The following is a 114166-nucleotide window of genomic DNA, read 5'->3' on the forward strand; positions in this document are numbered from 1 at the left end:
GGGGGGCAGTTGGGGGGCGGAGCCGCCCCAACGCCTGTCCGGCGAGGACCGGGGGTTTGGGGGCGGAGCCCCCAACAGTGAGAGGGGGTCCAAGGCTGGGCCCTCAAGCATTGGCGGCGACGAATACCGCTTCGCGGCTGCACGCATAGGCGAGCGTGGGCACCAACTCATCGACGTCCGGAAGCCAACGATTCGCGGCATTGGGCTCGCGGGCCCATTGGACGGCTCCGCGGGTGCCCAGCCGGGTGGGTGGGGCCGCAACCCAGTCGCCCGCGCCCTTGCCCTGCAAGTCCAGCGCGGTGGGCGACCAGCCCAGACGGCGCACGGTGGCGGGAACCTTGGCCGCGACGCCGGGGAGGACGAAGAAGAGCATCCGGCCGTTCGGGGTGCAGGTGACAGGGCCCAGCGGCTGGGCCATCCGCTCCAGCCGGGCGAGCGCCAGACAGCCCACGGCCTCCGAGACCTCGAGCGCATCGAAGGCACGGCCGGTCGGCAGCAGTACGGCCGCGCGCGGCTCGGTCTCCCACAACCGGCGCACAGTTGTCGCGCTCCCCGTCGTCTCGTCCGCCCAGCATGGGCGCGCGGGGTGTGCGCCGGGCGCGGGGCAGTCGGAATCGCCGCAGGCGCAGCGCGGGACGCCGTCCACCGTCTCCAGCCAGGTGCCGGGAAAGACGTCCCAGGCCCGCTCCTGGGTGTAGCGCACCGCGTGTTCGAGGGGTGATGCGGGCGGTGCGGCAGATGTCGTTCGCTGTCCGGGGAGGCGCGTGTTCGTGGTCGCTCCAGAGGTACAGGTGATGGTCTCTTCCACGACCATCACAACTTTCGTCCCTCGGAGGGGTTACGGGCGCAGAACGGGGCGGGTCGAGGCGCGACGGCGCATGCGGCGTCCGTGCCGGAGCCGTTTCCGCCGTACAAGGGGCAGGCCGCGCTCGGAACGGCGCATGGGGGCATGTGTAGGGGCGCGTGCACAGAAGTGCTGTCTTGGGTGGGTAGTCCCTCTCCGGTGCAGTGTGCTGTGAAGGGTGGGGTTTGTAAGGGATCACGGGCATATGCGCCGATCAGTGAGCAGTGAGCAAGCCCGGTCCGCACCATGGAAACCACTGAGGGGGATCGCATGGCCGCCAGGCCGCTCGTCGCGAGGCAGCCCAACGAACGGTTGCAAGCGCTCATCCAGGAGGCCGGGTGCTCGAACGCGGGCCTCGCCCGCCGCGTGAACATGTGCGGCGCCGAGCATGGACTGGATCTGCGCTACGACAAGACCTCCGTCGCGCGCTGGCTGCGCGGGCAGCAGCCGCGGGGCCGCGCCCCCGGCATCATCGCCGAGGCCCTCGGCCGCAAGCTGGGCCGTACCGTGACGATCGACGAGATCGGAATGGCCAACGGCAAGAACCTCGCCTCCGGAGTGGGCCTCCAGTTCGCCCCCACGGTCGTCGGAGCGGTCGAGCAGGTCTGCGAGCTGTGGCGCAGCGACGTGGGCCGCAGGGACTTCCTGACCGGTTCGACCGTGGCCGCCTCCGCACTCGTCGAGCCGAGCCGGGACTGGCTGATCACCCAGCCCGACCACCAGGTCGCCCGTTCCTCCGGGGCCCGGGTGGGCGCTGCGGATGTGGCAGCCGTACAGGCGATGACCGAGGCGCTCTCCGAGCTCGATCACCGCTACGGCAGCGGCCACATCCGTCCCGTGGTGGTGCACTACCTCAACAGCGTCGTTTCCGGACTGCTCGGGGGCTCCTACAAGGAGGCGGTCGGCCGGTCGCTGTTCGCCACCGTCGCCCGGCTGACCGAACTGGCGGGCTATATGGCCGTGGACACCGGCCAGCACGGGTTGGCGCAGCGCTACTACATCCAGTCCCTGCGGCTGGCACAGGCGGCCGGGGACCGGGCGTACGGCGGCTATGTGCTCGCCGCGGGGATGAGCCACCTGGCTGCCTCGCTGGGCAATCCGCGGGAAATCGCGCAGCTGGCGCGCGCGGCGCAGGAGGGGGCGCGTGGGCGGGTGACACCGCGCGTGGAGGCGATGTTCCATGCCGCCGAGGCGCGCGGGCACGCGCTGATGGGGGACGCGCGCGCCTGCCAGGGTGCCGTCGCCCGGGCTCTGACGGCGATGGACGGTGCCGAGGCGGCTGCCGACTCCGGTGACGATCCGTCCTGGATCGCCCACTTCGACCGTGCCTATCTCGCCGACGAGCTCGCCCACTGCCACCGCGACCTGGGCCAGGCGGAGAGCGCGGCAGCGCGCGCGGAGGAGGCCGTCACCGGGCACCCGGAAGGGCGGGCCCGGCGGCGAGCGATCGGGCTGTTCCTGCTGGCCGACGCGCAGGTGCAGCAGCGCGAGGTGGAACGTGCCTGCAATACGGCCGGGCAGGCGGCACGGCTGCTCGCCGGGCTGCGTTCGGACCGGGGCGCGGAGTATCTGGACGACTTCCGGCAGCGGCTGGAGCCGTACCGCGAGGAGCCCGTGGTGCGGGAATTCCACGAGAGTCTGGAGCTGGCCGCGGTGGCGTGAGGTGCCTGTGCCGACGACAGTGATCAGCCGGTGCGGAGTTGCCCATCAGCCTAGCGATACGAGGAGTTTGTCCCTTTCCGCGCGCTTCGTGATGACATCAGGTGAAGGAAGGGTGTCCGCACATCTGGGTGCGTGGTCCCCCGTTGGTGTGACCCGGTAGCGTGAGCCGACGCTTCCGCTAGCCATGCGAACGAGGAGTCTCGGTGACAACGCACAACGGACGCGGACAGGACGGGAATTCCGGCTCCGCCGGTGATCCGCTGCCCGCCTCCACGACCCCGTACGAGGGGGTCGTGCTGCCGGCCAACGGTGACCCTTGGACTCCTCAGCAGCAGCGCCAGGCCGAACGCGACCGCGTACGGCCCCCCGCCGGGCAGCCGTGGGGCGACCCTTGGGGCCCCGGCTCCGAGGCGGCCCACGGCGGCGCCCCGGAGAGCGGCGCCCCGGAGGGTGGCCCCGGCTACTGGGGCGCCCCGCAGCAGGACGCCCCCGGTGGATCGCTGCCCCTCCCGCCGGAGGGCGCCCCGGCCCTCCCCCAGACTCCGCCCGGGGGGACCCCCACCTCGCCGCCCCCGCCGCACCCTCCGTCGCCGCCGTCACCCGACGGTGCGGTCCCGCTGCCCCCGGCCGCCGCTCCGGGTGCGATGCCGCTGCCGGACGGTCCGGGTGCGATGCCGTCCGGCGGTCCGGGGTACGCGCAGCCGGGTGCCGGTCTGCCGGAGCCGTACGGGACGTCCTCGGCGGGTGGCGGCGCCCACGCGCTGCCGCCACAGCAGCCGCAGTCCCAGCCCCAGCCGCCGTCGGCCGTCCCGGGAGGTTCCGGACGGCATGCGATGCCCGACCGGTCCGCTGCGCCGCCTGCGCCGTCCGCGCCGCCCACCGCGCCGCCCGCTGCACCGCCTGTGCCCCCTGCCATGCCGTCGGCCATGCCGCCTGGTGCGCCGCAGGGCGGGGCCGATGACAGCGACGCCACGCAGATGCTGCCGCCCTTGATGACAGGTCGGCCGCCCGCCGCCGGCCCCGTCGGCGCAGAGGACGGAACCCAGATGTTGCCGCCGCAGCAGCCTGCCGGGCCGGTGGGCGGCGGTCCGGACAGCGAGGCCACGCAGTATCTGCCTCCCGTCGCGAGCGGCGTGGACAGCGACTCCGAAGCGACCCAGATGCTTCCGCCGATGTCTGGCGAGGGCGGCGCACCCGGCTCTGGAGGGCCGGGCGCAGGAGGGCCGGGTCTCGGAGAGCCGGGCGCGCGGCGGCCGCTGCCGGAGTTCGACAACCTCTTCCGGTCCGACTCCCCGCGCCCCACGGGCCCGGGGCAGCCCGCCGCAGGCAACAACGAGCCGGGCTCGACACAGAGCCTGCCGATATTCGACCAGGCAGCACAGCCGCAGGCGCCGCCCCGCGGCGGCTACGGCTACCCGCAGCCGACTGCCCAGCGGGGCGGCTACGGCTACCCGCAGCCGGGCGCGCCCCGCGGCGGTTACGGCTATCCGCAGCAGCCGCCGGGGCCCCAGGGCGGCGGTGCAGGCTACGGCTATCCGCAGCCGGGTTCGCAGCAGTACGAGCCGCAGGTCGGCGGCCGGGCGGCGCGGCGGGATGCCGACCGCGGGCGGCGCAAGGTGTCTCCCTGGCTGCTGATCACGGGTGCCCTGGTCGGCGTCGCCGCGATCGGGCTGGTGGTCGGCCTCCTCCTTGCGAACGGCGGTGACGACTCCGGCGGTGACGAGCCGAAGGCGTCCAGCGCCCCCGCGGAGGAGAAGTCCTCCGCGGCGCCGGACCCCGCGGAGGGGCAGGCCAAGAAGCTGGACGCGCTGTTGGCCGACAGCAACAACAGCCGTTCCACCGTCGTCCGTTCCGTACAGAACATCAGGACCTGCAAGTTGCTGGGCAAGGCGGCGACCGACCTTCGGTCCGCCGCCAGGCAGCGCACCGGACTGGTGCGGCGGCTCGGCGAGCTGAAGACCGACCGGATCCCCAACAGCGCGGAACTGAACTCCGCGCTCAAGAGCGCCTGGCGTTCCTCGGCCTCCGCGGACAGCCACTACGCGGCCTGGGCGGACCAGGTGGCGCGTAAGAAGGGCTGCCACAAGGGCAAGGCCAAGCCGACGCGTCAGCTCGCAGCGGGCAACAGCGCCAGCGGCAAAGCGACCACCGCCAAGAAGAAAGCGGCGGGGCTGTGGAACCCGACGGCGAAGAAGTACGGCCTCACGGAGCGGCAGTTCGGCGCGCTATGAGGGCGCCCGGAGGGCGCCGAGAAGGGAGAGCGAGGGCGGGGCCAAGGGCCGGATGTGCGGAACGTAAGGTCGGTGACCATGCAGCAAGCAGGTTCCGTGAAGTCTTCCCGACGTGGCCGTCGTTCCACCACCATAGGCGGCATGCCTGTCAACGACGTGCCTTGGTGGCGCTGGCGCAGCAACGTGCGCTCCGCGCTGCACATGCTCTCCGACCAGACGTTCCAGCACGAGTGCTGGCTGGCCGGACGCCCCGGATACGGCGATGTCACGGACGCCGTCTACCGCCTGGTCGAGGACACCTGGCTGGACAACTGGTCGGCGGAGAAATACGTCGGAACGATTTTCCGGGACGCGCAGGAAGCCCAGCTCGTGGATGCTGCCGTGCTGCGGGTGCTGCGCATCATGCACCAGGTCGGCGCCGACGCACCGGTCGTCTCGTATCTGGAACACCCGGCGTGGCCGGAAGCCGTACGGGCCGCCCGGGAGGCGCACGTACTGCTCGCCGGCAACGACGGGGACGACCCGGACGAGCCGCCGCGCTCGCTGGAGGTCCTGGCGATCATGCTCAGGACGGTGTGATGCGGGGCACCTCCCGGCCGGAGGCCGGGGGAGCACTGGGTGCGGGGGCACCCGCCGTGATGTGCCAGTCTTGAGGCCATGAGCCAGTCGCACCCCGCTCCCGGCAATCCTGCCGAAGCCGCCGAAACCGCTGAAAAGGCTGGAAAGGCCAAAAAGGCGGAAAACGAGGCGGGTCAGTTCGTCCTCACCCTCTCGTGCCCGGACAACAAGGGCATCGTGCACGCCGTCTCCAGCTATCTGTTCATGACGGGCTGCAACATCGAGGACAGCCAGCAGTTCGGGGACCGTGACACCGGGCTCTTTTTCATGCGCGTCCACTTCACCGGCAACACCACCGTGGAGAAGCTGCGGGCCAGCTTCTCCGCCGTCGGCGACTCCTTCCGGATGGACTGGCAGATCCACCGGGCCGAGGAGAAGATGCGGGTCATCCTCATGGTGAGCAAGTTCGGGCACTGCCTGAACGACCTGCTCTTCCGCTCCCGGCTCGGCGCGCTCCCCGTCGAGATCGTCGCCGTGGTCTCCAACCACACCGACTTCGCGGAGCTCGTCGCCTCGTACGACATCCCCTTCCACCACATCCCTGTGACGAAGGACACCAAGGCCGCGGCGGAGGAGCAGCTGCTGGAGCTGGTCGAGACGGAGCAGATCGAACTCGTCGTCCTCGCCCGCTATATGCAGGTTCTCTCCGACAACCTCTGCAAGCAGCTGTCCGGGCGGATCATCAACATCCACCACTCCTTCCTGCCGAGCTTCAAGGGCGCCAAGCCGTACCACCAGGCGCACGCCCGCGGCGTCAAACTGATCGGCGCCACGGCGCACTACGTGACGGCCGACCTCGACGAGGGGCCGATCATCGAGCAGGAGGTCGAGCGGGTCGGCCACGACGTCACCCCGGAGCAGTTGGTCGCCGTCGGGCGCGACGTGGAGTGCCAGGCGCTGGCGCGCGCCGTGAAGTGGCACAGCGAGCACCGCGTACTGCTGAACGGCCACCGCACGGTCGTTTTCGCCTGATCGAGCGTGAGGGCTGAGCCCTCACGCTCGACTACAGCCGCGAGAGCGACGCGGTGGCGTAAAGGACGTCCTGAATGGCCTGGCGGTCGCCGTCCTGGCCCGCGGCGGCTTCGAGCGGTGGCACATGGCCGGCCGCGAGCTGGCAGAACTCCAGCCCGTCCAGGGCGATGTGGGCGACCTTGCTCTCCGGGGAGGCGCGGGCGCCGGGGGAGTCGAGCGGGATGTACCAGTCGCCGCCTCCGCTGCCCTCGATCTCCAGGTGCAGCGTGCGGCCGGGCGAACCGGCCGTGGCCAGACCGCGGGGCGGCGGCGCGAGCCCCGTACGGCGGCGGGCGGCGATCGCATCGGGCAACTGCCGGGCCGCGAGATCGACGAGCAGGTTCAGATGGGCGGGCCCGGGCGGCGCGTACGGGTAGTCGACGGCTTCCGCGATGTCCTCCGCGTGCATCCAGCACTCGAAGGCGCGGTCGAGGAACGCGTCGCGCAGCGGGAGCGCGAAGTCGCCGTAGGAGACGAGCCGTCCGTGTGCGGTGTGCTCGCCCGAGGCGCTGCCGTCGTCCGCGGCGAGGAACGACACGTCGCGGATCATGGCGTGGCTCTGCTCCCGCCAGGGCTCGCGGGCTGCCGGGGTGTGGTGCCTGGCGCCGTTGAGCGCCCAGTAGATCTCCGTGCGGGTCTGCGGGCCGGCGCCGGGCTCGGAGTTGCCGGCGTCGGCGGGGAGGGCGTCGGCGGGCAGCGGGTCGGGCAGGCCGATGCCGGTCGCGACCAGTCCGTCGACCGCGAGCAGGTGCCCGAGGACGCCGGCGACGGTCGTCTCCCGGGTGCTCTGCCGTTCGCCGTCGAACCAGCGCAGTTGTACCGGCGCCCGCCACTCCTCCTCGGCCATGTCGCGCAGCAGCGCGTCCAGCCGGGCCGTTTCCGCGTCGTAGGGAGCCGCCCAGGTCGGCATCGGTATACGGGCGGGGCGGCGGTCCAGGCAGCCTTCGAGCACGCGGGAGCGCAGCATCGGGTCGAGATCGAGGCTGTCCTCGGAGTGCAGCAGCCCGACCGCGTCGCGCAGCCGCAACGCCTCATCCGCGCAGGGCGCGCAGTCGGTCAGGTGCGCTTCGACGGCGGCGGTCTCCTCCGGGGAGCATGCCGCCAGCGCCCAGGCGCCGAGGAGCGAAGTGAGAATGCGGTGGTCGGTCAATTCACCCTCGGGTGCTGCTTCGGCGGCACCGGTGGTCCGGGAGGGCTTGCTCCGTCCCGGCCCGGCAGGCCGTTTTGGGCCGCCCGGTGGCGTCGGCGGTGTCGGCGGCCTGCTCATGGCCGCTGCCCCGCGCCGGGCGGCGCCATGGCGGGTTGCGTCATGGCGGAGGAGAGGAGCTGGAGCCCGAGCCGCAGCCGGCGGCGGGCCTCGTCCTCGGTGACGCCCAGCGTGCGTGCCGTCTGCCGGTAGTCGCGACGCTCGAAGTACGCCAGTTCCAGGGCGGCACGCAGCGAGGAGGGCATGGAGGTGACGATGTAGTCGGCACGCGCCGCGGTGGCGGCGGTACGGACCTGCTCCTCGAACCGCTCGGCCTGCTCGGGGGAGCAGGGACCGGCGCTGTGCTGCTGCTGCCGCAGTCTGCTGGTCGCTATCCGCTGGGTCAGTTCCGCGATCCAGGACCGCATGGGGCCTTCACGCGGGTCGAAGGTGTGCGGGCTCTCCCAGATATGGGCGAAGACGTCCCGGGTGGCCCGGTCCGCGGCCTCCTCGTCGTCCAACACCCGGTGGGCCAGGCCGTGCACGAGGGAGGCGAAGCGGTCGTAGAGCTCACCGAGCGCCGCGGCCTCGCCGTGTGCGAGCCGCTGTTGCATCTTCCGGTCCCAGCGCGGTGGTGTGTCGTTCGCCATGATGGCCCCCAGCCCTCGGTTCCGCCGTCCGCTGCCCGTCCGCGTCGGTCCGCGTGCGGCGGTGCCGTTCCGGCCTTTCCCTTCCGCCTCGTGTGCTGTCCGTCCTCGTGTGATGCCCGTCGACCCCTCGAATGTAGTGCGAGCAACTGACAGCGCACGCCACTTTTGAGGCAACGCACGTCCCAGGCGATTGCCCAGGGTGTACTTTTCGTCACGGAGCGCTTGGGCTGGGCGGGGCTGCGGGGGTGAAAGAGGCGGATGCTGCCGAGCGTTATGGGTGCGTGACCACAAGTTCTTGCAGGTTCCCATGGGTAATACCGCCGGACCGCTTAGGGTCGTTTCCCTGGGACCAGTTTTGGAGGGGTGGGCCAGGGCAGCCGACTGTTGTAGGCGATCGACGAAGGGGTTGCGGGGAGTGTCGTTGAAGGTGCTGGAGGAGGAGCGGGGCGGGTGGGCCGTGCTCCGGGTCTCCGGTGAGCTGGACCTGGTCACCTCACCCGCGGTACGGCAGCACGTGCACGATGCCGTGGCGGAGGGGCGCAGAAGCCTGGTGCTGGACCTGTCCGACGTCCTCTTCTGCGATTCCAGCGGAGTGGGCGTCCTGATCGCCTCGCGACGGCTGATGCGCTCCTGTGCGGGCCGGCTGCGGCTGATCCTGCCTGCGCGCGGCGCCGAGGACGGCTCGCATGTGAACCGGGTTCTCGCGGCGCTGGGGGTGCGGCGGCTCTTCGACTGCTACCCCGACCTGGCCACGGCCACCGACGCCCACACCGCCACGGGCCCGCTCACGGCGTGACCACGGGCCCGCTCAGCCAGCGGGCTCTGCGGCTGTTCCTGCACGCCGTAAGTCAGCCGAATCTCTCCCGTAGCTTGTACTTGAGCACCTTGCGCAGCGTGCCGTTGCGCGGCAGCTCCGCCAGCACCTCCAGCTGCTCGGGCAGTTTGTAGGTGGCCAGGCCCTCGGCCCGTAGATACGCGGTCAGTTGGCCGAGGGTGACCGGCGGTGCTCCTTCCGGCTGTTCGACGACGGCGCAGACCCGCTCGCCCCGCTCCGGATCGGGCAGCCCGATCACGGCCACGTCGGCGACCGCGGGGTGTTCGTAGAGGAGTTGCTCGATCTCCTTGGCCGAGATGTTCTCGCCCTTGCGGATGATGATGTCCTTGGTGCGGCCGGTGAGCACCAGATGCCCGCTCTCCAGCAGGCGTCCCACATCGCCGGTGATCAGGAAGCCGTCCGCGTCGAACGCCTCGGCGGTCCGCGCCGGGTCCAGATAGCCCTGGCACACCGCCTCACCGCGCAGCCGGACTTCTCCCTCGCTTCCGGGCGGCAGCGGTGCGCCGTCCGGCGTGGTGATCCGGATCTCCATACCCGCGGGTGGGCGCCCCTCGGTGGTGGCGAGCTGTTCCGGGGTGTCGTCGGGGGCGCCCATCGTGATCATCGGGGCTTCGGTCATGCCGTAACCATGGGTGAGTTGGCAGCCGAGTTCGGCGACCACCTCGTGGTAGAGCTCGGGAGGCTTGGGTGCCCCGCCGCCCGCGAGCAGCCGCAGTGCGGGGAGCAGCTTCTCCCCGGGCCGCTTGCGCTGTTCGGCCAGGAACATCGCGTAGAACGCCGTCGAACCGCCCGCCGTCGTCACCCCGTGACGCCGGTAGCCCGCCAGTGCGCCGGGCATCGCGAACTTCTCGAACAGCACGGCGGGAAAGCCGTACAGCAGCAGCATCACCAAGTAGTCGGGGCCGCCGATGTGCGCGTACGGGAAGGCGATCGAGCCGACGTCGTCGGGGCGCAGCCGCAGCGCGTGCGCCAGGCAGGAGCCACCCGCGATCAGGCTGCGGTCGGTGTGGCGTACTCCGCGTGGTTCGGAGGTGGTCCCGGAGGTCCAGTAGATCCAGCGCACTGCCGTGCCGTCGGTGGGCGGCTCCGGAAGGGCGCTCAGGGAGCCGGGATCGGCGTCGGGGAGGGTGTCGTACGCGATGACTGTGCGCGGGGCGAGCCCGTGCTGCTCGCGGACGCGGTCGGCCAGTGCGGTGTAGTCGGTGCCGTGCCACCGGCCGGGGTGTATGTACCAGGCGGCGCCGGTCGCCCGCAGCGCGAGGGCGACCTCGCGCTCCTGGTGGCCCGGTATGAGCGGCGTCTGTCGTACGCCGAGCCGGGCCAGGGCGAGGGAGAGCACGACGGTCTCGATGCGGGTGGGCAGCTGCCAGGCGACAGTGTGAGCGGGGCGCACTCCCTTTTCGTACAGCCCGGCCGCGGTGCGCTCGGCACGGCTGCGCAGCTCGCCGAAGGTGAGGGAGGGGTCGTCAACGTGGTTGACGTCAGCCAGACGGTCGTCAACTGGGTTGTCGTCGGGTTTGTCGTCAACCTTGTTGTCGGTCGCCTGGATGAGTGCGGGTGCTCCAGGGGTGAGCTCGGCCCGGCGTACGACCAGTTCCCACAGGGTGCGCGAGGTGCTGAGCTCGTGTGCGACAGTCGGCATGCCGCCCCCTAGGTCTCCCGGGCTCCTCACCTGACGAACCGTCAGGTTCGTCGGGAAGCGTAGGGCGAGACGCCTTGTCGGTCCAGAGGCCGCGGGGCTAGCCTCTTCCTGATTCCAAGTCTGACGGGTCATCAGATACAGCCGGTATGGCGAGGGGGCCACGCCCGTGACCGAACTACCGCGCATCATCAGCGTCGACGACCATGTGATCGAGCCCGCGCACCTCTTCGAGACCTGGCTCCCGGCCAAGTACCGGGACCGCGGCCCCAAGCCGCTCACCGCCGGTATCGGCGAACTGGAGTACGTCGGCGGCAAGTACCGGATCACCATGGACCCGGACGGGTCGCCCACCGACTGGTGGATCTACGAGGACCTGAAGTTCCCGTACAAGCGCAACATCGCCGCCGTCGGCTTCGACCGCGACGAGATGACGCTGGAGGGCATCACCCGCGACCAGATGCGGCCCGGCTGCTGGGATCCGGCCGAGCGCCTCAAGGACATGGACCTCAACCATGTGGAGGCGTCGCTGTGTTTCCCCACCTTTCCCCGCTTCTGCGGCCAGACCTTTGCCGAGGCGCACGACAAGGAGGTCGCCCTGGCCTGTGTCCGCGCCTACAACGACTGGATGGTGGAGGAGTGGTGCGGCGACAGCGGCGGCCGGCTCGTCCCGCTCTGCCTCATCCCGCTGTGGGACATCGAGCTTGCCGTTGCCGAGATACGCCGCAACGCGGCGCGGGGGGTGCGTGCGGTGACCTTCAGCGAGATTCCGACGTTCCTCGGCCTGCCGAGCATCCACAGCGGCTACTGGGATCCCTTCTTCGCCGTCTGCGAGGAGACCGGCACCGTCGTCAACATGCACATCGGCTCGTCCTCCCAGATGCCCGCCGCCTCACCCGACGCGCCCCCGGCCGTCCAGGCGTCGCTCTCCTTCAACAACGCGATGGCCTCGATGATGGACTTCCTCTTCAGCGGCGTGCTCGTGAAGTATCCGCGGCTGAAGCTCGCCTACAGCGAGGGCCAGATGGGCTGGATTCCGTACGCCCTGGAGCGCGCGGACGACGTGTGGGAGGAGCACCGTGCCTGGGGCGGCGTCCGCGACCTGATCCCCGAGCCGCCCTCCACCTACTACTACCGCCAGATCTTCTGCTGCTTCTTCCGCGACAAACACGGCGTCACCGCACTGGACACAGTAGGCCGCGACAACGCCACCTTCGAGACGGACTATCCGCACGTCGACTCCACCTTCCCGCACACCAAAGAGGTCGCCCTGGAGCACGTTCAAGGGCTCGACGAGGAGACCGTCCACAAGCTGATGCGGGGCAACGCCATCCGGATGCTGGAGCTCGACCTGGTGTGAGGGAACCCGGCCCGGCGTGAGGGAGCAGCCATGGAGCTGGCGTACACGCAGGAGGAAGAGGAGTTCCGGGCGCGGCTGCGTGCCTGGCTCGCCGAGGTGCTGCCCACCCTGCCGCCCCGCCCCGACCCGCTGGACTGGCCGGCGCGGCGCGCCTACGACATGGACTGGCAGCGCAGGCTCTACGACGCCGGGTACGCGGGCCTGCACTGGCCGGAGGATGCCGGCGGCCAGGGTGCGACCCCCACCCAGCACCTGATCTTTCTGGAGGAGACGGAGGCTGCCGGGGCGCCGTACGTCGGTGCCGGGTTCGTCGGGCTGCTGCACGCCGGGCCGACGATCGCGGCGGAGGGCAGTCCGCAGCAGCGTGCCCGCTGGCTGCCGCCGATCCTGCGCGGCGAGGAGGTGTGGTGCCAGGGGTTCTCCGAGCCGGACGCCGGCTCGGACCTGGCCTCGCTGCGTACCCGTGCGGTACGCGACGGGGACGCCTATGTGGTGACCGGCAGCAAGATCTGGACCTCGCACGCCGAGGTCGCCGACTGGTGCGAACTCCTCGTCCGCACCGACCCGGAGGCCCCCCGGCATCGGGGCATCACCTGGCTCGCCCTGCCCATGGACGCACCCGGCGTCACCGTACGGCCGCTGCGCACGCTGGCCGGGTCCCAGGAGTTCGCCGAGGTGTTCCTGGATCAGGTGCGGGTGCCGGTCGGCAACCGCGTCGGACCGGAGAACGACGGCTGGCGCGTCACCATGGTGACCCTCTCCTTCGAGCGGGGCACGGCATTTGTCGGCGAGGTGGTGGCCTGCCGTCGCACCCTGCGGCTGCTCGCGCGGCGTGCCCAGCGGAACGGCCGTTGGGACGATGCAGCAGTACGCCGTCGACTGGGCCGGCTGAACGCCGAATTCGCCGCACTGTGGCGCCTCATCCAGTGGAACGTCAGCGAGGCCGCGCACGGGCTGCGCCAGGGCGGCACAGGCGTTCCCGGAGCGGGCGGCTCGGTGTTCAAACTGCGCTACTCGCATGCACGGCAGGAGCTGTACGAGGCCGCGGCGGCCGTGCTGGGCCCCGCGTCGCTCGACCTGGCGGAGGAGTGGGCACTGGAGCGGCTCTCCTCCCTCTCGTACACCATCGCCGCCGGTACGTCGCAGATCCAGCACAGCATCGTCGCCGAGCGCATCCTCGGCCTGCCGAAGGGACGGTGACGGCCCTGATGGACTTCCGGCTGACCGAGGACCAGGAGGCGCTACGGCGCGGCATGCGTGAACTGCTGGCGGCACGCTTCGGACGCGAGGCACTGCGGGAAGCGGTGGACGGGGCCGAGAAGGGAACGGCTCTCGATGCCGGCCTCTGGCGCGAGTTGGGGGAGGCCGGGCTGTTCGCACTCCGGGCGCCGGAGAGTGCGGGGGGCGTCGGGCTGGGGCTGCCGGAGGCGGTGCTGGTGTTCGAGGAGGCCGGCCGCGCGCTGCTGCCGGGCCCGCTGGTCGCCAGCCATCTGGCGGGCAGCGCAGGACTGGTGGCGGGCGCCGCGGAGGGCTCGGTGGTGGTAACGGCGGCGGAGGGGGTGCGACCGGGCGGCGGGGCGGCGGCGCCGGTCGAGCATCTGGGCGCTGCGGGTGCGGTGTTGGTGCTCGGGGAGGGAGGGGAGGGCGAAGAGGGGAAGGAAGCGCGGGTGCTGGCGCCCGGCGAGTTGACGGCGGAGCCGGTCCGGTCGGTCGACCCGCTGACACCGCTGCACCGGGTGCACGGCCGGACCTGGCACGGCGGGGACGGCGGGGAGGACGGTGACGGTGGGGAGGACGGGGACGGTGGGGAGTCGGGGAAGGCCGTGACGCGGCCCGTGGTGGACTCGGTGGCGCTGCGGCGGGATGCGGTGCTGCTCACCGCGGCACAGCAGCTCGGCAGCGCCTGCCGCACGCTGGAGCTGGCTGTCGGGTACGCACGGGAGCGCGAGCAGTTCGGCCGTCCGATCGGGGCCTTCCAGGCGATACAGCAGCTGTGCGCGGGGATGCTGGTCCGTTCGGAAACGGCCAGAAGTGTGGTTTACGCGGCAGCCGTCACCGCGGACGAGACGGAGGTCTGCGCGGCGAAACTGCTCGCCGACGCCGCCGCTGTGGGCAACGCCCGCGACTGTCTCCAGGTGCACGGCGGAATGGGGTTCACCTGGGAGGCCGATGTCCATCTGCACCTGAAACGGGCGTGGTTGCGTGCCGAACAGTGGCGAACTGTTGTGACTTGTGAGGAGCAACTGGCCTCAGAGCTACTTCGTCCTATGTGTCAGTGAAAGCCGTATTCTTCCGGGAAATTCGATGAGGGCGATTACGCAGGGTTATGGGCGCCTTGTATTCGCCCAGTGACCACCACGAGCGGAAGATCGTATTCCACTCCGGTACGCTCGCTGGACGCGACTGCGGCGGCCCCGGTGGCGGCGGGCCGCCGACGGAAGGCACGGGGTCGTGCCGCGAGGCGGCGATGACCCCGATGACCAAGGAACAAAAGGGTGTCCACGAGATTCAGGCCGACTCGTTCGAGTCCCCGCGCTCGGCGTCGCACAGTATGCCGTGCGTCTACTCCTTTGCGCCGGAATATGCCTGAAGCGCTTGTTGACATCACTATGAGTCAACCATGCTGTTCTCGCTGGAGTCACAATCCGTGACTACATGGAAACGCGAGGCGATGTGTCCGCCAGTTCGGATGGTGTGAGCGGTGCAGGTGCTTCTGGAGCAGTTGGAGATCGGATCCGATCCGACGGAGGTGGGGCGCGCCAGAAGGTGGGCCAGGGCCCGGTTGGCGGGAGCAGGAGTGGACGCCGACGAGTCCCTTGCCGAGACGCTGATTCTGCTGATCTCGGAACTCGTCACCAACGCGGTGGTGCACACCGGCTGTCCGGCCGTGCTGTGCATGCTGCTGCCCCGGCGATGCGGCGGCGGCCCGGCGCACGGCGCGGCGGGATCGGTACGGGTCGAGGTCGCCGACGCGAGCAGTTGTGCGCCGCGCCGCCGCCAGGCGGAGGGCGAGGACACCGGTGGCCGCGGTCTGGAACTCGTCTCGGGTCTTGCCGACCGCTGGGGCTGGGAGCACGAGCCCGGCGGCAAGCGGGTGTGGTGCGAACTGGACACCGCGCCGGTGGAGTCCGCCGCAGAACTCGCCCCGGCCGCCGACCGGGAGGCCGGTGCGGGTGTTGGGGGTGAGGTCCGCGCGCAGGGTGATCTGCGCGCCGGTGCGAACGCGCGTGCGCGCGTCAACGTGGCGGGGGCCGGGGCTGGCGCGTTCGGTTGAACGCGCGCCGGAACAATTCGGGCAAACTCCCCAAAGTCCAGACCAGGTGTTGACGTGTCGTGTCGGCTTGATCACCCTTGGGTGGAGCGATTCGTCGTGAGGGGACGACGAGGTACCTGAGGTTCCTCGACGAGTACGGGTCGCGGTCCGGCGCCAACCTCCGTCCGAGGGCAGGGCCCCGAGCGCCGGAGTCGGGTGGCGGTACGCCGTGCCGTGCTCGGGGCGCGCAAAGGCGCACCGCCACCCGGCTTGCCCAACGCGGCGGCGTGACGACGGACTTGCCCGGTCACAGCACCGCGACCGGGGCCACCGGAGCGCCCGCGCCGCCGGCGAAGGGCTCGGGTTGGGCGGCGAGGAGGAAGGCGTGGCGGCCTTCTTCGGCGCAGGCGTCCGAGAGTTCCTCCAGGTTCCAGTTCTGGCCTTGGAGCATGCCCATCTCCACGAGGTGGAGGGCGTGGACGGGGAGCCAGAGGCCCTCGATCTCCGGGGGGACGATCTCGAAGGTGAGAGTGTCGTTGGCGACGGCGGCCACGTCCCGGGCGTGGAACCACTCGGGAGTACGCAGCGACAGCCCGGGAGAGGGATAGGCGTAGCCGTTCTTGTCGCCGGCGAGATAGTGGCGCAGCTGTCCGGTTCGGATGAGCACGATGTCTCCGGCCCGTACGCGGGTGCCCGCGAACTCCTCTGCGGCGTCCAGGTCTTCGGGGGTCACCGCGTGGCTGCCCGCCAGCTGTTCCTCGCCGCGGGCGCGGGCCACATCGAGCAGGACGCCGCGGGAGACGAGGGGGCGGCTCTTCTCGATGCCGCTGAACGCCGCGCCGCCGTGTGCGGTGACCGTGCCGGCGGGGCGGCCGTTGTAGATCCGGCCCCCGTGTGAGACGTGTGCCAGCCCGTCCCAGTGGGTGGCGGCCTGGAGGCCCATGGTGACGGCGTCGTCGTTGGTGGCGACCGTTCCGGGGCCGAACATCTCCAGATTGAGCGCGACCATTGTGTGCAGCGGGTTCACCCGCCCGGGGATCAGCCCGGTCTGCACCCCGTCCTGCTGGAGGGGCAGCGCGAGCGGGACGCGGCGGCCCGTGCGCGCGGTGGCTGCCGCCTCGCGTACCACCTCGTCCGTCACCAGGTTGAGGGTGCCGATCTCGTCGTCGGCGCCCCAGCGGCCCCAGTTGTTGACGCGCTCGGCGATCTCGGTGAACTCGCGGCACTGCGCCGGCACGGTCATCTGTCCTCCGGAGGCGGTCGGTACGGACGGGCCCGTACGGGGCTTGTGTTCGGACGGTGGCTGCTCAAGAATCTAACGAACCGTCAGATCACCTGGGAGGGGCCGGACGTGGGCAAGGAAGGGAACGCGGGGAGCGAAGGGAACTTTCTGGCCGGGAAGGTCGTCGCCGTCACCGGGGCCGGCCGCGGCATCGGCCGCGCGGTGGCGCTGGCCTGCGCAAGTGAGGGAGCCAAGGTCGTCGTCAACGACTACGGCGTCTCCATCGACGGCGATGAACCGCGCAGCGAGATCGCCGAGGCCGTTGTGAAAGAGATCGCGGCAGCGGGCGGCGAGGCCGTGGCGGTCGCCGACGACATCTCCACCATGGCCGGTGGACAGCGCGTCGTGGACACCGCACTCACCCGGTACGGCCGCCTCGACGGGGCGGTCTGCGTGGCCGGAATCCTGCGCGAACGCATGCTCTTCAACATGACCGAGGAGGAGTGGGACCCCGTCGTCGCCACCCACCTCAAGGGAACCTTCACCGTCTTCCGAGCCGCGAGCGCCGTGATGCGCACCCAGCGCAGCGGTGCCCTCATCGGTTTCACCAGCGGCAACCACCAGGGCTCCGTATCCCAGGCCAACTACGCGGCGGCCAAGGGAGGCATCATCTCCCTCGTCCGCAGCGCAGCGCTGGGACTGCACAAGTACGGCGTCACGGCCAACGCCGTCGCCCCCGTGGCCCGCACCCGGATGTCCGCCAACGTCCCCATGGAGCTGGCCGGGATCGGCGAGCCCGAGGACGTCGCACCCCTCGTCGTCTACCTGCTCAGCGACCACGCAAGAGAGCAGGAGATCACCGGTCAGGTCTACACCGTCGCCGGACCCAAGATCGCCGTATGGGCACAGCCCCGGGAACTCCGCGCCGCCTACGCCGACGGCTCGTGGACGCCGCAACAACTCGCCGACCATCTTCCCGGCATGGTCGGCCGGGACCCGATGCCCATGCTGGAGCGGCTCAAGGAGATGGCCGAGGCCGCCGCCCGCAGGGACCGCCCCAACGCCTGAACCGAGCGCCCGACCGGGCAGCGCTGCTCCGCCCTGATCTGCCTGATCTGCCTGCCTGCCTGATGAGGAGAGGGGGACGTGTGGACTTCGGCTTCACCCGCGAGGACGAGGAGTTCCGAGCGCGGGCCCGGGCGTGGCTGCACGACCACCTGGTCGGCGACTACGCGTCCGCCGCCGGGCAGGGCGGACCCGGAAACGAGCACCAGGCCACCGCCGTACGCCGCCGCTGGGAGCGCGAGCTGGGCCGCGCGGGCTGGGTCGGCATCGGCTGGGACCGCACCCGCGGCAGCTACGGCAACCGCGCTGCCTCCCTCACCCAACAGGTCGTCTGGGCCGAGGAGTACGCCCGCGCGGGCGCACCCGCCCGCGTCGGCCACATCGGCGAGAACCTGCTCGCCCCCACCCTCCTCGCCCACGGCAGCGACGAGCAGCGCAAACGCTTCCTGCCCGCCATCGCCCGCGGCGAGGAACTGTGGTGCCAGGGCTACAGCGAGCCGAACGCCGGCTCCGACCTGGCGGCTGTACGCACCGCCGCCGTGCGGACTGCCGCCGAGCGCACTGAGACGGAACGTACCTGCGCCGTAGGCCCTGACACCGAACGCACCTGCGCCGTAGGTCCCGACATCGCGCGCCCCGACGCCGTACCCACCACAGCCGTACGGGACTCAGGGGCCGGCGGTGGGGCCGGGGGCTACCGTGTCACCGGTCAGAAGATCTGGACGTCGCTTGCCCGCGAGGCCGACTGGTGCTTCGTTCTCGCCCGTACCGGCAAGGGAACGCGCGGACGCCAAGGGCTCTCCTTCCTGCTGGTGCCGATGGACCAGCTGGGCCGTATCGAGGTCCGGCCGATCCGGCAGATGTCGGGGACCGAGGAGTTCAACGAGGTGTTCTTCGACGGCGCACTCGCCCATGCCGACCACCGGGTGGGCGCCGAGGGCGACGGCTGGCGGGTTGCCACCTCCCTGCTGGCCCTGGAGCGCGGTGTCTCCACCCTCGCCCAGCAGATCGGCTTCGCCGCCGAACTCGACCGGGTGCTGCGCCTCGCCCTGCACACCGGTGCCGCCCAGCGCGATCCCGTGCTCCGCGACCGGCTCGTGCGGGCTTGGGCCGAACTGCGGACGATGCGCTGGAACGCCCTGCGCACCCTCGGCGGCAACGACAACGGCAGCCGCTACGAGGCCGTTCCGGGGGCGCCCAGCGTCGCCAAGCTGCTGTGGGGACGCTGGCACCAGCGGCTCGGTGAACTGGCGATGCAGGTGCGCGGAGCCGCCGCCGCCCTCGGCCCGCACGACTGGGCGCCGCACCGACCCTACGAACTCGACGCGATGCAAAGGCTGTTCCTCTTCACCCGCGCCGACACCCTCTACGGCGGCTCCGACGAGATCCAGCGCGACATCCTCGCCCAGCGGGTGCTGGGCCTGCCGAGAGAGGCACGCACGTGACGACGGAACCGAGCACCGAGCGCACGGACCACCCGCGGCACCCGCAACCGAACACCGGACCGGCGGCCTCCGCGGACGCGGCGGATCCCGCACAGAAGCCCAGGGCTTACCGGCACTGGATCGGCGGTGGCTGGCGGCAACCCGCGCGCGGCCACTACCCGATCACCGACCCGGCGACCGAGTTGCTGGTCGGTGAGGCTCCCGAAGGGGACGCGGCGGATGTGGACGCCGCCGTCCGCGCGGCGCGTTCCGCCCAGGGGGCGTGGGCCGCCACCGATCCCCCCGAGCGCTCCCGGGTGCTGGAGCGGATCGCGGAGCTGCTCACCGAGCGCGGTCCCGCACTCGTACCGCTCCTCCAGGCGGAGACGGGTGCCACCCTCAAGGTCGCCCGCGGAATGCAACTGCCCACTGCTGCTGACCGCTTCCGCCGGTACGCACGCGGCGCGCTGGAGCCGGACACCGTGCCCCTGGCCCCGCAGCCCGTGGGGGCCAGTGCGCTGGCCCCGGGAGGGCTGATCGGCGCCGCCGCCGTACGTCGCCCCGTCGGCGTGGTCGGGTGCATCACCTCCTACAACTTTCCCGTGGTCAACCTCGCGGGCAAGGTCGCGCCCGCGCTGGCCATGGGGAATGCCGTGGTCTGCAAGCCGGCGCCGCAGGATCCGCTGAGCTGTCTGGAGCTGGGCCCGCTGCTGCAGGAGGCGGGGCTGCCGGACGGGCTCTACAACGTGGTGACCGGCTCGGAGCCCGGGCCGGGGGAGGCCCTGGTCGCACACCCGGACGTCGACATGATCAGTTTCACTGGCTCCACCTCCGTGGGAAAGGAGATCGCTGGGAACGCGGGACGAGGAATGAAGCGCACCCTCATGGAACTGGGTGGAAAGGGTGCGGCGCTGGTGCTGGACGACGCGGTTGGCAGGACCCGCGAAGCAGCACTGGGCTCGGTCGCCTCGACCTGGGCATTTCACAGCGGCCAGATCTGTACGGCACCGACGCGTGTGCTCGTACACGACTCGCTCCACGACGAGTTCGTGACTGCCCTTTCACGCTACGCCTCCGCACTGACGCTCGGCTATCCCACGAATGAGCGAACTGTCGTCGGTCCGGTGATCTCCGCGGCCCAGCGCGACCGCGTCGAGGCGTACATCGCAGGTGCCCGCGCACAGGGCGCCACTGTCCTGGTCGGCGGCGAACGGCCCACGGAACCCACGACCGGTTTCTATGTCGCGCCGACGCTGATCACCGACGTCACGCCGGAGATGACCGTCGCCCGCGAGGAACTGTTCGGACCCGTGGTCGTGGTCCTCCGGTTCGCGGACGACGACGAGGCCGTGCGCATTGCGAACAGCACCCCCTACGGCCTCTACGACTACGTGTTCAGCGGCGACACAGGCCGCGCCTGGCGGCTGGCGGGGCGGCTGCGGAGCGGCAACGTCGGCATCAACACCGTCCAGCGGCATCCGGAGACGCCGTTCGGCGGCTTCAAGGAGTCCGGAGTCGGCCGCGACGGCGGGTCGTTCGGGCTGCACGCCTACAGCGAGCTCCAGTCGATCGTCTGGCCGTCATGACGAGTGAGGTGAGGGGAGCGTGAGCGGGATGCGAGGCGTGGTCCTGGAGGGGGCGCGGGCCGAGGTCGTCGACGACCTGGAGATCAGGGCGCCGGGCCCCGGCGAGGTGCTCGTCGGTATCCGAGCGGCGGGGCTGTGCCACAGCGATCTGTCCGTCATCGACGGGACGATCCCCTTCCCGCGGCCGGTCGTACTCGGCCACGAGGGCGCCGGTGTGGTCGAGGCCGTCGGGGAGGGCGTGGTGCACGTGGCGGCCGGAGACCATGTGGCGCTGTCCACCATCGCCAACTGCGGCGCGTGCCCCCAGTGTGCGCGGGGGCGCCCCACCATGTGCCGCCGGGCCATCGGCAGGCCCGAACAGCCCTTCAGCCGCGGCGGCAAGCCGCTGTACAACTTCGCCGCCAACTCGGCCTTCGCCGAACGCACCCTCGTCAAGGCCGTCCAGGCCACCCGGATCCCCGGCGACATCCCCCTCACGTCCGCGGCGCTCATCGGCTGCGCCGTCCTCACCGGCGTCGGGGCCGTGCTCAACCGGGCGAAGGTCGGACAGGGCGAGTCCGTGGTGGTGATCGGCGTCGGCGGCGTCGGGCTCAATGTGCTGCAGGGCGCCCGGATCGCCGGCGCGGCCCCGATCGTCGCCGTGGACGCCAACCCGGAGAAGGAGGCGGCAGCCCGGCAGTTCGGCGCCACCCACTTCGTGGACGCCTCGCAAGTGACCGCCCCACAAGCCGACGCCTCGCAAAGGGAGACGCAAGGGGCTGCCCAAGGGGGAACGGTCGCCGCCGTCAAGGAGATCCTGCCCGACGGTGCTGCGCACACCTTCGAGTGCGTCGGCAGTACAGCGCTCGTACGGCAGGCCGTCGACCTCCTCGACCGGCACGGGCAGGCTGTCCTGCTGGGCATGCCGGCCGCCGACGCCGAGGCGGTCTTCCTGCCGGCTGCGCTGTTCCTGGACAAGTCCATCCTGGGCTGCCGTTACGGCTCCTCCCGTCCGCCCCGCGACATCGCGCTCTATGCGGATCTGTACCGGCAGGGGCGGCTGATGCTGGACGAACTGGTCACTCGCACCTACCCGGTCGAGGAGTTCGAGGCAGCAGCCGACGACGCCCGCCACGGCCGCGTGGCCCGTGCGGTGCTCACCTTCTAGCCCGTCGAGCCCGATCGGGCCGCCGACGGGGTGCAGGCCGCGGCGATGGCGGCAGTGTCCCAGTAGAACGGATGGACCTCGGTGATCCGCCCGCCTGCGACGGTGATCGTCTGGAGGATGGGGAATGCGATCTCCCGGCCGGTGACACGGGAGCGCGCACGTATCCGGCTGTGGACGACCGAGGTCTCGCCAGTGGCGAGAAACCGCTGCTGCGCGATGTCGAACGTCTCCCAGACACGGCTCATCTCGTGGAAGAACCGCTCCATGCCCGCGTGCCCGCGCCAGCTGCCCCCATAGGGCAGCCCGGCCGCCTGGTGCAGGACGACATCGGGCGCGAAGTACGGTGCGAGCGGGGCGAACGAGGCCGTCCCCGGGCCACCGGCGGTCAGGTACTCCGCCTCGGCTGCGTACATGCCGCTGAGCACCGCCCCCGGGTCCGAGGGGGAGGGAGCCGCCGGGTCGGTCAGTGAGGCAGAAACGTGGTGTGTCATGGCGACAGCGTGGCTTGTACGGCGACGGCTTTCCGGCGGCTGGCGGACATCGTGCTGCGGCCACAAGGGCGCCCCGAATCGCTAGGCTGCCGCGCCCTGCGCCTCCGCGCGGAACGTACGGCGGTAGGCGCGAGGGGAGACGCCCAGGGCCGCCTGGAAGTGCTGGCGGAGGGAGGCGGCCGTACCGAAGCCCGCTCGGGCCGCGATGCGTTCGACCGGGAGGTCCGATTCCTCCAGCAGGTGGCGGGCCCGTTCGATGCGCTGCTGGGTGAGCCAGCGCAACGGGGTGACGCCGACTTCTTCGCGGAAGCGGCGGGTGAAGGTGCGGACGCTCATGGATTCGCGTTCGGCCAGTTCGCGGAGGGTGAGGGGGCGGTCGAGGTGGCGGAGTGCCCAGGTGCGGGCGGTTCCGGTGGAGGAGAGGCGGGGTTCGGGGACGGGGCGGCGGATGAACTGGGCCTGTCCTCCGTCGCGGTGGGGCGGGACGACCGTGCGCCGGGCCACTGCGTTGGCGACGGCCGCGCCGTGGTCCTCCCGCACGATGTGCAGACACAGATCGATTCCGGCGGCCTCGCCTGCCGAGGTCAGTACGGAGCCCTCGTCCACATAGAGCACGTCGGGATCGAGCCGCACGGCCGGGTACAGGGTGCGGAAGGTGTCGGTGGACATCCAGTGGGTGGTGGCCCGTTTGCCGTCCAGCAGCCCGGCAGCGGCCAGTACGAAGGCGCCCGTGCAGATGGAAGCGACGCGGGCGTCGGGGCGGATGCGGGCGAGCGCCTGGCGGAGCGGTTCGGGCAGGATGCCCTCGGTCTCCGTCTCGTCCAGTTCATGAGTGGCCGGTACGACCACCGTGTCCGCCTCCGCCAGCGCTGCGGCGCCGTGCGCCACATGGATGGGGAAGTCGGCGTCCGTACGGACGGGCCCCGGCGTGACGGCGCAGGTGACCACCTCGTACAGCGGTTCTCCCTCCGGGGTGGCCGCCCGGCCGAACACCTGGTGCACCAGGCCGAGCTCCATCGGCATCACTCCGTGTCTGACCAGCACGGCGACCCGGTGTCGCTCTGGGTGCGCGAAAACCCGCGCGGTGGTGGCCATCTCCGCCTCCTTCGTTCGCACCGTCCCGATCACCTTCCCGAACCCACACCGGCGTCCGCCGCAGCACCGGTTTCCGCGTCTGCTGCGATGTCCGTGCGGAACGTACGGCGGTAGGCGCTCGGTGAGACGCCCAGTGCGGCCTGGAAGTGCATCCGCAGGGTCGACGCGGAGCCGAAGCCCGTGCGGGCGGCGATCTGCTCGATGGACAGATCGCTCTCCTCCAGCAGCTGGCGGACGCGCTCGATGCGCTGCTGGGTGAGCCACTGCTGAGGGCTCACGCCGACTTCTTCGCGGAAGCGGCGGGTGAAGGTGCGGACGCTCATGGATTCGCGTTCGGCCAGTTCGCGGAGGGTGAGGGGGCGGTCGAGGTGGCGGAGTGCCCAGGTGCGGGCGGTTCCGGTGGAGGAGAGGCGGGGTTCGGGGACGGGGCGGCGGATGAACTGGGCCTGTCCTCCGTCGCGGTGGGGCGGGACGATGGTGCGCCGGGCGACCGCGTTGGCGACGGCCACGCCGTGGTCCTTGCGGATCATGTGCAGGCACAGGTCGACGCCGGAGGCGATGCCCGCTGAGGTGAGTACGGAGCCCTCGTCGACGTAGAGCACGTCGGAGTCGAGTCGGACGCTCGGGAAGAGGCGCTGGAAGCGCTCGCCGGCACGCCAGTGGGTGGTGGCCCGTTTGCCGTCCAGCAGCCCGGCAGCGGCCAGTACGAAGGCGCCTGTGCAGATGGACGCGATCCGGGTGCCGGGACGGATGCGGGTGAACGCCTCGGCGAGGCCGGGGCTCATCGCGCCCCGGTCGTAGGGCTCGTCCCAGTCGTGCGAGGCCGGGACGATCACGGTGTCCGCCTCGGCCAGTGCCTCGATGCCGTGTTCGACATTGACTGTGAAGTCGCCGTCGGTACGGATCGCACCAGGGGTGACGGCGCAGGTGACGACCTCGTACAACGGCTCGCCCGTGGCCGACCGCGCCATACGCATCAGCGCGTGCGGGATGCCCAGCTCGATCGGCAGCAGGCCGTGCCGTACCAGCACGGCGACCTTGTGCAGTCCGGGGTGGGTGAAAACGGCCATGGCCCGATCCTCGCACATGGTGGCCTCCAGGCCACTCGCTCCGTTCGCCCCCGCACCGCAGGCTGGTCCGCGTGACTGAGACCCTCTCCCCGCGGCCGTCCGGGAAGGGCGGCGCCGACTCTGCTGAACCGCACTCCCAGCCGCCCTCCGAACTGCGCACCGTACGACCGCGTGTGCACCGTGCCTGGTGGGTCGCCCTGGTGTGCTTCGTCGCGCTCGTAGGGGCTGCCGGATTCCGGGCGACACCCAGCGTCTTCATCGACCCGCTGCACGAGGAGTTCGGCTGGTCGCACGGCACCATTTCGTTCGCCGTCGGACTGAACGTCCTGCTGTACGGGCTCACTGCACCGTTCGCCTCCGCACTGATGGAGCGCTACGGCATACGCCAGGTAGTCACAGCGGCGCTGCTGTTGATCTCGGCGGGCAGTGGTCTGACGGTCTTCATGCGGGCCGAGTGGCAACTGGTGCTCTGCTGGGGCCTCCTGGTGGGCGTCGGTTCGGGCTCCATGGCGCTCGCTTTCGCCGCAACAGTGGCCAATCGCTGGTTCGTCGCCCGGCGCGGTCTGGTCAGCGGCATCCTGACCGCGGGAAGCGCCACAGGCCAGCTGGTCTTCCTCCCCCTGGTGGCACTGCTTGTGGAAGGGCCCGGCTGGCGGACCGCCTCACTGGTGGTGTGCGGTTCGGCGCTCGCTGTCGTGCCGCTGGTGGTGTGGCTGCTGCGGGACCGCCCCGAGGACGTGGGGGTGCGTCCGTACGGTGCCGGGGCCGACTACGTGACCCCCAAGGCGGATACGGGCGGTGCACTGCGGCGCACCCTGTCGGTGCTGCGGGACGCCGCCCGCACCCGGGTCTTCTGGCTGCTGGCCGGTTCGTTCGCGATCTGCGGCGCTTCCTCCAACGGGCTGATGAGCACGCATTTCGTGCCTGCGGCGCACGACCACGGGATGGCCGTGCCCGTGGCCGCTTCCCTGCTGGCCCTCATCGGACTGCTGGACCTGGTCGGCACGGTCTGTTCCGGCTGGCTGACCGATCGTTTCGACGCACGCCGGCTGCTGGCGGTCTACTACGGGCTGCGCGGGCTGTCGCTGCTGGTCCTGCCGATGCTGTTCGCCGCAAGTGTGCAGCCGCCGATGCTCTTCTTCATCGTCTTCTACGGCCTCGACTGGGTCGCCACCGTGCCGCCCACCATGGCGCTGTGCCGGGAGCACTTCGGTGCGGACGGTGCGGTCGTCTTCGGTTGGGTGCTCGCCTCGCACCAGGCCGGTGCCTCGCTGATCGCCTTCCTGGCGGGGCTGGTACGGGATGCCACCGGGACGTACGACCTGGCGTGGACCGGGACGGGCGTGCTGTGTGCGATTGCGGCGCTGATGGCACTGGTGGTCCGGCGCGGTACCCGGCAACCGGCTGCCCTGTAGAGCACCCAGGCGCGAGGGCGGCGGGCGGCGGCTTGAGCGGGTGGCGCGTGAGTGGGTGGCCAGAATCTTGCACTAGCCGTCCATCTGGCCACTCGTTTCGGCTCTCAGCCGGACGCATGCTCAATGGCATGAAGACACTGTGGATTTTCGCCCACCCGGAAGCACGCTCCCTGAACGCCGCACTGCGCGACACCGGTGTCGCCGCACTGCGGGAAGCCGGCCATGAGGTTCGGGAGTCCGACCTGTACGCGATGGGCTGGAAGCCGGTCATCGACGGTGCGGACTTTCCCGGCAGGGAGCGGCCCGAGGAGCGACTGCTGGTCGGGGACGCACAGGAGCACGGGTACGGCACAGGCGGGCTCAGTGGGGACATCCGGGCCGAGCAGGAGAAGATCCAGTGGGCCGACACCCTGGTCTTCCACTTCCCGCTGTGGTGGTTCGGTCCGCCCGCCATCCTCAAGGGCTGGTTCGACCGGGTGCTGGTGCAGGGCTTCGCGTTCGGCGTGCAGGACCCGGAGGGCCGTACCCGGCGCTACGGGGACGGCGGACTGGCGGGCAAGCGGGCCATGGTCGTCACCTCGGTCGGGGCGCGGCCCTCCAGCTTCGGTCCGCGCGGCATCCACGGGTACGTCAACGACGTGCTCTTCCCGCTGCACCACGGGACGTTCTGGTACACGGGCATGGCGGCGCTACCCCCGTTCGTCGTCTACGGCGCCGACCGCGCGACCGAGGCGGACGTCAAGGAGCGCCGGGAGGAGCTGCGTCAGCGGCTGCGGAACCTGGACACGCTCACCCCGCTGCCCTTCCGCTACGAGGCGGGCGGCGACTACGACGCCGATCTGGTGCTGCGTCCGGAGCTCGCCCCCGGCCGTACGGGGCTGGAGGTGCACTCCGCGTGACCGCACTCCTCGGCGGTCGGCGGCGGATTCAGCCCTCGGTGTCCGCCGGGGCGAAGGTGCCCAGCCGGCCCCGGTGGAAGATCAGCGGCTCGGGCTCACCCTCCGCAGCGTCCAGTGCGCGTACCCGGCCGACGACGATGAGATGGTCGCCGCCCGTGTGTACGGCGTGGATCTCGCAGTCGATCCAGGCCGCCACACCTGCAAGCAGCGGTGAGCCGGTGACCGGCGCGGGGGAGCAGGAGACTCCGGCGAACTTGTCGGCGCCGCTCACCGCGAAGGCACGGCACAGCTCGCCCTGACCGGCCGTGAGCACGTTCACGCAGAAGACGCCTGCCCGCGCGATGCGGGGCCAACTGGTGGAGTTGCGGCCCACCATGAACGAGATCAGGGGCGGCTCCAGCGAGAGCGACGCGAAGGACTGGCAGGCGAACCCCGCAGGGCCCGGTTCCCCCTCCGCCGCCGGTGCGGTCACCACGGTCACGCCGGAGGCGAAGCCGCCCAGCACCCGGCGGAAGTGGGCCGGGTCGACGGGGGCGCGCTCGTCCTCGCGTACGGCCCGCAGCTCGGGCCTGGGGAGCGCGCCGGGCTCGGCGACCCGCTCGGTGCGCCGCGTGTCCCGTGCGGGGCCGTGCGCCGCACGGGCGGACGGTGCGCCGGCGGTGCGCAGATAGCGCACCGCGGTGGCTGCCATTCCAGCGTGTCCCATCATGGGTTCATTGCACCTGATGCTTCGTCAGATTGGAAGGTCGGAGGCACAGGGTTCCCGGTGCCGTCGTGCGCTCGGCAACTCCAGAGTAACCACGGCGCTCTATCGTCCCTCGAATCCGGGTCCGCGCCGCTCGGTGAAGGAGGCCACGCCCTCCCGTGCGTCCCGGGTGGTCATGTTGATCTCCTGCGCCCACGCTTCCGCGGAGAAGGCCGCCGCGCGGTCCGTGTCCAGGGAGGAGTTGACCAAACGTTTGGTGAGCGCCAGCGCGCGGGTCGGCCCGGCCGCCAGCCGCTCGGCCCAGGCCCGTGCCGTCTTCTCCAGCGCGTCGGCGGGCACGACCCGGTTGACCAGGCCGAGACGTTCGGCGTCCGACGCGGGCAGCGCGTCACCGAAGAACATCAGCTCCTTGGCCCGCTGCGGCCCCACCAGCCTGGGCAGCAGATAGGCCCCGCCACCGTCCGGCACCAGGCCGCGGCGTACGAAGACCTCCACGAACGAAGCCTCCTCGGCGGCCAGTACGAGATCACAGGCGAGCGCGAGGTGGCAGCCGAGCCCCGCCGCGGTGCCGTTGACCGCAGCGAGCACCGGCTTCTCGCAGTCCAGTACGGCCGCGACCAGCCGCTGCGCACCCCGTTCGAGCGTACGGGCCACATCGCCCGCGACCCGTTCCCCGCCGCCGGGGGTGCCCCTGAGGTCGGCGCCCGCGCAGAAGCCGCGGCCCCGCCCGGTGAGCACGACGGCCCTCACGTGCGGGTTCGCCGAGGCATCGGTGAGCAGCGCGACGAGCCGCTCACGCTGCTCCCAGGTGAGCGCGTTCAGTGCGCGCGGACGGTCGAGGGTGATCCACGACACGGAGTTGTCAGTGGCCTGCGCTACAACTTTTTCCAGGGATTCGTCCGGGGCCGCCGAGGGCTCCGTGTCACGAGGGGAGGACATCAACGTGCAGCTCCTTTCACGGGCGCCGCTGCGCCGGTCGGTGATCGGCTCAGCGGCAGACGGCCAGCGCGTCGAGCGCCACCGCGCCCTGCCCGCGCGGGAGGACGACCAGCGGGTTGATGTCCAGCTCCGCCAGCCCGCCACTCACGCTCTCCGGGCCTGGGCCGGCGCTGGTCCTGCCCAGCTCCAGCGCCATCCGCTGCACCCGCAGCACGATTTCCACCAACGCGTCCGTATCGGCGGGCGGTCTGCCGCGTACGCCGTCCAGCAGTGCCGCGCCCCGCAGTTCGCCGAGCATCGCGCGGGCCTGGTCCTCGCCGAACGGCGGCACCCGCACGGCGACATCCCGCAGGACCTCGATCAGCACGCCGCCCAGCCCCACTGTCACTGTCGGCCCGAACAGCTCGTCCTGGGTGATACCGACCGCCATCTCCACGCCCGGGTCGACCAGTTGGCACACCAGCACGCCGTCCAGCTCGATGCCCTCGGCGTGCGCGATGTCGGTCAGCTCCCGGTAGGTGTCCCGCACCTGGCTGGCGGAGGTGAGTCCGAGGCGGACGAGGCCGTACTCGCTCTTGTGCGCGAGCTGCGGCGCCGACGCCTTCATCACGACCGGGTAGCCGACCTGGGCTGCCGCGCGCACCGCACCCGCCGCACTGGTGCACAGCTGCTCGCGCGGGACGCGGATCCCGTAGGCGCGCAGCAGCTGCTTGCCCGCGTGTTCGCTCAGCTGCTGTCCGGGGCGCAGCAGTGCCTCGGCTTTCCGCAGCGAGGGCGAGGGGGTGCGTGGTGCGTCGTCGAAGGGGGAGCGGTAGGTGCGGGTGAAGCGGTGGTGGTCGAGATAGGCGCGGACGGCGCGTACGCAGTTGCCGAACGTACGGAAGGTCGCCACCCGCGAGGAGCCCAGCAGTGTGTGCCGGTAGGCGTCCTCGGTGCCGACGGGAGAGCCCCATACGACGCAGACCAGCTTGTCCGTCTCTTCGGCGGCGGCCACCAGGTCCCGGGCCAGTTTGTCGCTCATCGGGGGGAAGGGTCCGGTGATGGGGCAGACGAGTACGCCGACGTCCGGGTCGGCCAGGATGGCGTCGATGATTTTCCGGCCGCGCCAGTCGCCCACCGGGTGCCCGCCGTTGTCGACCGGATTGGCGACCGAGAGGTACTGGGGGATCCACTGGTGCAGTTCGGCCTGCTTCTCGGCGGAGAGGGTGGGCAGGTCCAGTCCCTCGGCCGTGGCCAGGTCGGCGAAGTGGGCGCCGGTGCCGCCGGATATCGCGTGGACGGCCACCCCCTCGGCCCGCGGCGGCCGGGCGCGGGCCAGCAGCGCGGCGGTGTCCTGCAACTCGTCCAGCCCGGCCACCCGGATGACGCCGAACTGCCGCATCGCCGCGTCCACTGTGGCGTCCGCTCCGGTGAGCTTCCCGGTGTGCGAGGCGGCGGTACGCGCGCCGGCCTCGGTGCGGCCCACCTTCACGGCGACGACGGGCACGCCGCCGCGCGCTGCGCGGTCGGCCGCCAGCAGGAAGCCGCGGCCGTCCTTGAGCCCTTCCACATACGCGGCGACGGCACCGACCTCGGGCAGGGTGGCGAAGTAGGAGAGGAAGTCGGCCGTCTCCAGGTCCGCCTCGTTGCCGGTCGGCGCCCAGTGCGAGAGCCGGATGCCCAGCTCCTGGAGGGCGAAGAGGGGGCGCCCCTGGTGGCCTGACTGCGTGATCAGTGCGATGGCGGGGCCGTCGAGGTCGTCGCGGAACCGCTCGAAGGCGTTGAGGTTGGTGTTCGGGCCCAGCAGCCGCACCCCGGAGCGTGCGGCGGCCTCGGCGAGCCGGGCCTGCGCTGCTGCGCCCTCCTCGCCGGTCTCGGCGAAGCCGGAGGCGAAGGCGACGGTGAACCTGGTCTTGGTCTCCGCCAGTTGCTCCAGCACGGGCAGCGGGTCGGCGACGAGCAGCACGGCCACGTCCACCGGTTCGGGCAGCGCGCCAACGGTGGGGGCGCACGGCAGCCCGTAGACCTCGCGGCGGCTCGGGTGCACGGGGTGCAGATGCGCGCCGACCCGCTCGGCCCATGCGATCAGCCGACGGGTGATGCCCGCGTTCGGCCGCCCCTCGGCGTCCGAGGCGCCGACGACGGCCACGGCCTCCGGCCGGAAGAACCGGTCCAGGTCGGGCACCGGCGCGTGCAGCGGCCGCCCGCTGACGTCGAGCTCGGCCTCGGCGGCCCCGTCGGCCCTGCCGTGCACGGCAGAGCCGACGGCCCGCTCGCCGCAGGCCAGCACCCGGGCCGAGCGGGGGGTCATGGTGAGGGTCCCGTGAGTCGATCCGAGCATGTTCTCTCGCCCACTCCCGTGTGGTGGCCTGCCTGGGACTGGCGCCTAACTGGAACTGACGCCCTGTCAGGTTACTGAACTGACGGGACGTCAGGAAGGGGACGGGCGCTGTCAGGAAGGGGCTGGGCCCCGGATCGGCCGGGCGCAACGCGCGCGACGACGGCGGAGTGCGCTCGGCGTCGGCGGAGCGCTGCGCGGTGACGCCCCCGCGAGGTTCACCGCGCTGCGCGGGCCACGGCCTTGGCTATTCGGCGGGCGTCCAGGGCCAGTTCGCGGAGGTTGCCGCTGAGCGGGTTCGAGAAACCGGTGAAGTAGAGGGCCGGGGCGTTGGGGTGGGGGCGCCGGCCGTGGGTGCGGGGCAGGCCGTGGGAGTCGAGTATGCCCAGGTGGCCGACCAGGTCCTCCAGTCTGCGCCGGTATCCGGTGGCCGCGATGACGACTTCGGGGCTGATCCTCTCCCCGTCCGCCAGCAGCACCTTGCCGTCCTCGAACGACTCGACGGCAGCCACCGGTTCGACCTTCCCCTGCCGCACCGCGTCCACCAGTCCCGCATCCAGCACCGGAATGGCACCCTCGCGTGCCCGGGTGTACAGGCCCGCCTCGGGGCGGGGCAGTCCGTAGGGAGCCAGGTCGGGGACGGACAGCTTGGTGAGCTGCGCGGCCATCCGGTCCACCAGCCGCACCGGCAGCCTCCGGCACAGGATCGCGCTGCGCTGCGAGGGCCAGCCGAGGGTGGAGCGGCGCAGGATGTGCGGGGGTGTCCGGACGGCGAGCCGTACGCGCCCGGCGCCGCCCTCCACCAGGTCCGCGGCGATCTCGGCGCCGGTGTTGCCCGCGCCCACCACCAGTACGTCGCGGCCCGCGAAGGGGGCGGGGGAGCGGTAGCGGGAGGCATGCAGCAGTTCGCCGGTGAAGCTGTCGCGGCCGGGCCAGGAGGGCAGGTACGGGGTGTGGTTGTAGCCGGTGGCGACGACGACCGCGGGCGCGGTCAGCCGCCGCCCTCCGTTGGCGTGCAGCACCCACTGCCCGCCCTCGGAAGCCTCAGCCCGCTCTTCGTCGTCGGCCCGCTCCAGCTTGTGCACCTCGACGCCCGTCGCCACCTCGATCCGGTGGTGTGCCGCGTACCGCTCCAGATAGCGGACGACATCGGCCCGGGCGACCCAGCGGCCGTACGCGCGGGGGATGGGCAGGCCGGGGAGGGACGAATGGGTCCGGGCGGTGTGCAGCCGCAGCCGGTCGTAATGGCTGCGCCAGGAGGCGCCGACGGCGTCGGTCCGCTCCAGTACGACCGCGCTGATGCCGCGCTCCCGCAGGGCCGCGGCCGTGGCCAGGCCCCCGGGCCCGGCCCCGAGAATGTGGACGGGTGTGCCGCTGTCGGACATGGGCATGACGACCATCCTAGGTCGGTGCACCCACCTTGCGGGTGTATGCGGCAACGCCTAGAACTGACGTACCGTCAGGTAGCTGCTAGCTCGAAGGGGGCTCCGTGAACGCAACGGCGGCACAAGCGGCACAAGCGAGGCAAGCGGCGCAGGCAGCGGAAGCGGGGCGGGCAGCACCGCCGGTGCAGCAGCGGTTCGATCTGCCGGACATCGATGCGTTCACCGCACCGTACTGGCAGGCGGCGGCCGAGGGGCGGCTGCTGTTGCGCCGCTGTCGTGCACAGGGCTGCGGCGTCGCGCACCACTACCCGCGGGAGTTCTGTCCGCGCTGCTGGAGCGAGGACGTCGGCTGGGAGGAGGCCAGTGGGCACGCCACGCTCTACACCTGGTCCGTTGTCCACCGCAACGACCTGCCGCCGTTCGGTGCCCGCGTTCCGTACGTGGCTGCCGTTGTCGAGCTCGCGGAGGGGCCGCGGATGATGACGGAGATCACGGACTGCCCGCCGGAAGCGCTACGGGTGGGAATGGAGCTCCGGGTCGCGTTCCGGAGGGCGGACGGCGCTGAGGGCGAGGAGAGCGCCCACGAGCCGGCCGTACCGGTCTTCCGGCCCGCCCGGAGTTAGTCGCTGGCGGGGCAAGGCGCGCCTGCCGCATGCTGGGCCCGTGCAGATCCGCGTAGCCACCGAAGCCGACTGGCCGGCCATCTGGCCCTTCTTCCGGCGCATCGTCGCCGCGGGGGAGACCTACACCTACCCCCGCGACATGGACGAGCCCTCCGCCCGCGCGACCTGGATGCTGCAGCCGCCCGGCCGCACCGTCGTGGCCGTGGACGACGACGGCGCCGTACTCGGCTCCGCCAAGATGAACCCCAACCACATGGGCGGCGCCTCGCACATTGCCGGGGCGAGCTTCATGGTCGACCCGGACCACAGCGGCCAGGGCGTCGGCCGGGCGCTGGGCGAGCACGCACTGGAGTGGGCCAGGCGGGAGGGCTACCGGGCGATGCAGTTCAACGCCGTGGTGGAGACCAACACCGGTGCTGTGGCGCTGTGGAAGTCGCTCGGCTTCGAGATCGTCGCCACGCTGGAGGAGGGCTTCTCGCACCCGGAGCACGGATACGTGGGGCTGCACATCATGTACCAGCGGTTCCAGCGCCCTTAGCACCCGTTGTGCGGCGCCCATTGCGTTCAGGGCGCAGTTGTGCGGCGCCCATTGCGTTCATGGCGCAGCGGGGAGGGTTCTTCAGTGCCGCCCCAGCACCACCGTTCCCGAGGAGCAGAACCAGCCGCCCGTCCCGGAGGCGACGGCCAGTTCGGGCAGTGTTCCGTCCCGCCGCCTCACCTGCCGGCCTTCGCCTGCCTCGCCGCGCAGCTGCCGTACCGCCTCGACGAGGAGGAACAGTCCGCGCATGCCCGGGTGACAGGCGGACAGACCGCCGCCGTCGGTGTTCACCGGCAGGGCGCCGTCCCGCAGCAGCCGCCCCTCCTCGACGAAGGCGCCGCCTTCGCCCTTGGGGCAGAAGCCGAGATCTTCCAGCGTGACGAGGGTCATATAGGTGAACGCATCGTAGATCTGCGCCAGATCGATGTCGTGCGGGCTGACTCCGGCGCGTGCGAAGGCCGTACGTCCCGAGACGGCGGCCGGGGAGACGGTGAAGTCCTCCCACTCGGACATCGTCGTATGGGAGACGGCCGTGCCCGAACCGAGGATCCACACAGGTTCGGTGGCCAGGTCCGGCACCCGGTCCTCGGCGACGAGCAGCACGGCGCAGCCGCCGTCCGAGCGGATGCAGCAGTGCAGCTTGGTGAACGGGTCGGCGATCAACGGTCCGGACAGTACGTCCTCGACGGTGATCGGCTCGCGGTACGCGGCCTCGGGGTTGGCGGCGGCATTGGCGCGGGCCTGCACGGCGACCTGGGCGAGCTGTTCGAGGGTGGTGCCGTACTGGTGCATGTGCCGACGGGCGGCCATCGCGTACTTGGCGACGAGGGTGTGCCCGTAGGGAACCTCGAACTGGAGCGGGCCGCGCGTGCCGAAGGAGAGGTTGGCGGTGCGGCGGCCCGCCTTGAGGTCGGCGCGGGCGGTCGAGCCGTAGACGAGCAGTACGGCGTCGGCCCGGCCCTGCGCGATGGCGTCGGCGGCGTGCGCTGCCATCACCTCCCAGGTGGCCCCGCCGACGGAGGTCGAGTCCACCCAGGTGGGCCGCAGTCCCAGATACTCGGCGATTTCCACCGGCGCCAGGGTGCCCAGTCCGGCCGAGGCGAGACCGTCCACGTGGGACCGGTCGAGCCCCGCGTCGGCCAGGGCGCGGCGGGCGGCCTGCGCGTGCAGCGCGTACGGCGTCGCCGCGTCGGGCCTCCCCACGTCGGCCTTCCCGGCGTCGGCCTTCCCGGCATCGGCCTTCCCGGCGTCGGAGAGCGCGACTCCGGCGACCGCGACGCGGCGGCCGGTCCTCCCCCAAGCTCTTCGAGCAGGGAGGTACCCCCAGTGGCTGGTGGTGTCGGCAACCGGCATGAAACTGACGGTACATCAGCTATCGCTGTCGATGGCAGGGTGCGTGACTCTGGGCTTCCCGTCCCGCCCTCTCTAATATGACGCTCCGTCAGCTTGCTGGAGTCGTGAGGGGGCGCCGCCGATGGACACCGCGTTCACCGAGGAGCAGGAACAGATGCGGCGCACCGTGCGGGAGCTGCTCGCGCGCCGCTGCGGCCCCGCGGCGGTGAGGGCGGCCGTGCTGACGCCCGCGGGGTACGACACCGCCCTGTGGCACACCCTCGCCCGGCAGCTCGGTCTGCCCGGCCTGGCGCTGCCCGAGGCGTACGGCGGCATCGGCTGCGGCACGCTCGAACTCGCCCTCGCCTTCGAGGAGGCGGGCCGCGCGCTGCTGCCCTCGCCGCTGCTGCCCACGGCCGTGCTCGCGGCTCCACTCATTGCCACGCTCGGCTCCCCGGAGCAGCGCGCCCTGCTGCTGCCCCGCCTCGCCTCCGGCGAGCTGACCGCCGCCCTCGCCGTCCCGGGCAGCGCCCTGGCCCCGGCGCTCGGGCTCACCGGTTCCGGCCACGGCTGGGCAGGCGGCGGGCGCGCGGGCGGTGTGCAGGCGTCGTACCGCACGGGGGGCGCGCAGGAGGGCTGGCGGCTGTACGGGGAGGCGGACCAGGTGCTCGGCGGCCACAGCGCCGGGCTGCTGCTCGTCGCCGCGCACACGGGCGGCTTCACCCGCAGCCGGACGTTGCTCTTTCTCGTCGACTGTGCGGACGGTGCCGCCGACGGTCTCGTGCGCACCCGGCAGACCGCGCTGGACGAGACGCGCGCCGTGGCCCGGGTGCAACTGCGGGATGTGAACGCAACGTTGCTCGGTGAAAGCAACGACGACATGTGCTCCGCGCTCGCGACGGCCGGGCCGCGGGTTGCCGCCGTGCTGGCCGCCGAGGCGGTAGGAGCGGCGGACGGCGCGCTGACCCGTACCGTCGAGTACGTCAAAACGCGTGAGCAGTTCGGGCGGCCCATCGGCTCGTTCCAGGCGGTCCGGCACCGGCTGGCGGACGTGTACGTACAGCTGCAGGCGGCCCGCTCGGCGGCGTACTACGCGGCATGGGCAGCCGACCGACCGGCCGGTCTGTCCGCCGGTGAGGCCGCCACGGCAGGCGGGCTGGCGCTCGCGCAGGGGCTGGAGGCGCTACGGCCGGCTGCCGCCGAGGCGGTGCAGCTGCACGGCGGGGTGGGTTTCACCTGGGAGCACGAGGCGCACCTGTACTTCAAGCGCGCGGCAGGCGACGAGCTGCTGTTCGGTCCCGTGCACCGGCTGCGCGCGCGGGCCGCGGAGCGCGCGGCGCTGTTCGGGGCGGGTGAGGGAGAGCGCGGAGGAGAGCGCGAGGGAGAGGCGGTCGCCGTCTGATGGCCGGGAAAAGCGGCGTGAAGCTGGTCCAGAAGATCTCGTCCACCAGGGCTTTCGCGCGCCTCGCACCGCATGTGATCCCGGTGCTGGACCGGGCCGTGCACCGGCTGTCGGGCCGGCGGACGATGCTCAGCAACCAGCTGTTGCCCGGAGTCGTGCTGACATCGACGGGCGCGAAGAGCGGGCAGTCGCGGCGTACGCCGCTGGCATGCATGCCCGAGAAGGAGCGGGGGAGCTGGCTGCTGGTGGGCAGTAACTTCGGCAGGCCGGGCCATCCGGCATGGACGGTCAACCTCCGCCGGCACCCGGAGGCGTGGATCAGCTACCTGGGGCGGGACATTCCGGTACGGGCACGGCAGTTGGAGGGGGACGAGCGGGAGGAGGCGTGGCAGGACCTGCTGCGGTTCTGGCCGCCGTACGCCGTCTACCAGGCGCGGATCGAACGGCAGATCCGTATCTTCCGCCTTGAACGCCGGGAGCAGGGCTGACGGTGGCTACTTGGCGGGCTTCTTGCCCGTCACACCGAGGTGGACCAGGAGCGTCAGGCTCGGCTTGAGCTCCGACTGCTTGACGCCCCAGCTCTGGAAGCCCTTCTGGTGGCCCGCCACGGAGGCCAGCATGGCGACCAGGGAGCCCGCGACGGCTGCGGCGTTGATCTCCTTGTCGACCTTGCCCCGGGACTGGAGGTCCTTGATCGCATCGGCGAGGGAGTTGTTGACCGAGTTGAGGATCTTCATGCGGATCTTGTAGAACCGCTTGTCGCCCTCTGCCGCGCCGAGATCGACCACGCGCAGGATCGCGTCGTTCTTGCGCCAGAAGGTCAGGAAGCCCTCGACCAGGTCCTCGGCCGTCTGTCGGCCCGCCTTGCCGACCCAGGAGCGGCCGGCCACCAGCTCGGTGAGGCCCGCACCCTCCTTGGCCATGGTTTCCGCGATCTCCAGGACGGCGCCCTCGACATCGGGGAAGTACTGGTAGAAGGTCGCCGGAGAGGTGCCCGCTCTCCGTGCCACGTCGATGACTTTGACGTCGCGGTAAGGCGACGAGCTGAGCATCTCGCTGAGGCAGTCGAGCAGCTTCTGCCGCGTCGCCTGACCGCGGCGTCCGGCCACCCGGCCGTCGACGGTTCGCACTTGTCCTGTCATGCCGTCAGCTTACCGAGGGGTGATCGGCGCGCGATTCGTCAGCGGGCAAACGGGGTGTGCTCGGATTGCTGATCGAGGTGGGGGCAATTGGGGTGATACGCAATCAAGGCCGCGTGCCGGATTCTCCGGGTCATCCCGGGCTTTGTCGGGCCACGGAGACACTTACGTGCCGCCCCCGGGTTCGCAACCGCCGCGTTCGCCAGGAAGAATCGGCGTCCGGGCCGTCAGGTCCGGCACGGCAGTGAGAGGCTGCACGGGGTGGGAACGGGCAGATTTTACGGCCCCTACGGGGAGGTGGCAGGACAAGTGGTGGAGCAGCTTACACAGCACGATCCGCGGCGGATCGGCCCGTTCGAGGTGCTGGGCCGTCTCGGTTCCGGCGGTATGGGGCTGGTCTACCTCGCACGCTCGGCATCCGGCCGCCGGGTCGCGATCAAGACGGTGCGCACCGAGCTGGCCGAGGACCAGCTCTTCCGGGTGCGCTTCACCCGGGAGGTCGAGGCGGCCCGCGCAGTCAGCGGCTTCTACACCGCGGCCGTCGTGGACGCGGACCCGCGCGCCGCCGTGCCGTGGCTGGCCACCGCCTATGTGCCCGCACCCTCTCTGGAGGAAATAGTCACCGAGTGCGGACCGCTGCCCGTGCAGGCCGTGCGCTGGCTGGCGGCGGGCGTCGCCGAGGCGCTCCAGTCCATCCACGGCGCCGGTCTGGTGCACCGCGACCTCAAGCCGTCCAACGTGCTCGTCCTCGAGGACGGCCCCCGCGTCATCGACTTCGGTATCGCATCGGGCGTCTCCAACACTCGGCTGACCATGACCAACGTCGCCGTCGGTACGCCCGCCTACATGTCGCCCGAGCAGGCGCGGGACTCCCGCAGCGTCACCGGGGCCAGCGATGTCTTCTCGCTCGCCTCGACGCTCGTCTTCGCGGCCACAGGCCATGCGCCCTTCCACGGGGCCAATCCGGTGGAGACGGTCTTCATGCTGCTGCGCGAGGGCCCCGATCTGGAGGGACTGCCGGACGAGCTGCGTCCGCTGATCGAGTCCTGTATGCGGATGAACGCCGAGGAGCGGCCCACGCCCGCCGACCTCCAGGCGCAGCTGGCGCCGCATCTGTTCGGTGCCGGAAGCGACGACAGCGGCACGGTCTCGGCATGGCTGCCGTCCACGGCCGTCTCGCTGATCGAGCGCCGCAGGGGCGGCCGTGCGATGCGCAGGCAGAACGCTGCCGCCGCGGCTGCCGCAGGTGCGGCCGAGGGTGCCGCAGCGGGAGGCGAAGGTGCCGGTGCCGTGGGCGGCGGAAACGGTGCGGGTGCCGGTGCCGGTGGTGCGGAGGGCTCGGCGCTGGGGTCCGTGGGGCCCGGTGGGCCCCCGGCGGCCGGGCGCGCGGCAGCGGGCCAGGCCCCGGCGGCATCCGGGCCCGGCGCGGGAGCCGCGGCGGGAGCCGGCGGGCCGGGTGCCGCCGTCGCCGAGTGGGACCAGGGCATCCCGCCGGGACCGCGCGCCGTCGGCAGCTCCGTCGGGGCTTCCGCCGCCCCGGGCGGCTCCGGAAGCGCGGAGGCGGGCCAGGACTCCGGCCCGGGGCCCGTCGTCTCGCGTCCCGCCTCCCAGCCGGGCAACCCCGAGGGGGGATCGGTGCAGCTGCCCGGCGCACAGCTGCCGATCGGCCCCGGGCCGCGGCGCTCGGAGGAGACGGGCCGCGATGCCGAGGCCACCGGGACCTCCGGCTGGGTGCGCCCGCCCGGGGGTGGCCAGGAAGGCACCCCGCAGTCCTCCGCCGCACAGCCGTACGCGCAGCTGCCTCAGCAGTCGGCGTCCGGAGCATCTTCGGCCGTGTCGCCGGGGGCGGTCTCCTCGGCAGGCCCTCCAGCGGCTTCCGCCGCGCCGTCCGCCCATCCGCTGGCCCGCCCGTACGGCGGTCAGGGGCCGCGGCACGCCGGGGGCTCCGACCATGGCCCCGGGCAGTCGTCACCCGCTGCCCCACCGCACCAGCAGCAGCCCGTCGGGGTGCCCGCGCAGCCGTCCGGGCACCCCGTGCAGTCCCCGCCGTCTGCGGGGCCGGTGCACGAGGGCGGCGGGTCGCAGTCCGGCGGCCCGCAGCGCTGGCGGCCGTGGCGGTTCCGGATGTCCAACGATGTGTGGGGCTCGCCCGTCGTCGCCGACGACCTGGTCTATGTGACCTCGTTCGAGGTGCACGCGCTGGACGTGGCCAGCGGGCGCAGGCAGTTCAAGACGCGCGAGGTCGCCTGGTCGATGGCGGTCTCGGGCGGGCGGGTGCACGCCTCGGACGGGCCCAGCCTGTACGCGCTCGACGCCACCGACGGTTCCGAGTGCTGGCGGCTGGCCACCGACGGCTGGGTCTACTCGCTCCAGGTCGACCGCGGCACCGTGGTCACCGGTACCCGTGGCGGCGGCGTACAGGCATGGGAGGCGGCCAGCGGCGAGAAGCTGTGGGAACTGACCGGCGCCCAGACCGACTTCGAGACTCCCGAGGCGGGGCCCGTCATCGCCGACGGCGCCGTCTACACCTGGGCCGACGGTCGGCTGTACGTGCTGGAGGCGCGGACCGGCGCCGAACGCTGGACGTACCCGGTCGGTGACGCCTCCGCCACCGGCGGCGTTCCCGTACGGGTGACCGCCGCCGAGGACGGGGCCGTGTATGTGAGCGCGGGCTCCCGGGTGTTCGCGCTGGACGCGGCGACAGGACACGAGCGGTGGCGGTTCGACGCCCCGGCCGCGTTCCTGAGCCCACCCGCCTTCGTCCCGGGCCCCGGGGTGACGGGCGGGGGCGTCTACCTCGCCGACTACCTCGGCACCGTGTACGCGCTCGACTCCGGCAACGGCCACGACCGCTGGCGCATCGCCACCGAGGCACGGCACTCGACGGAGCCGGTCGTCACCGCCGACGGGTTGGTGCACCTCGGCAGCGGCAGCGCCCTGTACACCCTCGACGCGGTCAGCGGAACGCCCCGCTGGCGCTTCGCGACGGGCGCCGACGTGGTGGGCGCACCCGTCGTCGCGGACGGCCGGGTCCACTTCGGGTCGGCCGACCACTGCCTGTACACCGTCGACGCAGTGGGCGGCCAGCTGCGCTGGAAACTGGCCACCGGCGGGGAGATCACCGGCTCGCCGGTGGCCGTCGGCGGCGTCATCTACGCGTGCAGCAAGGACCGTTGCGTCTACGCGCTGGACGCTACGAAAGGCACCGGCCAGGCCCGGCACTCCGGCTGAGGCCCCGGCCGGCTGCCGCCCGGCTCCCGTCCGTCAGGCCGCGTCGCGTCCGCGGTGCGGCCAGGTGTCCTCGTCGCCGGGCTGTTCTTCCTCCGGGGGAGGCGGGGTGGGGAAGCGGCGGGTGCTGTCGGGGCGCGGTTCGCCCTCCGCCTCGGGACGGTGTTCGTACGGCTCGTCCAGCGGGGCTCCCTGGGTGCCGGCCTGGGGCTCGTACGGCTCGCGCTCCTCGGGGGCCGGTGGGCCCGTGTACTGCTGGTGTTCCGGGCCCTTGAACGGCCGGCCCGGAGGCGGGGCCCCGGGCTCCGGGGGCGGCGGCCCCGGAGGGTAGGGCTCTTGCGGGGGCGCTCCACGCATCCCGGGCTGTCCCGGATATGGCTGCTGCTCCGGGTAGGGCTGTTGCTCCGGATAGGGCTGCCGCTCGGGGTAGGGCTGCTGCTCGGGGTAGGGCTGTTGCTCCGGATACGGCTGTTGCGGCGGCGGTGGCCCCGCGAACGGCTGCTCCAGCGTGTCCTCTCCCCTCCCCCGATCCCCGTAGTAGGGCGCCCCGGCAACGACACCGGCGGCGCCTCCCGCTGCCGCGGGCTCGGCGGCGTGCCGTCGGGCCAGGGTGTGGCGGCCTGCCATCAGGGCGCCGGCGAGCAGCATCAGGAGTCCCCCGCCGAGGGCGAGCCAGGCACCGGAGGCGAGCCCTCCGGTGTTGCCGGCGGAGAGGCTGCCGGCGGCCTGGCCTTGCCGGACCATCCACAGGACGGTGAAGCCCAGATCCAGCACACCCGCGAACACCACGGTCAGCCGTGATTGCAGCAGTACGCCGACCACGGCCACCGCCGCCGCGACCACCATCAGCACGAACAGCCCGGTCAACAGGGCCGCGTCGGCGCCGGTGATGCCTCCGCCCTGGAAGAGCTCGTCGAGGCGGAAATCGCGTCCGAAGCGGCCGTCGTACCACGGTCGGAAGGGGCTGTATACGGCGGCCGCCGCTCCGATGAGGGCGAGCAGCGACCCGATCATGTTTCGGATCATGGTCTCGCCTCGCTTTCCGGCGCCGCTCCCGACGCCGCACGGGTGCGTGATCCGCAATCGACGCTACGCCGCCGGGAACCCCCTCGCCACTGCGGGCGTCTTGAGCCGGTGACAAAAGTTGTACTGCACGCGACAAGCACCGGGCGTCGGCTCCGGTGCCTCGCGGAACAGGTACTCATCGGGGGAACCTCATGAAGCGGATGCGTCACATCAAGCTGCTCGCCGCCGTCACCATCGTGCTGGTGGCACTGAGCGGCTTCAGCCCGGCCCGTTCCGGGGGCGGCGGCGGACGTAGTGGCGGCAGTGGTATCAGCAAGAGCAGCAGTGGGGGGCACGGCGGTGGCGGCTGCAGCAGCAAGAGTTCCAGCAGTCACAGTTCCAGCAGCAGCTCTGGCGGCGGCGGTTACAGCAGCGACGGTTACAGCAGCAGTTCCGGAAACGACGGTTACAGCAGCGGCGACAGTGACAGTTACGGCAGTAGTAGCGGCTACGGCGGCAACGGCCGCTATGACAACAACGGCACCACGTCCAGCAGCACCTCCAGTGGTTCAAGCCGTGACAGCACCGAGGCGTCCGGAACCGTGACGGAGTGCGCAGCCGCCAAGGGCCGGAAGCTCAAGAGCAAGGCGGAGCCCGGCGCTACCGTCCGTGTCCGCAACACGGGCAGGAGCACCGGCACGTTCAGTGTCCGCGTCGACTTCCGGGACGCGGACGGCACTGTCGTCGACAATGGCTCGGCCGTCGTCACCGTCCCGGTCGGCAGGAGCAAGTCGGTCGAGGTGCCGATGGACGACCCGCAGGTCGTGCGGGACGTCGAGGAGTGCGAGGTCTTCAGCGTCGTCTAGCGGGTCCGGAAAGCGGTGCTGTCGCGCCGCCCCCGGAAGAGCTCCGCCTGCTGCTGCGGAGGCAGATTGCCCAGGGCGATCAGGGGTGGGGCCTGAGCCATGGCCTGGCTGCGGGCCGCCTCCCGCGCGGCCCAGACGGCCCGCACCGTGCCCTGTACGGCACCGGACGGGTAGGAGGCCAGCACCCGGGTGCAGCGCAGCGCTGCCTGAAGCGCCCCGCCGACAGGCGCGAGCTCGGAGACGAGCCCCGTCTCATACGCGCGGCGTCCGGAGATCCGCTCGGCCGCTCCCATCAGCGCCATCCGCGCGACCTCGCCGAACGGCATCCGCTGCGCCATCCCCATCGCCTCGTAGGCGCTGACCATGCCGTAGCTGGTGTGCGGGTCGAAGAAGGCGGACTCCTCCGTTGCAACGAGGAACTCCACCTCGCTCAGCAGATAGAACGCACCGCCGCAGGCCATGCCCTCGACCGCGGCGACGACCGGAATCCACAGATCGTTGCTCTTCGGCCCGATCGAAAGCAACGGATCCTCGATTGCAAAGGGCGCATGCGGCTGTGGGACGGCGCCCTCCTCCGCGACCGCTGCCCGGTCGACGCCCGTACAGAAGGCCCGGCCGCCCGCTCCGGTGACCACCGCCGCGCGCACCGACCCGTCGGTACGCAGTGCGCGCCAGATGCGGGAGAGCGCGGCAGCGTCGGCAAGGTCGAGCGCGTTGTGCTTCTGCGGTCGGTCAAGGGTCACGGTCGCAACGCCGTCCTGCCGTTCGAGACGGATGGTCATGGCCGCTCCAGCACCCAACGGGGCACGGCCATTCGCCGTTCGCCGTCGCCGAGTTGCCGGAAGACGGCCCGTACGGGCGCTCCGATGCGCAGCTTGCCAGCGGCCACCGAGCCCAGCGGTGCGTCCGGTGCGGCGACCAGGTTGCCCACCAGCCGGATGGAGGGGTCGTCGGCCAGCTCCACCACGAGGACGTTGTACGGCGCCGCTTCGGCATAGCCGGGCAGCAGCGGTGGATGGGCCACCACATAGGACCAGATGCGTCCGCGTCCGCTCATCCACTGCCACTCGGCCTCGAACGACTGGCAGTGCGGACAGCACGGCCGCGGTGGGAAGCGCCGCACCCCGCAGCCGGAGCACGCCTGTACGCGCAGTTCGCCCTCGGCGGCGTACGACCAGAACGGCGCTCCGTCGTCGTCGGGCACAGGCAGCAGCAGTCCGGTTTCCGGCAGACCGGCCGGTTCGGCGGTCATGGTCTCAACTCCTCAGCAGCAGTGCGGAGGTGGGGACGCCCTCGCCCGCCGTCACCAGGCAGGTCGTGGCGTCGGGCACCTGGGCTGTGGAGGTGCCGCGCAGCTGGCGGACGCCCTCGGTGATCAGGTTGAAGCCGTGTACGTACGCCTCGCTGAGTCCGCCCCCGGAGGTGTTGAGCGGCAGCCGCCCGCCGATCTCCAGTGCGCCGCCCTCGGTGAAGGCCGCGCCCTCGCCGCGCCCGCAGAAGCCGTAGCCCTCCAGGGAGAGCGGGACGAGTGCGGTGAACGCGTCGTAGATCTCGGCGACATCCACATCCTGTGGACACAGATCGGCGTGCTTCCAGAGCTGTTGCGCCGTGGTCCAGGCGGGACCGCGCAGGGGGTCCTCGGCCCAGTAGTTGACCATTCCGTGGTGCTGTGCGGGCAGGCCCTGCGCGGCGGAGTGCACATAGACGGGCCTGCTGCGGCAGTCGCGTGCCCGGTCGGCGGAGACGAGGACGCACGCCAGCGCGCCGTCGGTCTCCAGGCAGTTGTCGAACAGGCACAGCGGTTCGCTGATCCAGCGGGAGGTCATATACATCTCGCGGGTCAGCGGCCGCTCGTACATCATCGCGGCGGGGTTCTGGTTGGCGCGGTTGCGGCACGCCAGTGCCACGTTGAAGAGGTGGTCGCGGGTGGCGCCGTACTCGTGCATATAGCGGCGGGTGAGCATGCCGATCTCGTCGGCCGGGCGCAGCAGCCCGAAGGGACGGGTCCACTGTGCGGGGGTGGGCAGTTGCACGGTGGTGTTGCGCCATGGCCGGCCGCCGGAGCCGCGTTTGCGGGAGCGCCAGGCCACTCCGACGGTGGCCTGTCCGGTGGCGATGGCGGCGGCCAGATGCGCGACGGTCGCACAGGAGCCGCCGCCGCCGTAGCCGACCTTGGAGAAGAACGTCACGTCGCCCGCGCCGATCGACTTGGCCACCTCGACCTCGTCGGTCTCCTCCATGGTGTACGAAGCGAAACCGTCCACCTCGGCGGGCGCGATCCCCGCGTCGTCCAGCGCCCGCAGGATCGCCCGGCAGGCGAGGGCCTTCTCGGATTCGGGGAGCCGTTTGGCGAACGGCGTCTGGCCTATGCCGACGATCGCCGTGGCGTCCTTCATGGCGTCCTCCCGGACGTGCTCCTGGCGTGCTCCGGTGCTGACAGTGCGGGAGGCTACCGCTAACCTGACGGGGTGTCAGGTACGTGAACCCAGGCAGCGGTGCCTGCGGCCCGCCGAGGGAGGCGCACGGTGAGTGGTACGGACTTCTCGGCCGCGTACGGAACCGCCTCGCGGACCACCCCGCAGACCGTCCCTGAGCTGGTAAGGGCCGCCGCCGAGCGGTTCGGGCCGCGCGAGGCCGTGGTCGAGGGACGCACTCGGATCTCGTACGAGGAACTGGGGGAGCGGGTCGCACAGGCCGCCGCCGGCTGTCTGGCCTGCGGGCTGGAGCCGGGTGACCGGGTGGCCGTCTGGGCGCCCAACACGCTGGAGTGGATCGTCGCCGCGCTCGGCGCCGTCACGGCGGGCGGCATCCTCGTACCGCTCAACACCCGCTTCAAGGGCGCCGAGGCCGCCTACGTGCTGGAGCGGACCCGTGCCCGGCTGCTGTTCGTCACCGGCACCTTTTTGGGCACCTCGTACGTCGCCTCACTGCGCCGTGCCACCGCGGAGGGGCTGGGCGCCGGCCCGCTTCCCGGACTGCCGCACCTGCGCGAGGTCGTGGTGCTGGCCCAGGACGCACCGGAGAACTTCCGCACCTGGAGCGAGTTCCTGGCCGGCGGGGCCGGTGTCCCGCGCCGGGCGGTCCGGGAGCGCGCCGAGCAGATCGCGCCCTCCTCGCCCTCCGACATCACCTTCACCTCGGGCACCACGGGGCATCCCAAGGGCGTGGTCATCAGCCATGAGCAGACGCTGCGGGTCTACGCCTGCTGGAGCGAGCTGGCCGGACTGACCGAGGGCGACCGCTATCTGATCGTCAACCCGTTCTTCCACACCTTCGGCTACAAGGCGGGCATCATCGCCTGTCTGCTGCGCGGCGCGACGATGATCCCGCAGCCCGTCTTCAACGTGGAGACGGCGCTGGCCCATATCGCCACCGAGCGGGTCAGCGTGCTGCCGGGCCCGCCCACCCTCCACCAGTCGCTGCTCGACCACCCGGCGCGCCACCAGCACGATCTGTCCGCACTCCGCCTGGTGGTGACCGGCGCCGCCGTCGTACCGCTGCAACTGGTCGAGCGGCTGCGCGCCGAGCTGAAGGTCGGCACCGTACTGACCGCCTACGGGCTGACCGAGGCGTCCGGCACTGTGACCATGTGCCGGCGCGGTGACCCGCCCGAGGTCGTCGCCGGGACCTCGGGGCGGGCCATACCGGACACGGAGGTCAAGGTCGTGGCCTCCTCCGGCGCCGAGCAGCCGCCCGGCACACCCGGCGAGGTGCTGGTGCGCGGCTACCACGTGATGTCCGGCTACTACGAGGACCCTCAGGAGACGGCCGAGGTCCTCACCCCGGACGGCTGGCTGCGCACCGGTGACGTCGGCGTCCTGGACGCCGACGGCAATCTGCGGATCACCGACCGGATCAAGGACATGTTCATCGTCGGCGGCTTCAACGCCTATCCGGCCGAGATAGAGCAACTTCTCGTCCACCACCCCGACATCGCCGAGGCCGCCGTCATCGGCATCCCCGACCCCCGGCTGGGCGAGGTCGCCAAGGTCTTCGCCGTACGCCATCCCGGCGCGACGGTCACCGCCGACGATCTGATCGCCTGGTCCCGCCGGGAAATGGCCAACTACAAGGTGCCCCGCGAGGTCGAGTTCGTGGCGGAGTTGCCCCGTAATGCCGGGGGGAAGGTGGTCAAGACGCGGTTGCGGGCGCGGAAGTGAGGGAGGGCGCTGCGGCGGTGCCTGGCAGCAGCGTGGTGTTGCGCTCGAGGATGCTGATGGTCTGTGTCCGGTCGTTCGTGGATATCGGTGACGCGTCGTCGGCCGGCGCGGGCGGGGCCATGGCGACCACCGTGCCCAGCATCAGGGCGCAAACGGCAAGAATCTTCTTGGGGCGGGTCATGAGGAGCACCTCCGGGAGCGAATGGGCGTTCTACTCATTTCTTTGACGCTGCGGCGTTCCGGGAAACGAGGAACGGGCATGCGTCGAGGGCCGCAGCCGACGACTCCCCCTCCGTGTCGTCGGCCGCGACCCTCGCATTTCCCCCGTGGGACAGCCCCCTTGGTATCCCCCCCCGGGTGGGCCGCCCCCGTGTGATGGTCGTGCGCTCTCCGGGGGTCTCCCCTGATCCCCCTGCGTCCCCCGGAGAGCGAGCCTCAGTTGGTGGGCTTGATGGTCTGGTTCCGGTCGGTGGTGCTCATCTGACCGGAGCCGCCCTCCGTGGTCTTCTTCCGCTTGATGGTCTGGTTGCGGTCCTTGGTGGACATCTCGCCGCTCTCGGGCGTGACCTTCTCTTCGTGGTCGCTCATGGTGGCATCCCCTCTTTGGGCTGGTGGGCAGATGCCCGCCCAGCGGCTCCCCCGTGGGCCGCCGGGCGGACGGGTCAGGGCCGTTCACCCTATCGGGGGGTTGGTCGGTTCCCCCTGTTCGATCCGCCTGCCCCCCGAGGCGCCGGATCGACTGGTAGAAGCATGCCGGGGGGCGATAAACGATCGATGAACGTCTCGTTGGTGAACGCGGTGAACCGCTATGCGGCAGCCTTCGCGGCCAACAGCTCGCGAACCGTGGCGGCCTCGGGCGTGCGCAGATTCTCGTACTGCTCCAGCGCTTCCCGCCAGCATGCTTGTGCGCGACGGTGCTGACCGATGGCCTCCAGAGCGCGCCCCAGCAGCGTCAGCGCGTTGGCCCGGCGCCAGGGCCCCCCGACACTGCGCAGGATGGCGATGGCCTGTTCGGCCAGTACGGCTGCCTGGGCGGGCTGTTCACCGGCGAGCTGCACCTCACCCAGCCGGAAGTACGCCATGCCCTCCCACAGGCGCTGGCGGGAGTGCTGGAAGATGTCCAGCGCCTCGCCGAAGTGCTGTTCGGCCTCCGTGAGCCGCTCGGCGTTGACGAGTGCGATACCGAGCGCGTAGAGGGTCGTCGCCCGGCGCATGGACACACCGAGCCGGGAATGGATGGTCAGCGCCTGTTCGGCGAGCGAAATCGCCTCCGCCGTCTCACCCAGTTCGGTGCTCGCCCGCGAGAGGTTGCACAGGGCGCTGGCTTCGGCGATCTGGTTCTCCTGGGCGCGGAAGGCTTCCAGCGCCTGGCCGAGGTAGTGCTTGGCATCCAGATGGCGCCCTTGGTAGTTCGCCACGATGCCGCGGTCGTTCAAGGCGTACGACGAGGAGATCGGATCCCCCTCGCCCGCCCCCAGGGCGCCCGCCACGCGGGCTTCCTCGTCCGCTTCCGCGAAGTTGCCGGTGGTGAGGTGCAGCCCGGTCAGCACCGAACGCGCACGGGCCTCGGCGTAGCCGTTGCCATCGGCGTGCGCGGCCTCCTTCAACGCTTGTGCGGCCTGTTCGTACTGCCGGATGTTGGCACCCGACTCCCCCAGTGCGCCAGCGGCCATCAGCAGGTCCACCGCCCTGCGCAGAGTGTTGCCGTGTCCCAGCTGGCGTGCACACGCGAGGAAGCAGGCCGACTCGGCGAACAGCCAGTCGATGGCCGCGGTCTGGCCGGTGAAGCTGAGCCCGTCGCCTTCCGTGGGCTCCAGATGGTCGACCAGCCGTTCCTCCGGCCGCTCCAGTGCGTGCACGTTCCGCGCCGTCGCCAAGTAGAAGTCCAGCAGCCGTCCCAGTGCTGCCTCACACTCGCTCGGGGGCTGCTCGTCGCGTTCCGCGCAGGCGCGGGCGAAGAGGCGGACCAGGTCGTGGAAGCGGTAGCGGCGGGGTGCGGCGGACTCCAGGAGGGAGGTGTCGACCAGCGACTCCAGCACGTCCTCGGTGTCCTCAGGGGTGCGGTCCAGCAGGGCCGCGGCGGCGTCCAGCGAGATGTCCGGGCCCTCGGCGAGGCCCAGCAGGCGGAAGGCGCGGGCCTGTTCGCGGTCGAGCTGGCCGTAGCCGAGTTCGAAGGTGGCCTTGACGGCCTGGTCGCCGGCCTGGAGCTCGTCCAGGCGGCGCCGCTCGTCGCCGAGTTTGGCGGCGAGGGTGGCGACCGTCCAGGTGCGGCGGGCCGAGAGCCGGGCCGCGGCGATCCGGATGGCCAGCGGCAGGAACCCGCACGCTGCCACCACATCCATGGCGGCCTCGCGCTCCGAGAGCACCCGCTCCTCGCCCACAATGCGGGTAAACAGGGCGATGGCCTCTTCGGGGCTCATCACATCGAGGTCCACCAGGTGCGCCCCGGCCAGGTCGACCATCCGTACCCGGCTGGTGACCAGGGCCGCGCACCCCGCCGTGCCGGGCAGCAGGGGCCGCACCTGCGCGGCGTCCCGGGCGTTGTCCAGCAGCGCGAGCACCCGGCGGCCCGCCAGCAGCGAGCGGAAGAGCGCGGCGCGGTCCTGGATGCCGCTGGGGATGGCCGAGTCGGCGACGCCCAGCGCACGCAGGAACGAACCGAGGACGGCTTCGGGGTCGGCGGGTGAGGCTCCGGCGCCTTGGAGGTCGACGTAGAGCTGGCCGTCGGGGAAGCGGTCGGCGGCGGCGTGGGCGACGTGGATGGCCAGCGTGGTCTTGCCGACGCCGCCGATGCCTGCGACGGCGGAGACGGCCATGACGGTGCCTTCGGCCTGGGCGAGCTGGTCGCCGAGTTCGGCGACGAAGGAGGTGCGGCCTGTGAAGTCGGCGACGGTGGCGGGCAGCTGTGCGGGGCGGGTGACGCTGGTGGCCTGGGAGGGGGAGCGGGTGTCGGTCTGGTAGGCCAGCTCGTCGTCGGCCTCCAGGATGCGCTGCCGGAGCTCGGTCAGCTCGGGGCGCGGGTCGACGCCGAGTTCGTCGGCGAGCAGCCGGCGGGTGTCGGCGTAGACGGCCAGCGCCTCGGCCTGGCGTCCGCTGCGGTAGAGGGCGAGCATCAGCAGTTCGCGGAGCCGTTCGCGCAGCGGGTGGGCCGCGGTCAGCGCCGTCAGTTCGCTGACGGTCTCGGCGTGGCAGCCGACCTGGAGGTCGAGGTCGAGCCGTAGTTCCAGCAGGCTCAGGCGCCATTCCTCCAGCCGGACGCGCTGGTGTTCGGCGAAGGGTCCGGGGATGTGGGCGAGTGGTTCGCCGTCCCATTGGGCGAGGGCTGCGGTGTACAGCTCGCGGGCCTGGTTGCGGTCGCCGCCGGAGGCGGCTTTCTCGGCGCGTACGGCCAGCTCGTGTGCTGTTTCTACGTCCAGTGCGGCGTCGGGTCCGGTGCGGACGGCGTAGCCACCGGACTCGCTGACCAGCAGATCGGCATCGGCGCCGAGGGCCTTGCGGATGCGGGAGGCGTAGGTGCGCAGTGCCGCCTTGGCCTGCTCGGGCGGCTCCTCGCCCCAGATGGCGTCGATGAGTTCCTCGGCGGTGGCGGTGTGGCCGCCGCGCAGCAGCAGCGCCGCGAGCAGGGCTTTCTGCTGGGGCGAGCCCATGCCGATCGGTTTGTCCCCACGCCAGGCGCGGACGGGACCGAGCACGGCGAAGCGAAGCTCGTGTTCCTGGTGCTCCGTTCCGACTCGCGTATGGTCCCCGGCGCCCATTGGTGTGCTCCCCTGCAGATCCGCACTCCTCCGTTCCCCGCAGAGGTCAGTCTGCCTTGTCCATGGCAATTACGTCAGCTCAGGTACCAGCCTCTCTACGAAGCCTTCGAATTCGGCGCGCGGCGAAAGCCGGTGGAAGAAGGCGCCGCACGCTAGCTGACGGGCCGTCAGGTCAGCGCTACCGTGGCCGCATGGAGACCTTCCCCAAGATCATCTCGGTGGACGACCACACGGTCGAACCCCCGCATGTGTGGCGGGACCGGTTGCCGTCCCGATACCGCGAGGTCGGGCCCCGTATCGTCCGTGCGCCAGTGAAGGAGATGACCTTCGTCGGCGGGAAGTTCGCGCCGAAGATGGGCGAGCCCGGTGACGAGGGCCCGATCGCCGACTGGTGGGTGTACGAGGCTCTGCACCGCCCGCTGACCAGGCTGGACACGGCCGTCGGCTGCGACAGGGACGAGGTGCGGCTGGAGGCGATCACCTACGAGCAGATGCGCCCCGGCTCCTACGACGTGCGGGAGCGGCTGGCGGACATGGACGTCAACCACGTCCAGTCGGCGCTGTGCTTCCCCACCTTTCCCCGCTTCTGCGGCCAGACCTTCACCGAGGCCGCGGACCGCGAACTGGGCCTGCTGGGGGTGCGGGCCTACAACGACTGGATGGTGGAGGAATGGTGCGGTCCCGACGCCCAGGGGCGCCTCATACCGCTCACGCTCGTACCGCTGTGGGACGCCGAGCTGGCCGCCGAGGAAGTGCGGCGCAACGCGGCACGCGGCGTACGCGCCGTCTGCTTCTCCGAGATCCCGCCGCGCCTGGGGCTGCCGTCCGTCCACACCGACGCCTGGGACCCCTTCTTGCGGGCCTGCGACGAGACCGGCACCGTCATCGCCATGCACATCGGCTCCTCCAGCAAGATGCCCTCCACCTCGGCGGACGCGCCGCCCGCCGTCGGCTCCACCCTCACCTTCGCCAACTGCTGCTTCTCGATGGTCGACTGGCTGCTGAGCGGAATCTTCGACCGCTTCCCCAACCTGAAGATCATGTACGCGGAGGGCCAGATCGGCTGGATTCCGTACATCCTTGAACGAGCCGATGTGGTCTGGGAGGAGAACCGGGGCTGGGGAGGCGTGGCGGACAAGGTGCTGCGCCCGCCCTCCGAACTGTTCGCCGAGCACGTCTACGGCTGCTTCTTCGACGACGCGTTCGGGCTGAAGAACGTCGAGTCCATCGGCGTGCCCAACGTCCTGTACGAGACCGACTATCCGCACTCCGACTCGACCTGGCCCAAATCCAAGGAGGTCGGCGAGGCGCAGATGGGGCACCTGCCCCCCGAACTGGTGGAGCGCATCGTGCGCCGCAATGCCATCGATCTGCTCGGGCTGACGGACGAGGGGCTGTGGGCCGGGCCCTGAGTCCGGACTCACGGGGAGGGCCTGGGAGGCGGCGGCGGGGCGAGGGCCTGGGGGGCTGTGGGGAGGGGTTGCTTGTCCCTGTCCTTTGGCCCGTCCGCTCCCCTCCGCCTCCGGCTCAAGGCTGCCGCTCAGCCCAGCGGCCGCACCGGCAGCGTCGCGTAACCGAAGGCGATGGCCGAGGGGACCTGTGCCAGCTTCTCCTGGGGCACCGCCAGCGACAGCTTCGGGAAGCGGTCGAAGAGTGCGGGCAGTGCGGTACGCGCCTCCATCCGGGCCAGCGGGGCGCCCATGCAGAAGTGCACCCCGTGCCCGAATGCCAGGTGTTCGCCGCCGGGCCGCAGGATGTCGAACTCGGCGGCGCGGTCGCCGTACTTGGCCGGGTCGCGGTTGGCCGAGGCGATCGTGGAGAGGATCGCGTCACCCTGCCGGATGGTGGTGCCGTCCGGCAGTTCGATGTCCTCGACGGCGAAGCGCAGCGGCAGGTTGGCGATGCTGGGCGCCCAGCGCAGGGTCTCCTCGATCACGTCGTCCCAGGACGCAGCGCCCTCCCGCACCAGTTGGAGCTGGTCGGGGTGGGTGAGCAGGGCGTGCACCGCGTTGCCGATGAGGTTGACGGTGGTCTCGTGCCCCGCGCCGATCATCAGCAGCAGGGTGTCCAGCAGCTCCTTCTCGGAGAGCGCGTCACCCTCGTCGTCCCGGGTCGAGACCAGCACGCTGGTCAGGTCCTCGCCCGGCTCGGCGCGCCTGGCCTCGGCCAGCGCGGTGAAGGCCGCCATCATGTCCACCGCCGTCTGTCCGGCCTGTTCGGCCGTCAGCGTGGTGTCCATGATCAGGTCCATCAGCCGCTTCATCTCGGGCCGCTGGTCCTCCGGTACGCCGAACAGCTCGCAGATGACGTTCATCGGCAGCGGATGGGCGAAGGAGGAGCGCAGATCCAGCTGCAGAGCACCGGTGGTGACCTCCGCCAGCTTGATCTCCCGCTCCATCGCGTCCAGCAGCTCCGCGGTGATCCGCTCCACACGGGGCAGCATGGCGGCCGTACGCCGTGCGGTGAACGCGGGCGCGACCAGCTTCCGGAGCCGCTTGTGGTCCTCCCCGTAGGAGCACAGCATGTTCTCCCGGTCCAGCCAGGTGAGCAGCCAGCTGTCGCGGAACTCGCCGCGCTGCCAGGGCGGCCAGTGCTGCCGGGGGTCCTTGGAGACCCGCGGATCCCGCAGCAGCTGCTTGAGCACGTCGAACTCGCTGACGTACCAGGCGTGGACCCCGGCGGGCAGCTCGACCAGTGTGGCGTGCGCCCCCCGTCCGCGGATCCGCTCGGCCTCGCCGTGGATGTCCCGGCCTAACGGGTCTATGCGGACGGTCCGCTGCTGTTGCGCTTCCACGGGGTTCCTCCTGCGGTGTCGGGGCTGACGGGGCTGAACCGGGCGGGCAGCGAGACCAGTCCACGCTGGAAGGGGCCGGGCCGCCAGTCCAGTTGGCCGTAGGGAACCGACAGCTCGATGTCGGACAGCCAGGCGGTGAGCCGTTCGATCGCGGTCGTGGCGATCAGCAGGGCGGGCTGCTGGACGGGGCAGGCGTGCGGGCCCGCGGCCCATGCCAGGTGCGCGCCGCCTCCGGACCCTGCGGCGCCCGTGCTCTCACCCGGCGCGGCGCGTCCGCTCTGGGTGGAGGCCGCTGCGTAGGAGACCAGCACGAGCTGGCCGGCACGCATCCAGACACCGTGGAAGTAGACGTCCCGGCGGGGGTAGTGCGCCGAGTAGTTGGCCATCGGCGGCTCGTTGCGCAGCACGTCGTGCAGCGCGTCACGGGCCGTCAGCGCGCCGCCGGAGAGGTTGCCGTAATAGCGGTCGTCGACGAGCATCCGGCTGAGCGCGTTGCCGATCAGGTTGGACAGCGGCTCGTAGCTGGCGCCCAGCATCACCACGATCTGGTGAACGACCTCTTCGGCGCTCAGCTGCGCGGGGTGGTCGATCAGCCAGGACGTCAGGTCCTGGCCGCGTTCCCGCTGCTTGAGCTGGGTCAGTTCGGTGATGTAGCGGGTGTAGGCGGCATCGGCGGCTGCCGCGTCCTCGGGCGTCTTGCTGTCGAACATCCCGGCGATGCCCTGGATCAGCAGCTCGCTGCTCTCGTCGGGCAGCCCGAAGGCCCGGTTGAAGACGAGCAGCGGCAGCACCCGCGCGAACTGGCCGACCAGGTCCGCCTCGCCGTCCTGCGCGAAGCTCGCGATCAGCGAGTCGGCGACCTCCCGCACCATCTGACGGATCGTGTGCGGCTCCAGCCGCGCGAAGCTGTCGGAGATGACCTTCCGGTACCTGGCGTGCGTCTCACCGTCGGTGAACAGCGCGTTGGGCCGTCCCCGCAGCATCGGCATCACGGCCGAGTCCTCCGGCACGCTGTCCAGCCAGATGCTGGAGTCCTTCGACCAGGTGGCCGGGTCGTGCAGCAGATCCAGCGCGGCGCGGTAGTCGATCACCAGCATCGCGCCCACCCCGGGTGCGATCTCCACCGGGGCGACGGCGCCGTATTTGCGCAGCCGCTCGTAGACGGCGTACGGGTCGGCCGCGAACTCCTCCCCGTACAGCGGGGTGACCTCGTGCTTCGGCCGGGACAGCGGCGGCGGCATCTGGCCGGAGGGCTGGGTACCCGGCGCTGGGGCGGTGCTCAAGAGGGCTCCTGGGACTGCGGCTGGCTGGGCTGCTGTTGCTGCTGTTGCTGGTCGAGGGCTTCGAGGACATGGCCGACGAGCGCGATCAGCGCGTCGGCGGACTGGTCGCGGTCGCGCGCGTCGCACACCACGAGCGGGGTGTCCGGCTCCAGATCGAGGTGGTCCCGCAGGGTGTCCGGGTGGTGCTGCGGGGAGTCCGGGAAGGAGTTGACGGCCACCGCGTACCGCAGCCCCGCCTCCTCGATCATGTCCATCACCTCGAAGGAGTCGGCGAGGCGACGGGTGTCCGCCAGCACCAGGGCGCCCAGCGCGCCCCGCGCGATGTCCTGCCACAGCGGGCGGAACCGGCGCTGCCCCGGGGTGCCGAACATGTACAGCACCAGATCACCCGGCAGCGTCAGCCGCCCGAAGTCGATGGCGACCGTGGTGGTGGTCTTGTCGCGTACCCCGGCCAGATCGTCCACCAGCGCACCGGTCCGCGTCATCACCTCCTCGGTGTGCAGCGGCTGCGTCTCGGACAGCGAGCGGATGAAGGTGGTCTTGCCCACCCCGAACGGCCCCGCGACCAGCAACTTGACCAGCGTCTGCGGCTTGTCGTCCAGATACATGGAGCCGCCTTGCGCCCCGGAGCCCGACGGGGCGTCCGGACTAGGAGGACTTGAGAGTGCGGAGTCCATTGAGAACTTTCTCCAGAATCTGCCGCTCCGGCAGTTCGGCGTCGGGGATCGGGGCGCGGGCCATCAGACGGCCCGCGTCCACCAGGTCGGCCACCAGGACCTTGACCACACTGACCGGAAGCCGCAGATGCGCGGCGGTCTCGGCGAGCGACAGCGCGCCACCGCGCAGCAGCTCCAACAGCCGGATCTCCTCCGGGCGGAGCCCGGAGGCCGTCGAGGGATCCACCGCGCCGTGCAGCACGGTGAGGCGGTCGAGCGTGTTGCGGCTGGGCCGGGCTCGTCCGGTCGTCGCCAGATACGCAGGCACCAGGCGCCTGCCGTCACGGGGCGGCGGAGTCATATCGCCGTGTCGTTCCTCGCCGGGGTGCTCATGGTCTTCGCTCCCAGCGACGCGACCTGTACCTGCATCTGGTGGGTGACCACGCCCATGTTCACGTCGGGGCCTGCGAAAACAGCCAGCGTGGTGTTCTCACCCGCGGGGATCGCGAAGACCCAGCCGTGGTCGGACTCCACCACGGTCTGCCGCAGCCGTGCCTCGTACGTACCGGCGAACGCCGCCGTGGTGGTACGCGCGGCGCCCTGGAGCGCGGAGAGCATCGCGGCCACACCCTCTGCCGCGTCCCGTTCCAGGTTGGGCGAGCGCCCCTCGATGAGGCCGTCGCCGGAGATGACGGCCGCGTGGATGACGTGCGGGAGCTCCAGGAGGGGGCCCAGCACCCAGGAGGTGTCGTCCCGGAGTGACCGGCGTGTCGGGATTGTCATTCCTGCGGATTCCCTTCAGAGGAACGAGGATCTGCGTGGGGGGCGTCGGGGAGCGCGCTGCCGTGAGCGGGGGTCGGGCTCCATGCCGCGGACGCCGCCTGGGGCGATGCCCCCGTATCGACGGCCTCGTCGACTGCCGCGCGGCCCGAGTTGGTGCCGCGCTGGAAGGCGGCCCAGCGCTCCGCACTCTCCTCCGGCGACGTCTGCGGCTCGGCAGGCGCCTGCTGCGCCTGCGCATGGTGCCCGGCCGGCGCGGCATCGGGCATCGCCTCGTCCGCCGGGGCGCCCGGTGCCGACGGCGGTACCGGCCGACGGCGCCGGCGCCGCGGCAGGTCGTCCTCGGACGGCTGCGGCTGCCCCTGCGGCTGGTCCGTGGTCCGGCCCTGCGTCGGGCTGAAGGGCCGCGTGCGCGAGGCCGTGCGGCCCGAGTCGGGGCCGAGCTGGACCGTCGCGGTGTGCTCGGGCTCGGGCTGGGCCGGGCGCTGGGCGGCGGGCTGTCCGGGCAGCCCCGAGGCCGATGCGGCACTCGTGCCGGAGCGCGGCACCGGGGCCATGGGGGACATCGGCTGCTCCTCCTCGTCGAGCAGCGTCAGCAGCGGGTCGCCGGGGACGTGCACGATGGCCCGTACACCGCCGTACGGGGAGACCTCGACGGACGCGGTGAAGCCGTACTGCCTGGCGAGCTGCCCGACCGTGGCGAAGCCCGTCTTGGGCGGGTCACCCAGCTCGGTCAGCAGCACGTTGTCCTGGCCCGCCATCATCCGCTGGGCGCGGTCCATCTCCTCGGCATGCATGCCGACACCGGCATCGTCGATGATCACCGAGGCGCCGCGGTTGCCCTGCTGGATGGTGACGGCCACGGGGAGCTCGGGGTGCGAGTAGTGCAGCGCGTTGGCGAGCAGCTCGGTGAGCACCACGGCGGCGGGCTCCACGGCTCGCGCCACCACGCCTATCGGGTCGCGCAGCTGGTTGGTGACCTGGACGCGCTCGTAGCCGCTGAGCCGGGACATCGCGCCGACGACGATGTCGCCCAGGTGCGAGTTCTGCCGGGTCAGCCCGGGCCAGGCGCCGCAGACGATCGCGGTGGACTGGATACGGCGCAGCGCCTGCTCGTTGAGGAAGTCCGCGGCCAGCAGATCCTCGGCCACGAACGGGTCGTCGTAGCGTTCCTGCATCGTCTGCAACCGCGTCTGCAACTGGTAGAGCAACGCCTGGATGGTGGTCGTCGCACCGCGCATGGATGCCTGCGCGGCGCCGTCCACGCGCAGCCGCTCCTTGGTGACGGCGTCGCTGACCTGTTCCATCACCGTGGTCAGCGCGCGGTCCAGCTCGGTGCCCTGGAAGGTGGGGTCGAGCAGCCCGCGTACGGGGACGTTGGGATGGGCGAGTGCCGCGGTCACATCCGGGATGCGGGCGCCCGCCAGATGCCGGACCTCGGCCTCTGTCGCCTGGGCGCGCCGGGCGAGGGCCGCCTGGTGGTGCCGGGCTTCCTGCAGATCCTTCTCGGCGGTGGCGGAGCGCTGCCGCAGCCGCTTCGTCTCCCGCGCCGAACGCGCCAGCAGGAGGGCGAGTGCCACGGCGGCCGCCGTCCCCACGGACAGGATGACGGTCAGTGCCACCGGTATCTCGGTCATCGGCGTCCTTGAGCGATTGGATTGTCGTGCGGGCCGGGCCAGTCCGCGGACTGATCACGAACTGGGCGCGAACTGATCAGAAAACAGCAGTACCTGCCATGTTCCCTCAGTGGCGCTGTGCGCGCAGCCGGATGCGGAATCCGCACTCCTGGTTGCCGACAGCAAATGCGCTGGTGCGCGGCGCAGAGGCTAGCACTTCTGATCGACGCTCAACCGGGCGGTATGCGTGGGGTTCGCCACTTGGTCCGCCCTCGGGGCCGCCATGGGTTCGCCACCTGGCCCGCCGTCGGGGTCGCCACCTCGACCGGGCCCGCACCCGGGCCGGGCGGCGGGTCGGCCCGCCCGCACCCTTGCCTGACGAGGCGTCAGGTACCAGCATGGCCGGGTGCTGACTTTCCCTCCCGGACGGCTGGCCTACGGAATCCAGCTGCCGGTCCAGTCACAGAGCACCCTCTACGCCGAGCCCTGGGAGGCCGCCGCCGGGCCGGCCGAGCTGCTGGCTGTGGCCCGCGCCGCCGATCAGCACGGCTACGCCTACATCGGCTGCTGCGAACACGTCGCCGTGCCGCGGAGGCTGGCCGGCACTATGAGCACCGTGTGGTACGACCCCGTGGCCACGCTCTCCTTCCTGGCCGCCGCCACCGAACGCGTGGCGCTGCTCAGCCATGTCGCCGTCGTCGGCCTGCGGCATCCCTTGGCGAGCGCCAAGCAGTACGCCACGCTCGACCATCTCTCCGGCGGCAGGCTCGTCCTGGGGGTCGGTGCCGGGCACGTACGTGAGGAATTCGAAGCTCTCGGCGCGGATTTCGGGGCGCGGGGACCGGTACTGGACGAGACGATCGACGCGCTGAAGACCGCCCTGGGGGAAGAGGAGTTCCCCGCCTTCACGGGCGACCGCTTCGCCTTCGCCGATCTGGGGCAGCAACCGCGCCCGGCACAACGGCCCCGGCCGCCGGTGTGGGTCGGCGGCTCCTCGCCCCCCGCGGTACGCCGCGCCGCCCTGCGCGGCGACGGCTGGCTCCCCCAGGGCGACTCCCGCGAAGCTCTGCCGGCCAAGATCGAGCGCATCCGCCGGCTCCGGGAGTCGTCCGGACTGGCGGAGTCCCCCTTCACCTTCGGCGCCATCGCCGAGCCCCTCTATGTGGGCAGCCCCACCTGGGATGTGGGACGCCGCACCTGTCATGGTTCGCCCGCCTCGATCGCCGAGGCCCTCCGCCCCTACCGCGCCATGGGCGTCACCCAACTGCAACTGCGCTTCCGCGCCAGGTCGCCCGGCGAGCTCCTCGACCAGCTCGCACTGTTCGCGGAGCAGGTCGCCCCGCAGCTGGCCGAGGCGTAGCTCCCACCCCCCCTTCTCCGCAAGGAGTAGCGGGGCAGACACGGGGTCCGACGAGAGGTGGCGGCTCCGCAAGGGGGCGCCGTACAGGAACGAGGAGGCAGCGATGGGGAAGCTGGACGGCAGGGTGATCCTGATCAGCGGAGCCGCCCGTGGCCAAGGCGCGGAGGAGGCCAGGCTGTTCGCCGCCGAGGGCTGCCAAGTGCTGCTCGGCGACGTACTGGACGACGAGGGCGAACGCGTGGCGGCCGAACTGGGCCCGGAGCAGGCCCGCTACGTACATCTGGACGTACGCGACGAGGCTGACTGGCAGACCGCGGCAGACACCGCCGAGCGAGCCTTCGGCAAGGTTGACGGCCTCATCAACAACGCCGGCATCCTCCGTTTCAACGAGCTCACGGCGACACCCGTTGCCGAGTTCCGCGAGGTGGTCGACGTCAACCAGACCGGCTGCTTCCTCGGCATGAAGACCCTCGCCCCGCGCATCGAGCGGGCGGGCGGCGGCACCATCGTCAACACGGCCTCCTACGCCGCCATGACGGGCATGGCCTTTCTCACCGCCTACGCGGCGACCAAGGCCGCGATCGTCGGCATGACCCGCGTCGCTTCGATGGAGCTCGCGGGCCGCGGCGTCCGCGTCAACGCCATGTGCCCCGGCGCGATCGACACCCCGATGACGAACCCCGCGCAGGCGGCGGAGAGCGGCCTCCGGCTCGACGCCGCCGACTCAGAAGCCGTCAGCAGCACGGCAGCCTTCTACGCCAAACTCATTCCGCAGGGCCGGATGGGCAGCCCGGAGGAGGTGGCGCGGCTGGCCCTCTTTCTCAGCTGTGCGGACTCCTCGTACGTCACGGGCCAGCCGTTCGTCATCGACGGCGGCTGGCTGGCGGGAGTCTCGGTGCTCTGAGCTCCACCTTTCCGGACGGCAGCCTAGGAGTTTGCTCCTTCGCTTGTGGAACGGTGGCGCCGGTACGCCGGGAGGGGGGCCGATTTCCGCCAGGAAGACTTCGCAAGTCCTACAGCATTTCGTGATCACTTCTTCACTTTCCCTTCACTCTGAGCGCCGGCCCCTCCGTGCGCGCGGAGGGGCCCACCCATGTCCGCAGGGGGTCCTCCGCCGTATTGACGGCCCCACCCCGCGGTGCCAGAGTCGGACGCATCGCTATCTGACGGAGCGTCAGAAAAGCTTCGCCCAAGGAGATGACACCGTGGAGTTCGGGCTCTTTGTTCAGGGGTACGTGCCCGCCGCGCGGGCCCAGGCCGATCCGGAGGCCGAGCACAAGGCACTGGTCGAGGAGACCGAGTACGTCATCCAGGCGGACAAGTCCGGCTTCAAGTACGCCTGGGCCTCCGAGCACCACTTCCTGGAGGAGTACAGCCATCTGTCGGCCAACGACGTCTTCCTCGGCTACCTCGCACACGCCACCGACCGCATCCACCTCGGCTCCGGCATCTTCAACCCGTTGCCGCAGGTCAACCACCCGGTGAAGGTGGCGGAGAAGGTCGCCATGCTCGACCACCTCTCCGGCGGCCGTTTCGAGTTCGGCTCCGGACGGGGCGCCGGCTCCCACGAGATCCTCGGGTTCCTGCCGGGTGTCACCGATATGAACCACACCAAGGAGATCTGGGAGGAGACGATCGCCGAGTTCCCCAAGATGTGGCTTCAGGACGAGTACCAGGGGTTTCAGGGGGAGCACTGGTCGTTGCCCCCACGCAAGATCCTTCCCAAGCCCTATGGCGGCTCACACCCGGCGATGTGGTACGCGGCCGGCTCCCCCTCGTCGTACGCGATGGCAGCGGAGAAGGGGCTGGGGGTGCTCGGGTTCAGCGTGCAGAAGGTCTCCGACATGGAGTGGGTCGTCGAGTCCTACAAGGGTGCCGTCAAGGACGCCCGGCCCATCGGCGGCTACGTCAACGACAACGTCATGGTGACCTCCACCGCCATCTGCGCCGAGACGACGGAGAAGGCCAAGCAGATCGCCGTGCACGGCGGCCTCAACTATCTGCAGTCGCTCCTCTTCCGCTACCACGACACCTTCCCCCGGCCGGAGGGCATCCCGCAGTGGCCGGAACTGATCCCGGACTACACCGAGGAAGTCGTCGAGCTGCTGATCGCCGAGGAGCTGATGATCTGCGGCAACCCCGAAGAGGTGCTGCGGCAGTGCAAGCGCTGGGAGCAGGCCGGCGCCGACCAGCTCTCCTTCGGACTGCCCATCGGGATCCCGTACGAGGACACCATGAACACGATCAAGCTCATCGGTGCGCATGTGATCCCGCAGATCGACACCGACCCGGTGCACCGCACCACCCGCTTCCGCGACGGGGCCCGCAACGGCTGACACACCACCCGGCGCGCAATGGCTGACACCCCACTCGGCGCGCGACAGCTGAACCGCCCGTGCCCGGCGCCGCGGCGGAGACGGCAGGACGACCGAAGGAGGACCCGCAGCATGCTTGACCACCTCATCACGGGCGCCACCGTCGTCGACGGCACCGGGGCGCCCTCCTACCGGGCCGACATCGGCATCCGGGACGGCCGGATCGCCTGTGTCGCCGAGCCCGGAACGCTCCGCGAGGAGGCCCGAAGCAGCCAGAACGCCGCCGGGCTGATCCTCGCCCCCGGATTCGTCGACCCGCACACCCACTACGACGCGCAGCTGTTCTGGGACCCGTACGCGACGCCCTCCATGAACCACGGCGTCACCACGGTCGCGGGCGGCAACTGCGGCTTCACCCTGGCGCCGCTCAACCCCGAGCGCCCTCAGGACGCCGACTACACACGGCGGATGATGTCCAAAGTGGAGGGCATGTCCCTGGTCGCCCTGGAGGAGGGTGCCCCTTGGAACTGGCACTCCTTCGGCGATTATCTGGACGCGCTGGAGGGCCGTACGGCGGTCAACGCGGGCTTCATGGTGGGCCACTGCGCGCTGCGGCGGCATGTGATGGGCCAGGACGCCATCGGAGGACAGCCCGACGAGGCGCAGCTCGAGCAGATGCTGCGGCTCCTCCACGAGGCGATGGAGGCGGGCGCCTGGGGGCTGTCCACGACCCAGTCGTCCACCCACTCCGACGGCGACGGCAACCCCGTCGCCTCCCGGCACGCCGGGCCGGAGGAACTGCTGGCGCTCTCCCGCGCCGTCGCCGACCACGAGGGCACCCAGCTCGAGGCCATCGTCGCCGGCTGCCTCGACCAGTTCTCCGACGACGAGATCGATCTGCTCGCCCGGATGTCGGCGGCTGCCGGACGGCCGCTCAACTGGAACGTGCTCACCATCGACGCCGCCGTACCCGAACGGGTGCCACGGCAGCTGGCCGCCGGCGAGCACGCCCGTAAGCAGGGCGGCCGTGTCGTGGCGCTCACCATGCCCATCCTCACCCCCATGAACATGTCGCTGGGCACCTTCTGCGCGCTCAACCTCATCCCCGGATGGGGTGACGTGCTCGGGCTGCCCGTACCCGAACGTCTCGCAAAACTGCGCGACACCGGCGTACGCGCCGAGATGCTGCGCCGCGCGGACAGCAAGGAGGCGGGCGTCTTCCGCCGACTGGCACGCTTCGACAGGTACGTCATCGGCGACACCTACTCGGCCGCCAACGAAGGGCTGACGGGCCGCGTCGTGGCCGACATCGCTGCCGAGCGTGGCCAGGACCCCTTCGGCTGCCTGGTGGACATCTGCGCCAACGACGAGCTGCGTACGGTGCTGTGGCCGATGCCCACCGACAACGACCCGGCGAGCTGGGAACTGCGCAGGCAGACCTGGGAGCACGAGGACGTCATGCTGGGCGGCTCGGACGCGGGCGCCCATCTGGACCGCATGTGCGGAGCGCCCTACACGACGCGCTTTCTGGGTGACTGTCTGCGCGGCCGGAAGCTGGTCGGCCTGGAGCGCGCCGTGCAGCTGCTCACCGACGAACCGGCCCGGCTGTTCGGACTGCGCGAGCGCGGTCAGGTGCGCGAGGGCTGGCACGCCGATCTGGTGCTCTTCGACCCCGAACGGATCGACGCGGGCCAGGCGACCCTCGTCCACGACCTGCCCGGCGACAGCCCCCGGCTCGACTCGCGCGCTGTCGGAGTCGTCGGCGTGTGGGTCAACGGCGTGGAGACCATCCGCGACGACAAGGTCACCGGCGCCGTGCCGGGCAAGGTCCTGCGCTCGGGACGCGACACGGAGACCGTCAGTACGAGGTGAGCGCCGGGCAGCCCGCAGCGGCGGTCACGACGTGGTGGTGCACGTGGTGTTGAGGGTGTAGCCGGGCTTGTTCTTCTTCAACTCCTCGGCCTTGATCTTGCCGTCGACAATGATCTGGCAGCCGATCTCCTTCTTCGGCTCCTTGGAGGCGACCTGGAGCGAGAGCGACCTGCCCGGCTCGATCTTGAACTTCTTCGACCACGGGGTCTTGACGCTGTCCAGGTCGAGGTCGTGGTCGCCGCCGGGATCGTCACCGGCCTGGTACTTGACACCGGGGATGTAGAGGCTGGCGGGCGAGTCGCCGGTGACCCGCAGCTCGACGGTGACGCGGGAATCCCGCTCCTCGGGAGCGGCCTGAGAGCGGGAGGAGCCGCCACCGGCCGCGTCGCTGTCGTCCCCGCTGTCGGAGCAGCCCGCGACCAGCAGCAGGGTCGCGGCGGCAAGGCAGACGGCTGCCCGGTGTGTGCGCATCGTGAGTGTCTCCAGGGCTGTTCGGTGGCCGACCGCCCCCGCGGTCGGTCAGGCGTACGATCGTCACACGCGGACGGTCGGCGCAACCACTGGAACCGTGAACAAATCCGCGGCACACCCCCACTGGCCTCGCGAGCAGTTCAGCGCCGCCGCAGCGCCGCGTCCGCCAGTGCGGGCGGTGTGTAGTAGCTGTCCTCAGGGTTCAGATCCGTGCCCGGCGGCACGATCTCGTCGATCCGGTCCAGCACATCCGCGCTCAGCGTCACCTCGGTGCCCGGCAGCAGCGTCTCCAGGTGCTCCCTCGTGCGCGGCCCCAGCAGCACCGAGGTGACAGCCGGATGGGTGCGGACGAACGCGGTGGCCATGTGCCGCAGCTCGATCCCCGCCTCCTCCGCCAGCTCGGCCAGCGCGTGCACCGCCTCCAGTTTCCGCGCGTTGGCCGGTCGGCTCACATCGAACTTGTGCCGCTCGATGGCCGTACGGCCCGCGCTCAGATCGATGTCGTCGGCCGAGCGGATACGTCCCGACAGCCAGCCGCCGGACAGCGGCCCCCACACCAGCACGCCGAGCCCGTAGCGCTGCGCGGTCGGCAGCAGCGCGGCCTCGGCACCGCGCGCCAGGATCGAGTACGGCGGCTGCTCGGTACGCGGCCGGACGTGACCGCCCCGCTGTGCCGCCCACTGCGCCTCCACCTGGAGCTCGGCGGGGAACGTGGAGGTGCCGACAGCGCGCACCTTGCCCGCGCGGACGAAGTCCGACAGTGCGCCCAGGGTCTCCTCGATGTCGGTGTGCGGGTCCGGGCGGTGCAGCTGGTAGAGGTCCACATGGTCGGTGCCCAGCCGACGCAGGCTGTCGTCCAGCGCGCGGGTCAGCCAGCGGCGGCTGTTGCCGCTGTGGTTGGGCTCGTCCCCCATCGGCAGGTGGCCCTTGGTGGCCAGGACGACCTCGTCCCTGCGGCCCTTGAGGGCCCGGCCGACGACCTCCTCACTGGCGCCGTTGCCGTAGATGTCGGCGGTGTCCACGAGATTGATGCCGCTGTCGAGAGCACGGTGGATGATGCGGACGCAGTCGTCCTGGTCGGTGTTGGCGGTACCCAGCATCATGGCGCCGAGGGCGTGGTCACTGACCGAGATGCCCGTACCGCCGAGAATGCGCCGTTGCACAGTTGCACTCCTGTTTGTCGCGTCTGCTTGTCGAGTCCCCTGTGTTCGGGTTCCTGGCAAGCCTCGCCCAGGCCGCAGACCCCAGCCAGATCAAGCCCAGCCTGGGTCCGGCAGTACCACCCTCGGCGGATACTGGACGTATGACAGCCACGGAGAAGAAGGAGACGCTGGAGATCGGCGCTTTCCTCAAGTCCCGCAGGGCAGCGCTCGACCCGGAGGAACTGGGGCTGCCACCCATCCACAACCGGCGCCGCGTACCCGGGCTCCGCCGCGAGGAGGTCGCCCAGCTCGCGGGCATCAGCGTCGACTACTACATCCGCATCGAGCAGGGCCGCGCACAGGGCATCTCGGACCCGGTGCTCGACGGGCTGGCGCGTGCCCTGCGGCTGACCGACGACGAGCACACCTATCTGCGCAACCTCGCCGAACCCAGGTTTGCCGACAGCGCGCAGGCCCGGCCCGTCGTACGGCCCGAGATCCAGCAACTGCTGGACGCCATGGGACCGTATGTGCCCGCCTCCGTCCACGGCCCCGGTATCGACTACCTGGCCTGGAACGCGCTGGGCGCCTGCATCGCCTTCGACCTGGAAGCCCTGCCGCCGCAGCAGCGCAACGCCCCGCTGCTGGTCTTCCTCCACCCCGACAGCCGTGCTCTGCACCCCGACTGGGACACCGTTGCCGCCGAGACGGTGGCAGCCCTGCGCTCCGAATGCGCGCGCTACCCGTGCCACCCGCGGGTCAAAGGGGTGCTGACGCAGTTGCTCGACTCCAGTGCCGAGTTCCGCGCACGGTGGGAGGACCAGCAGGTGCGCGAAAAGCTCGCAGGCCGCAAGCGCATCCGCCACCCGCAGGTGGGCGAGCTGGAGCTGACCTATGAGACGTTCCAGCTCGCTGTCGACCCCCAGCAGACGCTGTGCACCTACACCGTCGAGCCCGGCTCCCCCTCGGAGGCCGCACTGCGGTGGCTCGCGGACCGGACGAGCGAGGAATCACTCACTCACTGACTCACTCGCCCCTCCGGGACCTTCCCAGCCAGACCGGATTCGTCATCGCCGCCATGGCGCCGGGCAACCCGGACCCCTCCTTCGCGGGGTGCCGCACTTCAGCCCGTACGTAGGTGGCGAGCGAGGGCGTCGTCCGCCAGCCGAGCTCTGCGCCGCCGCCGGTGCGCATGGTGCCCTCATCCGTGACCAGGTGCAGCGTGGCACCCTCGGGTGCGCCCCGCACCGTGAGGGTGACATCCACCTCGGTGTCCGGCTCCGCCCGTAGCGTTTCCCCGAGCGTGGCGTGACCCCCCTTTGCAGTGGTCGCCTTCAGCTCGACGGAAATCCGCGAAGACTCGGCCAGATACGACCGTCCCGCCCGGATCGCCGCCAGCAGCGGGCCGCGCGCCAGATCGTCCGCATGGACGACGGTCTGCGGCAGACCCACGTCCTGACCCTCCCGGTGCGCGTCGCTGTTCCCCATGGCGGGCAGCCGGCTGTCGCCGCTGACGAGCATGTTGTCCCAGGCGGCCAGCGCCAGCTCGTCGTCGGCCGTCCACGGCCCGTTCCACACCTCCACCGCGTCCGCGTGCTCATAGCCGAACTTCCACTGGCACCCCACGAACGGGCAGTTGGGATGCGCAGGGACCACCAGACCGCCCGCCCGGTGCACGGCCCGTGCGAACCGCGGATACGCGTCGTCCCGGGCCCGGTAGCGCCAGTCGAGGAAGGTGCCGGGGTCGGTGCCGAGCGCCAGATAGTGGCCGTTGCGGGTGGTGATCTCCTCGCCGCACAGCACCAGCAGATCGTCGCCCCACAGCCCCTCCCACGCGGCGTGCCCGGAGGTGGTGTTGTGCTCGGTCGTGGTGAGGAAGTCCAGCCCGGCGGCGCGCGCCGCGACCGCCACCTCCTCCGGCGTACGGCGCCCGTCCGAGTGCACCGTATGCAGGTGACAGTCACCCCGGTACCAGGCCCGACCCCGCCCCTTGGCGCGCTCGGGCGGGTAGCTGGGCCGCGGCGTACTCCCGGGCTCACCGTGCCGCAGGGTGACCGTCACCTCGTAGTCCATGCCCTGTGGCGCCACCGTGTAGGGGCCCAGCGCCACATGCCAGGTGCCCGCCCGGACCGGGCCCGCCAGATAGCCGGGCGTCGCCTTCTCCGCGCTGATCGAGAAGGAGTCCCGGAAACCGCCGGACCAGCCGCGGAAACCACGTCCCCCCAGCGCCGTGCCGCGCTGGTCGAAGACGCCGATGTCGAGCGCATTGCCGGGTGTGCCCTTCGGCACGTCCGGCTTGTCGTAGCGGTAGGAGACCGCGATCTCACGCACCCCCTCGGGGATCTCCACCGGCAGATACACGAAGTCGGGAGCGCCGGGCGGCAGATGACCGCGCAGCGTACGGCGCACTGTCGCACCGTCCTCCGCGCGGGCGAAGCTCGCTCCGGAAAGCGTCACCGCTGTCGCGGTCCCGGCGGCGAGGGAGAGCCGCAGCGCGTCGCGTCTGCCCATGTGCGTGTCCGTGGAGTTGCTCATCGGGGTGTCCATGGAGGAGTTGTACGCGCGGCCGGTGAGGGGGAGAAGACCTGGGGATGGCGGAAACGCCAACTGCTGCGCCGGACCGCAGCGCCAGAAGCAGAAGCCCTGCGGGGGCATGGAGTTCACCCCGGCCCCCCGGCACAGTGACGGGATGCGGATCTCGACGACCATCCTGCTCACCGACGAGACCATCCGGCCCGCCCGACTCGCCCGCGAACTGGAACAGCGCGGCTTCGGCGGGCTCTATCTGCCCGAGCACACCCACATCCCCGTCAGCAGGCAGACACCCGCCCCGATGGGCGACCCTCTGCCCCGCCCTTACGGGCGCACACTCGACCCCCTGATCGCCCTGGCCGCCGCCGCCACCGTCACCGAACGGCTCGCCCTGGGCACCAGCATCACGCTCGTCGCCCAGCACGACCCCATCGTGCTTGCCAAGCAGATCGCCACCCTCGACCGGATGTGCGGCGGCCGGTTCACGCTGGGCGTGGGGTTCGGCTGGAACGTGGAGGAGGCCGCCGATCACGGCGTCGCCTGGCATCGCCGCCGCGACCTGGTGCGCGACCGTATCGCGCTGATGCGGGCCCTGTGGGCGGCCGAGCCGACGCCTTACGAGGGCGAGTTCGGCTCCGTACGCGCCTCACTGGCCCACCCCAAACCGGTACGCCCGGGCGGTCCCCGCCTGCTGGTCGGCGGCGCAGCGGGCCCCACCCTCTTCGCGCACATCGCCGAGTACGCGGACGGCTGGCTGCCCATCGGCGGCAGGGGCCTCACGGACACCGTCCCCACCCTCCACGCCGCATGGCGCTCCGCCGGCCGCCCCGGTACCCCAGCAGTCGTGCCCAGCTTCGTCCTCCCCTCCCCGGGGAAACTCCAGCACTACCGCGACCTGGGCGCCGAAGAAGTCCTGCTGCAACTTCCCTCGGGCACCGAACCGGAGGTCCTGAGCACCCTGGACGACTACACGCGGTACCTGTGAAGCCTTGGATCGATCAGGGCCTCCCGCTGGCGAACGGTGAGCCGGTCGCGCCTGACCGCGACGGCATAGGCGTCGGCACCGATGCGCTGCGGTGCGATCGGATCGGTGAGACGGGGATGTCGCTGGGCGGCGGCCAGCGCCGCGGCCACCCGGTCCGCCGACCAGCCGAGCGCTTCGGCCAGTTGCGCAGGGGCGAGCGGCTTACGCGTGTGCACCAGTGCGGCGAGAACCGTGGGCGCGTCGGCCTCCGCGGGATCGGGCGCGTGCCCGCCGGTCATCTCGGTACTGACACGTCCGAAAAACCGTCCCATGGCGGCGAGCCGCGCGCCCGCGGGAGTGTCCGGGCCGAGAATCTCGGCACCCTGCTGCGCCGCCTGAGCCCACACGGTGTTCTTCTGTGAGCTCGCCGTCCACGCCTTGATCCAGACGTCGTCGTCGACGACGTACCGCTCCCGCCGTCCCCCCGGGAAACGTTCGCGCCGGACCAGTTCCAGCTCTTCCAGGGCGCGGACGGCCTTGGAAACGGACGCCGGGCTGACCCGCAGACACCGGACCAGCTCGGCCGAGGTGAGACTCCCGGAGTCCGCACTGACCAGGCAGGTGAGGACACGGGCCAGCATGCGCGGTACACCGGTCTGCGTCATGATCCCGGCGAACCGGTCCACGAAGCTGAGTACCGCCTCGGGGTCGCGGCCAAGACCGCTCACCCCGGGCGGCAGCTCGGACGGCGGTGGCGCGGTCCGGCGGCGTCGCGCGCGGTGGGCGGTGGCGTGGTGAGCGTGGTCGGCGCGGTAGCGTCCCGGGCCCCCGTTGCGCCGCACCTCCCGGCTGACGGTGGACGTCGGTCTGCCCAGGGCCCTGGCGATCTCCGCGTACGCAAGCCCGTCGGCCAGTCCCGCCGCGATGGTGTGACGGTCCTGACGGGTCAGCCTTCCTCCCGGCATCGAGCCCCCCTTCCCGCCCGGCGGTGTGCTGTCCCGCCCGGCGACGGTCGGCCTTCAGTTTTGCGTTCGCGTTCAGGGCCGTGCAACGGCTGTGGACAGTGGTTGCATTCACGTTCAACTTCATTGCAACGAATAGCAATTAGTGCCTAGTGAATGGCCAGTTGCAACGACCGAATCCATTGCTCGGAGGTGAAACGCAACGTAGCTTCACGCATCCCTGAAGCTCACGTACCGAGGAAGGCAACAGACGATGACAACCGAGAAAGTGCGCCACGCACTCCACCGGGCCGTGACCGAGGGCGGCGTCCCGGGCATCCTCGCCGAGGCCCGGCAAGGTGACAGCCGATGGTTCGGCGCGGACGGTACGGCCGACAGGGAGACCGGCCGGGAACGGCGGCAAGAAGACCGCTTCCGTATCGGCAGCATCACCAAGACCTTTGTCGCGACCGTCGCCCTGCGTCTCACCGCCGAGGGCACGTTGAACCTGAACGACACGGTGGAGAAGTGGCTGCCCGGCCTGCTGCACGGCAACGGCCACGACGGCAGCAGCGTCACCCTCGCCCAGCTCCTCAACAACACAAGCGGGACCGTCAACTACACGGACGACACGGAAACCCTGCAACAGACCGGGAGTTGCACGCCGGAAGAGCTTGTGCGGATGGCGCTCGCCCATCCGGCACCGTTCGCACCCGGCACGGACTGGGCGTACTCGAACACCAACTACATCCTGGCCGGGTTGATCATCGAGCGGGCGACCGGCCGGCCGCTCGTGGAGGGGATCGTCCGGCACATCACCGGACCCCTCGGCCTGAGCGGCACCTACCTGCCACGCGGGGACGACTCCTCCATAGCCGGTCCGCACTCCCGGCACTACACCAAGCTGCACTCGCCCGACCCGGACGCCGAGATCTACGACGCGACCGAACTGGACCCCACCCCCTACTGGGCCGCAGGCGCCATGATCTCCACCGCTGGTGACCTCAACCGGTTCTTCCGCGCGCTGCTCGGCGGCCGACTTCTCCCGGCGCCGCAACAGGCGGAGATGTTCACCATGGTGCCCACCAAGGACTGGCTGCCGGGCACCACGTACGGCTTCGGCATCTCCTCCCTCACCCTCACCGAGGGCAGAACGCTGTGGGGCATGGCAGGCGCTCTCTTCGGCTCCTGGACGTGTGCATACGGCACCCGGGACGGCCGGCACGTCCTCACGGTCAATCTCAACGCCGACTGGGCAAACGCTCCCTGGGACGATCCTCTCGCCCTTCTCACCGAGGTGCTGGCCGCACAGTTCCAGCCCGACGAGGCGGCAGACCGGACCGCCTCCGGCGCAGCGGCGGGTACGGCACACCGGTAGCCGACTGCCGTGCCGCTCCCGCCGACCGTCGTGCCGGTTTCGGTCGACTGTCGTGCCGGTTTCGGTCGACCCTTGTGCTGGTTTCGGTCGACCCTCGTGCCGGCTCCCGCCGACCCTCGTGCCGGCTCCGCAGGTCATCCGCGCCCGCCGCCTGCGGCGATGTCGGGGGGCGGGGCTACGCTCGGAGGATGACCTCACACGGACAGACGCCGACGGCCAACGCGATGCGGCGGGCCCTCAAGCGGGCGCGGGACGGGGTCGCGCTCGACCGGACGGAAGCCGCTGTGCTCCTCCAGGCGCGGGGCGAGGACCTGGTGGACCTCACCGCGTCGGCCGCCCGCGTCAGAGACGCGGGCCTGGCCGCGGCGGGGCGGCCCGGTGTCATCACGTACTCCAAGAGCGTCTTCCTGCCCCTCACCCGGCTGTGCCGGGACAAGTGCCACTACTGCACATTCGTGACCGTTCCGGGCAAGCTGCGGCGCGAGGGGCACGGGATGTACATGTCGATGGACGAGGTCCTCGACATCGCCCGCCGTGGGGCGGAGCTCGGCTGCAAGGAAGCCCTGATCACTCTGGGGGACAAGCCGGAGGACCGCTGGCCCGAGGCGCGTGCCTGGCTCGACGCGGAGGGCTACGACGACACGCTCGCCTACGTCCGCGCTGTGGCCATTCGCATCCTGGAGGAGACGGGCCTGCTGCCGCACCTCAACCCGGGAGTGCTGTCCTGGACGGACTTCCAGCGGCTCAAGCCGGTGGCGCCCTCCATGGGGATGATGCTGGAGACCACCGCCGAACGGCTGTGGAGTCAGCCGGGGGGCCCGCACTACGGCTCTCCCGACAAGGAGCCCGCGGTGCGGCTTCGGGTGCTGGAGGACGCCGGTCGCTCCAACGTCCCGTTCACCAGTGGTCTGCTGATCGGCATCGGGGAGACGTACGAGGAGCGCGCCGAGTCGCTGTTCGCACTGCGCCGCGTCCAGCGCGCCTACCACGGCATCCAGGAACTGATCATCCAGAACTTCCGCGCCAAGCCGGACACGGCGATGCGCGGTATGCCCGATGCCGAACTGGACGACCTGGTCGCCACCGTTGCCGTCGCACGGCACATTCTCGGCCCGTCCGGCTGTCTCCAGGCCCCGCCGAACCTGGTGGACGCCGAGTACGCACGGCTGATCGAGGCCGGTATCGACGACTGGGGCGGCGTCTCCCCGCTGACCCCCGACCACGTCAACCCGGAGCGCCCCTGGCCGCACATCGACGAGCTGGCGCAGAAGAGCCAGGCGGCCGGGTTCGAGCTGCGTGAGCGCCTCGCCGTCTACCCGGAGTTCGTCCAGCGCGGCGAGCCGTGGCTGGACCCGCGCATCCTGCCGCACGTACAGGCGCTGGCCGACCCGGAGACGGGGCTGGCGCGGGCGGACGTACGCCCCGAGGGGCGGCCCTGGCAGGAGCCGGACGAGGAGTTCGCGGGTCTCGCCCCCAGCGGCCGTACCGATCTGCACCGCACCATCGACACCGAGGGCCGCACCGCCGAGAGGCGGGACGACTTCGACGAGGTGTACGGCGACTGGGAGGAGCTGCGTGAGCGCGCGGCACCGGGGATGGCGCCCCAGCGCGTCGACTCCGACGTACGCGAGGCGCTCGGCCAGGCCGCCGACGACCCGACGAAGCTCACCGACGAGCAGGCCCTCGCCCTGCTGCACGCCGACGGACCGGCGCTGGACGCGCTGTGCCGCACGGCGGACGACGTACGCCGCGACGCGGTCGGTGACGATGTGACGTACGTCGTCACCCGCAACATCAACTTCACCAACGTCTGCTACACCGGCTGCCGCTTCTGCGCGTTCGCGCAGCGCCGTACCGACGCCGACGCCTTCACCCTCTCCCTGGAGCAGGTCGCCGACCGCGCGCAACAGGCGTGGGACGTGGGCGCTGTCGAGGTGTGTATGCAGGGCGGCATCCACCCGGACCTGCCGGGCACCGCCTACTTCGACATCGCACGTGCCGTCAAGGAACGCGTCCCCGGCATCCATGTGCACGCCTTCTCCCCCATGGAGGTCGTCAACGGCGCCACCCGCACGGGCATGTCGATCCGCGAGTGGCTGACCGCCGCCAAGGAGGCCGGGCTGGACTCCATCCCGGGGACGGCTGCCGAGATCCTGGACGACGAGGTCCGCTGGATCCTCACCAAGGGCAAGCTGCCGACGGCCACCTGGATCGAGGTCGTCAAGACGGCGCACGAGGTGGGTCTGGGCTCGACGTCCACGATGATGTACGGGCACGTGGACCAGCCCCGCCACTGGCTGGGCCATCTGCGGCTGCTGGCCGACATCCAGCGGTCGGCGGTGGAGAAAGGGCTGGCCGGTTTCAGCGAGTTCGTGACGTTGCCTTTCATCCACACCAACGCACCGGTCTATCTCGCCGGTATCGCCCGCCCGGGGCCCACCACCCGGGAGAACCGCGCCGTCACCGCCATGGCCCGGCTGCTGCTCCACCCATGGATTCCCAATATCCAGACGAGCTGGGTCAAACTGGGCACCGAAGGTGCCGCCGAAATGCTCCGCTCCGGCGCCAACGATCTGGGCGGCACCCTCATGGAGGAGACCATCTCCCGGATGGCAGGCTCCTCCTACGGCTCCTACCGTTCCATCAAGGACCTGGTCGCCATCGCGGAAGCCGCGGGCCGCCCGGCCCGGCCGCGTACGACCGGCTACGGTGAGGTCCCGCCGGAGCGCATCAAGGCAGCACACGCCTCGGACGGACATCTCCCGGAGCTGCTGCCGGTGGTATGACGCCACCTGCTGCCGGTGGTAGTGCACCGGACGGCTCCCGCACACCCCCCTCCGCCCGGCCGGATCTTTATTAAAGTGCGGGAGCCACAAGCTTCAGGAAGGGCAGCGAATCGTGACAGGTGCGGGCGGTGGGGACGGCGGCGCGACGGCCATATGGGGGCGGTCCGAGCAGCAGGACTTCCGCAGCAGGGTGCGCGGCTGTCTGCTGGGCGGCGCGATCGGCGACGCACTGGGCGCGGGTGTCGAGTTCGACTCCCTGGCCGCCATTCGCGAGAAGTGGGGGCCGCAGGGCGTCACCGACTACGTTCCCGTATACGGCCGCAGGGGCGCCGTCACCGACGACACCCAGATGACGCTGTTCACCGTCGACGGCCTCATCCGCGCCCATGTGCGCCGCGACACCGGCGCCTGGCACCCGCCCACCGATGTGCACGCCGCCTACCGCCGCTGGGCGGCCACCCAGCGGGACTGGGGCCCTGATGAGCGCCGCGCGGACGACGGCTGGCTGGCCCGGCAGGAGTGGCTCTATGCCCGCCGGGCACCCGGCAACGCCTGCCTCAGCGGGCTGGCGGAGCCCCGGATGGGCACCCTGGAGCAGCCGAAGAACGCCGACTCCAAGGGCTGCGGCACGGTCATGCGGTCGGCGCCGTTCGGGCTGCTGGTGGGCTGGGAGCCGGGGCTGGTCTTCCAGCTCGCCGTCGAGTGCGCGGCGCAGACGCACGGCCACCCCACCGGGTATCTGGCCGCCGGCGCGTTCGCCGCGATCGTCCACACCCTCGCCCGGGGCGACGACCTGGACACCGCCGTCCAGCGCGCCCTGGTGCACCTCGCGGCGCGCCCTGACCACCAGGAGACCACCGAAGCCCTCAAACGCGCGCTGGGCGCCGTCCGCCAGGGCATGCCGTCTCCGGAGCGGGTGGCGGCGCTGGGGGAGGGCTGGACGGCGGAGGAGGCGCTGTCCATCGGCGTCTACTGCGCGCTGGTCGCCGAGGACGTCCGGCACGGTCTGCTGCTGGCCGTCAACCACAGCGGGGACAGCGACTCGACCGGCTCCATCTGCGGCAATCTGCTGGGCGCCATGCACGGTGAGACCTCCCTTCCACCGGGCTGGGTGACCGAGCTGGAGGGCCGCGCGACAATCCTGGAGCTGGCCGACGACTTCGCCATGGAGATGACGCAGGGCCCGGCGCTGCACGGCCCCGGCGCGGCGTCCCCGGCCTGGCTGGCCCGCTATCCGCGCGCCTGACCCGAGTTATCCACAGGCACCAACGGCTGTCGGTGCCGGTGCGTAGTGTGTTCTCGAGATCCCCGCACGGCAGATCGTCCAGGGAACAGCTGTGCCCTGGCCGCGGCCGGACGGGGATGAACGGGCACAACGGGGAAGGCAGCAGCGCATGGCGGCAAGCGTCGAGAAGGACGGCTACACGGCCGAGTTGACGGACGGCGGCCTGGAGATCGTCTACCGCAACCCGAAGGGCCGGAAGCTGAAGACGGTTCCGGCCCAGCTCTCCGGCGACCCCGGCCTGATCTCCCTGCTCGCCGTGCGGAAAGCGCTGCGCGCGCACCGTACGGCGTGCGAGAAGTACGCGCGGGCGTGGGCCGAAGCCGGGACGGGCGCACCGCGCGCGCTGGCCGAGGCCGACCCGGAATGGCGGCGCGCGCTGGAGGAAGCGGACGTGCCGCTGACCGAGGAACGCGGCGAGGAGGGCCTCTTCGCCCGCACCTACGCGGGCCCCCACGGGCTGACGCTGACCCAGCTCCTGCCCGAGGACGTGGTCCCGTACCGCGATGTGCTGATGCGCGAGGACGCCTGGCTGCCCGAGGGCCTCTTCGCCACCGGCCTGCCCGACGAGACGCAGGACGAGGACGGCCGACTGCCCTTCCCCGAACGCGTACTGGCGGCCCACCCGCAGCAGCATCGCCTCGCTGTGGAGAAGATCCGCGCCCTGGAGTACGAGACCTCGGACTGGGGCTACGTCTTCAAGAAGGACATGGACCGCGTGCTGGCCGGACTGGAGGAATCCGCGCCCGCGCTGGCGGTCACGCTGCTGGACGAGATGGCCGACTTCGCACTCGGCAAGGAGACGGAAACCGAGGCGGCGGCGGCCTGGTTCGGCCGGGCCCGCAAGACTGAACGCAACTCCGGCCGAACGCCCGACCACACCTGGCTGTACTCCCGCTATCTGCGCTACGCCGAGGCGGGAACCCTCTCCGCGACCGCGCTCCGCGCCTGGGTGGGCGAGTTGGCCGCCGAGAGCACCGTGGGCGAAGAGAACCTGATGCGCTTCCGTGAGGTGGTGCGGGCCCGGAAGCAGGGCCAGGGCGAGCTCCATCCACAGCTGGCGACCGACATTCGCAAGCTCGCCAAGGCGGCCGGGTGCGACCCGGACGAGGAGCTGGCCACCATGATGGCGGAGCTGATCGAGGACGGCGGACTCTCGCTGGGCGACACCGAGTTCTGGACCCGGTGCTGCAAGTCGCGCGCCATGGATCTGCTGGTGGAGCGCAGCCCCGAAGCAGTCCGTGCGGCCGTCCTGAAGCTGCGCCCCCACGGATACGGGTCCGGAGGAACGTCGGAGCTGTGGCGGGCCCTGCTGGAGCGCACCGGAACGCTCGCCCAGCTCACCGGCGAGAGCCCCGGACTGCCCCACGGAACGACAGCGGCCTGGCTGACCGACTGCGTCAACGCCCGGACGGGCCGGGACGGTGCCCCCTGGCGGGAGGTGTACGAGCTGGCGGAGCGCGTCGCGCCCAAGGCGGCCACCGACGGTGTCCCGGTCGAGTTCCAGCAGTGGGCGTACCGGCACTGGCAGAGCCGTCGGAGCATCCCCCTCGACCTGATGGACCTGCTCCTGGAGTACGGCGTCCCTATCAACGACCCACCGGAGCGGCTGGCCACCGCCCGCCCGTACGACCTGTTGCTCAAGCGCCGCCCCGAGCTGCGCCACCTGCTGGCCGACGAACGCTTCCAGCGCGAGGTGCGCGCATGGATGCGCGCCGACCTCGATATGACGGTGGGGGAGAACGGCACGGCGGCCGACGGCATGTCGTCCAACCGCTGGTACAACCCGCACCAGGCCAAGGGCTGGGGCAAACCCGACCATCTGTACGCCACCTGGGTCGGCCATGAGGAGCTGCGCGCCTGGTGCGAGCGCGAGCGGGCGCGGCTGCGCGCCGGGGTGGACTTCGACGGGCTGGTGCTGCTCCTCGGCCGGTTCGTCCACGTCGGAGGAGCGGTCGACCAGCTGCTCCAGGACGCGGAGGCGGCCCGCGAATTCGCGGCGGTCGATGTCATCGGGCTGCTGATGCGTGAGCTGCCACCGGTGCTCGACCGGGAGCGGGTGGAGAAGACCGTCGCCAAGCTGGATCCCCAATTCCTCAGCCGGGGTGACGGGGCCACGGGCCCCAACTTCGTCCTGCTCCGCGATGAGCTGCCCGAGCTGGCCAAGGGCACCACCTGGCAGCAGGCGGGTGACAGCTTCCACCGGATCACCCACCTCCTGGTGATGGCGGCCAACTGCCTCGACGGCCAAGCCCGCCTGGTGCGCCGCTTCACCCCGGCCGCCGAGCAGCCCGCTGCCCCGGCGCCCGCGCAGGAGCCGGACAGCTCTTGGCAGGCCCTCACCCGACGGCTGGCGCAGCTGGCGGCCTCCGACACCACACCCTGGGACGGCGACCCCCGGCAGGGCAGCGAGCAACAGGACCACGCCTGGCAGCGGCTCAGGATCGGGCACCTCCACGGGTACGCCGTGGTGGAAGCCCTGCGTGCCGCGATGGGCAGCACCGGCGACGCCCGCAGGACGGTGGCGGAGCTTGCGGAGTACGCGGCCTGCCCGCTCGCCTCGGGCGAGTGGCGGGTCGTGGAGTACGCCGTTTCCTTCGAAACGGCGCGGCAGTTCTCCGCACTGTCCACCCGGCCGATCCGCACCGAGACTTCGGCCGCTGTGCTGCTGCCGGAGCGCAGAACAGGACTACCGGCGGGCCGGCCGAAGCTCTTTCCGCTGCGGGTGCTGGAGTACGCGCCCGAGGGTGACTTCCCGGCGGCCGGTCCGCTCGCCGCCGCCGGCCTCGAACCGAAGCGGGCCCGTGTGCTGGAACCCGCGCGTCCTGGCAGCTGGCTCACGCGGTTCGCCGAGCTGTACGAGAAGCACGGCCAGGTACCGGCCCGGCCCGAGCCGGCCGCCGACTTCGCCGGGCGGCTCGGCCTCTCGGTGCCGGAGACCGTGGTCCTGCTGCGTGGTGCCCTGCCTCCCGCGCCTCACCAAGGCATCGGGCAGGGCCTTTCCCGGGCGGGCTCCTACCAGGTCCGGCAGTGGAAGGTCACGGACAAGGAGAACGAGAGGGCGCTGGACGGGCTCGCCCACTTCCTCAGCCCCGAGCAACTGTCGGCGCTCTACGACAGGCTGCTGCCGGACGATCCCGAACTGCTGTGGACCGAGGGCCCGGACGTGCGGCGCGCCGCCGAGTGGTGGCTGAGCGAGATCGGCAGACCGCTTCCGCCGCCTCACGGCCTGCTGGCGGTGGCCGACAAGGAACTCGCCGCCCCCACCGGGGAGTCGGCAACCCGTCGCAGCCGGTCCAAGGACGCCGGTCCGGCCGACGACGGCGATCGTCCGCCCCACGACTCCACGTCGCTGCTGTGGTGGCCGCCGTTGCGGCGCCCCGCACTTCTGGGCCGTCTCGCCGCCGGTGCAGACTGCCTCGCCACGGGGATACCCCTGAGCCCTGAGCCCGAGCTGCTCGCGCTGCCCCGCCTCGCCGCGTGGCTCGCCTACCGCACGCCTGCGGGCGATCCGCTGCGCCCGGTGGTCGGAGCAGCCATCTCCCGCCTCCGCGAGGAGCTGACGGCGGGCCCCGGCCCACTGCGGGTCTTCTCCGTGCAGAGCAACTACTTGATGGGCGACCCGCCGGCCACCGACGCACTCACCGCGCACCCGGCCGTGACAGAGGCGGAGGACGAGACGTACGACATTCGCCACGTGTATGTGGACCCGGCCCACCTGTCCGGCGCCGAGGATCCGATACTCGAAGCGCTGGACGCCTATCTGGATTCCGCCCTGCCCTCCCAGTGGCTCCCGACCCTTTCGGGCCTGCCGGTGCTGGCGGATCTCCGCCTGCTGCTCAGCGAGGACTTCGCCGCTCTGGGCGCCCATCTGGCTGCCGACGCCGATGCGCCCGCCGGCTGGGAGCAGCACCCGGTCCGCTCGGTCCCGCTGTTGGTGGCCCGGTGTGCGGAGCAGCACGGTCTGAGCGAGGACGCGGCGGCCCTCCATCTGATGCTGCTGGCCCTCCCGGACCCGACGGACCGCAATGTGAAGGCGTGGACCGGCTGGAAGGCCGCCCGCTTCAAGGAGGCGGTGGCGGAACTGGGCGCGACCCCGCTGGTGCTCCGGGGCACTCGCTCGCGGGCGGGCCGCAGCCTGTTCGTGCCGGGCCCCTGGCACGAACGCAAGTCACCCCGCCTCCCCCTGGAAGCCGTGAAACTGCCCCACCTCCCACAGGCCGCGAACCGCCGCTCCACCAGCCACCTGGCGACTGTTCCCTCGATGCCCGTACCACTGCTTTTCGAGCGGCAGTTCGAGAGACAGTTCGGCGGCTGAGGCCACCGGAAGAAGGCGGAGAGCAGCCCGGCCGTGCTCAGCCGGCGATCGGCACGGCATGGCCGGTGACGCGCACCCGCGCGTCGTCCGGTCCCGCCTCGACGAGCAGATCGCTCGGCCGCCCCATGTCCTCGCCCTGCCGGATGGCAACCACGCCTGCTGCGGGCAGCAGGCCGAGCGTGCGCAGATAGCCGCCGAACGCGGCGGCGGCCGCTCCGGTGGCCGGGTCTTCGATGACGCCGCCGACGGGGAACGGATCCCGTGCGTGGTAGCGGTCGTCGCTCTCGCGCCAGACCAGGTGCACCGTCGTCCAGCCGTACTGCTGCATGATGCCGGTCAGCGTCTCGAAGTCGTAGTCGAGGTCGGCCAGCCGGGCGCGGGAGCCGGCCGCGAGCACCAGATGAGCGTTGCCGCCGAAGGCGACATGCGGCGGCAGCGTGGCGTCCAGGTCGGCCCTTGCCCACCCCAGGGCCGCGAGCGTGGCGTCCACCTCGGCGTCCTGCGCGGGCCGGGACCGGGTGGGGACGCTGATGAGCGTCGCCCGCACAGCACCGTGACCGTCGGCCACGGTCGCCACACTGATCTCGCCCGCAGGAGTGTCGAAGACCAGCTCACCGGGGCCGATCCGCTCGGCGAGCGCCACCGACACGGCGACGGTGGCGTGCCCGCAGAAGGCGACCTCGGCGAGAGGGCTGAAGTAGCGGAGCGTGAACCGGCGTTGCTGCTCGTCCCGGGCGGTGACGAAAGCGGTCTCGGAATACCCGACCTCGGCGGCGATCGCCAGCATCTGCTGCTCGTCGAGCCGCGCGGCGTCGAGGACGACGCCGGCCGGGTTCCCGCCGTCGGGGTCGGAGGTGAACGCCGTGTAGCGAAGGACATCGGTAACCGCTGACGCTGTTGTGGCTGCTGTAGGCGTGGTGGCCGCTGAGGAAGTCATGGCTTCACCCTTCCACCCTGGCCACATTATTACCAACGATAGTTATACATGAAAGCGATCGACTCTTCCGATGGCTTGTTAGGGTGCGGCCATGGACACCCGGCTGCTCCAGACCTTCACCGCACTCGCCAGGACGGAAAGCTTCACCGGCGCTGCCGCCGAGTTGCAGCTCGCCCAGTCCACGGTCACGGTGCAGATCAGAGCCCTGGAGAAGGCGTTGGGCACCCGGCTCTTCGACCGGCTGGCCAGAGGCGCGCTGCTCACCGATGCGGGGCGGCGGTTGCTGACGCTTGCCGAAGGAGTCCTGGAAGCCGAGTCACAGCTGTTCGCGGCAGCCACCGAGGACGGCCCGGTCACCGGGACGGTGGTGGTGGGCGCGGGCGAGACCCTCTGCTCGGCCCACCTCCCAGGTGTGATCGCCGCATTGCGCAGCCTCCATCCGGACGTGGAGGTGCACCTGGAGCCGTGCGGGACGACCAGGGCCGTAGAGGGACTGCGGAGCGGAAGACTGGACTGCGCGCTGCTGCTGGAGGAGCAGGTCGACTTCCCCGGCATCGCGGCCGAGCGTATCGCCGGCCAGTCCCTGGTTCTGCTGTGCGCCCCGGAGCACCCGCTCGCCGACCGCGCACGGCCGGCGACGTGGCAGGAACTGGCACGGGAGAGCTTCTTCCTTCATGAGCAGGGCTGTTCCTACAGCGACTGGCTGGCCGAACGGCTGCAGGCCGTCCCTGGCGCCCGTCCTCGGCTGACCCGGTTCGGCAGCATCGAAGCCGCCCGCTCCTGCGTCGCAGCCGGGCTCGGCCTGACCGTCCTCCCGCACGCCAACGTGGCCGAACCGCTACGCGACGGCCGTCTCACGGCGGTGCGCGGTCCTTCCCTCCCCGACGTCTCCGTCCACCTCGCCCGCCACCGACGCCGTCGGCCCTCCCGCGCGGCGAACGCCGTCGCAGCCCAGGTCATACGGCACTTCCGCGAAGCCGGCAGACACGCGGACTAAGGCTTCCCGGCGCCTACTTGCCTGATCGGCGTGCTGCGGGCGATCCCCTCGGCGTGCCCCGAACGGGCGCGGGGAACCGCTCCCCTCAGCCACAGCCCACCCGCAGTCCGCGCCCTTCGGACAGGGGCACCCCGCGCCGGAACACAAGACCCACGGTCAGCCGCTACCGCATCAGCTCCCCCGCGTTCACCAGCAGACACTGCCCCGTGATCCCCCGTGCCCTCCTGCTGGCGAAGAACACCACCGCCTCGGCCACATCCCCGTCCTCCGCCATCCGCGGCAGCGCCATCCGCTCCTCCAGCCGGCCCCGCACCACCTCGGGCGCCACCCCCTCGGACTCCGCCGTCCAGGCCACGTAACCCTCCACCATCGGCCCCCACATCCAGCCGGGCTGCACGGTGTTGACCCGCACTCCGTGCGGGCCCAGCTCGCGGGCGAGCGAGTACATCGCGGAGACGAGGGCGCCCTTGGACGCGGCGTAGGCGGCCTGTTGCACCTGGGTGGGCGGGGCGACGGAGGACTGGGTGCCGATCATCACGACGGAGCCGTCCCCGCGTTCGGCCCCGGCCGCCTTCAGCGCGGGCAGGCAGGCCCGGGTCATCCGCAGCGTCCCCAGCAGATTGACGTCCAGCACGTGCTGCCACTCCGCGAGATCCGCACCTTCCAGCCCGCCCATGACGGTGTCCAGCGCCGCGACATGTACGACGGCGTCGATGCTGCCGAAGCGCTCCTGGGCCAGTGCGGCCAGCGCCGCGCACTGCTCCTCGTCGCGGATGTCCACGGTGCGATAGGCGCTGTGCGACCCGCCGGGGTCGACGGCGGCGGCGCAGCCGGCCAGGTTCGCCTCCGTACGGGCGCCGAGCACCACGCCGGCGCCCTCCCGTACGCAGGCGGCGGCCACCTCGTGGCCGAGCCCGGCGCCGACTCCCGACACCACCACGGTCTTGTCCGCAAGCAGCACGACAGATCGCCTCCCGCACAGTTCCGCACGACGCGTGCCGGCCCGCCGGGGGTCTCGCGTTCTGACGCCCAGTCAGCTAAACCGGTCCGGGACACCGTACGGGAGCCGAGCAGCCGGAGGAACCCCATGGAGACCCCGACCGAGCCGCCGACCGAGACGCCTGCCGACACCCACGCCGCCTATGCCGAACTGGCCGCCGTCGGCCCCTACGGGGTGCGCCCCCGGGCACGCCCTCATCACGATGGTTGAGCCGCACCCGGGCCATGAGCACGCGTACAACCGCTGGTACGAGGACGACCACTACATCGCGGGCGCCATGGCCATGCCCTGGATCTACGCGGGCCGCCGCTGGGTGGCCACCCGGGACCTCCAACTGCTGCGCTACCCGGCCGAGTCGGCCGTCGCGCAGCCGGTCACCGCGGGCTGCTATCTGTCCACGTACTGGATCACGGAGGGTCGCTACGGCGAGCACATGCGGTGGACCGTCGCCATCAACAAGCGCCTCAACCGCGACGGGCGCGTCTACCGCGACCGCACCCACGTCTTCACGAGCTTCCAGGACCACCAGGCGACCGTCTACCGTGACGGCGCCGCCGGTCCCCGCGACCACCACGCGCTCGACCACCCCTACCAGGGGCTGGTGCTCCAGGTCGTCGACGCGGTGGGCCCGGGGCAGCGGGCCGAACTGCTGGAGTGGCTGCGCACCCGCCACCTCCCAGACCGTCTCAAAGGATCCCCTGCCGCCCTGGTCACCGTCTTCCGCCCCACCCCGCTGCCCGTCGACCGGATGTCGTACGTGAAGCAGGTCGAGGGTGTCGATACCCGGCTGACCCTGCTGTGGTTCCTCCAGGAAGACCCGCGCGAACGCTGGGAGGCATGCTTCACGGGCCTGGATGAAGCCGTCGCGGACTCCGGACTGGGGAGGACGGAACTGGTCGCGCCCTTCATCCCGACGATCCCGGGCACGGACACCTATGTGGACCGGCTGCGCTGAACCGGGGAGGCGGGGGAGGAGAGGCAAAGCGGAGAAGGGGAGGAGCGGGAGACTGTGCGGACAGTGCCGAGCCCCCTCGGCCGGGACGGCGAACCAGTCGAGAGGGCTCTTGCGTCGTGCGTCACCGGGACAGCGCTGCGAGTGCGTGCCGCCGCCGACGCCGTGCGGATTTCCGGCGTCCGGCCTCAGGCCCGAGTGCTGCCGGATTCCGCTGCGCCGACCCGGGCCACGAATGCGCCCCACGCCTCCGGGTGGAAGCTGAGCGCGGGCCCCTGCGGCTCTTTGGAGTCACGCACCGCCACCGTGCGCACGGCCGGCGATTTCACCTCCACGCAGGCACCGTTGCCGGTCGAGTAGCTGGACTTGGTCCATGCGTGGGTGTTTCCCTGCTGAATCGGCATGTCTGCTCCGGTTGTTCCGGGTTGTCTCCTGACGTGCGAACGACATTACGCGGCGATTCGGGCGCACGAAGCGGCCGTTCACTCAACCGGATGGCATATTCCAAACAGCTCTTCACATCGCGGTGTACTGCGGTGTAATCTCCCGGCCTTTTTCTGCATCCTCGTAGGGCACATGCCAGATGGCCCGGCAGTCGCCGGGCCGTCCGATCGTTCCGCAGTCCGCTTCGCCCTCGGGCGCTCAGCCCCGGGCGTACTCCTTGGCCACGTTTTCGATGAACTCCCGGGTCTGGTCCGGGTTCAGCGCCTGCGCCCGCAGATGCTCGTACATGACGCTGTAGTTCTGTACGTCGTTCGCCTTCTCCAGATAGAGATCGCTGGTGACGCCTTCGAGGTAGATGACGGTCGAGTCCGATGCCTCCGGGAACTCGAGAATGGCGTACTGCCCGTTCACCCCCGGATGGGCACCCATCGAGAACGGCATGACCTGGAGCGTCACATGAGGCTGCTGTGACACCTCATTGAGGAATTCGAGCTGCTCGGCCATCGTGTGCTTACCGCCCACCTCGCGACGCAGCACCGACTCGTCCAGCACTGCCCACAGCCGAAGCGGGTTTCGCTCGTCCTTGATGCGGTCCTGGCGACGCATGCGCACCTGCACCCGGCGCTCGATGTCCGCCGCCGTGGCCTCCGGCAGCGCCCCGGCGACGACGGCTTCCGCGTACGGCCGCGTCTGCAACAGCCCCGGCACGACTTGCGGTTCGTAGACGCGCAGCGAGGCGGCGTCCGTCTCCAGGCCGATGTAGACGCTGTAGGGGATGTCGCCGAACGCGTGCCACCACCCCTGCTGGCGCGACTCCTTCGCCATCTGCATCAGGGAGTCCACTATCCGCCGGTCCTCGACCTCGTAGACCCCGCACAGGTCGCGTACGTCCCGCTGACTGATGCTGCGCCGGCCGTTCTCCAGTCGGCTGATCTTCGACTGGGACACCAGCAACCGGTCCGCGACCTCCTCGGCCGTCATGTTCCGGTTCTCGCGCAGGCGGCGCAACTCCTGGCCCAGTCGGCGACGCCGGACTGTGGGGTTGACGTTCGACGCCACGGGACCGCACCTCCGTGTAAGTACGACTACTCCAGCAGATTGCCACCAACATGTGCGCTCGCGCTGGAAAATGGCAACAGAGAGTGCGGACTTGAGTACAGCAGTTCAGAAAAACCGCACGTGCGGGATGCGATTCCGGCCGTTGTTTCGACGGTCGGAATCGCATCCCGCCCATGCGTCCTGTAACCGACCTGCCCGACGGCAACCCGGCAGTCGACGCACTCCGCCGCTCAGCCACGCGCGTAGTGCTCGACGCACCTGCCGTGCGTGATGCCCGGCCTGGCTGTGCTGTGCGTCGTGTGCGGCACGTACGTACGTGGTGCGCGGTGCACGGGGCGCGTGACGCCGGGACCCGTGCGGGACGGTCAGCGTGCTCCTGCCCGGACCATGCCGCCCGCCAGGTGCCGGGCCTGCTCAGACATGTGCCGTGCCGGACCGGCGGCGGACGCCGTCGCCCTGGCGGCCGGGCGTCCCGATGAGGGCCCGCCCGCCGCGCCCGCCTGGGCCCGCCGCGGCTGCGCCCCGACACCGTTCTGCACGTCCATCACCGCGTGCGCGACGAGGCCGCCCATCGGGTCATGCCTGATCAGGTCCCGCAGCCGGGAACGGCACGACCGTCCCTCGTTGCCCGGGTAGAGGTGCTTGCCGAGGCCGACCGCGTGGGCCAGCGCGGCGAGCGCCGCTGTCCGCGGGTCCGGTGGGACGCCGGTGCGGATCGCGGTGTCGAGCCGGGCCCTGATTTCCCGGCTGATGGCCGTCTCCGTCGCCTGATAGCGCGTCGTCGGCAGCACTCCGCACATCTGGCCGGAAACGGCATGCACCATGCCACACCGTTCCAGATGTGTGAGATAGGTTTGGCGCAGCCCCAATCGGGGCCCGCCGATCCAGTGGACAGCGCGCACCGGGCTGCCGCGCCTGCGCAGCAGTTCCAATGCGGAGTCCAGAGTCGGATCTCCGGTCGGCCGTGGCAGCACCACGGCGATACGATCCCCATCAGGGGCTATCCGTCCAGCCAGAGCCAGCTCCACTAGCTGTGCTCCGGCCAGGCCGAGGTCGAGCGACTGCGGCTGCGCCGTGGTACCCGTGGCCGGGTCCAGGGCGAGCAACAGAAGCTCCTCGGGAATTGTTCTGCGGCTCCTGCCCATCCATGCCTCCCCGCGTGGATGAATGACAGGGTGACCCCTCTCACAATGGTCTGTCGAGAGTGCACGGTCGTTATGGGCGGGAACCAGTAGGTATGTCGTTCTCGTCTGCGGCTGGGGGAGGCCGCTGGGCAGCCCTCCGAGGGAGCGCCGCCACGCCGGTGGCGCCCTCGGTGAATAGGACACTGTTAACTGGTATGGCGAGCGGCGAGCAGCAGCATCAGGAGGCATTGGTGGCGGGCGAATCCCCCGACAGGTCGGAGCGGGAGAGGTCGTCGGGGGAGACGACGGGGAGCGGCGGGACGGTTGCACGGCCCGACGAGACGGCCGAAAAGGAACGGCCGACGAGCTCCGGGACTGCGAACGGCCAGAACGGCACCGGAACGGCGGCCCAGGGCGGGAAGCCCTCGAAGATCCCCGCTCCCACACCCCCCGAGGGCGAGCCGGACGAGCCGGCAGACGCGGAGAAGGCTGCTACGGCGGCGGACGAGGCGGCCGAGGGCGACCCGCGCGAGCAGGGCGAGGGTGACGAGGGCCGGGAGCAGGGCGACGACGGTGACGCGCGGCTGAAGTCGGCCGTGGCCGCCTGGGTCTCGGGCGACGGCGCCCCGGAGGGCTCGGACGAAGCCGACGGCGCAGCGGGCCCGAAGGCCCCCGAGAGTCACGGCGACGGCAAGAGCGCGGAGAAGGGTGCCGACCCTGCCCCGCAGGAGGACGCGCCCACCGCCATGTTCGGGGTCGTACGGCGGGAGAGCGACCGTTCCGGCAAGGACGACGACGCCACGGCTGCCGACCGCGCCGAGCGCCTGACCTCGGCGTTCTTCGGAGCACCCAAGGACGCCAAGGACGCCGAGGAGGCCAAGGACGCCAAGGGCGCCAAGGGTGCCGACGAGACCAAGGACGCCAAGGGCGCCGACGAGACCAAGGACGCCAAGGGCGCCGACGAGACCGGCGCGGCCGACTCCGGAAACGCCGGTTCCGGCAAGGCGACACCCCCCGTCGACCAGCCGACGGCGATCTTCCGCACGGTCGACGCCAAGCGGGGCGACGGGCCCTCCGGCGGCGGCACGGGTAAGAACGGCGGGACGACCGGCACGAGCGGGAAGCCGGAGGAGTCGGAAAAGCCGGAGAAGCCGGGGAAGTCGGCTTCGAAGCCCGAGAAGCCGGCGTCGTCGAAGCCGGAAACGGGTGTGAAGTCGGAAGAGTCCGGCAGAAAGGGTTCAGCCACTCCGGCGGGCACTCCCGACCCGCGGAAGTCCGCCCCGGCAGGCGCTCCCGATCCTCGGAAGCGGGACGACCGGGACGACCGGGACGGCCAGAAGGGCGGCTCCGGCCAGGACCAGGGGAGCGGCGAGGAGTCGGACGCCGAACGGACCAGCCAGTTCATCCCGCTCCGGTCCGCGGACGAACCGCGCACCCCGGCGACGTCGGCGTCCCCGGCGGCTGAGGCAGCCGCAGCTCCGACGGCACCCGGCAAGCCCTCGTCCCCGGGCAAGCCTGCTTCGGCACCGTCGGCACCGTCGGCGCCGACCGCGAACCCGTGGGCGTCGGCACCGCCGCGCCCCGCGGGAGCCCCGCAGGCCCCGCCGGGGGCGCCCGGCGCCGCCGAGAGCGAGCCGGAGCGTACGCGGCAGCAGCCGATGCCGGGCAGCCCGGAGGCGGAGGAGAGCGGTCGGCAGCCGCAGCCGCTGGATCTGCTGGCACAGCTCACCAACAGCCCGCCGCCGCCCGAGACGCCGCTGCGTACGTTCACCCGGCGGGTGAAGATCTGGACACCGCTGGCGCTGCTGCTTGCGGTGATCTTCGTCGTCGTACAGGCGGTGCGTCCGCTGCCGGACCCCGAGCTGTCGATGACGGCTGCCGGGACGTACACGTTCGATGGCTCCAAGCCGTCCATGCCCTGGCCCTCGGAGGGGCAGGCCGTGATCGACGTGGATGGGCTGGGGTCGTTCGGCTCGTACGGCAAGCAGAAGCCGGTGCCGATCGCCAGCGTTGCGAAGGTGATGACGGCCTACGTCATCCTGCGTGACCACCCGGTGAAGAAGGGGTCGAAGGGCAAGATGATCCCCGTCGACCAGAAGGCCGAGGAAGAGGCCGGGCTGAGCGCGCAGAACGAGTCGACCGTCGAGGTCAAGGCGGGTCAGAAGATCTCGCAGCGGGAAGCGCTGGACGCGATCATGATCGCATCCGCGAACAACGTAGCGCGGCTGCTGGCGCGCTGGGACGCGGGCTCGGAGAAGGCGTTCGTGAAGAAGATGAACGCCGCCGCCAAGGATCTGGGCATGACCAACTCCCATTACACCGACCCCAGCGGACTCACGGCTTCGACGGTCAGCACCGCGGCCGACCAGGTCAAGCTGGGCAAGAAGGTGATGGAGAAGCCGTTGTTCCGCGAGGTCGTGCGGCAGCCGCAGTACGAGGACGCCAACGGCAAGACGCAGCCCAACTGGAACAGGCTGGTCCCGATGGACGGTGTCGTCGGCATCAAGACCGGCACGACCACCAAGGCGGGCGGCAATCTGCTGTTCGCGGCCGAGAAGAAGATCGGCGGCACCAAGCAGCTGATCATCGGCGCCGTGCTGGGGCAGTACGAGCCGTCGATCCTGGACACCGTGCTGGGCGCCAGCAAGAAGCTGATCGACGCCGGTCAGGATGCGCTCACCGCCAAGAAGGTGGTCAAGAAGGGCGAGGTCGTCGGCTATGTGGACGACCAACTGGGCAGCAAGACCCCGGTCGTGGCCACCAAGGATGTGACGGCCGTGGGCTGGCCGGGTCTGAAGGTCAAGCTGGAGCTGACCGACAACGGCAAGGCCGTCCCGCACGCGGCGGGGTCGGGCAGCAAGGTCGGCACCCTCACCGCGGGTGACGGTCCGGGTCAGGTGAAGGTCCCCGTGGCCCTCCAGGGTGAGCTGACCGAGCCCGGGTTCGGGGACAAGCTGACGCGCGTCGGCTGAACCATTCCGGGCCGCGCCGCGTCCCCCGTTCCGTCGGCATGTCCGGCTCATGGCTCGTCTGAGCGCCCCGCGCGCCCCGCTCGCCCCACGGCGAAAGCCGGGGGCGCGGGGCGGCGGAGAGCGTGGGTGTGCCGTCCGGTAACGTCGTGCGGATCTGAGCCGCACATCCGTACGGGGAGGACGGGGAGAGAGCGCAGTGGCCACTGTGCACCCACCGCGGACGCCGGAGTCGGATCCTGACCCCGGTGCCGGTGAGATAGCGGGGAGCCCGGGCGTGGACGACGCCACGGGCGCCGTTCGCACACCCGTACCCGGTCAGCGCCCGAAGCCCGGGCGGCAGCGGACGGACACCGGCGCCGAAGACACGACGGAATCCCACGAGGGCGTCGAAGAATCCCACGGGGACGTCGAAGAATCCCCCGAGGCCACCGGAGGAGCCCACGAGGGCGCCGGTGGGGCCGGGCGGACAGCCGCCGAAGGTGCCGGGCGGGCACGGTGGCGGGGACTGGCGTCCCGGCCGATGTTCGTCGTCGGCGTCACGCTGGCGGTCGCGGCGCTCCTCCATCTGCTGTGGCTGCTGTTCCTCGCCAGCGGTGGCGGGGACCTGGCCGCGCAGGACGCCTGGGCCGAGTTCGCGGGCCAGCATCCGGGCTCGGCGTACAACCTTGCCTGGTACGGCGGGCTGCACCCCTTCTCGTACAGCGCCATATCGCCGTACCTGATGGCCGTGTTCGGTGTCCGTACGACGCTGATCGTCTCCGGGGTGCTCTCCGCCGGGCTGCTGTCGTTGCTTCTCGCCCGGACGGTTGCCAGACCGCTGCTGCCCTCGCTGTGGGGGGCCTTCGCCTTTGCGTGCAACGCCGCCTCCGGGCGGGTCACCTTCGCGCTGGGTGTGTTCTTCGGGCTCGGCGCCGTCGCCGTCGTGTGGACGTGGCCCGCGCGCTGGCGGGGCGGGCGTGCCAGCCGCCCCGCGCGCTATCTGCGGGCGGCGCTCGCCATGCTGCTGGCCGCGCTCGCCACCGCGGCAAGTCCCGTCGCCGGGCTGTTCCTGGAGGTGGTGGCGGCCTCGCTGCTGCTGGCGCGCAGGCCCGCTGCGATGTTCTCCGTCGCCCTGCCGCCGCCGGTGGTGGTGGCCGGTTCGGCGCTGCTCTTCCCGTTCACGGGTGTGCAGCCGATGCCGCTCTGGTCGCTGGTCTTCCCCGTGCTGGGCGCCGTCGCGGTCGTACTGCTGGTTCCCAAGACGTGGATGGCCGTACGGGTGGGCGGTGCCATATACGCCCTGGGCATAGTGCTGACCTGGGCGATCCCCTCGCAGGTCGGCTCGAACGTGGAGCGGCTCGGGCTGCTCTTCGGCGGGGTGGCGCTGCTGGCGGCCGTCCCGGTCGTGGTGGGGCGCGGGTGGCGGCCCTGGAAGTCCCGCCGAGGGCTGGCCATGGCGCTGGCGCTGCTGGTGACGTTCGGATGGCAGATCGGCAAGCCCACCTGGGACGTCCTGCACACCACACCCGACACCGACTGGTCCGGCGACCTGGAGCCGCTGCTCACCCAGCTCCGTAAGGCCGACGCGGGCCGGGCGCGGGTCGAGGTCGTCCCCGTCAACAGCCACCGGGAAGCCTCGGCGCTGGCTCCGTACGTCAACCTGGCCCGCGGCTGGAACCGGCAGGCCGACCTGGAGCGCAACCCGCTCTTCTACGAGGAGAATCTCAGCTCTGAGCGCTACCACGCGTGGCTGCGCCGCTGGGCCGTGCACTACGTCGTCCTGCCGGCCGATCCGCCGGACATCGCGGGCGGCGTCGCCGAGGCCAAGCTGGTGGCCGAGGGCCAGCCGTATCTGAAGGAGATCTGGTCCGACGACAGCTGGCGGCTCTTCCGGGTCAAGGACCCCGTGCCGCTGGTCGACGCCTCGGCGTCGGTGGAGCGCGCCGACGCGGAGAGCGTGACCGTGCGCGTACGCGAGAGCGGGCGGGTGCTGGTGCGGGTTCCGTACTCGCCGTGGCTCGGGCTGGTCGACAAGGACGGGGACAGGCTGGCACCGCCCACCGAGGGTGGCGACAACATCAACGGCTGTCTGCGCGAGGCGGAACCGACGTTCGGCGGCCCGCCGCCGGAGGGCAAGGACAAGCCGGTGCTGGACACCTGGACGGTGCTGGAAGCGCCCCGCCCGGGCGTCTACCGCATCGCGGCCCCCTACAAGCTGCCGCGCGGCACACCCTGCCCGGAGGGGCCGGACGACGGAAGCTCGACGGACTGAGGGACGCGGCGAGGTCCTCAGAAGGGCTCCTCAGGAGGGGTCCTCAGAAGGGCTGTTCGCCTCCGTAGTGGTGGGTGATGATCTCCAGGATGTGCCCGTCCGGATCGGTCCAGTAGACGCCGCGGCCCCCGTCGTTGTGGTTGATCTCGCCGGGGCGGGTGCGCCCGGGGTCGGCGTAGTAGGTGAGCCCCGCCTCCTTGATCCGGACGAATACGGCGTCGAACTCCTCCTCCGAGACGAGGAACGCGTAGTGCTGCGGCGTGATCGCCCCGTCCCCGGCGTCGGCGAAGTCGAGAGCCACGTCGTTGGCGGTGACGACCGGCAGGAACGGACCGTACTGCGGCCGCACCTGAAGCCCCAGCAGACCGGCGAGGAACTCCGCGGACCGCTTCTTGTCGCTGGCGTACACGATCGTGTGATTGAGCTGGATCGACATGAGAGGTCTCCTCTGGCTCGGTTCGATGCCGACAGCAGAAACAGTGACGGTAGAAGGTGTGTTCCCTGCGGGGTCGTTACGCGTGTGCCCGGGAGTGTCTTTCAGCCGAGGCGCCGTACGATCCGGCGCAGCTGTTCGGTGTAGAACTCCCGGAACTCGGGTGACTGCGGGTCCATGCCGAGGACCGAGCGGACCAGGTGCGGCGTCACCACAGGTGCGGAGACCGCACCCATCAGCAGCAGGAGGACGGCGCCCGTGTCGAGCTCCTCCGCGATCTCCCCGGCCGCCTTGCGGCGCTCCAGGTCCGACAAGTCCTCGCGTCCGGACTCCGGTTCAGCGCCCGTCAGCCCCACCCAGGCGTTCAGCCGGGAGCCGCGGGGGTCGTCGAGTGCTTCGTGCAGATAGTGAGCCATCACCTCGTCCAGCGGGACGTCCGGCTGGTTGAACGACTCCTCGCGCTCGGCCCAACGTCGGCTCAGCTCGTTCCAGAGACCTTCCTTGCCGCCGAAGTAGTAGGCGATCAGCTGCTTGTTGAGCCCTGCCCGGTCGGCGATGTCCTGCACCCGTGCCCCGGCGAACCCTTTTGCGGCGAACTCGTCCAACGCCGCCTCCAGCAGCCGCCGGCAGGAGCGCTCCGGATCGAGTTTGCGGGCCTCCGGGCGGGGCGCACGGCGCGGGCAGCGCGCGTCGGCTGATGCTTCGCGCCTCTCGGATGACGTTTCGCGGGTATCGGCTGATGCTTCGCGCCCATCGGATGACGCGGCGCGCGCATCGGGAGGCACGTCGGGAGTCGGGCCGGGTTTGTCGCTCACGGCGTCCAGCGTAGCGGTTGCCAGGGCATCTTCATCTATCCGGTTGATTTCTTCATCCGGATGGTTGAAAGTTGCTTTCCTGTGCACGCCGATGCCGTTGCATCCGGCGCGAACTCGCACGTCAGGGACCAACGTTGCAATGGAGAACAGCATGATTCTGGTGACCGGGGCGACCGGAAACGTCGGCCGTCCGCTCGTCGCCCGTCTGACCGCCGAGGGCCACAAGGTCCGCGGACTGACGAGGAACCCGGACCGCGCCCGGCTGCCCGACGGTGCGCTACCGGTGGCCGCAGACGACCTGGGCGCCGCACTGGACGGTGCCTCCGCCGTCTTCCTGAACCCCGCCGCCTTCTGGAACGGTGCCGGTGAACTGCTGCGGCTCGCGGCCGAGCGCGGGGTGGGGCGAGTCGTCACCCTCTCGTCGTCCTCGGTCGTCGCTTCCTCGCTGCCCATGGATCCCCGGAACCCCATCGCGGAGCACCACCGGGCGCTGGAGGCCGAGGTGGAGGCCGTGGCGGCGACTGCCGGGATGGAGTGGACGCATGTGCGGCCCGGCATGTTCGCCACCAACACCCTCACCTGGGCGGATGCGCTGCGGCGTGACGGAGTGCTGCGCGCCGCCCATGCCCGCGCACAGGCAGCGCCCATCCACGAGGACGACATCGCGGACGTCGCCGCGCTCGCGCTGACCGGAGCCCTGGGCGCCGCCGGCCCCACCCCCGTACTGACCGGGCCGGAGTCGCTGACGCAGACCGACCAGCTCCGCCTCATCGGGGAGGCCACGGGGCGGGACCTGCGGTTCGACGAGATTCCGCACGAGGAGGCCCGCGCGGACATGATCGCGGCCGGCACACCTGCCGGGATCGCCGATGTGCTGCTCGACCTCGCCGCCGGCTCCGTGGACGTCCCCGCACAGGTCTCGCCGGGCGTCGAGCAGCTCACCGACAGTCCCGGGCGCAGCTTCGCGCAGTGGGCCCGGGACCACGCGGAGGACTTCCGCTGAGGCGTCGACTTCCGCTGAAGCGCCGGCGGTCGTGGGCGGCCGAGGCCGGGGCGGGCGGTTGAGTTCGCGGTCGGTCAGCCCGCCACGGCTGCGGGGTCCATCCACATGACCTCCCAGATGTGGCCGTCCGGGTCGGTGAAGGCGCGCCCGTACATCGGGCCCTCCTCCTGCGTGTCACCGTGCGCCCCGGCACCGGCGGTCAGCGCCGTGTCCACCAGTTCGTCGACGTCCTTGCGGCTGTCGGCCGACAGACAGACCAGCACCTCGCTGGTCTGCGCGGTGTCGGGGATCTCCCGCTTGGAGAACGACTTGAAGAACGGTTCGACCAGCAGCATCACGTAGATGTCGTCGCTGACGACCATGCAGGTGGCGTTCTCGTCCGTGAACTGCGGGTTGAAGGAGAATCCGCACTTGGTGAAGAAGTCGACGCTGCGGTTCAGGTCCTTCACCGGCAGGTTGACGAAGATCTTCCGGGACATGATGTGCCTCTTCTCTGCGCTCCGCTGCGCGTTCTGACGGTTATGTCGTTAGTTATGGTCCTTCACCTCTCGTAGGGGGTGAAAGGCTCCACGCAGTGGTAGACGGGGCAGGGAGGCGGAACTCATCGCTGTGCCGGAAGATTTTTTCGCCCCCTCGCGAACCCCGCCCCTCGTCCCTCGCAGCCCCTCGTCCCTCGCAGCCCCTCGGGTCCGGCGCAGCTCTGCTCGTCGGCGGCGCATCGGCACATCACCGCGTCAGCTCCGCCAGCTCCGCGGGCTTGCCCGTCACTGTGGAGGCGATCAGCCGGTTGACCCAGGGCAGCCCCGAGAGCCGCATCGCCGCCCTGCGCAGCCGGAGCCAGGCCGCACTGCTGGGCAGGAACCAGCGCGTGCCCTGGAGGGCCACACGCTGCTTCTCCTCGGCCACCGGACGCCACAGCTGCTCGTACCGCTCCAGTCCCGCGCGTACGTCCCCGTCGGCTGCCGCCAGTTGCGCAGCCAGTACATGCGCTCCCGCGATGCCCAGTGAGGCGCCTTGGCCCGCCAGCAGCGACACCGCGTAGCAGGCGTCACCGACCAGTACCGTCCTGCCGCGACTCCACCGAGGCAGCACCGTCTGCGCCACGTGGTCGTAGTAGATCTCCTCGGCAGGCGGACAGGCCGCCAGCGCGCGGGGCGCGACCCAGCCGAGCGAACCGTAGATCTGCTGCACCGCACTCCGTGTGTCCTGGGGGAGCGGTGCGGACGGATCGTCCACCCGGTGCACGGCGAAGGAGGCGACCTTGCCGTTGCGCAGTGCGTAAAAACCCATCTGCCGTCCCACCGTGTCGGTCAGACAGAAGCGATCCGCGACCTGTTCGCGCACCTGGGGATCGTCGAAGACGAACGCCGCCGTGTGGAAGCCCAGACGGCGTAGGCAGTGCTCGTCGGAGCCCGCCTGGCCGAACACCAGGGAGCGCACCGTGGAGTGGATACCGTCCGCGCCCACCAGCAGGTCGGCTTCCCGGACGCTGCCGTCGCTCAGGGCTATGCGTACGCAGTCCGCCTCGTCCGCCACCGCTGCGACGCTCAGGCCGTACCGCAGCGCCACGCGCGCCGGCAGGCTCTCCCGGAGCGCGAGTTCGAGATCGGGCCGCATGATGCTGAGCAGCTTGCCGCCCGCCACTTCGGAGAACTGCGCGTAGTTCAGGCCCGCCCGGCGGTGGCCCCGTTCGTCCACGAACGCTGCTTCGCTGATCAGGTAGCCGAGTTCTTGCAGCCGGGGCAGCAGCCCCATCTCCTCGGCCGCCTCGTAGCCGACGCCGAAGAAATCGATCATGTATCCCTGTTCGCGCGGCCCTGGCGCGTGCTCCACGACCTCGATCTGCCAGCCGTGTGCGGCCAGCCGGTGAGCGAGCGCGAGTCCGGCGATTCCCGCGCCGCAGATGACGGCCTTCATACGGTCCAACTCCCAGGTGCCGTCGCTCCCGCGAAGACCCGACGCAGCACGGGCCCGACTGTTGCCGAGGTGAGGGAGGGCGAGGCGGGCCGGTGCAGCATCAGTCCGTCGATGGCCGCCAGCAGTACGGCTGCGGTCTCCTGCGGCTGCGGCACCCCCTGGTCGCCGAGACGGTCGGCCAGCTCGTCCCGCGCGGTTGCGATGAGGTAGGCCAGACCGCGCATCAGCTCCTCGTCGCGGGCCGCTGCCAGATAGGTCTCGGCGAACAGCAGCGAGGTCGGGTCCGTGCCCGAATAGGCGTCCAGCGCGCCCAGTATGCGATCCAGCGCCTCTTGGGGTGAGGCAGCGGCCTTCAGCAGTCCCGTCAGCTCGCTGACGAGCGCCTCGACGGCGCCGAGCGCGGCCTGCCGCAGCAGCGCGTCGAGGGAAGCGAAGTGGTAGTGCACCAGGCCCTGTCCGGCCTCGGCCCGCTCGGCGACCGCGCGCGTGCTGACCGCCGACCAGCCTCGCTCGGCGATGAGCTCGGCGCCGGCCTGCAAGAGCCGCTGCCGCACCTCGCGGCCCCGGTCAGCGGCGGTGGGAGGGGGTGGTGGCATGGGGACCTCCTGGGCGATGGGTGGTTGCGCGGACTGGCGGCCCGCGCTGTCGGGCACGACCGCGGGCGCCGTCGGCTCTACGGGGTGCGCGTTTGGCCGGCCGTTTTGGCCGGCCGTTTTGACCAGCCGCCTTGGTCGTCCGCCCTGAGCGTACGCCTTGGGCGATTGACCAATTCCGTCGACCGAACAATACCGCGCTCGGGCGGAAGTCGCTCCGTGCGGGTGGAAGTTGTGTGGTCCGAGGACGGAGAGTGCGCGGTCCGAGGGCGAACGAAGCGGCGGGCCGGTGGCGCGGTCAGCGGGTCGGGGAGCCAGGGCGGTCGGTGCTCAGCGCGCGTCGTCGGGGCGCGCCGCAGCTGTGTCCCTGGCGCCCTCCACGACGTCTTCCGCGGCTTCGGCCACGGCCGCCAGCGCCTGCCCCCAAGGGAACGCGTCCGGGCGGCCCTGGCCCGGAGCGTTCGGCACGAAGCCGCCCTCCCCGTACAGCACCCGGACACCCGCCCGGCGCAGCGTCTCCAGGGAGTGGCCGAACTGGGGGTGGCGGGCGTAGGCAGCGTTCACGCACGGCATCGTCACCAGCGGGATGCCCTTGCCGATCGCCTCGGCGGCGAAACCGACGACGAACTTCTCCGTGATTCCGAGCGCCCACTGGTTGACGGTGTTGAACGTCGCAGGGGCCATCAGTACCGCTGTCGCGGGCGGCCAGGCATCGGGCCGGCCGGGCAGCTTGTAGCGGGACCGCACCGGGTGTCCGGACTGCTCCTCCAGCGCGGGCAGGTCGTCCGTCAGCCAGTGCGCAGCGGTGGGGGTGAGCCCCAGACACACGTCCCAGCCCGCGCGTTGGGCATCGTCGACGACATCGGCGACCCGTAGTACGGGTGGAGCTGCGCAACCGAGCAGGTAAAGGACGCGTGAGGCCATAAGCGCATCCCACCAGAAGCTGGTGAACGCTGCGTCTTCAGCCTCTCCCGTATGGGGCCTCTCACACTGCACCGCGACCGTGCAACTCGGCGGAACCCGATCGAGTGGTGCTCACGTCCGAAAAGCATCGCTGCCGTACACCGTGCGTACGGTGCCGGGGCATCGAAGAACGGAGTCGCGGATGCGCGGGCTGCAAGAAGAACACGCGGGCGTCCGCATCGCCCACCAACGCAAGCTGGCCGGACTGACCCAGCGCGGGCTGGCCGCCAAAATCCCCTACTCCTACAGCCTGTTACGACAGGTGGAGGAGGGGCGCAAGAACGCCTCGCCCGACCTGGTCTCGGCCGTGGCACGGGTGCTGCGCATCGATGTGACGATGCTGACGGGCCAGCCGTACGTCACCGAACTCCAGCAGGACCGGCTCGCCGCCCTCATTCGCCCCATCCGCGAATCGCTCGACCTGTACGACCTGCACGACCCCGACGAGCTGCACGGACCGCAGGAGGGCACGCACGGACCGCACGAGGGAACGCATGGGCTGCATGCGGGCATGCGCGTGCCGCATGCGGGCACGCACGCGACCACAACGGCTGCCGAACTCGCCGCTCAGGCCGATGAGCTGTGCCGGATGGTTCGCGCCACCCAGCTCAGCAAGGCGGCGCACGCACTGCCCTCGCTCATCGCCGAGGTCACCGCAGCCGTGCACCGCAACCCCAGTACGGCGCTGTGGCAGACGCTCGGTTCGGCGTACCGCACAGCGCATGACATTGCTACCAAGCTCGGTTTCTACGACCTGGCGACCATCGCCCTCGACCGGCTCGGCTGGGCGGCCGAACGCGGTTCGGATCCGCAGCTGGCCGCCGTACGCCAGTACATGCGTGCCCTCACCTACTTCCGCGAGGGCGAGCACACCATCGGGCTGCGGCTCATCGATGCGGGCCACAGGGCGCTCTCCCGCACCGACAGCGCCGACCGGGAGGCCCGCAAAACTCTCGTCGTACGGGGCCAGTTGCACCTCGGTGCGAGCGTCATCGCGGCCCGCGCGCACGACGCGGACGCCGTCGAGAGCCATCTGCGGTATGCCGCCTCCTACGCGGAGCGCACCGGTGAGGCGGAACGGGTGTACTGGCTGAGCTTCGGACCGGCCAATGTGGCAGTGCACGAGGTGTCCGCACAGGTCGAGATGCGGCGCTACGGCAAGGCGCTGGAGAAGTCCCGCAGTGTCCGCCTTCCGAACGGCTGGCCGATGTCGCGCAGGGCGCACTTCTATGTGGACCGCGCCCGGGCCGAGATGGAGACCGGACGTTGCGACGCGGCACTGGAGTCCGTGGTGACGGCGCGGAAACTGGCGCCCGAGCAGACCCGCTACCACCCCGGGGCCCGCGAGACCATCAACGGCCTGGTGGCTCAGCGCCGCCGTACTCCCGACTCGCTGGACAACATGGCGGCGTGGCTCTGCCGGTGACGGACACAAAGCGGGGCACTGCCGGGCGGACAGACGGGTGGCAGATGAGTGGACACGGTGCGCGACCGGGGTGTCACACATTGGTGACACTTTGCTGTTGCCGCTGTCGGCAAGGTGGGTCGCGTCCCAACACGTGAAGACATGTGAAGTGCGCGAGGAAGCGTGAGATGCGACCGACAGCGCGGGGACAGGTAACCCCCCGAAGCGACGGTGCCGGAGAGGCCGAAGTCGCTGAAGAAGCACAGGAGAAGCCGTGACCGTGTGGTGGCCACTGCCGAAGGGCCTGGATGCCGTGCTGTTACCCGCAGGGGAGTGGTGGGACGCGGTGCGTGTGCCCGCGTATCTGGGAGAGGGTGTACTGGCCCGGCTCGGCACCTCGTCCGGGGCCGTCATCCGCGATCCGTACGGCAGCAGGCTCTACTGGCTCGTCGAGCCGGGCAGCGCGCGGGAGTGGTCGTTCTGCGAGTTCGCCGCAGTACAGGTGCTGGGCACGGCGAGCTGGGTGACCGTTCCGCCCAGCAGCCGCCTGCACCCCCCGGGTCCGCACTGGGCCGTGCCGTGCACTCCTGCCGGCTCTCTGACCCCGGCAGCCACCTTGCACGCCGCCCTGCACAGCACGATCAGCCAGAATCTGGGGCCCCGCCCTCGGTACACCATGCCCCCGAAAGAGAGACACTGACGCCCGCCTCGCCCCGGAGGAGCTTGCCGGGGTCCCTACGCGTCCCGGACCGGACCCGGCACCGTTGTGACCGTCAGGACGAGGACGGCCCCCACAACGCCGCGCCCAGCAGGCCGAGATGGCGCACTCCTGTGGTGAACGCCTCCGAAGCTTAGGGCGATCCGGCGACGGCTCCGAAACGGCGATGCCGAGCACCGTACGCAGTGAGTGGTGTTTCGGCCTCACCCGAATATGCTCCTCGCGCCGGGAGCCACCGCCCCATCATGGGGACGACGCGCACGTCGTGAGGTCACGGGGGGACCGCTCGTGCCGATGGGCTCATAGGCACGATGTGGGGGAGACATGGGACGACGTTTCGCGTCTGTGGCGACGGCGGTCACCGCCGTCGCCACCTTTGTCGTCACTTTTGCAGGGGCCCGCTTGACGAACGCGTCCGCTGGCTCGGCCCGTTACGAGCCGGCGGACGCCGTCCAGAGAGGGAGCTGAGCCCCTCACGGCCTGTTGACCGGTTGACCGGTTCTCCGCCGATCAACAGGCCACATTGATCGTCCAAGCCAGGGCCCGGACGGCTGCTGAAGTCACCCGTGCCCCGTCACCCGTGCCCGACAGGGACCATCGTCGGGTTCAGGCGCGCTGGGTCCCTCTGGGCCGGTGCTGGGGTCCATCGTGGCCGCTCGAAGCCGGTGAGCCCTCCGGGGCGGGGTGGTGAGCACGGCGAGGCAGCCGACGACCAAGGCGATGCCGACCCACCCCAGCAGGGGCAGTCGCTCGCCGACAACCAGTACGGCGAGTACGGCTGCGACGGCGGGTTCCAGCAGTGAAAGCGTGGTCGCGGTGCTCGCCGGGACGTGTGCCAGGCCCCAGCCGAACAGTACGTAGCCGAGAAACATGGGCACCAGGGCCATGTAGGCGCCGACGGCCGCGTTGGACCAAGAGGTGAGAAGCGGGGCGCCGGTGACCAGCAGTACAGGCAGGAGCAGCAGCCCGCCCAGCCCGAAGACGGCACCCATGGCCGCACCGGAGGTGACACCGCGGCTGATCAAACGGTAGGCCGCCCATGCGTACAGGGCATAGGTGAAACCGGCCACCAGGCCCAGCCCCACTCCGAGCACGGTTGCCCCCACGGACCGGGCCCCGGTGCCGGAATGCGCCTGGGCCGCTTCGGCCATGCACAGCAGCACCGTCCCGGACAACCCCAGAGCGGCGCCGGTCAGCCAGCGGCGTGTGAGGCGGCGTTTGTCCACGGCACGCTCGATCACGGCAGAGGCGAGTGGGGCCGAGCCGATCGACACCACTGTTCCAGCGGCGACCCCGGCCAGGTGCATGGCGCTGTAGAACGCCAGAGGGTAGGCCCCCACCGCCACCGCGCCGAGCAGCACCACACCGCGCTGCGTGCGCAGCCCAGGCGCTTCCCGGGCGATACGGGGGGCGGCTGTGAGGGCCTGGAGCAGCCCGCCCAGGCCCATGGCGACGGCCCCGATCGCGAGGGGTCCCACTGCTGGGGCGAAGGTCGCGGCGGTGCCCGTGGTGCCCCACAGCACCGACGCCACGAGCACGCACAGCGATCCCACGCCCACCGAGCCGGTCGCACGTCCACCAGGCGGCATCACAGCTGGTCCATCAGGTGCGCCGCCATCGTCCGCGCATGGTCCAGACGCGTAGCCGCGCCCTCCAGGCCGGCGCGCGCCACCGCGCCCTCTAGCAGGAACGCCAGATGCTCCGCCATCGCGCGGGCCTCCTCGGGCCGACCCGGCAGCAACTCCTCAAGATGCCCGGCGAGCAGGGACTCCACTTCCTCCTTGTGCCGACGCACCACGGCCCGCCCCTCGTCCTCGGCAGGCAGCTCGGCAGCCGCGTTCAGCAGACCGCACCCCCGAAAACCGTGCTCATAGGCGAAGGCCGCGTGATCGGCGTACGCGTCGAAGACGGCCAGCACGCCGCCGCGACCGTCCGGGACTCCTTCCAGCCGCCGCCGGTACAGGCCCATCCACTCCTCATGCCGTGCATCGAGGTAGGCGATCACCAGATCCGCTTTGGAGGAGAAGTTGTTGTACAGGCTCATCTTCGCCACGCCCGCCTCGGCGGTGATCGTGTCGATCCCTGTCGCTGCCACGCCGTCCGCATAGAAGCGGCGCGATGCGGCGGCAAGCAGCCGCTCGCGCGCGGTCCGCCGCCGCTCCTTGCCTTGTGCCCTGGCAGTGCTGGCATCGCTCATCGGGCTTCTCCCTCGTATTAGGTAGACCAGTCTACCTAATTAATGACCGCGTACTACACAGCCACCGATAGGCTGCAAACAGGCAGATCGGGCGGGGGTGCGCAGCATGAATGAGCGGTTGCGAAAGCTGCACGTGGACGGACGAGAGTTCGTGTGGACGGGCCGGATCCACCACGTGGCCGGTGAGCGCGACTGTCACAGGTGTGTCCGCGTGCGCGTCTGGGGCGCCGGGAAGAACAGCCGTGCGCTCCAGGCAGACCTGTTGTCAAAGGCGGTCTTGCCGTGGGGCTGTGCGACCGATTCCACCTATCCGTGCCCCAAGGACGTACGAACGGTCATCGAGTATGCCTTGACGCACGGTTGGAACCCCAACGTCATGGGCGGGACGTTCTTCCTGACCGAGAGCGAACACGCTTCTGCATTCGAACTGGCCGACTTCCTGCTCACCGATCGCCTCCGGGACGAAGCAGCGCCCGAACCGACGACACGCGTGTTTCGCTCCTTCGACGAGAACCCGGGACCGCCGATCCCAGCGCCGGCCAAGGCATCACCTGAAGACCGATCAGGCCCGGCTGCTCCGGCACCATAGCCCCGGCCCCGGCCTGGACTGCTCGGCCCGTGTGTTATTCGACCGGGGAGTGTTGCGGGACGGTGGCGGGGTCGGAGGGGCGGGTGCGGGTGAGGTACTGCGGCACGGGGGTGCGGTTGTCGCCGGTGTCGCGGACGAGGCCGTAGCGGACGATGCCCTTGTCCGGGGCCGGGGCGGTGCGCAGGTCGCGCAGGATGTCCTTCCGGTTCGTCGGCTGGACGAAGAAGTTGTAGTCCTCACCGTTCTCGTTCTGGTTGAGGATGACGGTGCCGTCGAGCCAGAAGTACTCGTTCTGCCACATCTGTTGGGTGCCTCCGGGTAGCACGGTGGTGCCGATCTCGGGTGATTTCATCCATGTCTCGCCGGGGTTGCCGGGCTTGGTGTCGTCCATCCGCCGGCCGCCGCCCGAGGCCACGTGGAAGAGCTTGCCCCGCAAGCCGGTCCAGGTGGGCATGGTCAGAGAGCCGTCGGGCTCGGCGACCGCGATCTGCCAGCGGATCCGCACATATCCGGTGCCGCGCAGGGTTACGTTCTCCCCGCGGTGGGTGAGGGTGACGGCGGGGCCGCCGGTACTGGTCAGGCCATGGTCTGCGCGGCGGGGCAGAGGTCCGGGCGGCCGGTCGGGGTCGGGGGCGTCGTCGACGGAGTCGACCACGCTGCCGTAGCGGGCCACCGGGCTGGTCGTCCGGCTGGGGGTGGGGCTTCCGGTGTGGGGCGGGGCCGCCAGCAGCGTGTTCCCCGGTGGAGTGCTGGGCGGGCGGGACGGCGTCGAGCGAGCGGTGGCCCGCGGCGGCAGGTCCGCCGGCTGCTCGAACACGAGGAACGCCGTACCGCCGACGGCGAGTGTCGCCCCCGCCGTGACCGCCGCGGCGGGTTTACCCAGCGCCGCGAGCGCCTTGGCCGACCAGCCGACGCCTGCTGCTGCCTGTGCGGCCTTGCCGCCCAGCGCAAGGGATATCGCCAAGCCCGCCGGGAGCGGCACCAGTGCCAGGCCCACCAGCAGCCGCTCGGTCGGTACGACATCCGCACGCGGCGCCCCGCAGCGTGCGCAGCCGCGCAGGTGCCGGGCCAGCCGTTTGCGCCAGACCGAGGTGGGCCTGCCGTCCCAGCCGACGCGCAGGGCGCGCAGACCGTCGCAGTCGGCGGACTGTGGACCGTTCAGTGCCCGGACGATGCCGCGTGCCGTCTCCAGCCGCTCCTTCATCCGCTGGATGCGTACGGCGGCGTGCCCCCGGGTGACGCCCAGCGCGGAGGCGAGGTCGCGGCGGCTCAGCTCACCGGCGACCTCAAGCCACCACAGGGAAAGCAGCTGCCGGTCCTCTTCCTCCAGCCAGCGCGCCGCCTCCGCGACCTCGCGTCGCTGTCCTTGCAGCCGCAGCCGCAGGACGGTGAGTTCGGCGAAGTCGGTGGTCCCGGCCGGGACGGAAGCCGGCTCCAGGGCGGCGGCCGGCGACTCCCGGCGCCGAGCGCGGTCGCGTATCTGCCGCATCGTGATTGCGACCAGCCAGGAGCGGAAGCTGTCCGGGTTGCGCAGCGTGGTGAGCTGTTCGACGACGCGGAGCATCGTCTCCTGGACGACGTCGTCGACGTCGGCGTGGCCGTTGAGCGCCCGTCCGGCGATGTTGTAGACCAGCGGCAGCCAGCCGGTCACCAGCTGCTCCATGGCCTCCCGGTCACCTGCCTGCGCCGCGGTGATGACCGCGCGCCACTGCCGCGCCTGCACCGTCATTCCCACTCCTGCCGAACCGCAGCCCTGGCCAGGGGCTACTTCGCGTAGAGCAGCGTCCCGAAACCTAGTTGGTCGTATCCGCCGCTGCTCGCCCCGTAGTCCCCGCCGCCACCCTCCGGGCGGACGCTCTGCGCCATCTCGCTGATGTACGGCACGGACAGCTTCCGCCGCCGGGTGTAGTGGTAGTGCAGCATGTCCCACACCGGACGCTGCTGCCCCCGGCCACCCGGCGAGATCTCCGTGTGGGAATTGGGGGTGCAATTGTGCCCACTGCCCCACTCGTACGTGGTGAACGGCACGTCCTGGCCGAGGTTGTACTTGGCGACGTACTGCGCACCCTTCATGAACCGGTTGTTGTCGTAGCCGTAGAGATCGGTGCCCTGGTTCCAGGCCATCTCGCAGATCGCCCCCATCTGACCGATGCCCATGATGGTGTGCCCCTGGTCACGGCCGGACTCCTGCCACTGGCCGAGGTCGTGGCCGTCGACGTCAGGGTGCAGGAACGGGACGGCGTTCTTGATCGCGCCGTTGCCCGCGCCGTCGTAGAAGTAGTCCAGGGCTTCGTCGTAGATCGCGCGGTCGTCGCAGAGGATCCCGATGGCCATCATCGACGCCATGTTGCACAGATCCCAGTTCGCCCAGTAGTGGGAGTCGCAGGTGCCGTTGTGACGGACCAGGAAATCGTGGTTCCAGCCGTGGAAGACGTCGCGCATCATCTGCTGGGACCGCTCCAGGTCGAAGCCGTCGTAGTCCCGCATCAGTTCGGCTGCGTTGGCGAACTGCCAGCCGTAAAGACCGAGCGCCAGGTACCTGTTCGTGTCACCCTCGATGCTCTTGAGCGTGCCGGACCAGGCGTTCAGTATGTCCCGCGCGGTGTCGGCGTTCTCCTGTGTGCCGCCGATGTGCCAGCGCAGCGCGTTCTGGTAGGCGGCGTGAATGTCGGCGTAGAGCAGGCCGTAGTTCTCGCCTGAACCGCCGCCGCGGACCACGGTCTTTTGCGGGCGAGGCGTCCGGCCGCTCTGCGAGCGCCCGTTGGCGGTCAGCCGCTTCCAGCCGGACAGCCACGGCTCGTCGCCGGCGGCCACCCGTTTCTTGGCCCGGTTCAGGTCGCCCGAGGAGTGCAGCATGCCGGGGTGGGTGAAGGCGGTAGCCTTCTTCCCCGCGTCCGCCGCGGCATCGGCGGAGCTACTGCTCCATGCGGCGACTCCGCCACTCGCGGCCCCGGCGGCTGCCAGACCCCCGGCGACCTTCAGCACGCTGCGACGGCTCATCCGGTGTGCGTTGTGGTGACCCATTTACGGCTCCTGTGAGTGGGGGGAAGCGCGCTCACGGCGCACCTGTCACAGGTGACGGACCAACGGAAGCCGCGATAACAGTTTTCCCCTTGCCGGTCCCCAGACTGATGCGCGACTGCCGACCGTGTCCCTTCCGTGGGGATGGCGCCTCCCACAGTCACCGCAAAGTGAGACCGTGCAGTCCCCCGTACGCGGAGCAGGGCGGCGGGGACCATCCGTCGGTTACCTGGCGTGGTGGACGGTAGACCTCGACAGCGAGCGGTCGGCATACATCGATGGGGTCGGTAGCGTCCGGGCCCCAAAACGGGATGGACAGATCACCGGCCGGGCAATTCGAGAGTGCGCAGAGTAGATCCTGCTCCGCGAAAAACTCGAAGAAATCTCCGGCCTTCGCCGGTGAGGGTTTCATGTAGTACTGATCCTGGTCGTTGAGCCCTGTGACGGTGAAAATGTTGAGCACGTCGTGTACGTCGAACTCGGTCAAGCCGTAGGGAAGCACGGCCCGGGTCAGGTTCGAATGACAGTGGAAGTCAAAGTCTTCGTTCGTGAGAATCCGATTGATGTAGGGGTCACATCGCGAGCCGAGTAGGTCGTGCACTCGGGCACCGTCTTCGTCCTCTCCGTACCAACTCAACGAGTCGTTCGTGATCGTCACCAGCGGGCGCATGTAGGGCAGCGTCGACCACAACCGGTCGTAACGCGTCACGTGTGCACTCTGCAACTGGCGTGTTCGTGCCGCCCATAGACGCTCTCGCGGGTTATGACGATTCCAGACATTGAAGTCGCCACACTGTGGCCCATCCGGTGTGATGACTCGGCACAGGTAGCCGGCGGGGACCTCCCATGCGCGACCTGAACGGATCGGGAGTACAAACCGTTCGACGAGTTCCCTGTCCTCGGGATTTGCGGCAAGCTTGTCGTAGAAAGTCTTGTCGACCTCGAGCAGGCTTTCGGTGGTCGGCTGGTACGAAGCCGGAGGTGAAGCCATGTCAGTGCCTTTCTCTTCCAGGGGCAATGTGCATATGGCGCCGCATGCAGTGCGCAGCGGACGCGAGTTCGCCGAGTTCGCTCGCAAAGCAGATGCTAAAGTTTCACATCGATGTGAAGGTCAAGGGTTGGGTGCGTTGTCTTATGCGTATTGGTGAGCTTGCACGTCGCACCGGGGTGAACACTCGCCTGCTGCGCTACTACGAAGAGCAAGACTTGTTGCACCCTCAGCGATCCTCGAACACCTATCGTGAGTACGCCGAGTGCGCCGTCGAGCGGGTTCACCAGATTCGCGGCCTGCTCGACTGCGGCTTGCCTACCCGCCTGATTCGGGTTCTTCTGCAGCATGTACAAGGCCCCCATGGCGACCTGCCGCCGTGTCCCGACGCGGAAACAGCGAACCTGCTCCGTCAAGAACTTGGTCATCTGGAAACTCGCATCGACCGGCTTGTCCGGAGCCGTGATGAAATTCGCTGCTACCTCGGTCGGGTCACCTGAGCACCCGCTCACGGTTTACGGAGCGGCTTTGAGCTGAGCTGCTTCGGTACGAGAGAAGGCCCTTACGCTCGCCGGCAGGTCCGGGCCGGCTGCCCGCACGAGTGGGTGCCATCGCGGAAGCGAAACGTCGAGGCGGATCTGCCATGGGCCTTCGAACGGGTGCCACTGACGCCTCAGATGGGGAAAGTCAGCCACGGTGGCGGGAGAGTTGCCCGACCACCCGCACGTGTGCCCCTCAACCACGCACCACCATCAGCCACGTCTCCAGCTTTGATCTTTGACCTGCAGACACCTCCGCGTAGCCTCGGCCGACCCCTGGGGGATGGCCGAACCGGTCCACAGACCGTGACAAGACCTGGGAGCCGCGCCACGGGCCCTGTCGGCGGTCTGTGGCGCGCCCAGCGCCCTCCCGACGGGCGGACAGGACTGACCATGTCCGACCTGACGACATTGATGGAGGTGGGCTGCCCGGTTGCCGGGCCCGGGGCTGGTGCCGCCTACTCGGCCCTCCGGTGGGTGGGTTCGTACGGATCGGTCATGGACTCGCGCGGGCTGACCGTACCCCCCGTCTGGGGCGGGCCTTTGCCGTACGGGCGCGATCCGGCTCGAGGTGCGGGCGGTTCCGCCTCGGCGCGGGCTGCTGCGTCCGACCTCGACGGGCCTGCGCATGCGCCTGCGGCTCGCTCCAGGTCAGGAACGTGCCGACCGACGTGGCCGCCTCCGCCGAACGGCTCCAGCACGCGTAGGGCGTGCACGCTGTCTACGTTGAGCCGGTCAAGCCCCGTGTGTTCTCGAGCCAACACCGGAGCCGGCACGCGTGAGCTGATGGCCGGGAGGGGACACAGCCGTCCCGGGCTGCGCTGATCTACCAGCACATGACCGGTGGGCGGGACCGGGCCATCGCGGACGGCCTCGGCGCCATGATCCGGGAGAGCCGGGACGGGGGCGGCGACAGCACGTAGTGGCACGACCCCTGAAACGGTGAAGGGCCAGCTCCGACGGGTAACCTCGCTGAGCTGGCCCTTCGTGCTGTGCCCCCGGCAGGATTCGAACCTGCGACACCCGCTTTAGGAGCGAGGTTGGGAGGCTGCCGCGCTGACCTGCGCGTATCCACAGTGCGACAAGTTCCGGCGTGTTCCCCGTCGTTGCTGCTGACTCTCCGTGCTTCCCCGTACGTTCTGGCACGAGAGTGGCACGGGTTCTGCGGTGGTGGTGAGGCAGCCGGCCCTTGTCGCACCCCGGGTCGCGGCCTTTACCGTGCGGACGACCTCACCACTCGGCAGGGTACGCCTTCTGATCCGTAGCTGTAGATGGGTCGGTCAACGACGGTCATACCGGCCGCCGCAGGGTGCGGGGGAGGCGGCGCCAGACGGCGGGGGTTGCTGGGCTTGCTGTACTTCGCTGCTGTACCGTCCGCCCTTCAGCCGCCATCGCATGAAGCGGAGTGCGCACATGGTGCGATGTGGTGCAGCGCGCAGACGGCACTCGGTCACCAACGAGAGTTCAGGGCGTCCCAATCGTGCTTGTCGCGTGCGTAGACCTCATCCGGCGCGCGCAGGTCAGTAGCCCCGGTGAAGTCGAGGAAGTGGGGGTCCAGGCAGTTGTCCCAGCCATCGGCGCAGCGATGCTGCCAATCTCGGCCCCATAGTTCATCCTCTTCTCGGACACGGTGGACCAGTCGGCCGCGCCATCGGTATTCGACAAGGGTGACATCAGGGTGGCCGTTGGCCAGAGGAGCCAGCCAGGGCGGATCGAGGGCGTCGAGCTCGTCGCCGTAGAAGTTGGGGGTGGTGGGCGTGACCAGCCCTGTGGTGCCGGGTTGCGGAGGCGGTAGGGCGGGGGTAGCGCAGGGGCCAGCCTCCTTCACGGCGCTGCGGTCGTTGCCCGTGCGGTAACTGCCGCGTGTTGCCAGCCGCCACGAGCCGTCTGTGTGCTGTTGCCATGGTGCCTGGGGAGCCACTGGTGGTGCGGAGTGGGCGGTGCGTATGCGCACCTCGTCGAAGCCGTAACGACAGTATCGAGCTGGTGCCTCGTTGACGTCGGTGTCGTCGGTGTGCCAGATCGTGTCCTGGTCCCCGCCCTCGTTGTAGAAGCGCTTCCAGATCGCGCTGTAGCCCCAGCCCACCTCTTCCTCGACGCTGGCAGGGTTCTTGCCCGAGCCGTACTGGATGTCGACGAAGCGGCCGTCCGGGGAGCGCTCGGTGTGGACGGGGACGTTGTAGGAGCCGCGGGGTCCCAGCAGTCTCCATGTGATCCACTGTGCCTCGACGTTCCTGATCGAATCGCCGGGCCGGGCGTAGATACGTATGAAGTCCGTGAAAATATTTGACATCATTTCATTGTGCGGAATGTTTCTGCTCAAGAGCTGAAGTTTTTTCCAACTGATCACCATCCAGGTGGGAAAGTCAGCCACGACGGCGGGACAGGTACTTGATCACGTGCACGTGTGCCCCCTCAACCACCCACCGTCATCAGCCACGCTTCCAGGTTCCGATCTTTGACCCGCAGTCGCCTCCGCGCAGCCTCAGCCGGCCACTAGCGATGGCGGGACCGGCCCGCAGACCGCTACGAGACCTGCGCGCCGCGCCACGGACCTTCTCGGCGTACTTGGTCCGGCGGTACAGGGCTGGTCGGCTTCGTGCGCCTGGTCTTGCGTGCTGGCGTGGGTCGGCTGGTCGGCCAAGTCGTGCGGGCCGACGCGATCTGGAGCTCTTGCGAGCAAGCGGGTTGCTGCGTTGGGCTGCGCGCTGAGCGGCTCGGGGGCGGCGCGAGCGGGGCGGAGACAGGAGCGGGCGGCGGCCACGGGCCGCCAGCGCGCGCGGCCCGCGTGAGCGGGCCGCCTTGAAGTCGTAGAGAAAGTTGTTACGCAGGCGCTTCGTGCGCTGTTGTCCGGTCTCGGGAGATGCTTTACAGGTTGGCTTCAGGTGATGCTTGACACCGCTTGCCTCGGCTTGGCTGTGCGCGTTTGATCGACGCGTGCAGGGAGGGCTGGGGCCGTGCTGGTGGAGTTGAGCGTGGTCGAGCAGCGGTATCACGCGGTCATACGCCCTCTGATATGTGCCACAGCGGAGCCTGGTATTGCTCCGGGCGGTTGCTGATGAGCAGCTCGCGGAGCTGGGTCCGCTGCGAACCGCTGTAGCCGAGAGCTTCCGTGAGGCGTCGGAACGTGGTGTGTGTGATGCCCCGGCCGCGTGCCTCTTCCTCGAACTGGTCTAGTTCCCGGAATACGGCCCCGGGGTCCAGCTCTCGCTCGTCCTGGTTGCCCAGCCACATTGCTTTGTTGCGTTCGTAGTCGATCTCCGAGTATCCGCAGATCTCACGGCTGTGCTGTTCGGCTTCCTCAAGTGAGGTGGTGGAGAGGACGGCTCGGGCGAGTTCGTTGCGGCTGAGAGCGTCATCCAGGTCGGCCTGGTGGAGAGCGGGGCCCTCGTCGGTGAGGGGGACCGATAGGCCGGCGTCCCGTACTTCGCAGAGCCCGCGCGTTCCTCGTGCTGTGGCGGCGAGCATGGCGGTGGCTTCGGAGGGGTGCCATTCCAGAACGCTGCTGACGGGTTCGGTGTGCTCGGCGGTGAGGCTGAGGAGCTTGGGGCCGAGGCGTTCGTGGAGCTGCTCGGCAGGGAGTTCGCCGTCGAGTCCTGGGCCTGCGATCAGAAGCCGGACGGGAACGGACAGTTGGCAGCATGCCGCGAGGGTGAGGGCGTCGCCGAGGGGGCTGCGGAGTGTGGGTTCGTCGCCCTTGGCGAGGATGTCTCCGCCGACATCCAGCAGGTCGATCGTGTCAGGGGCCAGGTGCTCGATGAGGTCCTGCAACTGCTGCGTGATTCCGTGGACGCCTGCGTGCGGGTCGATCAGAGCAAAGGTGTGGGGAAGTTCCGCCGCGAGCCTGGGCAGTGTTGAGCCAGCAGGAGCGATCGGCCGCGCGTCACCCGGCACTGCGTAGACAGAAGGCGTGATCGCCTTGAGGCCGGTGAAGTTGGCGGGCCCACGAGGGCCCGGAACCGGGTCGATCAGTAGGCGGTCCCATGCGTAGGTGAGGACGACCGCCGGTTCCGCATCGCGGTTCAGCGCGGTGTCCACCATGGCGGCGGCGACCGCGTCGCCCCCTCCTCCTGCTGCCACGATCAAGCGCGTCACCAGGTCAGGGTACGGGTTTCGGGCTTGGCCACTCACTCTATAGTGGCCAGAGGTAATAGCCACTTAGGGAGGGAGTGAGATGCCCAAGATCGAAGAGGCTCAGCCGAAGTATTTGCAGATCGCTCACTACATCCGCGATCAGATCCTTCGCGGGGATCTGCGTGCAGGTGCCGAGGTGCCCTCGGAACGGCAGCTGTCCGCAGACTGGAGCGTCTCGCGCCCGACCGCCGCCCGTGCGCTCGAAGCGTTGCGGCATCAGGGCCTGGTCGAGAAGCGCCAGGGATCGGGCACCTACGTACGCGGCCTCGATGTGAACCGGCGTGCCCGGGAGTTGTACGGCCGTGCTCGTCAGACGGGCAAGATCTACACGCCCGGTGAGTACGCGGTCATCACGTCGGCGGGTTGGCTGCAGGCTCCGGGCCACGTTGCCGAGGCGCTGGGCCTGGCGCCCGGGAGCCGTGCGGTTCACCGCCGGAGGGTGACGAACAACGAGTCGGGGCCGATCACTCTGTCTACCTCCTGGTTCGGCCCGGATGTGGGGGAGCGTGCGCCGAAGCTCCTGGACGCCGACCGCATCCAGGAGGGCACGTTGATGTACGTCGAGAACACGACGGGGCGGCAGGGGAGTTACGCCGAGGACCGCATGTGTGCTCGCCTGGCCACCGAGGATGAGGCGTCCGATCTCGCGCTCACGCCTGGGTCGGCGGTGCTGATCGTGCATCACGTCGTCTACGACCTGCGGGACCGGCCGCTGGAGTTCGCCGAGGCCACGTATCCGCCCGAGCGTTGGGCGTTCGAGCAGGGCTACCCCCTCAACTGAGCCGCATCTGAAGGCAGATGTTGGCGAAGCGCTTGCGCGGACGAAGTGGCTAATGCTAGTATCCACTGAAGTGGCTAAGGCCACTTCGTTCCGTGGAAGGAGGTGCGAGGCATGACCCAACGGCGACAGGGGTTAAGTGAGGCCGCTCGGCCGGCGCCCTGTGGTGGGTGCCGGGGTCGGGGGTGGAAGTACGTCAGCCCTCGTTCTGCCGTGGCTTCCTCCGCTGCTGACGGCCATGTCCGCGCCGCTCGCAAACGGCGCTGTCTGGACTGCGACGGCACTGGTAGGGAGTAGGTGCGCGAATGGGCGATCCCGCTGGCAACTACACCGCACATGCAGAACCCGAGCCGCTCGGTTCGATGACGCTGTATCCCGTCCCCGAGTCGGTGCCACGGGCCCGGCGATGGTTCCGGAAGTTCATGGCGCGTCATGAGCTGGCGTGCTCGATGGACGACTGCGTTCTCATGATCTCGGAGCTGGTGACGAACGCGATTCTGTACGGCGAATCCGAAGATCCATGGCGTGTACGGGTCGACTGGTGGCGCGAGGGTGAGGCCCTGAGGGTCGATGTCCACAACCCGGGCTTCCCCATGGCGGTCCGGCTGCGTCATCACGATGCCGATGCGGGGCATGGCCGCGGGCTGTTTCTGGTCCGCGAGCTGTCCGATTCGTGGTCGGTGACCCCAGGCCGCTTCGGTGGGACGACTGTTTCGTTCCGCGTCGACGCCGGGTTCAAGCCTTCCTGAACGAGAGATCAGCCCGACCTTGCACCGTTCTACTGTGGCGGTAGAAGTGTCGGTAGGCTGGTTGACAGGTTGACTTGCCGGATTCGATGAGGCTGGGGCTATGGCGTACGAAGTGGCTGCACCGAAGTACGTGCGGTTGGCTCAAACGCTGCAGAGTCGTATCGAGGACGGCACGTACCCGCCCGGTGCTCGGGTGCCCAGTGAGAATCAGCTCGTCCAGACCTTCGGTATGTCTCGGCCGACTGTCGTTCGGGCCCTTGAGCTGCTGAAGCGGGACGGCTGGCTGGAGTCGCGCCAGGGCTACGGCACGATCGTGCGAGGCCAGCCCGAGACCAGTCAGCAGAAGGACCAGCGGGGGCGGGAAGCGCTGGAGCGGGTTGAAGCGCGTACCCCTGGTCGGCTGGTCGAGGTGGGGGAAGTGCGTGTCCCACCTCGGGTCGCAAGCCTGCTGGGCATTCCGAAGAAAGGCGCGGTGCTCGTCCGCCGTCTCCTTGTCGAGGACGAGGGAGAGGCCGTCGAGCTGGTCTCCTCGTATTTCCCGCCGTCCTTCGCCGACGGGACCGACCTTGCCGAGGCTTCGCCTCTCTCGGAGGGGCTGCGGGAACACCTGGAGTCCCGCAAGCGGGTGCGTTTCGATCACCTCACGGAACGTGTCTCGGCGCGCATGCCGCTCCAGGAGGAGCGGAACCTCCTCTCACTGCCGAAAGGAGAGCCGGTTCTCAGCGTGCTTGTCGTAGCGCGTGACGCGAAGGGGCAAGCGTTGCAGGTCACAGACGTCTTGCTGCCTGCTGACCGGCAAGAGCTTGAGGACACGTATCGGCTGGACTGACCTCGGCGAGCCTCAGTCTCGCGGTTGTCGCTTGGAGAGCCGGTACACGATGTACGTAGCGAGCAGGATGAAGTCCGCAGCGGCCCACAAGGCGATGATCAGGCCCACGCCGATCGTCGTCCCGGTGTGAGCCGCGTCTTTACAGGTTTGAAGCTCGTCCCCTGTGAGCCCTCGGCACTCCGCCGGGGTGCCGCTGCCTGAGACCGCCCCGCCGATGACCCAGGCCAGAAAGATCAGCTGCACTGCGAGAAAGACCCAGAGGAAGACGCGGTGCTTCCGCCTGGGGGCCCTCGGTTGGGCCTCCAACTGGTCAGGTGGCAACTGGCTTCCATTCGACGGCGGCTGCTGTGAGCCCCTTGGCCACTGTGGATTACGGTCGCCCCAGGTCGGCGGCGATGCCTTCGGGTGTCGGGTGTGATGCCGTTTGCCCATGCTGTCCACCTCCGAACTGTGCTCAAGCACCAGCCTGCGCCTGCCATTCATCGCGCGCCTGTCGGCGAACGCACTTGACAAGTCAACCTGGCAACCTTAGCTTCGTACTTGCTAAGTCAACCTGTCTGAAGGGTTGGCGCTATACGTGAAGGAGAAGCATTCGTGCGCACCATTCGAGTTGAGACCTCTACCGCGACGATCCTGCTGACCGAGGCACCCGCGCCGAAGGTCCGGGACCGCCAGACGGGCGAGCGTGCCAAGGATGCGGTGAGCGGTGAGGCGTTGATGAAGGTCGGCGTTGTCTACATCGATGAGGGTGAGTCCTCGCTGATCCACGTCACCGTTCCCGAGAGCGGGGTGACCGAGGGCCTGGCGCTCGGGTCTCCGGTTTCGCTGCCGGGGCTGGTGGCGCGGCCGTGGGAGTCGGTGTTCAACGGGCAGCAGCGGCACGGCATCGCCTACCGCGCTGCCGCTGTCGCCCCGGGTGCCGTTCCGGCGGGCGTGGGGGGCTGACCCGTGTCCGATCTGATGACGTTGATAGAGGTGGGCGGCCCGGTTGCCGGTCTCGGTGCCGGTGCCGCCTACCTCCGGGCCCGGCACCCGGCCGCGTACTGGTCGACGGTGGGGATGCCCGCCTCGGCTGTGCGGCTGGTGGGTTCGTATGGGTCGGTCATGGACTCGTGCGGGCTGACGGTTGAGCCCTCCCGTCTGCGGGCGCTGGCCGTACGGGCGGCCACTCGTCGCGAAGTGCGGCCGGTGCCTCCCCGCCGGGGACTGCTGCGGCCGACCTCGACCGGTCTGCGCATCCGGCTGCGGCTGGCGCCAGGGCAGGAGCCTGCCGACGTAGCGGCGTCGGCTGAGCGGCTGCGGCACGCCTGGGGCGTTCATGGCGTCTACGTCGAGCCGGTCAAGCCCGGGGTGGTCGAGCTGCGGCTTGTCGGCTTCGACGTGCTGCGGCGCGTACGGATGCCGCGTAAGGCGGGCGGCGGCGGGTTCCTGCGAGTGCCAGTGGCGCTGCGGGAGGACGCAACCGCGTTCGTCCGCGACTTCCTCGCCATCCCGCATGAGCTGGTGCTTGGGGCCACGCTGTCGGGCAAGTCGATGTACCTGCGCCACTTGATCACCGGGCTCGCCGCTCAGCCGGTCGCGCTGGCAGGCATCGACTGCAAGCGCGGTGTGGAGCTGGCGCCGTTCGCCCCTCGGCTCTCCGCGCTGGCAACCGATCCGGGGCAGGCGGCCGAGCTGCTGCCCGCGCTCGTACAGGAGATGGAAGACCGCTACGACCTGATACGCGCCCGCCAGGGCATCGCCCCCTCGACCCCCGATGAAGAGATCACCTCCGACGTGTGGGGCCTGCCGGAGAGCGAACGCCCGGTGCCGATCGTGCTGTTCGTGGATGAGGTGGCCGAACTGTTCCTCGTCGCCTCGCGGAAGGATGAGGAGCGGCGGGATGAGATGGTCACCCAGCTGATCCGGCTTGCGCAGCTCGGGCGGGCTGCTGGGATCTATCTGGAGGTGTGCGGGCAAAGGTTCGGGGCCGAGCTGGGCAAGGGCGCGACCATGCTGCGGGCCCAGCTGTCAGGCCGCGTCTGCCACCGCGTCAACGACGAGCCCTCGGCCAAGATGGCGCTGGGCGACATCGCTCCCGAAGCGGTTGGCGCCGCTTGCACCATCGCACCCGAACGCCCCGGGCTGGCCGTCGTCGGTGACACCTCCGGCGGCTGGTCCCGTATCCGCAC

At 70.6% G+C, this 114166-nt stretch carries 94 protein-coding genes and 3 pseudogenes (1 of these 97 cut by a window edge); 48 read left to right on the forward strand and 49 right to left on the reverse strand.

Annotated elements, in window-relative coordinates:
- Positions 1-103 precede the first annotated feature (103 nt).
- Positions 104-814 carry a bifunctional DNA primase/polymerase gene (locus ACTWP9_RS28075; RefSeq protein WP_443249092.1) on the reverse strand — a complete coding sequence of 237 codons (711 nt, stop codon included), beginning with the start codon at positions 812-814 and terminating at the stop codon, positions 104-106.
- A 300-nt stretch (positions 815-1114) separates the two neighbouring features.
- Here ACTWP9_RS28075 and ACTWP9_RS28080 point away from each other — a divergent pair, with 300 nt between their 5' ends.
- The 4 genes from ACTWP9_RS28080 to purU all read left to right on the forward strand — a co-directional run bounded on the left by ACTWP9_RS28080 (position 1115) and on the right by purU (position 6327).
- A complete protein-coding gene (locus tag ACTWP9_RS28080; RefSeq protein WP_443249093.1) occupies positions 1115-2506 on the forward strand; it encodes a transcriptional regulator in 1392 nt (463 codons plus the stop codon).
- 203 nt (positions 2507-2709) lie between these two features.
- Complete coding sequence (locus tag ACTWP9_RS28085) at positions 2710-4737, forward strand: hypothetical protein (RefSeq protein WP_443249094.1); 2028 nt, start codon at positions 2710-2712, stop codon at positions 4735-4737.
- 141 nt (positions 4738-4878) lie between these two features.
- Complete coding sequence (locus tag ACTWP9_RS28090; RefSeq protein WP_443249095.1) at positions 4879-5316, forward strand: SCO4402 family protein; 438 nt, start codon at positions 4879-4881, stop codon at positions 5314-5316.
- Between the two features lie 78 nt (positions 5317-5394).
- Positions 5395-6327, forward strand: coding sequence for a formyltetrahydrofolate deformylase (gene purU / locus ACTWP9_RS28095; protein WP_443249096.1), 933 nt, complete (start codon positions 5395-5397; stop codon positions 6325-6327).
- Between the two features lie 31 nt (positions 6328-6358).
- Here the strand turns inward: purU and ACTWP9_RS28100 are convergent, their stop codons facing one another.
- Positions 6359-7633, reverse strand: a complete 1275-nt coding sequence (locus ACTWP9_RS28100) for a zf-HC2 domain-containing protein (RefSeq protein ID WP_443249097.1) — start codon at positions 7631-7633, stop codon at positions 6359-6361.
- Positions 7630-8202 (reverse strand): sigma-70 family RNA polymerase sigma factor, encoded by a 573-nt coding sequence (locus ACTWP9_RS28105; RefSeq protein ID WP_443249098.1) that lies wholly within the window; start codon positions 8200-8202, stop codon positions 7630-7632. Before ACTWP9_RS28105 ends, ACTWP9_RS28100 begins: the two co-directional genes overlap by 4 nt.
- 415 nt (positions 8203-8617) lie before the next feature.
- Between ACTWP9_RS28105 and ACTWP9_RS28110 the strand changes: the two genes are divergently transcribed.
- Positions 8618-8998 carry an STAS domain-containing protein gene (locus ACTWP9_RS28110; RefSeq protein WP_443249099.1) on the forward strand — a complete coding sequence of 127 codons (381 nt, stop codon included), beginning with the start codon at positions 8618-8620 and terminating at the stop codon, positions 8996-8998.
- A gap of 52 nt (positions 8999-9050) precedes the next feature.
- Here the strand turns inward: ACTWP9_RS28110 and ACTWP9_RS28115 are convergent, their stop codons facing one another.
- Entirely contained in the window at positions 9051-10679 is a 1629-nt protein-coding gene (locus tag ACTWP9_RS28115) for a class I adenylate-forming enzyme family protein (RefSeq protein WP_443249100.1), read from the reverse strand.
- Between the two features lie 166 nt (positions 10680-10845).
- On the opposite strand from ACTWP9_RS28115, the gene ACTWP9_RS28120 reads away from it, so the two are divergent.
- The 4 genes from ACTWP9_RS28120 to ACTWP9_RS28135 all read left to right on the forward strand — a co-directional run bounded on the left by ACTWP9_RS28120 (position 10846) and on the right by ACTWP9_RS28135 (position 15310).
- On the forward strand, positions 10846-12036 hold the full coding sequence (locus ACTWP9_RS28120; RefSeq protein WP_443249101.1) for an amidohydrolase family protein: 1191 nt from the start codon (positions 10846-10848) through the stop codon (positions 12034-12036).
- A gap of 30 nt (positions 12037-12066) precedes the next feature.
- Positions 12067-13236, forward strand: a complete 1170-nt coding sequence (locus tag ACTWP9_RS28125) for an acyl-CoA dehydrogenase family protein (RefSeq protein ID WP_443249102.1) — start codon at positions 12067-12069, stop codon at positions 13234-13236.
- Positions 13237-13244: 8 nt separating this feature from the next.
- Positions 13245-14315: an acyl-CoA dehydrogenase family protein gene (locus tag ACTWP9_RS28130; RefSeq protein ID WP_443249189.1), complete on the forward strand. Its 1071-nt coding sequence runs from the start codon at positions 13245-13247 to the stop codon at positions 14313-14315.
- 422 nt (positions 14316-14737) lie between these two features.
- Complete coding sequence (locus ACTWP9_RS28135) at positions 14738-15310, forward strand: ATP-binding protein (RefSeq protein WP_443249103.1); 573 nt, start codon at positions 14738-14740, stop codon at positions 15308-15310.
- A 286-nt stretch (positions 15311-15596) separates the two neighbouring features.
- Here ACTWP9_RS28135 and ACTWP9_RS28140 read toward each other — a convergent pair whose 3' ends face one another.
- Positions 15597-16532, reverse strand: coding sequence for a cyclase family protein (locus tag ACTWP9_RS28140; RefSeq protein WP_443249104.1), 936 nt, complete (start codon positions 16530-16532; stop codon positions 15597-15599).
- Positions 16533-16640: 108 nt separating this feature from the next.
- Here ACTWP9_RS28140 and ACTWP9_RS28145 point away from each other — a divergent pair, with 108 nt between their 5' ends.
- From ACTWP9_RS28145 to ACTWP9_RS28160, 4 genes are all read left to right on the forward strand, one after another.
- Positions 16641-17579, forward strand: coding sequence for an SDR family NAD(P)-dependent oxidoreductase (locus ACTWP9_RS28145; RefSeq protein WP_443249105.1), 939 nt, complete (start codon positions 16641-16643; stop codon positions 17577-17579).
- An 80-nt stretch (positions 17580-17659) separates the two neighbouring features.
- Positions 17660-19021: an acyl-CoA dehydrogenase family protein gene (locus ACTWP9_RS28150; RefSeq protein WP_443249106.1), complete on the forward strand. Its 1362-nt coding sequence runs from the start codon at positions 17660-17662 to the stop codon at positions 19019-19021.
- A gap of 119 nt (positions 19022-19140) precedes the next feature.
- The gene (locus ACTWP9_RS28155; RefSeq protein ID WP_443249190.1) at positions 19141-20586 is read left to right on the forward strand and encodes an aldehyde dehydrogenase family protein; all 1446 of its coding nucleotides are present in this window, start codon (positions 19141-19143) and stop codon (positions 20584-20586) included.
- Between the two features lie 28 nt (positions 20587-20614).
- Positions 20615-21733, forward strand: coding sequence for an alcohol dehydrogenase catalytic domain-containing protein (locus tag ACTWP9_RS28160; RefSeq protein ID WP_443249191.1), 1119 nt, complete (start codon positions 20615-20617; stop codon positions 21731-21733).
- On the opposite strand, the gene ACTWP9_RS28165 is transcribed toward ACTWP9_RS28160, so the two are convergent.
- The 3 genes from ACTWP9_RS28165 to ACTWP9_RS28175 form a co-directional block, all read right to left on the reverse strand.
- Positions 21730-22224 carry a nuclear transport factor 2 family protein gene (locus ACTWP9_RS28165; RefSeq protein WP_443249107.1) on the reverse strand — a complete coding sequence of 165 codons (495 nt, stop codon included), beginning with the start codon at positions 22222-22224 and terminating at the stop codon, positions 21730-21732. The two genes, ACTWP9_RS28160 and ACTWP9_RS28165, sit on opposite strands and share 4 nt — an antisense overlap.
- A gap of 81 nt (positions 22225-22305) precedes the next feature.
- Positions 22306-23319 (reverse strand): GlxA family transcriptional regulator, encoded by a 1014-nt coding sequence (locus ACTWP9_RS28170; protein ID WP_443249108.1) that lies wholly within the window; start codon positions 23317-23319, stop codon positions 22306-22308.
- Between the two features lie 29 nt (positions 23320-23348).
- Positions 23349-24389 (reverse strand): GlxA family transcriptional regulator, encoded by a 1041-nt coding sequence (locus tag ACTWP9_RS28175; protein WP_443249109.1) that lies wholly within the window; start codon positions 24387-24389, stop codon positions 23349-23351.
- Between the two features lie 71 nt (positions 24390-24460).
- Between ACTWP9_RS28175 and ACTWP9_RS28180 the strand changes: the two genes are divergently transcribed.
- Entirely contained in the window at positions 24461-25804 is a 1344-nt protein-coding gene (locus ACTWP9_RS28180; protein ID WP_443249110.1) for an MFS transporter, read from the forward strand.
- Positions 25805-25932: 128 nt separating this feature from the next.
- Entirely contained in the window at positions 25933-26703 is a 771-nt protein-coding gene (locus tag ACTWP9_RS28185; protein WP_443249111.1) for an NAD(P)H-dependent oxidoreductase, read from the forward strand.
- Positions 26704-26731: 28 nt separating this feature from the next.
- Here ACTWP9_RS28185 and ACTWP9_RS28190 read toward each other — a convergent pair whose 3' ends face one another.
- The 4 genes from ACTWP9_RS28190 to ACTWP9_RS28205 form a co-directional block, all read right to left on the reverse strand.
- On the reverse strand, positions 26732-27412 hold the full coding sequence (locus ACTWP9_RS28190; RefSeq protein ID WP_443249112.1) for a flavin reductase family protein: 681 nt from the start codon (positions 27410-27412) through the stop codon (positions 26732-26734).
- A 99-nt stretch (positions 27413-27511) separates the two neighbouring features.
- Positions 27512-28348 (reverse strand): enoyl-CoA hydratase/isomerase family protein, encoded by an 837-nt coding sequence (locus ACTWP9_RS28195; protein WP_443249113.1) that lies wholly within the window; start codon positions 28346-28348, stop codon positions 27512-27514.
- 49 nt (positions 28349-28397) lie between these two features.
- Entirely contained in the window at positions 28398-30668 is a 2271-nt protein-coding gene (locus ACTWP9_RS28200; protein WP_443249114.1) for an acetate--CoA ligase family protein, read from the reverse strand.
- Positions 30669-30883: 215 nt separating this feature from the next.
- Positions 30884-32050 (reverse strand): flavin-containing monooxygenase, encoded by a 1167-nt coding sequence (locus ACTWP9_RS28205; RefSeq protein WP_443249192.1) that lies wholly within the window; start codon positions 32048-32050, stop codon positions 30884-30886.
- A gap of 182 nt (positions 32051-32232) precedes the next feature.
- On the opposite strand from ACTWP9_RS28205, the gene ACTWP9_RS28210 reads away from it, so the two are divergent.
- Both ACTWP9_RS28210 and ACTWP9_RS28215 read left to right on the forward strand, forming a co-directional pair.
- Entirely contained in the window at positions 32233-32673 is a 441-nt protein-coding gene (locus ACTWP9_RS28210) for a Zn-ribbon domain-containing OB-fold protein (RefSeq protein WP_443249193.1), read from the forward strand.
- Positions 32674-32713: 40 nt separating this feature from the next.
- Positions 32714-33211: a GNAT family N-acetyltransferase gene (locus ACTWP9_RS28215; RefSeq protein WP_443249115.1), complete on the forward strand. Its 498-nt coding sequence runs from the start codon at positions 32714-32716 to the stop codon at positions 33209-33211.
- A gap of 81 nt (positions 33212-33292) precedes the next feature.
- Here the strand turns inward: ACTWP9_RS28215 and ACTWP9_RS28220 are convergent, their stop codons facing one another.
- Positions 33293-34564: a thiolase C-terminal domain-containing protein gene (locus tag ACTWP9_RS28220; RefSeq protein ID WP_443249116.1), complete on the reverse strand. Its 1272-nt coding sequence runs from the start codon at positions 34562-34564 to the stop codon at positions 33293-33295.
- A gap of 121 nt (positions 34565-34685) precedes the next feature.
- Between ACTWP9_RS28220 and ACTWP9_RS28225 the strand changes: the two genes are divergently transcribed.
- Together ACTWP9_RS28225 and ACTWP9_RS28230 are read left to right on the forward strand one after the other, a co-directional pair.
- Positions 34686-35945 carry an acyl-CoA dehydrogenase family protein gene (locus ACTWP9_RS28225; RefSeq protein ID WP_443249117.1) on the forward strand — a complete coding sequence of 420 codons (1260 nt, stop codon included), beginning with the start codon at positions 34686-34688 and terminating at the stop codon, positions 35943-35945.
- Positions 35945-36433, forward strand: coding sequence for a nitroreductase/quinone reductase family protein (locus tag ACTWP9_RS28230; protein WP_443249118.1), 489 nt, complete (start codon positions 35945-35947; stop codon positions 36431-36433). Before ACTWP9_RS28225 ends, ACTWP9_RS28230 begins: the two co-directional genes overlap by 1 nt.
- Before the next feature lie 6 nt (positions 36434-36439).
- Here ACTWP9_RS28230 and ACTWP9_RS28235 read toward each other — a convergent pair whose 3' ends face one another.
- A complete protein-coding gene (locus tag ACTWP9_RS28235) occupies positions 36440-37087 on the reverse strand; it encodes a TetR family transcriptional regulator (RefSeq protein ID WP_443249119.1) in 648 nt (215 codons plus the stop codon).
- Between the two features lie 306 nt (positions 37088-37393).
- Here ACTWP9_RS28235 and ACTWP9_RS28240 point away from each other — a divergent pair, with 306 nt between their 5' ends.
- Positions 37394-40315: an outer membrane protein assembly factor BamB family protein gene (locus ACTWP9_RS28240; protein ID WP_443249120.1), complete on the forward strand. Its 2922-nt coding sequence runs from the start codon at positions 37394-37396 to the stop codon at positions 40313-40315.
- Between the two features lie 33 nt (positions 40316-40348).
- On the opposite strand, the gene ACTWP9_RS28245 is transcribed toward ACTWP9_RS28240, so the two are convergent.
- Complete coding sequence (locus ACTWP9_RS28245) at positions 40349-41338, reverse strand: hypothetical protein (protein ID WP_443249121.1); 990 nt, start codon at positions 41336-41338, stop codon at positions 40349-40351.
- A gap of 191 nt (positions 41339-41529) precedes the next feature.
- On the opposite strand from ACTWP9_RS28245, the gene ACTWP9_RS28250 reads away from it, so the two are divergent.
- Positions 41530-42183, forward strand: coding sequence for a hypothetical protein (locus ACTWP9_RS28250; protein ID WP_443249122.1), 654 nt, complete (start codon positions 41530-41532; stop codon positions 42181-42183).
- Here the strand turns inward: ACTWP9_RS28250 and ACTWP9_RS28255 are convergent.
- The 3 genes from ACTWP9_RS28255 to ACTWP9_RS28265 are packed head-to-tail and all read right to left on the reverse strand — an operon-like array spanning position 42180 to position 44579.
- A complete protein-coding gene (locus ACTWP9_RS28255; RefSeq protein ID WP_443249123.1) occupies positions 42180-42965 on the reverse strand; it encodes an enoyl-CoA hydratase/isomerase family protein in 786 nt (261 codons plus the stop codon). The genes ACTWP9_RS28250 and ACTWP9_RS28255 overlap by 4 nt on opposite strands.
- Positions 42962-43435 carry a Zn-ribbon domain-containing OB-fold protein gene (locus tag ACTWP9_RS28260; protein ID WP_443249124.1) on the reverse strand — a complete coding sequence of 158 codons (474 nt, stop codon included), beginning with the start codon at positions 43433-43435 and terminating at the stop codon, positions 42962-42964. The genes ACTWP9_RS28255 and ACTWP9_RS28260 overlap by 4 nt, the downstream gene beginning before the upstream one ends.
- Before the next feature lie 4 nt (positions 43436-43439).
- Complete coding sequence (locus tag ACTWP9_RS28265; RefSeq protein ID WP_443249125.1) at positions 43440-44579, reverse strand: lipid-transfer protein; 1140 nt, start codon at positions 44577-44579, stop codon at positions 43440-43442.
- 129 nt (positions 44580-44708) lie between these two features.
- Here ACTWP9_RS28265 and ACTWP9_RS28270 point away from each other — a divergent pair, with 129 nt between their 5' ends.
- A complete protein-coding gene (locus ACTWP9_RS28270) occupies positions 44709-46343 on the forward strand; it encodes a FadD3 family acyl-CoA ligase (protein WP_443249126.1) in 1635 nt (544 codons plus the stop codon).
- On the opposite strand, the gene ACTWP9_RS28275 is transcribed toward ACTWP9_RS28270, so the two are convergent.
- The 3 genes from ACTWP9_RS28275 to ACTWP9_RS28285 all read right to left on the reverse strand — a co-directional run bounded on the left by ACTWP9_RS28275 (position 46315) and on the right by ACTWP9_RS28285 (position 50098).
- Positions 46315-46524, reverse strand: a complete 210-nt coding sequence (locus ACTWP9_RS28275; RefSeq protein ID WP_443249127.1) for a hypothetical protein — start codon at positions 46522-46524, stop codon at positions 46315-46317. The genes ACTWP9_RS28270 and ACTWP9_RS28275 overlap by 29 nt on opposite strands.
- 254 nt (positions 46525-46778) lie before the next feature.
- Entirely contained in the window at positions 46779-46931 is a 153-nt protein-coding gene (locus tag ACTWP9_RS28280; RefSeq protein WP_443249128.1) for a hypothetical protein, read from the reverse strand.
- A gap of 218 nt (positions 46932-47149) precedes the next feature.
- Entirely contained in the window at positions 47150-50098 is a 2949-nt protein-coding gene (locus tag ACTWP9_RS28285) for an AfsR/SARP family transcriptional regulator (RefSeq protein ID WP_443249129.1), read from the reverse strand.
- 191 nt (positions 50099-50289) lie between these two features.
- Here ACTWP9_RS28285 and ACTWP9_RS28290 point away from each other — a divergent pair, with 191 nt between their 5' ends.
- On the forward strand, positions 50290-51510 hold the full coding sequence (locus ACTWP9_RS28290) for an amidohydrolase family protein (RefSeq protein WP_443249130.1): 1221 nt from the start codon (positions 50290-50292) through the stop codon (positions 51508-51510).
- Between the two features lie 128 nt (positions 51511-51638).
- Here ACTWP9_RS28290 and ACTWP9_RS28295 read toward each other — a convergent pair whose 3' ends face one another.
- From ACTWP9_RS28295 to ACTWP9_RS28320, 6 genes are read right to left on the reverse strand one after another with little or no spacing between them, the layout of a single operon-like run.
- Complete coding sequence (locus ACTWP9_RS28295) at positions 51639-52892, reverse strand: cytochrome P450 family protein (protein ID WP_443249131.1); 1254 nt, start codon at positions 52890-52892, stop codon at positions 51639-51641.
- Complete coding sequence (locus tag ACTWP9_RS28300; RefSeq protein ID WP_443249132.1) at positions 52859-54175, reverse strand: cytochrome P450; 1317 nt, start codon at positions 54173-54175, stop codon at positions 52859-52861. The genes ACTWP9_RS28295 and ACTWP9_RS28300 overlap by 34 nt, the downstream gene beginning before the upstream one ends.
- A complete protein-coding gene (locus ACTWP9_RS28305) occupies positions 54172-54783 on the reverse strand; it encodes a GTP-binding protein (protein ID WP_443249133.1) in 612 nt (203 codons plus the stop codon). The genes ACTWP9_RS28300 and ACTWP9_RS28305 overlap by 4 nt, the downstream gene beginning before the upstream one ends.
- Positions 54784-54823: 40 nt before the next feature.
- A complete protein-coding gene (locus tag ACTWP9_RS28310; RefSeq protein ID WP_443249134.1) occupies positions 54824-55192 on the reverse strand; it encodes a DUF742 domain-containing protein in 369 nt (122 codons plus the stop codon).
- Positions 55189-55614 carry a roadblock/LC7 domain-containing protein gene (locus ACTWP9_RS28315; protein WP_443249135.1) on the reverse strand — a complete coding sequence of 142 codons (426 nt, stop codon included), beginning with the start codon at positions 55612-55614 and terminating at the stop codon, positions 55189-55191. Before ACTWP9_RS28315 ends, ACTWP9_RS28310 begins: the two co-directional genes overlap by 4 nt.
- Entirely contained in the window at positions 55611-57248 is a 1638-nt protein-coding gene (locus ACTWP9_RS28320; protein WP_443249136.1) for an ATP-binding protein, read from the reverse strand. The genes ACTWP9_RS28315 and ACTWP9_RS28320 overlap by 4 nt, the downstream gene beginning before the upstream one ends.
- A 385-nt stretch (positions 57249-57633) precedes the next feature.
- Between ACTWP9_RS28320 and ACTWP9_RS28325 the strand changes: the two genes are divergently transcribed.
- The 4 genes from ACTWP9_RS28325 (at position 57634) to ACTWP9_RS28340 (ending at position 62774) form a co-directional block, all read left to right on the forward strand.
- Complete coding sequence (locus ACTWP9_RS28325) at positions 57634-58587, forward strand: TIGR03619 family F420-dependent LLM class oxidoreductase (protein WP_443249137.1); 954 nt, start codon at positions 57634-57636, stop codon at positions 58585-58587.
- 103 nt (positions 58588-58690) lie between these two features.
- Positions 58691-59491 carry an SDR family NAD(P)-dependent oxidoreductase gene (locus ACTWP9_RS28330; protein WP_443249138.1) on the forward strand — a complete coding sequence of 267 codons (801 nt, stop codon included), beginning with the start codon at positions 58691-58693 and terminating at the stop codon, positions 59489-59491.
- 301 nt (positions 59492-59792) lie between these two features.
- A complete protein-coding gene (locus tag ACTWP9_RS28335; protein WP_443249139.1) occupies positions 59793-60923 on the forward strand; it encodes an LLM class flavin-dependent oxidoreductase in 1131 nt (376 codons plus the stop codon).
- Positions 60924-60941: 18 nt separating this feature from the next.
- Complete coding sequence (locus ACTWP9_RS28340) at positions 60942-62774, forward strand: N-acyl-D-amino-acid deacylase family protein (RefSeq protein WP_443249140.1); 1833 nt, start codon at positions 60942-60944, stop codon at positions 62772-62774.
- Between the two features lie 24 nt (positions 62775-62798).
- Here the strand turns inward: ACTWP9_RS28340 and ACTWP9_RS28345 are convergent, their stop codons facing one another.
- Both ACTWP9_RS28345 and ACTWP9_RS28350 read right to left on the reverse strand, forming a co-directional pair.
- Positions 62799-63245 (reverse strand): MmpS family transport accessory protein, encoded by a 447-nt coding sequence (locus ACTWP9_RS28345; protein WP_443249141.1) that lies wholly within the window; start codon positions 63243-63245, stop codon positions 62799-62801.
- Positions 63246-63385: 140 nt separating this feature from the next.
- Positions 63386-64408, reverse strand: coding sequence for an aldo/keto reductase (locus ACTWP9_RS28350; RefSeq protein ID WP_443249142.1), 1023 nt, complete (start codon positions 64406-64408; stop codon positions 63386-63388).
- Positions 64409-64548: 140 nt separating this feature from the next.
- On the opposite strand from ACTWP9_RS28350, the gene ACTWP9_RS28355 reads away from it, so the two are divergent.
- Positions 64549-65412 carry a helix-turn-helix domain-containing protein gene (locus ACTWP9_RS28355; protein ID WP_443249143.1) on the forward strand — a complete coding sequence of 288 codons (864 nt, stop codon included), beginning with the start codon at positions 64549-64551 and terminating at the stop codon, positions 65410-65412.
- A gap of 1 nt (position 65413) precedes the next feature.
- Here the strand turns inward: ACTWP9_RS28355 and ACTWP9_RS28360 are convergent, their stop codons facing one another.
- Entirely contained in the window at positions 65414-66898 is a 1485-nt protein-coding gene (locus ACTWP9_RS28360; RefSeq protein WP_443249194.1) for a CehA/McbA family metallohydrolase, read from the reverse strand.
- A 178-nt stretch (positions 66899-67076) separates the two neighbouring features.
- On the opposite strand from ACTWP9_RS28360, the gene ACTWP9_RS28365 reads away from it, so the two are divergent.
- Positions 67077-67904 carry a TIGR03619 family F420-dependent LLM class oxidoreductase gene (locus ACTWP9_RS28365; RefSeq protein WP_443249144.1) on the forward strand — a complete coding sequence of 276 codons (828 nt, stop codon included), beginning with the start codon at positions 67077-67079 and terminating at the stop codon, positions 67902-67904.
- A 218-nt stretch (positions 67905-68122) separates the two neighbouring features.
- Here ACTWP9_RS28365 and ACTWP9_RS28370 read toward each other — a convergent pair.
- Positions 68123-68848: pseudogene (locus ACTWP9_RS28370) on the reverse strand (helix-turn-helix domain-containing protein); the annotation flags it as partial.
- A gap of 250 nt (positions 68849-69098) precedes the next feature.
- On the opposite strand from ACTWP9_RS28370, the gene ACTWP9_RS28375 reads away from it, so the two are divergent.
- The 4 genes from ACTWP9_RS28375 (at position 69099) to ACTWP9_RS28390 (ending at position 78588) form a co-directional block, all read left to right on the forward strand.
- Positions 69099-70202 carry a serine hydrolase domain-containing protein gene (locus ACTWP9_RS28375; RefSeq protein WP_443249145.1) on the forward strand — a complete coding sequence of 368 codons (1104 nt, stop codon included), beginning with the start codon at positions 69099-69101 and terminating at the stop codon, positions 70200-70202.
- Between the two features lie 188 nt (positions 70203-70390).
- Positions 70391-72988 carry a bifunctional FO biosynthesis protein CofGH gene (locus ACTWP9_RS28380; RefSeq protein ID WP_443249146.1) on the forward strand — a complete coding sequence of 866 codons (2598 nt, stop codon included), beginning with the start codon at positions 70391-70393 and terminating at the stop codon, positions 72986-72988.
- Positions 72989-73100: 112 nt separating this feature from the next.
- Positions 73101-74234, forward strand: a complete 1134-nt coding sequence (locus ACTWP9_RS28385) for an ADP-ribosylglycohydrolase family protein (protein ID WP_443249147.1) — start codon at positions 73101-73103, stop codon at positions 74232-74234.
- A gap of 148 nt (positions 74235-74382) precedes the next feature.
- Entirely contained in the window at positions 74383-78588 is a 4206-nt protein-coding gene (locus ACTWP9_RS28390) for a hypothetical protein (RefSeq protein WP_443249148.1), read from the forward strand.
- 37 nt (positions 78589-78625) lie between these two features.
- Here the strand turns inward: ACTWP9_RS28390 and ACTWP9_RS28395 are convergent, their stop codons facing one another.
- Positions 78626-79525 (reverse strand): PhzF family phenazine biosynthesis isomerase, encoded by a 900-nt coding sequence (locus ACTWP9_RS28395; protein ID WP_443249149.1) that lies wholly within the window; start codon positions 79523-79525, stop codon positions 78626-78628.
- 91 nt (positions 79526-79616) lie between these two features.
- On the opposite strand from ACTWP9_RS28395, the gene ACTWP9_RS28400 reads away from it, so the two are divergent.
- Positions 79617-80522: a LysR family transcriptional regulator gene (locus tag ACTWP9_RS28400; protein ID WP_443249150.1), complete on the forward strand. Its 906-nt coding sequence runs from the start codon at positions 79617-79619 to the stop codon at positions 80520-80522.
- 163 nt (positions 80523-80685) lie between these two features.
- On the opposite strand, the gene ACTWP9_RS28405 is transcribed toward ACTWP9_RS28400, so the two are convergent.
- On the reverse strand, positions 80686-81483 hold the full coding sequence (locus ACTWP9_RS28405) for an SDR family oxidoreductase (RefSeq protein ID WP_443249151.1): 798 nt from the start codon (positions 81481-81483) through the stop codon (positions 80686-80688).
- Between the two features lie 126 nt (positions 81484-81609).
- Between ACTWP9_RS28405 and ACTWP9_RS28410 the strand changes: the two are divergent.
- Positions 81610-82477, forward strand: a pseudogene (locus ACTWP9_RS28410) (hypothetical protein).
- A gap of 185 nt (positions 82478-82662) precedes the next feature.
- Here ACTWP9_RS28410 and ACTWP9_RS28415 read toward each other — a convergent pair.
- The 3 genes from ACTWP9_RS28415 to ACTWP9_RS28425 all read right to left on the reverse strand — a co-directional run bounded on the left by ACTWP9_RS28415 (position 82663) and on the right by ACTWP9_RS28425 (position 85122).
- Positions 82663-82878, reverse strand: a complete 216-nt coding sequence (locus ACTWP9_RS28415; protein ID WP_443249152.1) for a DUF397 domain-containing protein — start codon at positions 82876-82878, stop codon at positions 82663-82665.
- A 238-nt stretch (positions 82879-83116) separates the two neighbouring features.
- Positions 83117-83977 (reverse strand): helix-turn-helix domain-containing protein, encoded by an 861-nt coding sequence (locus tag ACTWP9_RS28420; RefSeq protein WP_443249153.1) that lies wholly within the window; start codon positions 83975-83977, stop codon positions 83117-83119.
- Positions 83978-84342: 365 nt separating this feature from the next.
- The gene (locus tag ACTWP9_RS28425) at positions 84343-85122 is read right to left on the reverse strand and encodes a GOLPH3/VPS74 family protein (protein WP_443249154.1); all 780 of its coding nucleotides are present in this window, start codon (positions 85120-85122) and stop codon (positions 84343-84345) included.
- 194 nt (positions 85123-85316) lie between these two features.
- Between ACTWP9_RS28425 and ACTWP9_RS28430 the strand changes: the two genes are divergently transcribed.
- Together ACTWP9_RS28430 and ACTWP9_RS28435 are read left to right on the forward strand one after the other, a co-directional pair.
- Entirely contained in the window at positions 85317-88073 is a 2757-nt protein-coding gene (locus ACTWP9_RS28430; protein WP_443249155.1) for a serine hydrolase, read from the forward strand.
- Positions 88074-88269: 196 nt separating this feature from the next.
- On the forward strand, positions 88270-90324 hold the full coding sequence (locus tag ACTWP9_RS28435) for an MFS transporter (RefSeq protein ID WP_443249156.1): 2055 nt from the start codon (positions 88270-88272) through the stop codon (positions 90322-90324).
- Positions 90325-90367: 43 nt separating this feature from the next.
- Here the strand turns inward: ACTWP9_RS28435 and ACTWP9_RS28440 are convergent, their stop codons facing one another.
- Both ACTWP9_RS28440 and ACTWP9_RS28445 read right to left on the reverse strand, forming a co-directional pair.
- Positions 90368-90760, reverse strand: a complete 393-nt coding sequence (locus tag ACTWP9_RS28440) for a VOC family protein (protein WP_443249157.1) — start codon at positions 90758-90760, stop codon at positions 90368-90370.
- A gap of 101 nt (positions 90761-90861) precedes the next feature.
- The gene (locus ACTWP9_RS28445; RefSeq protein WP_443249158.1) at positions 90862-91572 is read right to left on the reverse strand and encodes a TetR family transcriptional regulator; all 711 of its coding nucleotides are present in this window, start codon (positions 91570-91572) and stop codon (positions 90862-90864) included.
- A gap of 151 nt (positions 91573-91723) precedes the next feature.
- Here ACTWP9_RS28445 and ACTWP9_RS28450 point away from each other — a divergent pair, with 151 nt between their 5' ends.
- On the forward strand, positions 91724-92575 hold the full coding sequence (locus ACTWP9_RS28450; RefSeq protein ID WP_443249159.1) for an NAD(P)H-binding protein: 852 nt from the start codon (positions 91724-91726) through the stop codon (positions 92573-92575).
- Between the two features lie 74 nt (positions 92576-92649).
- Here the strand turns inward: ACTWP9_RS28450 and ACTWP9_RS28455 are convergent, their stop codons facing one another.
- The 4 genes from ACTWP9_RS28455 to ACTWP9_RS28470 all read right to left on the reverse strand — a co-directional run bounded on the left by ACTWP9_RS28455 (position 92650) and on the right by ACTWP9_RS28470 (position 96009).
- A complete protein-coding gene (locus tag ACTWP9_RS28455) occupies positions 92650-93054 on the reverse strand; it encodes a VOC family protein (protein ID WP_443249160.1) in 405 nt (134 codons plus the stop codon).
- 247 nt (positions 93055-93301) lie between these two features.
- Positions 93302-94492 carry an FAD-dependent monooxygenase gene (locus ACTWP9_RS28460; RefSeq protein ID WP_443249161.1) on the reverse strand — a complete coding sequence of 397 codons (1191 nt, stop codon included), beginning with the start codon at positions 94490-94492 and terminating at the stop codon, positions 93302-93304.
- On the reverse strand, positions 94489-95088 hold the full coding sequence (locus tag ACTWP9_RS28465) for a TetR/AcrR family transcriptional regulator (protein WP_443249162.1): 600 nt from the start codon (positions 95086-95088) through the stop codon (positions 94489-94491). The genes ACTWP9_RS28460 and ACTWP9_RS28465 overlap by 4 nt, the downstream gene beginning before the upstream one ends.
- A 327-nt stretch (positions 95089-95415) precedes the next feature.
- A complete protein-coding gene (locus tag ACTWP9_RS28470; RefSeq protein WP_443249163.1) occupies positions 95416-96009 on the reverse strand; it encodes a flavoprotein in 594 nt (197 codons plus the stop codon).
- 181 nt (positions 96010-96190) lie between these two features.
- On the opposite strand from ACTWP9_RS28470, the gene ACTWP9_RS28475 reads away from it, so the two are divergent.
- Positions 96191-97474, forward strand: coding sequence for a helix-turn-helix domain-containing protein (locus ACTWP9_RS28475; RefSeq protein WP_443249164.1), 1284 nt, complete (start codon positions 96191-96193; stop codon positions 97472-97474).
- Between the two features lie 253 nt (positions 97475-97727).
- Positions 97728-98153, forward strand: a complete 426-nt coding sequence (locus ACTWP9_RS28480; protein ID WP_443249165.1) for a hypothetical protein — start codon at positions 97728-97730, stop codon at positions 98151-98153.
- A gap of 578 nt (positions 98154-98731) precedes the next feature.
- Here the strand turns inward: ACTWP9_RS28480 and ACTWP9_RS28485 are convergent.
- Positions 98732-99760, reverse strand: a complete 1029-nt coding sequence (locus tag ACTWP9_RS28485; RefSeq protein WP_443249166.1) for a DMT family transporter — start codon at positions 99758-99760, stop codon at positions 98732-98734.
- Positions 99760-100368 carry a TetR/AcrR family transcriptional regulator gene (locus tag ACTWP9_RS28490; protein WP_443249167.1) on the reverse strand — a complete coding sequence of 203 codons (609 nt, stop codon included), beginning with the start codon at positions 100366-100368 and terminating at the stop codon, positions 99760-99762. The genes ACTWP9_RS28485 and ACTWP9_RS28490 overlap by 1 nt, the downstream gene beginning before the upstream one ends.
- 106 nt (positions 100369-100474) lie before the next feature.
- Here ACTWP9_RS28490 and ACTWP9_RS28495 point away from each other — a divergent pair, with 106 nt between their 5' ends.
- Positions 100475-100957 (forward strand): hypothetical protein, encoded by a 483-nt coding sequence (locus ACTWP9_RS28495; protein ID WP_443249168.1) that lies wholly within the window; start codon positions 100475-100477, stop codon positions 100955-100957.
- A gap of 34 nt (positions 100958-100991) precedes the next feature.
- Here ACTWP9_RS28495 and ACTWP9_RS28500 read toward each other — a convergent pair whose 3' ends face one another.
- From ACTWP9_RS28500 to ACTWP9_RS28510, 3 genes are all read right to left on the reverse strand, one after another.
- A complete protein-coding gene (locus ACTWP9_RS28500; protein WP_443249169.1) occupies positions 100992-102686 on the reverse strand; it encodes an RNA polymerase sigma factor in 1695 nt (564 codons plus the stop codon).
- Between the two features lie 35 nt (positions 102687-102721).
- The gene (locus tag ACTWP9_RS28505) at positions 102722-103981 is read right to left on the reverse strand and encodes an alginate lyase family protein (protein ID WP_443249170.1); all 1260 of its coding nucleotides are present in this window, start codon (positions 103979-103981) and stop codon (positions 102722-102724) included.
- A 157-nt stretch (positions 103982-104138) separates the two neighbouring features.
- Positions 104139-104969: an urea carboxylase-associated family protein gene (locus ACTWP9_RS28510; protein ID WP_443249171.1), complete on the reverse strand. Its 831-nt coding sequence runs from the start codon at positions 104967-104969 to the stop codon at positions 104139-104141.
- A gap of 92 nt (positions 104970-105061) precedes the next feature.
- Here ACTWP9_RS28510 and ACTWP9_RS28515 point away from each other — a divergent pair, with 92 nt between their 5' ends.
- On the forward strand, positions 105062-105466 hold the full coding sequence (locus ACTWP9_RS28515; RefSeq protein ID WP_443249172.1) for a MerR family transcriptional regulator: 405 nt from the start codon (positions 105062-105064) through the stop codon (positions 105464-105466).
- A 432-nt stretch (positions 105467-105898) separates the two neighbouring features.
- Positions 105899-106209, forward strand: a pseudogene (locus ACTWP9_RS28520) (FtsK/SpoIIIE domain-containing protein); the annotation flags it as partial.
- Between the two features lie 746 nt (positions 106210-106955).
- Here the strand turns inward: ACTWP9_RS28520 and ACTWP9_RS28525 are convergent.
- Together ACTWP9_RS28525 and ACTWP9_RS28530 are read right to left on the reverse strand one after the other, a co-directional pair.
- Positions 106956-107879 (reverse strand): hypothetical protein, encoded by a 924-nt coding sequence (locus tag ACTWP9_RS28525; RefSeq protein ID WP_443249173.1) that lies wholly within the window; start codon positions 107877-107879, stop codon positions 106956-106958.
- Between the two features lie 626 nt (positions 107880-108505).
- A complete protein-coding gene (locus ACTWP9_RS28530; protein ID WP_443249174.1) occupies positions 108506-109600 on the reverse strand; it encodes a DUF1152 domain-containing protein in 1095 nt (364 codons plus the stop codon).
- A 79-nt stretch (positions 109601-109679) separates the two neighbouring features.
- Between ACTWP9_RS28530 and ACTWP9_RS28535 the strand changes: the two genes are divergently transcribed.
- The 5 genes from ACTWP9_RS28535 to ACTWP9_RS28555 form a co-directional block, all read left to right on the forward strand.
- Positions 109680-110420 (forward strand): GntR family transcriptional regulator, encoded by a 741-nt coding sequence (locus tag ACTWP9_RS28535; protein ID WP_443249175.1) that lies wholly within the window; start codon positions 109680-109682, stop codon positions 110418-110420.
- A gap of 302 nt (positions 110421-110722) precedes the next feature.
- Positions 110723-111166, forward strand: a complete 444-nt coding sequence (locus ACTWP9_RS28540; RefSeq protein WP_443249176.1) for an ATP-binding protein — start codon at positions 110723-110725, stop codon at positions 111164-111166.
- Between the two features lie 100 nt (positions 111167-111266).
- Positions 111267-111995, forward strand: coding sequence for a GntR family transcriptional regulator (locus ACTWP9_RS28545; protein ID WP_443249177.1), 729 nt, complete (start codon positions 111267-111269; stop codon positions 111993-111995).
- A 594-nt stretch (positions 111996-112589) separates the two neighbouring features.
- Entirely contained in the window at positions 112590-112940 is a 351-nt protein-coding gene (locus ACTWP9_RS28550; RefSeq protein ID WP_443249178.1) for an SCO3933 family regulatory protein, read from the forward strand.
- Positions 112941-112943: 3 nt separating this feature from the next.
- Positions 112944-114166, forward strand: the 5' portion of a protein-coding gene (locus tag ACTWP9_RS28555) for an FtsK/SpoIIIE domain-containing protein (protein ID WP_443249179.1). It continues 148 nt past the right edge of the window; only the first 1223 of its 1371 coding nucleotides appear in the window; its start codon is at positions 112944-112946; the stop codon falls past the right edge of the window.

This window comes from Streptomyces sp. 3N207 (genome assembly GCF_052246355.1).
Taxonomy (GTDB): domain Bacteria; phylum Actinomycetota; class Actinomycetes; order Streptomycetales; family Streptomycetaceae; genus Streptomyces.

Bases quoted from the DNA above. Each gene is read 5' to 3' on its own strand.
- ACTWP9_RS28425 (WP_443249154.1), bottom strand. From the start codon at position 85,122: ATGGGCAGGAGCCGCAGAACAATTCCCGAGGAGCTTCTGTTGCTCGCC.
- ACTWP9_RS28090 (WP_443249095.1), top strand. From the start codon at position 4,879: ATGCCTGTCAACGACGTGCCTTGGTGGCGCTGGCGCAGCAACGTGCGC.
- ACTWP9_RS28185 (WP_443249111.1), top strand. From the start codon at position 25,933: ATGAAGACACTGTGGATTTTCGCCCACCCGGAAGCACGCTCCCTGAAC.
- ACTWP9_RS28280 (WP_443249128.1), bottom strand. From the start codon at position 46,931: ATGAGCGACCACGAAGAGAAGGTCACGCCCGAGAGCGGCGAGATGTCC.
- ACTWP9_RS28285 (WP_443249129.1), bottom strand. From the start codon at position 50,098: ATGGGCGCCGGGGACCATACGCGAGTCGGAACGGAGCACCAGGAACAC.
- ACTWP9_RS28390 (WP_443249148.1), top strand. From the start codon at position 74,383: ATGGCGGCAAGCGTCGAGAAGGACGGCTACACGGCCGAGTTGACGGAC.
- ACTWP9_RS28310 (WP_443249134.1), bottom strand. From the start codon at position 55,192: ATGACTCCGCCGCCCCGTGACGGCAGGCGCCTGGTGCCTGCGTATCTG.
- ACTWP9_RS28245 (WP_443249121.1), bottom strand. From the start codon at position 41,338: ATGATCCGAAACATGATCGGGTCGCTGCTCGCCCTCATCGGAGCGGCG.
- ACTWP9_RS28495 (WP_443249168.1), top strand. From the start codon at position 100,475: ATGAATGAGCGGTTGCGAAAGCTGCACGTGGACGGACGAGAGTTCGTG.
- ACTWP9_RS28500 (WP_443249169.1), bottom strand. From the start codon at position 102,686: ATGACGGTGCAGGCGCGGCAGTGGCGCGCGGTCATCACCGCGGCGCAG.
- ACTWP9_RS28455 (WP_443249160.1), bottom strand. From the start codon at position 93,054: ATGTCCCGGAAGATCTTCGTCAACCTGCCGGTGAAGGACCTGAACCGC.
- ACTWP9_RS28260 (WP_443249124.1), bottom strand. From the start codon at position 43,435: ATGACCGCCGAACCGGCCGGTCTGCCGGAAACCGGACTGCTGCTGCCT.
- ACTWP9_RS28465 (WP_443249162.1), bottom strand. From the start codon at position 95,088: ATGCCACCACCCCCTCCCACCGCCGCTGACCGGGGCCGCGAGGTGCGG.
- ACTWP9_RS28505 (WP_443249170.1), bottom strand. From the start codon at position 103,981: ATGGGTCACCACAACGCACACCGGATGAGCCGTCGCAGCGTGCTGAAG.
- ACTWP9_RS28165 (WP_443249107.1), bottom strand. From the start codon at position 22,224: ATGACACACCACGTTTCTGCCTCACTGACCGACCCGGCGGCTCCCTCC.
- ACTWP9_RS28340 (WP_443249140.1), top strand. From the start codon at position 60,942: ATGGCTGACACCCCACTCGGCGCGCGACAGCTGAACCGCCCGTGCCCG.
- ACTWP9_RS28395 (WP_443249149.1), bottom strand. From the start codon at position 79,525: ATGACTTCCTCAGCGGCCACCACGCCTACAGCAGCCACAACAGCGTCA.
- ACTWP9_RS28475 (WP_443249164.1), top strand. From the start codon at position 96,191: ATGCGCGGGCTGCAAGAAGAACACGCGGGCGTCCGCATCGCCCACCAA.
- ACTWP9_RS28330 (WP_443249138.1), top strand. From the start codon at position 58,691: ATGGGGAAGCTGGACGGCAGGGTGATCCTGATCAGCGGAGCCGCCCGT.
- ACTWP9_RS28275 (WP_443249127.1), bottom strand. From the start codon at position 46,524: ATGACCCGCCCCAAGAAGATTCTTGCCGTTTGCGCCCTGATGCTGGGC.
- ACTWP9_RS28315 (WP_443249135.1), bottom strand. From the start codon at position 55,614: ATGACAATCCCGACACGCCGGTCACTCCGGGACGACACCTCCTGGGTG.
- ACTWP9_RS28205 (WP_443249192.1), bottom strand. From the start codon at position 32,050: ATGTCCGACAGCGGCACACCCGTCCACATTCTCGGGGCCGGGCCCGGG.
- ACTWP9_RS28535 (WP_443249175.1), top strand. From the start codon at position 109,680: ATGCCCAAGATCGAAGAGGCTCAGCCGAAGTATTTGCAGATCGCTCAC.
- ACTWP9_RS28080 (WP_443249093.1), top strand. From the start codon at position 1,115: ATGGCCGCCAGGCCGCTCGTCGCGAGGCAGCCCAACGAACGGTTGCAA.
- ACTWP9_RS28355 (WP_443249143.1), top strand. From the start codon at position 64,549: ATGACAGCCACGGAGAAGAAGGAGACGCTGGAGATCGGCGCTTTCCTC.
- ACTWP9_RS28195 (WP_443249113.1), bottom strand. From the start codon at position 28,348: ATGTCCTCCCCTCGTGACACGGAGCCCTCGGCGGCCCCGGACGAATCC.
- purU (WP_443249096.1), top strand. From the start codon at position 5,395: ATGAGCCAGTCGCACCCCGCTCCCGGCAATCCTGCCGAAGCCGCCGAA.
- ACTWP9_RS28250 (WP_443249122.1), top strand. From the start codon at position 41,530: ATGAAGCGGATGCGTCACATCAAGCTGCTCGCCGCCGTCACCATCGTG.
- ACTWP9_RS28345 (WP_443249141.1), bottom strand. From the start codon at position 63,245: ATGCGCACACACCGGGCAGCCGTCTGCCTTGCCGCCGCGACCCTGCTG.
- ACTWP9_RS28490 (WP_443249167.1), bottom strand. From the start codon at position 100,368: ATGAGCGATGCCAGCACTGCCAGGGCACAAGGCAAGGAGCGGCGGCGG.
- ACTWP9_RS28230 (WP_443249118.1), top strand. From the start codon at position 35,945: ATGGCCGGGAAAAGCGGCGTGAAGCTGGTCCAGAAGATCTCGTCCACC.
- ACTWP9_RS28290 (WP_443249130.1), top strand. From the start codon at position 50,290: ATGGAGACCTTCCCCAAGATCATCTCGGTGGACGACCACACGGTCGAA.
- ACTWP9_RS28075 (WP_443249092.1), bottom strand. From the start codon at position 814: ATGGTCGTGGAAGAGACCATCACCTGTACCTCTGGAGCGACCACGAAC.
- ACTWP9_RS28515 (WP_443249172.1), top strand. From the start codon at position 105,062: ATGCTAAAGTTTCACATCGATGTGAAGGTCAAGGGTTGGGTGCGTTGT.
- ACTWP9_RS28470 (WP_443249163.1), bottom strand. From the start codon at position 96,009: ATGGCCTCACGCGTCCTTTACCTGCTCGGTTGCGCAGCTCCACCCGTA.
- ACTWP9_RS28440 (WP_443249157.1), bottom strand. From the start codon at position 90,760: ATGTCGATCCAGCTCAATCACACGATCGTGTACGCCAGCGACAAGAAG.
- ACTWP9_RS28510 (WP_443249171.1), bottom strand. From the start codon at position 104,969: ATGGCTTCACCTCCGGCTTCGTACCAGCCGACCACCGAAAGCCTGCTC.
- ACTWP9_RS28415 (WP_443249152.1), bottom strand. From the start codon at position 82,878: ATGCCGATTCAGCAGGGAAACACCCACGCATGGACCAAGTCCAGCTAC.
- ACTWP9_RS28130 (WP_443249189.1), top strand. From the start codon at position 13,245: ATGGACTTCCGGCTGACCGAGGACCAGGAGGCGCTACGGCGCGGCATG.
- ACTWP9_RS28360 (WP_443249194.1), bottom strand. From the start codon at position 66,898: ATGGGCAGACGCGACGCGCTGCGGCTCTCCCTCGCCGCCGGGACCGCG.
- ACTWP9_RS28220 (WP_443249116.1), bottom strand. From the start codon at position 34,564: ATGCCGGTTGCCGACACCACCAGCCACTGGGGGTACCTCCCTGCTCGA.
- ACTWP9_RS28170 (WP_443249108.1), bottom strand. From the start codon at position 23,319: ATGGCCACCACCGCGCGGGTTTTCGCGCACCCAGAGCGACACCGGGTC.
- ACTWP9_RS28400 (WP_443249150.1), top strand. From the start codon at position 79,617: ATGGACACCCGGCTGCTCCAGACCTTCACCGCACTCGCCAGGACGGAA.
- ACTWP9_RS28175 (WP_443249109.1), bottom strand. From the start codon at position 24,389: ATGGCCGTTTTCACCCACCCCGGACTGCACAAGGTCGCCGTGCTGGTA.
- ACTWP9_RS28235 (WP_443249119.1), bottom strand. From the start codon at position 37,087: ATGACAGGACAAGTGCGAACCGTCGACGGCCGGGTGGCCGGACGCCGC.
- ACTWP9_RS28125 (WP_443249102.1), top strand. From the start codon at position 12,067: ATGGAGCTGGCGTACACGCAGGAGGAAGAGGAGTTCCGGGCGCGGCTG.
- ACTWP9_RS28380 (WP_443249146.1), top strand. From the start codon at position 70,391: ATGACCTCACACGGACAGACGCCGACGGCCAACGCGATGCGGCGGGCC.
- ACTWP9_RS28450 (WP_443249159.1), top strand. From the start codon at position 91,724: ATGATTCTGGTGACCGGGGCGACCGGAAACGTCGGCCGTCCGCTCGTC.
- ACTWP9_RS28365 (WP_443249144.1), top strand. From the start codon at position 67,077: ATGCGGATCTCGACGACCATCCTGCTCACCGACGAGACCATCCGGCCC.
- ACTWP9_RS28105 (WP_443249098.1), bottom strand. From the start codon at position 8,202: ATGGCGAACGACACACCACCGCGCTGGGACCGGAAGATGCAACAGCGG.
- ACTWP9_RS28305 (WP_443249133.1), bottom strand. From the start codon at position 54,783: ATGTATCTGGACGACAAGCCGCAGACGCTGGTCAAGTTGCTGGTCGCG.
- ACTWP9_RS28540 (WP_443249176.1), top strand. From the start codon at position 110,723: ATGGGCGATCCCGCTGGCAACTACACCGCACATGCAGAACCCGAGCCG.
- ACTWP9_RS28255 (WP_443249123.1), bottom strand. From the start codon at position 42,965: ATGACCATCCGTCTCGAACGGCAGGACGGCGTTGCGACCGTGACCCTT.
- ACTWP9_RS28375 (WP_443249145.1), top strand. From the start codon at position 69,099: ATGACAACCGAGAAAGTGCGCCACGCACTCCACCGGGCCGTGACCGAG.
- ACTWP9_RS28160 (WP_443249191.1), top strand. From the start codon at position 20,615: ATGCGAGGCGTGGTCCTGGAGGGGGCGCGGGCCGAGGTCGTCGACGAC.
- ACTWP9_RS28545 (WP_443249177.1), top strand. From the start codon at position 111,267: ATGGCGTACGAAGTGGCTGCACCGAAGTACGTGCGGTTGGCTCAAACG.
- ACTWP9_RS28265 (WP_443249125.1), bottom strand. From the start codon at position 44,579: ATGAAGGACGCCACGGCGATCGTCGGCATAGGCCAGACGCCGTTCGCC.
- ACTWP9_RS28200 (WP_443249114.1), bottom strand. From the start codon at position 30,668: ATGCTCGGATCGACTCACGGGACCCTCACCATGACCCCCCGCTCGGCC.
- ACTWP9_RS28430 (WP_443249155.1), top strand. From the start codon at position 85,317: ATGGCGAGCGGCGAGCAGCAGCATCAGGAGGCATTGGTGGCGGGCGAA.
- ACTWP9_RS28320 (WP_443249136.1), bottom strand. From the start codon at position 57,248: ATGACCGAGATACCGGTGGCACTGACCGTCATCCTGTCCGTGGGGACG.
- ACTWP9_RS28225 (WP_443249117.1), top strand. From the start codon at position 34,686: ATGGACACCGCGTTCACCGAGGAGCAGGAACAGATGCGGCGCACCGTG.
- ACTWP9_RS28140 (WP_443249104.1), bottom strand. From the start codon at position 16,532: ATGACCGTGCCGGCGCAGTGCCGCGAGTTCACCGAGATCGCCGAGCGC.
- ACTWP9_RS28485 (WP_443249166.1), bottom strand. From the start codon at position 99,760: ATGCCGCCTGGTGGACGTGCGACCGGCTCGGTGGGCGTGGGATCGCTG.
- ACTWP9_RS28190 (WP_443249112.1), bottom strand. From the start codon at position 27,412: ATGATGGGACACGCTGGAATGGCAGCCACCGCGGTGCGCTATCTGCGC.
- ACTWP9_RS28100 (WP_443249097.1), bottom strand. From the start codon at position 7,633: ATGAGCAGGCCGCCGACACCGCCGACGCCACCGGGCGGCCCAAAACGG.
- ACTWP9_RS28115 (WP_443249100.1), bottom strand. From the start codon at position 10,679: ATGCCGACTGTCGCACACGAGCTCAGCACCTCGCGCACCCTGTGGGAA.
- ACTWP9_RS28460 (WP_443249161.1), bottom strand. From the start codon at position 94,492: ATGAAGGCCGTCATCTGCGGCGCGGGAATCGCCGGACTCGCGCTCGCT.